This is a genomic window from Porcincola sp. LCP21S3_C12, from assembly GCF_052118625.1.
Lineage (GTDB): Bacteria > Bacillota > Clostridia > Lachnospirales > Lachnospiraceae > Porcincola.
The window spans coordinates 1-96822 of the sequence record NZ_JBQKGW010000009.1; the positions used below are offsets into that span (position 1 = coordinate 1).

Genomic DNA, 96822 nt, shown 5'->3' on the forward strand with positions numbered 1-96822 from the left:
CAGAAGGACAGGGCAATCATAGTACTATTGTATGAAAGAGTAAACGCAACCTGTGCAAGACTAACGTCTACCTCTGGTATTAATGGTGGAATTTAAAATTTCATTTTTAGAACATCTAATTTCTTGCATTTCCCCTTGCATTCCTCTGCCCGTTCTGGTAGAATGTGAAAGTCGCGATTTGGCATGTCTGTTAAGTCTGCGGTGACAACAGAACGTATTCCCGCTGCACTGGTCTTTCTGCCACTTATACATGCGGGTGCAATTTTATAAGGAGGTGCTCAGGATGGCCAAGTGTGAAATCTGCGGTAAAGGTGCTCATTTCGGGAACAACGTATCCCACTCCCACAGAAGATCCAATCATATGTGGAAGTCGAACATCAAGCACGTCACTGCAAAGATCAATGGTGCAAACAAGAAGATCTATGTCTGCACGCAGTGCCTGAAGTCCGGCAAGGTTGAAAGAGGTTAAGCCTCTCTTCCCAGGATGAGAAAAAGAATATTTGTGTAAACCGGCAGGGGCTTCCCCCTGCCGGTTTTATTTTTTATACCAGGAGGCATTCCCGTGCCGCCTGCGCGCCACTTCATGCCTCCTGCTGTTATGCTCAGAATGTCTGGTCATTCTTTGCTGCTTCATCCATGGCTGCCTTTTCCTGAGGGCTGTCCTGTTTCTTTTTGCCGGGCATAAAGCGGTTGATCAGATCCGGCGCCATGTCGATCAGCTTCGATATAGAGTCCTCATTCTTGATATTCACCAGTCTTGTCGAGCCGTCTTTGATGACAAGGAGGGCTGTCGGCGACATCTTGCCGCCCATTCCCCCTCCGCCATTCGACCGCTGGGATTCATTCCGTGCGGAAGCCATGACTCCGAAACTCACATCGATGAGCGGGAGAATTGTCGTATCTCCGACTTTGACTGGTTCGCCGATCACAGTCTTGCTCGTGACAAACTCTTCCATCCCCTTGAAAAGAGCTCCTACAGTTGTATCAAAGTGTTCTGCCATCCCGGTTATCCTCCCTGTTCCATGGCTCGCCAAAAGGCCTCCGAAACCGGCCTATCTGCGTTTTCTCTTTTTCCCCGGCCGCCCTTTCGGGCCTTCTTTTCCCTTCCGTCTGACATGGGCGAGAAGCTTTCTGAATTCTTTATCTCTCAGCAGTCTGATGAGAAACATCAGAACACGGTTCATCCGGATATGCCCCGATGCGTCTGTCCGGGTCTTCAGTGCTGCCTGATAAAAGTCCTCACGAAGCTCGTATGTTCCGGCTGCATCCGGCTGAATCATGTAGAGCAGCCCGACCAGCTCTCCGGTCTGGTCTGGTTTCCCGGTACCGACCAGAAGGTATCCTTCCAGTCTGCGAATCCGAAAACTGCGAAGCAGCCTTCCAAGATCCTTCATGATCCTTCCGTAAAGACTGAACGCATCCTGTGAAACAAATGGTCCTGCTTTTTTCCGGAGAGATCCGACCTTTGCTGCCTTACTTCCATGGAATGAGTCAGAGAAGTCTCCGATATCAGAAGGCAGTTCCTGCATCCGAAGGACAAACGACATCGCTGTAAGCAATCCCTTTGCTGCCTTCCGAATCATACCTGCGGCGATTCCCGCTGCCTTCCGCATCCAGCCGGCCCATTTTCGCGGTCTGTTTCCAGCTGAAGCCGCTTTCCTGCCCGGTTTCATCTTCCGCCCGGCAGGATTCGTCTCCCGGGCTCTCTGTCTCTCAGCCTCATTCTCCCGTGCCGCCGACGCTGTTCCTGAGCTTGTCTGACTGCGCGGCTCCGCTCCGGATGCTCCCTGACTGCGTGGCTCCGCCTCCGCTCCGGATGCTCCCTGACTGCGTGGCTCCGCCTCCGCCTCGGATGTTTCCTGACTGCGTGGCTCCGCCTCCGCCCCGGATGTTTCCTGACTGTGCGGTTCTGCCTCTGCCGTGGATGCTCCCTGACTGTGTGAAGCTTCCGCCTTCCTGCCTTCCGGTATCCGGAAGGTCTTCAGTCTCCTTCCGAAAACCTTCAGCGTGATTGTCCCGGTTCGTTCTCTGATCTGAACATCCGCGCTGAGAAGGTGAAACAGCCAGCCAGCCCTTCCTTCTGCTTCAAACGGCTGATCCTCTTTCCGAAGACTGATCTGATATTCAACCGGCCAGAAAAGTACCAGCAGGACCAGGGCGGCGGCGATCCCTAACACAATCAGCAGAATGATCCCGATGATCTTCAGGATGGCCAGGACGATATGTACCATATCCTACCTCCTGTCCTCCGATTCAAAGAACCGTCTCACGTCTGCATCCCCCTGAGCCTCCCATGTATCCTGCACAATCCGGGATGCCACGTACTCTGCCTCCGCCTTTCCGCCCGCAATTCCCACGACCATCGGAAGCTGGGCGCGGACACAGGCCACTCTCAGTTCTATGGCTGGAATCAGCTCCAGCACCGCGCTTCCGCCTGAGAGCGTTACAAGATAAATCCCCGGCGGATAGATCCCTCTGTCAATTTTTCTTTTGATTCTGCCTGCCTTTTTTCGGACAAGAGTCCCCAGATAGAGGCTTTTATACCAGATGATCCCCATATGGTTCTCCAACGTCTGCATGCCCGGACATCAGCCCCGGATTCTCCGGACCGAGCACCCGGAGCTCTTCCTCTGCCAACGGCCTCCACTGATCTGTCCGTTTCAATTCCTGATACATCCGGTATGCAGTCTCCAGAATCATCTTCTCGTTGGAGAACTTCAGAAGATGATAAGCCTCATGGTACTTATAGTATCCGGAATCCACCAGGTATTCTTCCCTCTGCGGCTTCGAATAATAGCTGTCCGCCTCCATCAGATACCAGTGCACGGTCTTGCGGATCGAATCTCTGGTCACATTAAATGTATACTGGCTTCGTCCAACATACTTTACAATTTTCGGCTGTGTCCCTGTCTCTTCATGTACCTCACGGAGTGCCGTCTCGGGAAATGTCTCTCCGGCTTCAACCGTTCCCTTTGGGAGAACCCACCCTTCATAGCGGTTCCTGTAACTCTTATACAGCACAAGAATCTTGCCTCTGAAGATTACGACTCCGCCGCAGCTTGTTGCCTCAGTCATTGCAACTCCTTTCTGCCTGTCAGAAGTCCGTTCCGGCTTTCTCAATTGTTGTTTCTGTCTGCGGAACAAAGTATGTAAAAAGTATATCGCATCCTGAAGCAATTATCCACCGTAGTAGGCATCAAAAATCTGTTTGGCAATCGGAACAGCGACCGCTGATCCGGTCCCCGCATCCTCCGCGATTACGGCAACGACAAGATCCGGGTCATCCACATTGGAAAATCCGCAGAACCATGAGTGTGTGCCCGTTCCCCCGCCATCGATATCATGCTCGGCAGATCCCGTTTTCCCGGCAACACTGTAGCCTGCTCCTGAAAGAGCCTGGGCGGTTCCGGAAGTGACAGTGGCTTCCATGAACTGTGTGATGGTCTGCGCCTCGTCCGGTGTCATCAGCTTTTTGTAGATCGACGGATCATTCTTTGAAACTGTGTCTCCTTCCGAGGATTTGATCTGATCCACCAGATAAGGACGCATCATGATCCCGCCATTCGCAATTGTGGATGTCACCATCGCCATATGAAGCGGGGTTGCCAGCGTATCCCCCTGGCCGATCGCAGTCGTCATCTTCTCCCCGTCTGAAGAATTCTTCGTAAGCTTGAAAACACTCTGGGAGGACTGGATGTCGGTCGGAAGCTTGCTGTTGAACAAAAAATCCTCCGCGACATTGCGCAGTGCATTGTCCTTCAGATTCAGGCCGATATCCGCGAATGCGGTGTTGCAGGAATTCCGGAATGCGGCTGTCAGATCTTCCTGCCCATGCTGCTCGCCATGGTAACAGGTGATGGTTACATCGCCCCGGGAGAGAGAGCCGGTGCAGTCCCATGAAAACTGGTTGTAATCGGACGGATGCTCCCGCAGATAGGCCAGTGTCGTCAGCATCTTGAAAGTCGATCCCGGAGGATACAGTCCCTGCGTCGCACGATTCAGCAGAACACCTGAGGAGGAATCTGCCACAAGGCTCTCCCACTGCGTGGAGATGGTGTTCGGATCAAAATCAGGCTTCGAGACCATCGCAAGAATCTTGCCGGAATCCGGTTCCATAACGACCACCGCTCCCTTGTAGGAGCCAAGGGCATAGTAAGCCGTCTGCTGCAGAGAGGGGTTCAGGGTAACGATCACATTGTCTCCCTGCACCTTCTTTCCATCATCCTTGCTCTGGATCTGGGACAGAAGGCTTGTATGAGAGGACATCAGATCATAGTTCTCTTCCGCTTCAAGGCCTGCACTTCCATTCGACGCATAGCCGATCACATGTGCAAAAATATTGGAGTACGGATAGGAGCGGGTTTCATTTCCATCCCCGTCGATACTGGTCGAGGCCAGAACCGTTCCGTCCCCGGTCAGGATGCTTCCCCGGATCACATTACCGCTCGTCCCTGCCTTCTTTGTGTTGTTGATGTTGCTGTTGAGATCGTCGCGTTTGAAAATCTCGAGGTATCCGATCCAGACCGTCAGAAGCAGCAGAAGCGCAATGAAAAAATAAGTGACAGCCACAAGTTCTGTGTTCCGCCGGCCCTCTGTCTCCTCTTCTCCGGACGGCTGGGAATTCAGATCAATTTTCCGGATATGAACGCGGCTCAGGAAACTTCTGCGCCTCCTGCTGTCCTTCTGAACGCTGTTCTCTCCGGTTTCTTCCGCACGCTTCCCGCTCCAGTCTGTCTGGATTCCGTCTCCAGTTTCCTGCCTCTTCCGGTCTTCGGTGTCAGTCTCTGTATGGTTGTCCGGGTTCTGATATCCGGGATCGTTCTGTCTCATATTCTTCTCTCACCTCGTCGCTTCGAAGCATGTACAGTCCCTGCACGATCGCAATCATGATCAGCGTGCTGAGCAGGCTGCTCCCGCCATAGCTTACAAGCGGAAGCGTGACGCCCGTCATCGGGATCAGCTTCGTCCCGCCTCCGATTGTCAGAAATACCTGTGTGGCATAGATTGCGCCAAAGCCGACCGCCGCCAGCCGGTAGAATCTGCTCTCAAGCTTCATGGCAATGTTGACAAACATGATAAACACTGCAAGGCAGATCAGGATGAGGCAGATTCCAAAAATGCCGCCCATTTCCTCGAGGATGGCACTGAACATAAAATCCTCCTCGACATAGGGGATCGCTCCCGGACTTCCCTGGTAAAGACCTGTTCCCAGCCAGCCTCCCGCCGCGATCGAGAACAAGGACTGGCAGATCTGATACCCGCTTCCGGCATAGTCGGCAAACGGGTCTTTCCAGATCTGAACACGAACACGTACATGTGAAAACAGAAAATATGCCGCCACCGCAGCAGCCGCTCCTGCCAGCACGCCGATCGACACGAGAAACGGATTTCGCGTCGCGACAAACAGCATCACAAGATAGGTGACAAAGAAGATCAGTGCGGAACCCAGGTCCGTCGAAATCACCAGGATACCGACATGAACCGCTGCCAGCACCGTCGCTGTTATGATCCGTTTCAGGCTGTGCTCGCCTGCCAGAAGCCCCGCCACTGCAAACACAAAGATAATCTTGACAAACTCCGAGGGCTGGAAGGCAAACCCGCCGACTGTAAGCGTCAGTTTTGCGCCATTTACCGAGCGGGATGCCACCATTACCAGCCCCAGAAGCCCGATTCCGACAAACGCATAAGCCCAGGACATCTTCGTCAGGAGATGCAGTTTCCGGATAATCACCGGAACGATGAGTGCAATCACCGTCCCGATGCAGGCAAACCGGAACTGCCGGACAGACTCATCGTATGAAAGTCTGGTGATCATCACAAAGCCTGTCATTATGAGCAGGCACATATTATTCAGCAGCCCCTTTGAAATTCTCGGATACAGGTTCCGGAACAGAAGCAGCACAAACAGAAAATAGATCAGCTGCGCTGCATAGAACAAAAGAAGCTCCGTATTGAGTGTCTTGAGATACATCGTCAGGTAGGCCAGAAAATGGATGCCCAGAAGCAGCCAGTCCTGCCTGAGGAACAGCCGCTCCCTGGCCTCCCTGCTCCCGCTTCGGAAGGCCGCATAAGCGGTGATCGTATAGGTTCCCATCAGAATCAGGATCAGGTAGTGGGCTGCCTTCATCAGGATGGTGAACAGTGTGCTCAGATTCACTTACTCCACTCCTTTCCGGATATGCCCTCTTGTGATTGAAACCGGAAGTTCTCCGCCCAGCACCCTCCGGACCTCCGCTGCTGTCTCGGTCGTAAAGCTGTAGCGGACAGACGCCGGGGAGAGAAACCGTCGATCCTTCTCCGCTGTAATCAGATCCAGCGGAACGCTGTTGTAAATGATGTTCCCGCAGAAGGCGCACTCACATCTGACCGGAAACTGCGCTTTCATACGGTCCGTGAGCGTCAGCCAGGATGCCGCATGCATGCAGCGGCCAGTGTTTTTCCGCAGACACTGGGCGGTAACCATCAGAGGCTGCCGCCCGTATACAACCAGTTCGGAGCCGCCCATATCTCTGGCAGAAAGTTCAGCTGCCGTACACTCATACGGGCAGGTATCAAGTGTCGCTCCCAGCATGCGCACCTCTTTCTGTGCGTCTGTATTCCAGGTATAGACACCGGCGTCCGCAATCACCTCCTTCATAGGAAGCCAGTCCGCCAGCCTGCCGAACTGATCGATGCTCCTGACAAGAATCCCGTCAAAGAGCGTCATCCTCTCCGCCGGGAGCGCCTGTTCAAAGGTCCGGCGGACGTCCTCCCGCCAGATGTACGGCATTGCCAGATACGCCCGTTTGCCTGCATCATGAATCACACCTGTGATCGACTCGGGTGCGGGGGCAGGCTGCCCGGCAAAGACCGATGCCTCCACATAGACACCTCCGACGCTTCTCTCCTTCAGGACCGCCTGAAGCTGATCCACCGTCAGAACGGAGGCTGTGACCGCCGGATGTCTCACTGCCGCGCCTTCCCTCTGCATGCCCTCTTTGGCACCATCCGTCATCCCGGATGGTGAGCCTTCCGGAGCGCCTCCTGCCCATTTTCCTGCTTCAGCCCGGTTGCCTGGCTCAGCCTGAATGTTCTGCAGGCTCCGGTCATCCGCCTGCTCCGGGAGCCTTCTCCGGCTCCCGGACAGAATCTCCTCTTTCAGGCGATCGAGCACTTGCCTCCGGGCTCGATTCATATCGCTGACCGGAAGGAAGCAGCTTCCAGTCAGCTCCACGTCCAGCTTGCTGAAGATAAACGGCGTGTCCCCGGTCTTTCCGAACTGCCTGCGGGCGTCCTGTACCGAAAGCGGATGCTTCTCCGCCTCCTGGACAACAGATCCGCAGAAAACAGCCTCCCTGCCCAGGGCGAAGGCCGCCGCCTTAAGGGGCTTGCCCGCCCTGATCTCGAGATGTCCTTCAGCCGGCACAGCCAGTTTCCGGTCCACATAGGTCTCTGTAAGTGTATCCAGCAAATGCTGGGCACGAACGCGCATGACAGTGCTTCCCTCTCTCAGCCCCGGATATGTCCCTGGCAGGGAAAATGTCTGTCCTGCACGGACACGCTCCGCACACTGCACCGTCTTTCCTTCAACTCTCAGGACATCCGACGGATAGAGATCTTCCAGTGCCTGAAGCCTGCAGCGGGCATCTGCCTTCAGCACCCTTGCCGCCGCGCTTCCGCTGTGATCCGGCTGATCCATCGTCATCATGGAAGGTCCGTTTTTCTGATTGTAATACCCTTCGGAAAAGCCGCCTCTCGAATAGAGGTCCGTGAGCGCCGTCATATCCGCCGGATCAATCCTGTATCCTTCCCGTCCTCTTTCAAGGTACAGATCGATATACCTGCGGTAGATCGCCGTCACTCCTGCCGCATACTGCGGGCGCTTCATCCGTCCTTCGATTTTCAGCGAGGAAATGCCGGCATCGATGAGATCAGGCAGAATCTGCAGCGTGCAGATATCCTTCAGACTCAGCAGGTATCGGCTGTTTCCCTGGTCTCCATTGAATCTCCCGCATCCATCCTTCCGGCGCGGACTGTTTCCGCACACTCTGCCTGAACGGGTCCCGGCTGCCATTCTCCGGCTGCCGCTCTCTCCGGACGGTTTTTTCCCGGCTGTCCTCTCCCGGCTGACAGCCCCGGCATCATTCTCCATCCCGGGGAACCCTTCCCGCAGGCTGTATGGAAGCCGGCATGGCTGTGCACACCGCCCTCTGTTCCCGGATCTGCCCCCGATCAGACTGCTCATCAGACACTGCCCGGAATAGCAGTAGCAGAGAGCTCCGTGTACAAAGGTCTCAAGCTCCACATCCGTCCGGCTCCTGATGGTGCGGATATCATCGAGCGTCAGTTCTCTGGAAAGAACAACCCTGTCGGCGCCCATTTGCTGAAGAAGAGCTGCCCCGTCCGCCCCGGTGATGGTCATCTGGGTCGAAGCATGCAGCGGCAGATCCGGAAACCATTCCTTCAAAGCCCTGAAAACACCCAGGTCCTGTACCAGCACCGCATCGATGCCCCGCTCATAGAGGGGTCTGATGTAGGCATACAGCTCTTCCCGAAGCTCTCTTTCCTTGAGCAGCGTATTGACAGTCAGATACATTCTGACACGATGGAGATGGCAGAAGTCGATGGCTTCCAGAAGCCCGCTCTCGTCCGGATTCTCCGCATATGCCCGTGCGCCGAACAGACTTCCGCCCGCATAGACCGCGTCTGCCCCGGCCGCCACTGCGGCTTTTATCCCCGTCAGGCTTCCGCCCGGGGAGAGAAGCTCTACCTTAGCCAATCGCCTGTCTCCTTCCATTTATCAGTGCTTTCTGCGGTTCTTCTTGCTGTAGCTTCCGGCCTGGCTCAGAAAGTTTTCCCGTGCCGAACGAAGCATGTTTTCCCGGTCTGCCGCCCCTGGAACAAATGTCTTTGCATGTCCGTTTTCAGCATCCTCCGCCGCAGCCGGTTCCCGGGATGATGTGTCCGCATGCGCGGCACTGCCGGGCCTGAAGACCGCACCTGGATCCTCGGCGGGTTCCGTTGCAGACTGCTCCTTTCCGTCTGGCAGATCAAAGCTCAGCTGCCCCGGAATCTGTCCATCTGCAGCCTCATCCTCTCTGATTCCGGCGGTGACTCCGCCTTTTTCTGCCGCCTCCGCTGCAGACGGCCTCGATTCTGGCTGTCCGGCCGCACTGTCTTCTGTCTGACCGGTCTGCCGACCGGTATCCTGCTCTGGCTTGTCAGTCAGCTGATCAGCCTGATCCCTTCCGTCTCTCGGCGCTGAGACTGCCTGAAGCTTCAGCAGCTCCTTCTGGCTGTCCTCATACTCTCCCTTCAGCGTCTGGATTGTACGGTTTGCCTCCTCCAGCTTCATCTGAAGAGCCACCAGGTCATGCTTGACACCGTAGAGCTCTTTGTCCTTGTCGGCAAGTTCCTTCTCCAGATGGTCGGCCGACTTCTTTGCCTTGAAGTAATCATCCGCGATATTCAGCTCCATCATCAGGGCCTTCTGGGAGGTCGGGAGATGCTGATACCCGTCCAGAGCCTTCAGCTCCGTTGTTTTATTGTTCAGATACCCGGCGACCTGCTGCAGGTACTCGCTGCTCTCATATCCGCCCAGCCTGTAGATGACACCGTCTATGACGACCTCCGTCACGTTTTTCTTTTCCATCACTTTGCTCCTGCTGTAGATGTATGGTTATCTTCTCAGTCCCAGATGGCTGAAGGCCAGATCTGTCACCTCTCGGCCCTTCGGCGTCCGGATGAGAAAACCATTTTTTATCAGGTACGGTTCGTACACGTCCTCGATGGTTCCGCTGTCCTCGCCGATCGCCGCCGCAAGCGTGTCGAGCCCCACAGGCCCGCCCCCGAACTTGTCGATCATCGTCGTCAGGATCATCCTGTCCAGGTTGTCGAGACCGCTGCGGTCTACCTCGAGGAAGTCCAGCGCAGCCCTTGCGACCTGCTCCGTGATCTCCCCGTCATAGCGGATCTGCGCAATATCCCGTGTCCGCTTCAGCAGCCGGTTTGCCAGCCTTGGTGTCCCGCGGGAACGCCTTGCAATCTCCGCAGCCCCATTTTCATCGATCTTCACACCGAGCACCTCCGCGGATCTCAGCACAATCGTCTGAAGCTCCGAAGGCGTATAATACTCAAGATGATGAACAACCCCGAAGCGGTCTCTGAGCGGCGCGCTGAGCAGGCCTGCCCTTGTTGTCGCCCCGATCAGGGTAAAATGAGGCAGTGGAAGGTGAATCGACCTGGCGCCCGCGCCTTTCCCGATCATGATATCCATCGTGAAGTCTTCCATGGCGGAGTACAAATACTCCTCCACCTGCCGGTTCAGCCGGTGGATCTCATCGATGAACAGGATGTCGCCCTCGCTCAGGCACTTCAGAATCGAGGCAATATCACCCGGCTTCTCGATCGCCGGACCGGACGTCACACGGAGCTTCGTGCCCATTTCATTGGCAATGATGCCCGCCAGCGTCGTTTTCCCCAGCCCCGGCGGGCCATAGAAAAGGACGTGGTCCAGCGTTTCATGGCGCGCCTTCGCCGCCGCAATATAGATCTTCAGCGACTGCTTCGCTTTCTCCTGCCCGATGTACTCGTCCAGCCTCTGCGGCCTGAGCTTTGGTTCGATCCTGGAATCCTCTTCCGTCTCATCCGTCGTCGTAATTCTTCTTGCCATCTTACAATCCTATCACTTTCAGTGCCTCGCCGAGGATATCCTCTGTCTTCATGTCCCCGGCCATTTTAACCCGCTTCACTGCGCGGAGAGCCTCCGAGCTGGAATACCCCAGCGTCACAAGCGCCTCCACTGCCTCCGTCACATCCGTATCCTGCGCGTGGGAGCCGGCTTCTTCGTCCGGGTTTCCGCCTCCCGGAATCGCATCCTCCAGCTTCAGCCTGTCCTTGAGTTCCAGAATCAGTTTCTTTGCCGTTTTCAGTCCGACGCCCGGCGCCTTTGAAATGGCCTTGACATCGTCCGAGAAAACAGCAAACCGCAGATCATTGGCAGAAAGAGCGGACAGAATACCAAGCGCTGCCTTCGGGCCAACCCCCGATACTGTCAGAAGCTGGCGGAAGACCTGCCGGTCCTCCTCCGACAGAAACCCATACAGCCAGATCGCATCTTCCCGGACGGACAGATAGGTATAGAGCTGAACCGGATCGCCGACAGCCGGAAGATCTGCCTGATCACGGTCTGTGATGAAGACCCTGAATCCCATCCCGCCTACATCGACAACAGCTATGCCCTCTCCGGCACCGGCCAGCTCTCCCTTCAGATATGATATCATCCCTCTGTGTCCTCCACGGGAAGAAGCCGTTCGATCTTCCTGAAGCGATGCGCCTTCCTCCAGTCTTGTTCCGACATGGTTACCAGAAAACCATCCCCGTTCCAGACATGCCAGTCATAATAACTTCTCTCCGTGTCCCCGAAGGCAGCCATCACACTCATGATGGTTCCTCCATGGACGGCAAAGGCAGCATTCCGGATGCCGTCTGCAAACAGCTCCTCTGCCACCGCGAGAAATGCATCTGATGTCCGTCTTCTGAAATCCTTCGGATCCTCTCCGCCTGGAAATGCACCCATCCCGTCAGAGTCGACCCAGTGCTGAAAATCCGGCACGCCGTTCAGCTCTGCATAGCTCTTTCCATCAAACGCCCCAAAATCGCACTCGCGGAAATCCTCCACCACCCTGCATGTCTCCGGTCTCAGAAGTTCGGGCCAGATGATCTCTGCTGTCTGGAGACAGCGCTTCATCGGACTCCTGTAGAGCCGCTCCGCAGCCGGATACCTGCCCTTGCTTTTATAGATCTCAAGCTCCTTTCGTCCTTCCTCACACAGATCCTCATCTGTCCGGCAGCCGATATAGCCCCTCCGGACATTTCCCTCTGTCTTTCCATGCCGCACAAGGCAGATTTTAATCTCCTCCGCCATCTCGCTCCTCATTTCTGTCCTTCCAGCATCCAGCAGCCTCAGGCCACACCGGCTCCTGCCGGCATGTTCCCCGGGCCGCTGCCCTGAAAGTCATGTCTGTTCTCCGTGATCCTGGTTTGTTTTTTCTCCTCAGGCCTGTTTCCCGCCGTCCGTATCCGGTTTCAGCTGAAGTACCATCCCGATCCCGCAGACAACCCGGTCAACCCGCTGCGCGCGGCGCGCAAGGAATGTACAGGTCCTCCCGACCGTCTCGCGGTATACCCTCTCCTCGGGATCCATGGGTACAATACCCGAGCCAACCTCATCCGTCACCAGTACAAGATCAGGGTTTTCTTCATATAATCTCTGTGCAAAGACTTCCAGCTCCTTCTCTTCCTGCCCCGAGAGATAGCGGCGCACATAAAGGTGGAAGTTCACAATGCCCTCTGCGTGGAATATTTCTTCGTATTCAGCTGTTCCTCCGTCCGCAAATGCCTCCGCCGGAAGTCCAGTCTGCTCCTGCGCATAGCTCCATTTTCCCTGGAATGCGCCGCCTGTAATGATATACATCTCTTTCATCCCACCAGTGCAATCACAGCCGCCATACACAACTCCTCCAGGCAGAGGAAACAGCCCGCCAGGTCGCCGGTGATCCCGCCAAATGTCTTTTCGGACAGCCTTCTGTACAGCCAGAATCCGGCAGCCCCTGCCAGCGAACAGATCACGCCTCTGGCCGGAGCTGTCAGGATCATCAGAGCTGTCTGCACCACCAGCATTCCTGTTAGGATCCGCGCCCCCCTGTCATTCATCGCCTTGTCTGAAAATGTCCGCAGAAGGCCTGTATGTTTCGCCTTCGGAAATGTCAGAAGCGCCAGTCCCGAGTAGGCTCTCGCTGTCATATAGGTCAATAGCAGCTGTGCCATGCAGGATGGACTGGACGTCTTCATTTCAGAGAAGACCCCGAATGAGGCGAGGAAATAGGCACAGCACCAGATGACCGCGAACGCGCCACAGTGGCTGTCCTTCATAATTGCCAGCCGCTCCTGACGCGGCTTCCAGGAGCTCAGGGCATCCGCCGCATCGAGCAGCCCGTCAAGATGGATGCCTCCCGTCACAGCCAGCGGGATCAGAACCAGTACCGCCGATCTCAGAATCACGCCGATCCGAAGCGCCGCCGCGAGGGCGGCAAAGAGCCATGAAATGCCGCCGATCACCGCACCGATGAGCGGAAAGAAACAGATGGTATACTTCATGTTCTCGTCATTCCAGTCCACCTTCGGCATCGGAATGCTGGAATAGGTGGAAAATGCAATGACCAGACTTTCATACAGATTCTTTATCGTCATATGCCTGATCTCAAACAGATGCAGCCGCCAATGTTTCTCCCAGAAGAGGGACGGGGATCCCGTACACGACCTCGTACGCAGCATCCGCCTGCTTTGCCGCGGCGCTGTTCAATGCCCCGAGCAGATGCAGATACTGCATCGTTCCCTCCTCATAGCGGATCCCGTCCCCAAACACCTCATTCATCACGACAACAAGATGATCCGCCTGCTTCCGCAGATATCTGAGATCCCGCAGACAGGACACATAAGCACCTTCCCAGTCCGCCCGTCCCACTGCTTTCTCTCCTGATCCGAAAAAAACATTCGCAGCCAGGTTTGACAGGTCCTCCAGCAGAACCGTCGCCCCCTGAAGAACGCCAGGATCGATCTCACAAAGTCTGTCGGTTTTCTCGATCGTCAGGAACCCTTTTCCACTCCTCAGTACCCTGTGCCTGCGGATTCGATCCTGTGCTCCGGCGCCGCCCCGCATCATCGTGGCAAGGTACAGAAGCCGGCCTCCCTCTGCCAGCCGGACGGCTGTCTGCTCTGCGTATGCACTTTTCCCGCTCCCGCTTCCACCTGTCACCGTCACCAGCATCCTGCCGTCTCCTGTCCTGATAATCCTGTCAATTATAGCAATGAGTCCGTCCGCTGACAAGCTTGCGCATCATCAATCCGCCTCCGCGCTGCCTTCATAAAAATGAGCGAAGCCGCCGCAGCTGCTCCGCTCATACATACATTCTTATAATACCTTTGACAGGAAATCCTGGAGTCTCGGGTTCTGCGGGCTTGTGAAAAACTCGTATGGCGTGTTTTCCTCCGCAACGATTCCCTCATCGATAAACAGCACTCTGGAGCCGACCTCCCGGGCAAAGCCCATCTCATGCGTGACAACAACCATCGTCATCCCGTCCTCGGCAAGCTCCTTCATGATGCTCAGCACCTCTCCGACCATCTCCGGGTCGAGGGCTGACGTCGGCTCATCGAACAGCATCAGATCCGGGTTCATGGCAAGCGCCCGTGCAATCGCGATTCGCTGCTGCTGTCCTCCGGAAAGCATCCCCGGATAGGCATCTGCCTTATCCGGCAGGCCGATCCGCTTTAAAAGCTCCTCCGCCCGTGCGTCGGCTTCCTCCTGCGTCATTTTCTTCAGGCGGACAGGTGCCAGCGTAATGTTCTGCCGGACTGTCTTCATCGGAAACAGATTGAACTGCTGAAAGACCATCCCCATCCGCTGCCGGACCTGGTCAATATCAACCCTTGGCGCGTTGATCTTCTTTCCCTCGAAAATGACATCCCCGGAGGTCGGTTCTTCCAGCAGATTCAGGCACCGCAAAAATGTCGACTTCCCGGAGCCTGACGGGCCGATGATGACAACCTTCTCGCCCTTTTCAATGTGCTGGCTGATGCCGCGCAGGACCTCATGGTCGCCGAACGTCTTCTTCAGATTCACCGTTTCGATCATGCTGCTCATAGCGCGCCTCACTTTCTGGTTCCTTTTTCCATTCGATGTTCCACCATACTGAGAATCTTGCTCAGCCCGAGCGTCATCGCCAGGTAGAACAGAGCCGCGATCACATAGGGCGGGATGACATCCCAGGTGCGGGATCCCACATAGCCGGCCATCTTCGTCAGATCGTTGACCGCAATGATGGAAATAACGGAGGTTTCCTTGATCAGAGATATAAACTCATTGCCGAGCGCCGGAAGGATATTTCGGATCGCCTGCGGAAGGATGATTGTCGTCATCGTCATTCGGTACGGCATTCCAAGTGACCGGCCGGCTTCCATCTGACCGATCGGAATTGACTCGATGCCTGCCCGGATGATCTCCGCGACATATGCCCCCGAGTTGATCCCGCAGCATACGGCACCTACGATCACGGGATTTGTGTTTGGGGAGGTAAAGATCAGATTATAGATGATCAGAATCTGGACGATCATCGGTGTGCCGCGGATCACTGTCACATACAGGACCGCCAGCTTGTTCAGGAACTTTACTACCGGACTTTTCGTATGTCTTGACGATACCCTCGTTACCGCGATCAGGATTCCAATCAGAATCCCGAGGATCACTGCGAACAGTGAAATCAGAAGGGTCATGCGCAGCCCGGACAGATACGCCAGATAGCGCTTTTCGGGTACCCACGCATTGTAGAAAGCCTCACCGATACTCTTCAGCCAGTTCATGTTTCAATTTTCTCCTGTCCTGTATGCGCCACAAGGGCGGAGCCCCCGTCTGCACGGAGGTTCCGCCCACTATGCTTTTCCCCTTCGACCTGAGGCTGCCTTCTCAAGCCTCGGTAGAAGTTTCCGTCTCCGCCTCTGTCTCAGTGCTGTCTGCATGAGATGCGAAGATCTGATCCATCTCTCCGCTCTTCTTAAGCTCTTCGATGACAGCGTTCACTGCACTCTTCATCTGGTCATTTCCCTTCTGAAGGGCAATTGCATAGGAATCCTCAAAGACCGGGTCGCCATCTACGATCGCAAGCTTGCCATCGGAAGACTTGACCAGCTCCTCCGCCGGGACCTTGTCCATCACGATGCAGTCGATCTTGGAATTGGCAAGATCCGCCGATGCCTGCGCAAACTTCGTGTAGCGCTGCACGCTCTTCGGCGAAGCGTTATCCGGGTTGGAAACCCACAGATCTGCGATGTTGCCCTGCTGGACACCGACTGTCAGATCCTTCAGCGCCTCCGCGGAAGATTCCTTCACGGCCGGACTTGCCGCATTCACGACAATCACATCGCTGGAATCAACATATTTATCGGAGAAGTCCATCACCTTCTCACGATCAGGAGAAACGGAAACGCCAGCCGCCACGATATCAACCTTCCCCTGCTGGACAGCTGCCAGTGCGCCGTCAAAATCCATATTCTGAACGACGAGCTTGACACCCAGCTTGTCTGCAATCGCCTGGCTGATGTCGATGTCAACCCCTTCCACCTGATCACCTACCAGATACTCATACGGTGCAAAGCCGGCTTCCGTGCCAACGGTCAGCTGACCGTCAACCACCGTCTTGACAGCCGAAAAATCGACTGCAGCTTCCGTGGAAGCCTCTGTCTCTCCCGCATATGCTGCCATCCCAAGAGACATACTCATCAGTGCTGCTGAAAGAACTGCGACAATCTTTTTCTTCATAACAGGATCCTCCTCCTTCATGACCGCTGCAGCGGGTCTTCCTTCATTCACTCCCCCGCCGCAAGGCTGTCATAACACTTCCTCATATTATATGCATCGCAGATGAATTGTTCAAGGGGTAAAATGCATATTCCGTTGTTTTTTCCCATATTATGCTGTGGATATTCATAATATCATGCATATTTATTCTTCAGCTCGTGAACCTTTTGCCTGACCGTGCATAAGCCCACACGACGCTTTGCTGCTTCGCAGCTTCCGCGTCGCTTCAGCCATTCGCGCTCCCGCGCTGCTTCGCACCGCTCCGCGCTCATGTCTGTTGCCGTCGCTCGTGAACAGTCACTTTGACGCGCAAGCGCGTCCCGTGACTGTTCACGGCGACTAGGCTTATGCACTCAGTTTTTAAACGAGTGGATGGGGGCGGGGATACGGCCTTTGCGGTTTACAAAGCGTTCGCATCCAAAGCGGCTGACAGGCATGATGGGTGCATGACCGAGGAGTCCGCCGAACTCGACGGTGTCCCCAACCCCCTTCCCGATCACCGGGATCAGGCGGACGGCGGTTGTCTTCTGGTTTACCATACCGATCGCCATCTCATCTGCTATGATGCCGCTGATCGTGCTGGCCTTCGTATCGCCCGGGATGGCAATCATATCCAGCCCGACGGAGCAGACACAGGTCATGGCCTCCAGCTTCTCCAGATGAAGAGCCCCTGCGTTCACGGCATCAATCATCCCCTGGTCCTCGGAGACTGGAATGAAAGCACCGGAAAGTCCGCCAACATAGCTGGACGCCATGACACCGCCCTTCTTGACCTGATCATTGAGAAGCGCCAAAGCCGCCGTCGTGCCAGGCGCTCCGGCGTAGTCTACTCCGATCTCCTGAAGGATATCCGCAACTGAATCCCCGATTGCCGGTGTCGGCGCCAGGGACAGGTCCACAATGCCGAACGGAACACCCAGCCGCTCCGATGCCTCCTTCGCGACAAGCTGTCCGACTCTTGTCACCTTGAAGGCGGTCTTCTTGATCGTCTCGCACAGTACCTCGAAGCTTTCACCGCGGACCGCCTGGAGCGCTGTCTTGACGACGCCTGGCCCGGATACGCCGACATTGATCACGGTATCTCCCTCTGTCACGCCGTGAAATGCCCCTGCCATGAACGGGTTGTCATCTGGCGCATTGCAGAAAATCACAAGCTTTGCGCAGCCGAGTGAATCCTGCTCCTTCGTATACTCGGCTGTCTGAAGAACCATCTCTCCCAGAAGCCGGATCGCATCCATATCGATTCCTGTTTTTGTGGATCCTACGTTCACTGAGGAGCAGACAACATCGGTCTCCGCAAGCGCCTTCGGGAGGGAACGGATCAGATTTTCCTCCGCCGGCGTCATTCCCTTCGAAACGATCGCAGAGAAACCGCCCAGAAAGTTTACGCCAACCTTCTTTGCGGCCTTGTCAAGCGTCCTGGCAATCCGGACAAAATCATCCGGTGTCCTGCAGGCGCTCGCGCCGATCAGACCGATCGGCGTCACAGAAATCCGCTTATGGACAATCGGAATTCCGTACTCCTTGGAGATCTCCTCACCAGTCTTCACCAGCCTGTCCGCCCTCGATGTAATTTTATTGTAGATATTCTCGCAGAGCCTGTCCAGATCGGAATCAATGCAGTCCAGCAGACTGATGCCCATCGTGATCGTGCGGACATCCAGATTCTCTCTGGCGATCATGTCGACCGTCTCTTTGGCTTCCAGTATATTGATCATCTCTTCATCCTTTCCCCGCTGCCGGCCCCGCCTGACTGTCAGATCCGGTGCATGGCATTGAAAATATCTTCATTCATGACCCGGATGGAGAGCCCCATCTCACTGCCAAGCTGTGAAAGCTCATCGGCAATCTGCGCCGTCGGAATTGTCGCTCCCTCCGGATCCGTGACCATCATCATGTTGAAATATCCGCCTACGATGGTCTGGGAAATGTCAAGAATATTGATTCCACGCCCCGCGAGGTAGGTGCAGACCCGTGCAATGATACCGACTGTGTCCCTGCCGACGACCGTGATAATTACCTTTTTCATCATGAAACTCCTCTCCGGGGCCGCCATGTCCGCCGCGCCGCTGCCCCGCCCGGCGCTGTCTCCTCAAACTGTCACAAGTTCCATCGGATGACTGCGGTCTGCCACCATGATCGGAAGGTCATGTGACCGGACCTCGCAGTCCTCATCCGCATCAATCTCCGTCGTCACCGTTGCATACGCAAGCGCGTCATAATTATTGTTCTGACTCAGATGTCCCAGGTACACTGCCTGCATCCTCGGACTCAGAATCTGCGTTAGAAGGTGCCCGGCTGCCTCATTCGACAGATGCCCCTTCTCTGACATAATGCGCCGTTTCAGCGGATACGGATAGGGCCCGACCTCCAGCATGTTCACATCGTGGTTGGATTCCACCAGCGCCACATCGAGATCCTTCAGGTGGCGGATCGTATAATCATCGTAGCATCCCATATCCGTCGCCACTGCCGCTGCCTTCCCTCCCTGCTCGATCCGGTAAGCCACCGGATCCGCTGCATCATGCGAAATGTGAAAGGCCTCTGCCCTCATATCCCCGATGGTGAAGGGTGTATCCGCCGTGATGACCCTGAAGAGCGACGGATCGACTTTCCCAATCGGTGCATACCGCATGATCTGCCGAATAGTTGCCGCAGTCGCATAGATTGGAATCTGCACCTTCCTTGAAAGAACGCCCAGTCCACTGATATGGTCAGAATGCTCATGCGTGATCAGAATGCCTGTCAGATCGGACAGACTTCTCCCGATCCCGGCAAGTCCCTCCGCGATCCGCTTGCAGCTGATGCCCGCATCGATCAGAAGCGCCGTTTCATCCGAACCGGCAAAGATACAGTTCCCGCTGCTTCCACTTGCAATACTACAGAAATCCATGGATTTCCTGTTTCCTTTCTGCTTCTTAAAAAAACAGCTCCGGAAAATGGCTCTGCAGCCCTTCTTTCAGCTGCCTGAACGTATTCTGAACGAAATCATCCGTGTTGTCAATTGTCAGCTGAGTATGGCAGCGGAAGGAGGCATCGCTTCTCTGCGCCTCAAACATGCACGTGATACGCTCGTCCGAATAATGCCGGCTCTCCCTGAGTCTGACACGGCGCTTTTCATCGTCTGTATGAATGTACCAGATCTCGTCGCACAGCTCCTCGTAATGATCATCAATCAGAAGCGCTGCCTCGACAACTGCCAGTGCACGTCGCTTTCCCGGATGAACATTTCCTGCGCCTTTCCCCTGCGAATCCGGCATCCGGTCTGACTGTCCCGCTGTCATCAGCCCCGACGTTGACCAGCTCTGACCTTCCGCCCGGCAAGCCGCTCTGTCTTCTGCTGCTCCCCGGCTGCGGCAAAGGCTGGAAAAGCCGGCTTCTGTCTGTCTGTTGAAGACCTCCAGCTGCCTTCTGACTTCCGCCTTTACAGCCGGATGAACAATGCGGCTCAGCGCTTCCCGCTTCTGTGCGTCCGTATAGATCAGGCGGGCAACCGCCTTCCGGTCAATTGTCCCGTCCGGAAAAAGGATGCCGTCTCCGAAAAGCTGCCGCATCGGTGCATAGCAGGCAGCACCCTTTTGCTGAAGCGCTCTGCCGACCTCGTCACACTCGATGATCCGTGCTCCATACTGCTCATGAAGCGCTGAGAGAATCGTGCTTTTTCCCGCGCCGACGCCGCCCGTGATACCAAGCACGATGATATGACTCCAGATTCTTTCAGGCGGCACCGTCTGTGCATCTGACTGCTCCCGGGCGGCGTCCGCCTGCATTCTTGTCATCGATTCTCCCTTATCCATCAGTGTGCCTCGAACCAGCTTTCACCGCTCTTCATATCAATCTCCAGCCGTACCCGGAGCTTTGCCGCGCCTTCCATTTCTTCCCTGAGAATGGTTTCAACCCGTTCTTTCTCACTGATCTCTGTCTCCACCAGCAGTTCATCGTGTACCTGAAGCACCAGTCTCGACTTCAGTCCTTCCTCACGCAGCCTCCGGTCGACTCCTACCATCGCGATTTTAATGATGTCCGCCGCGGTTCCCTGAATCGGGGCATTCATGGCAACCCGCTCGCCGAACTTCCGCCGCATAAAGTTCTTTTCCTTCAGCTCCGGAACCGGACGGCGCCTTCCGAACATGGTTACAGAGTACCCCATCGTCTTCGCAGACTGGATACAGCCATCAAGGAAAGCCTTGATCCCCGGATATGTCTCAAAATACTGATTGATGTAGGACTGCGCCTCGGCCGCTGTGATGGAAAGTCCCTGCGACAGACCGAAGGAGCTGATTCCATAGACGATCCCGAAGTTAACGGCCTTTGCATTTCTGCGGAGCTGAGGTGTCACCTCGTCCAGCGGCACATGAAAGACCTTTGATGCGGTGATCGCATGAATGTCCTCCGCCGAGTTATACGCATCGATCAGGTTCTGGTCATCCGAGGCGGAAGCCAGCACTCTCAGCTCAATCTGTGAATAATCCGCATCGACAAAAATCGAACCATCCTTCGGAACGAACACCTTCCGAAGCTGAGCGCCCAGTTCTGTCCGCACCGGGATGTTCTGAAGGTTCGGATCGGTCGAGGAAATCCTTCCTGTTGCCGTGACTGTCTGGTTGAACCTGCCATGAATCCGGCCATCCTCCCCGATGTACTGCACCAGGCCGTCCGCATAGGTCGATTTCAGCTTCGTGAGCTGTCGGTACTCCAGGATCAGACGGGCGATCGGCACATCCTGCGCCAGGTTCTCCAGGACATCCGCGGACGTCGAATATCCTGTCTTCGTCTTCTTTCCTCCCGGAAGCTTCATATCCTCGAACAGGACCGTTCCCAGCTGTTTCGGGGAGTTGATATTGAACTGCTGACCGGCCTGCTCCCAGATTGCCTTCTCCAGCTCGTCAATTCTGCCGGAAAGGGACTGTCCGAAGCGCCTGAGCTCATCCCCGCGGACCAGGATGCCCTCCTGCTGCATATGGTAGAGGGTAAACATCAGCGGCATCTCAACGTCCGTAAACAGTCTGAGCATCCCCTCCTCCTCCAGACTGTTCCTGATCGGCTGCATGGCAGTCAGCGCTGTTCTGGCATTCAGACAGCAGAAACGCATCAGCGCCTGTCTGGCGCTCTCCCTGTCCGCAGGGCCATCCTGCTTTTTTGTGCTCCTTTTCTCCCCTGCCCTGCCACTCATCAAAAGCGCAGGATCATCCTCGGCAAGCCCCGCCAGACTCTGGAGACTCTTCTTCCCAAGCAGCTCCTCCCGTGTCTCGACAAGCTTCCCCGTATAGACAGAGGAGATCCCATCATATACGTAGGTACCCGCCAGCGGATTGAGCAGATAAGCTCCGATCGCGCAGTCGAAGTAGCGGCTCTGCTGCGCCTTTGGAAATGAATCTCCGCCATCGAGAAATGAAAGCTGTTCCTTCAGATTGATGCCGCAGATCAGGCAGTTCCCGGACGTCAGGATGGCAAGCTGCTTCCTTGTCACCGGAAGAAGAAGCACGGTCTCCGTCCCTGTGGCGACCGCCGCTCCGAGCAGCCTGTGATCCTCTGCGAGCACATACAAGCCGATTTTTTCTTCCCTGACAGCCCTCTCAAGAAACGCATCCGCCTCTTCGGTACGCTCGATCAGCTGGAATTTCTCTGATTCTTTGTCCGCAGCGCCGTCCTCTGCTTTCTCATCTCCGGAAAGATTGTTTTCTCCGGATCGGTACACCTGTTCATGAAAACCGTCCATTCCATCGTACCGGCTCTCTTCCGGCATACATTTCTGCCCGGAAAGCTCTCCATCGTCCGTGCCAGCCCTTTGTTCTTCAAATGGATTGGCACTGCTTTCTGCCTGCATGGCAGGCAGAGCCGACGGCCCCGCCTGCATATGATCTGCAAACCGCCTGACCATCTGCCTCAGCTCCAGTCTCTTGAGCAGATCCATCGCCTCCTTCGTATAGAGGCTGCCGTTATCTTCTCCCAGCCGGGCCTGCTCAAGCGGCAGTTCGAAAGGTACATGCCGGTCAATCAGCGCCAGCTTGTAGGAAAGCTGCGCCATCTCCCAGTGATCCTGCAGCGACAGCCTGGCCTTGTTGGGCCTGATCTCATCCAGATGGTCGTGGGCATTCTGAATGGAATGAAATTCTGCGATGATCTTCGTCGCTGTCTTCTCGCCCACACCCGGAATCCCCGGGATGTTGTCGGAAGCATCGCCCATCAGTGCCTTCACATCGACAAATTCCGATGGTGTAACGAGATACTTTGCCTTCACATCCTCCGCGTAATAGTTCTCGACTTCTCTTCCTTCCTTCTTCGTCTTCGGAATCCGGACCATCGTCGTGTCCGAAGCCAGCTGCAGAAGATCCCGGTCCCCGGAAATAATCCGCACATCGAGTCCCTTCTGTTCCATCGCCAGCGAAACAGTTCCGATGAGATCATCCGCCTCGAAGCCTTCCATCGACAACAGCGGAACATTCATGGCGCGCAGAACATCCTTCATCACCGGGACCTGTTCCCGCAGCTCCTCAGGCATCGGGCTTCTCGTCCCCTTGTAGGCATCGTACATCTTATGACGGAACGTCGGGGCATGGAGATCAAAGGCTACAGCTAGATACTGCGCCTTTTCTTCATCTAGAACGCGAAACATGATATTCAAAAAGCCCAGAACTGCATTGGTGTGCAGCCCTTCACTGTCTGACAGAAGCGGAAGGCCGTAAAAAGCCCTGTTCAGGATACTGTGTCCGTCGATCAGAATGATCTTCTCTCTTTTCTGGTCATTCATAATGCTTCTGTCCCCCTGTTTGCCCGGAAGCCTTCTCCAGGCTGATCTGTCCATGACACGCACATACGGCATATGCTGTTTGTGCGAATAAACCTGTCTTCGCCCTGATGGCAGGATTCCTTTTCCTGGAGCACAGGCAGGCCCAGCGCGCAGCACGAAGGATCCCCCTGCTAGATGCGAAACTGCCACACAGCTATGCCGGCACGCTCAGCGCGCAGCACGAAGGAGCCCCTGCGTGTCCGGTTCCGTCTCCACCATCTCGATGGTGCTCTGAACTTCCCCTAGTTCCCTCGTTACAAGCCCCGAGAATGCGGCAATGAAAAACAGCTCCGCACATACAATGAGCACGATCTTCATAGAGCGGAAGATATGCCTTCGTGTCAGATACTGTTCAGACCCCTGCAGCTTCTCGTCCAGCTTCCGCGTGAAATTGTAATCGCCGTCGTCCGTTTCCTCGCCCAGCGTCTGATAGATGGAAAAATAGATTTCCAGCTCGTCATGGCAGGCTGGACAGGTTTCGACATGATCGAGAAACTCTTCCAGTTCCCGGTCCGACAGTTTCCCGTCCAGATACGGTCTGATCAGCTTCTGAGCCCTCACACAATCCATCAGGATCCCTCACTGTGTCTTCTTTCAGTCCCCGGCATTGCGTCCGCAGCAGATCTCGTACAGCCCTCAGCTGCAGCCGGTTTACGCAGGTGCCGCGGCACATATGCCCTAGTATAGCGCAGGCCGACTATGTTGACAAACGCCCTTCCGTTGCTGTAAGGTTTCGGAAATCCTCGAAAGGAGGCTTAATAATATGGAAAATAAAACGATTATTCAGTTTTTTGAATGGTATCTTCCCTCCGATGGAACACTCTGGGAGAAGGCAGCAGCGTGCGCTGCCGATCTGAAAAACACCGGTATTACCTCTGTCTGGCTTCCGCCGGCCTACAAGGGCGCAGCCGGCGCCGCTTCCGTTGGCTACGACGTCTATGATCTGTACGATCTTGGAGAATTTGATCAGAAGGGCAGCGTCCGTACAAAATACGGAACCCGGGACCAGTATCTGACCGCCGTCCGCGCGCTTCATGATGCGGGTCTTGAAGTCTATGCCGATATTGTCTTCAATCAGATGATGGGCGCTGACGAGACCGAGAAGATAACGGCAGTCGACACAAAACCGACAGACCGGGAGGAACAGATCTCCGGTCCCCACGAGATCGAAGCATGGACAAAATTCACATTTCCGGGCCGGAGCGGCAAATACTCTGACCATACCTGGGACAAGAAAAATTTCTCCGGAACCGACTTCGATCAGGCAACCGGCGCAAAGGGCATCTTTCTGTTTGACGGAAAGCGCTGGAACCAGGAGACCGACTCAGAGAATGTCAACTTTGATTACCTGATGGGTGTGGACCTCGATACCGACGATGCGGACACCTACAAAGCCCTGACAGACTGGGGCAGCTGGTATTTTGACACCGTCCATCCGGACGGTCTGAGACTCGATGCGGTGAAGCACATGAGCTTTGACTTCTACAGAAGATGGCTGCGCTTCATGCGGGAGCGGGAAGGCCGGGACTTCTTCGCCGTCGGTGAGTACTGGAGCGGGGATCTGAAAAAGCTTCTTCACTACCTCAATGTTGTCGTCGATGGGATGCCGGAACGGACACTTCCTGAAAGGACGCAGAATCCATCCGGCAGCTTCAGACAGGAGGCCGATGAACGCACTTCGGCTGCGGAGGGAACGCCCCTGACCCTGTTCGACGTTCCACTTCATTATTCATTTCTGCGCGCAGCCCAAAACGGGCAGAATTTTGATATGCAGAGCCTGTTCACCGATACCCTTGTAGAGGCGCGGCCCGAATGCGCCGTCACCTTCATCGACAACCATGATACGGAACCCGGCCAGGCACTGGAAAGCTACATCCCGGAATGGTTCAAGCCCATTGCCTACTCAATGATCCTGCTTCGGGAAAACGGCATTCCCTGTATCTTTTACGGAGACTACTACGGTGTTGAGAATGCGAATGAATCGCCGATTCTCGATCTGAAAAAGCTGATCCGCATCCGGTCCCGCTATGCATACGGACCTCAGACCGACTACTTTGACGACCACTCCGTCGTCGGCTTCACAAGAAGCGGGGATTCGGAGCACCCTGATTCCGGGCTCGCTGTTCTTGCCACCGCCGGGGCGGAGGGCACGAAATACATGGCGCTTGGCCCCGCCTTCGCAGGAAAAACCCTGCGGGATGCCCTCGGACGGCATAATGATCCGGTCCGGCTTGATGAACAGGGCGGAGGCGTCTTCCATGTGCATGGCGGGTATGTCAGCGTATGGCTGACCGAGCCGGCGTACCAGGATATCCGGATTCATTTCTGACCTCTGAAGCTCCGTAAAATCGATGTAAAAAAATGCCCCTGACACGGCAAAGGAGGTTCAATTCCAGAAAAGCCCGTGGTAGAATCGCTGTATGCTACCTTACAGACAGATGCGGGAGGACGGCGACGTGGCTGCAGATTACAATGAGATTTTCAGACTGCTGACAAGCGGCAAACCGGATAATATTCAGAAGCTCGTAGATGAAACCCACCCTGCCGATGTCCTGCAGGCTGTCCAGGATATCGGCAACGAGGATTACCGGTATCTGCTCGTACTCCCGGATGACTATCTGGCGGATGTCATCGACGAGGCGGACGATGATGACAAGTACGAAATCCTGAAGGTCATTGATCCGGGCCGGATCGGCTCCGTCCTGAACCGGATGTCCGTCGATGAGATTGCCGACCTGATCCGGGAACTGGAGGATGACAACAAGGATGCTGTCGTCAAGTCTCTCCTTCGCGGACGGACAAAGACCGATGTCACGAAGCTTCTGAAATACGACGAGGAAACTGCCGGTGGTATCATGACCACGCAGTTCATCGCCATCTATGCGTCGAATACCGTGATGCGCGCGCTGAACTACCTCAAGACGGAGGTCAACGCCGAGACATCCTGGTACCTGTACGTTGTGGACAAGGTCACCTATAAGCTGATGGGTGTTGTCTCTCTGCGCGACCTCGTGATGGCGCCCTTCGACACCCTGATCTCAGACATCATGAACGACAACGTGATTTCCGTCCGGACCGACCTTGACCAGGAGGCTGTGGCTCGTCTCTTCACCAAGTACGGCTACGCTGCCCTGCCGGTCGTCGATGAGAATGGAAAGATGGTCGGTATCGTCACCGTTGATGACGTCATCGATGTCATCAACGAAGAAGCGACCGAGGATATCCACCGGATGGGCGGAATCGACAAGGAGGAAAAGATCGACGGCTCCGTGAAGGACGCTGTCCGCTCCAGACTTCCCTGGCTTGTCGTCAATCTTGCCACCGCGATCCTGGCCTCCAGCGTCATCGCAAAATTCAACGGAACCATCTCCCAGATTGTCGCTCTCTCCGCCGTCATGACGATCATATCCGGCATGGGCGGCAACGCCGGGACCCAGTCGCTGACCATTGTCGTCCGTGCCCTGTCGCTGAATGAGATCGATAAGGAAAATGGCCTTCGAATCCTCGCCAAGGAGATTGTGACCGGTCTGATCAATGGTCTCGTGATCGGCGCTCTGGTTTCCGTCATCGCCCTGTTCTACGATTTCAACCCCTGGTTTGGTCTGATTTCAGGTCTGGCGATGATTCTGAACATGCTCGCAGCTGCGCTGGCAGGATATCTCATTCCGATCATCCTCGAAAAAGTTCATGTCGACCCTGCCATCGCATCATCTGTCTTTGTAACAACTGTGACCGACTGCCTTGGTTTCTTCTTCCTGCTCGGCCTTGCAACCATCACGATGCCGCACCTGAGATAATGGCCTCTGCCTCAGGTTTTCAGGTGTTCTGCCTGCGGCAGACAACTGTCACAGGCGGTCCGGTTATCCCTTGACAGCCCCGGCAACCATGCCCTTGATGATTTCCCTGCTGAAGGCAAAATAGAGGATGACAACCGGTGCCATCGTGATGAGCATTGCTGCCATCTGCTTCGGATAGTCGGATGCGAACTGTCCCTTGAACTGTGTCAGCGCCAGCGGCACGGTCTGCAGGGATACATCCTTGATCAATACCAGTGCAAATGAGAATTCGTTCCAGCAGCCGAAGATCTGGATGATCGCGACCGTTGTCAGGATTGGTTTGCAGATCGGAAAGATGATATGCCACAGCGTATAGGAGAATGAGCTTCCATCGATCGCTGCCGCTTCCTCCAGTGCCACCGGAATGGTCCGGACAAAGCCCTCTACAAGAAAGATGCCCATCGGAAGTCCGAACGCGATGTACGGAAACAGCAATGTATACCACTGATTGGACATCCCGCAGCGGCGGAACACGACATAGATCGGCACCAGCAGCGAGTGAATCGGGATCAGCATGCCCATCAGGAACATCACATAGAGCGCCCGATTCATTTTAAAGCGTACACGCGCCAGAATATACCCGACGATGAAGCTGAACAGCACAATCGCCACAATCGAAATACCTGTCGTCCGAACGCTGTTCCACATTGATTCAGCAAGATGATAGTCTTTGTTTGTCAGGATCCTGATGTAATTGATCAGCGTGGGGTGTTTCGGAAGACCGATGATATCTGCGTTAAACACCCTTTTTTCCTTCAGAGAGGAGTAGAGCATCCAGATGATCGGGAAGATGCAGGACGCCGAGAATACGATCAGAACCAGATTAATCAGAACGGCAGAGATCCCATGCCGCATCCGTTTTCCTGGCGTGACAGCTGACTTTTCTTTTATTCCGGATTCTGTCATAGTCTCAATCCCCCATATTCCTCGTTGCCCGTTTGATCGCCCACTGTGACCCGCCAATTACAAGCAGGGACAGAACAAAGATTGCGACAGATATACAGCTTCCGTATCCCATGTTGGACTGCTGAAAGGACACCTTATACCCCCACATCGCCATAACCATGGAAGATGTGCCTGGCCCACCGGCTGTCATCACATAGATGTTATCGAAAGCCTTCATATTTCCTGCGATACAGAGTGTGACGCACACCAGCATGGTGTTGCGGATGAGCGGCAGGACGATGTAAACAGACTTCTGGAATCCGTTTGCCCCATCAATCTCTGCACTCTCGAGGACGTCTGTGTTGATCGAAGCGATCGCTGACAGGATGATGACCATGTAGTATCCGATATACTGCCAGATCAGCGGGATCGTGACGTACAGCATGACATGTTTGGAATCGTTCAGCCACACCTGCTGCAGATCCGGGCGCCCGATGATTCTGAGGAACCAGTTGATCAGGCCGAATTTGTAATGATAGACCATGCTCCAGATCAGCCCGATGCAGACTGCTGAGATCGTGCTCGGAAAGAAGCCGAATGTCCTGTGGATTCCCTTCAGTCTTGCCATCCTGGAATTGACGAACATGACCAGAATGAAAGCGATTCCGATCTGCCCGATGATACAGGCGACAACCAGATAGATATTGTGGCCGAATGCCTGCCAGAATACACTGTCCCGGAACAGCTGCTGATAATTGGCCAGTCCGGTAAAGTGTTTGGACGGACCGCCCTTCCATTCAAAGAAGCTGTACACAAGCGCTGTGACAAGCGGCACAAATACCGTAAAGACAAAGAGCGCTACCGGGACAATCAGGTACAGCAAAACTGTCCTGCGCCTTGGTTTGATGGTCGTCAGCATGATCTTTCCCCCATATATGGAAACAGCCGTTCCACCCGCTTTGGCGGGCGGAACGGCCCTCAGTCTCAACTCGTTTCCTGCGGACGTTCAAGCGGCATCAACCGGTCAGGAAGCTTCCGTCTCAGTCTGTGACGAAGAGAGATAATTCTCCTCATATGCCTTCTGGACATCCTCGGCAACCTGCTGCGGCTCCATCTCACCATTCAGCATGGACTGAAGCTCCTGATTGCAGACGCCCCAGACCGCACTGTTGATGTAGGAATCATAGATCTCGCACGGTGTCGTGTCGACATAGCTGTAATTGTAGAAGTCCTGGGTAACCTGGTCGAACGCAGAAAGGTCAACATCTGCAACCTGGGTCAATCCGCCAAGTGCATACTTGGATGCTACATAAGAAGCAAAGGCCGGTCCGGTCAGCTCCTGTGCAAGGTCGATGCATGCCGCGAGCTTATCCTTGTCATCCGCAACCTTCGGGTTGATCGCGACTGCATATCCAAGACCGATGTTCTGGGACTTCGGATCCTCTGTCGCATCTGCCGGCTGCGGAAGGACTGCAAAACCGATATTGTCATACTTATCCTTGTCCGAGTCCAGAAGCGTCGTGGCGATGTAAGACTCATCCCAGTTTCCGCCAATGAAGGCTGCAGCATCGCCGCTGATATAATATTCACGCGCATCCTCATTCGTCACAGAATTGAAATCCTCGTTAAAAATCTTGGTCTCCGTGAACAGATGCTTCATCTCCGTGAGCGCAGCAACAAATTTTTCATCCGTGAATTTCGCTCCGCTTCCATCAATCAGACTCTGGAACCATTCCTTTCCGGTATAACGATCGCCAAGCGTGCTCAGGAAATCGGAGTTTGCCTGCCATTGTCCGCCATTGCCGAATGCAATTGTCGTCACACCCTTGCCATTGAAGTAATCGGAAGCTTTCTCGACGTCATCCCATGTCTCCGGGAATGAATCGAAGCCTGCTTCCTTCCACATCGCCTTGTCATAAATGACAACCGTGCACGTTCCTCCGGTCAGCACCGGGAAGCCGTAGATCTTGTCGCCATCCTTGAACGGTGTGAAATAATCCTGTTTATAATCCTTATAATATGGAGAAGACTTGATGATATCGGTCAGATCCATGACCTGCCCCTGAGCTGCCCACTGCTTGGTATTCATTCCCTGGAGAAGGAAGACATCCGGAAGGTCACCGGCTGCGGCAAGCGTTGCAACCTGTGTCTTATACTCTGCATTCGCCAGAACATTCTCCTCAACGCTGATATCCGGATGGGCATCCTCCCACGCTGCCAGGGTCGTGCGGAATCCATCCGATCCGCCATTCGCCTGTGACTCTTCAGAGGTTGAGAAATGCATGATGTCTAGGTTTCCCTTGTACGCCAGGTCGTTCTTCGCCACTTCCACGACGCCGCTTCCTGCGCCCTCTGTCGACGCCTCCGTCGATTCCGCATATGCCGGCACTCCCATTGCCGCAACCATAGCTGCCGACAAAACAACACTCAACGCTCTTTTTTTCATCAGATTCCCTCCTTGTTGAATAAGTTAACTAGGTAAGCTGTTAGAAGTTCACGAATGATTGTGTTTACTTAATCGTTTTCGTGTAAAACATATCACAATTGTTCCCTGTTATCAAGTGATTTGCAGTCATTATTTTACAATATCACCATTTTCATCATGTTTACTAATTAACATTCATTAATTTTGTGCATTAATTGCGGCTATTTTTCGCCTGCTTACGAAATTATCGAAAGTGTCGTACCGTTTAAACGCGCGTTTTCAGTATAAAAAAAGACTGTCTTCCTGCAGTCTTCCCTTATGGTCCTCACTTTGAGGTAAAAATTGGTAAAAAGGCCGGTTGAAAATTCGCCATCTGGTAAAATTGTGGTTTACAGCCATTCCTTCCTGTGGTATGATTGGGAAGTCAGTTGATTCAGAAAATACTTTTTACTTGCGGCCATAGTTCATTGGTAGAACATCAGCTTCCCAAGCTGAGGAGGCGGGTCCGATTCCCGTTGGCCGCTTTTTTCATGCCTTGACAGCCAGTCTGCGATTATTGCTGGGTCTGCCTCAGATCATCAATGTATTCGCTTCCCCACTCTTCAATCGCATCCAGTACGCGTTTGAACCGCCTGCCGATGGGCGTAAGTTCATATTCTACCCGGAGCACGCTCTCTGTATACACTGTTCTGCTGATCATTCCTTCTTTTTTAAGATATCGAAGCTGTTTTGACAGCGTACCCTGTGCAATGTCAATTCTTCGCGCATCTGGGTCTCCAACCATGGCGGCAGACAGCTTGATGGCGGACCTGCTTCCATAGAAGTTCTCCTCTCCATTGCTTCCGCTGTTGATCACCGTGTTCCGGTCATCTTTGACAGCGGCGTCCGACGTGGACAGCATGTTTTTAAGGCGCTTGCGAGCGGCGCCGATCTGGTCGCAATCGGCCGCCCGGTTATATACGGCCTGAATCTGGGCGGGGCCGAGGGTGTCAGATCCGGTTTTGAACATCTGAACATGGAACTGAACTGTCCATCACGATGCAGCTCGCCGGGACCAGAACCATTGATGATATCAAACATACAAGGCTCCTGTGACTTCCATGGCCTGATGCATCGCTTTCCATGATGCCCTATACAAAAAGCTGCTGCAGAGACATATTCTGGTCTGTGCAGCAGCTTTTTCGGCATCATGCGATATTCAAAGTCAAAGTTATTGCAGCTGCTTCCTTTCCGCGTTTGCGATCTCGCGGATCCGGCGATCCTGCTCTTTATACAACTCCCGTTCTTTGTCAGCCTCCTTCAGCTCTTCCCTGCAAAGATCCTTTACGATCTCGGAAGCCATGAACAGCCCGGCAACGGATGGTCCGAATGCAATTGATCCGGGGATGTCCCTTCTGTCCGTGCACTTGTGCACAGTTCCCGGCGGACAGATACAGTGAGTACGGCAGCTGATGCTCATATCCTCAAGCGGTCTGACCGGCTTTTCAGTGGAGTAGACAACCTTCAGTTTCCTGACACCTCTCTTTTTCAGCTCATGGCGCATCACCTTCGCAAGCGGGCACATCTCTGTCTTGTAGATGTCAGCAATCCGGAACGAAGTCGGATCCAGATGGTTCCCGGCTCCCATACAGCTGATGACCGGGATCCCCTCTCTCTTCGCTCTCATGATGATTTCAATTTTCGCTGTCACCGTATCTACACAGTCCGCTGCATAGTCGAACTCGTGAAAGTCCAGCTGATCTGCGTTTTCCGGCAGATAGAAGCTCTTGACAATCCGGATGTCCGCTTTCGGCTCGATATCCAGCATCCGGTCCCGCATGACTTCTGCCTTGTATTTGCCAACCGTGCTTCTCAATGCATGAATCTGCCTGTTCAAGTTTGTCAGGCATACCCGGTCGTCATCAATCAGTACAAAGTGTTTTACCCCTGTGCGGACAAGCGCCTCGCAGACATAGCCTCCGACGCCGCCGATTCCAAAGACCGCAACCGTAGCCTTCTCCAGTCTGTCCATCGCATCTTTTCCAATCAGAAGCTGTGTTCTTGAATATTGATTCAGCATATTTTTGTCCATTTCTTTAGATTTCAGTTCCTGTTTCAGCCGCTGGATAGTGTAACACATATTTGGTTTTTCTGGACACTTCCCTGCAAACACATTATAGTAAAGGATGTTGCAAACAGAGACTGGCAATATTATGAAACAGGTTTTACATACATATGAATATTTACTACATTGATTATGAAAACGTAAACAGCTTCGGACTCAAGGGCGCACAGCTTCTCGGAGCTGACAGCAAGATCTACATCCTCTACAGCAAAAAGGCCGACAATGTCAAGATCGATGTTCTCTCTGAGCTGATGAAGTCCAGGGCGGAGATCCATTTTCTTCCTGTACATGTGGGAACGCCGAACGCGCTGGATTTCCAGTTAATTACGCTGCTTTTCCTTGGCTACCAGAACGAAAACCACTACTATATCATCAGCAAGGACAGCGGATATGACTGCTGTATCCGCACCGCGCAGGAGTGCGGCGCCCCGAATGTGCGCCGCTTCAAGGATATCGAGTCCTCCCTCGTCAGGCAGACCCCCGCGCAGGGCAGTTCCCTGCAGGATGTCCCCGAGATCAGATCCGCTCCCACAACTCAGCCGTCATCCGATGCCGTACCTGCAGCAGAATCCGCCGGAGATTCCGGAGCACCGGAAGATCCGGCAGATGGATGTTCGCCTGCCGAGACCGTCTCGTTCGCCATCCTTCCGGAAGAGATTGCCTTCACCGACTGTGGTCAGTCTGCTCCCTCTGAAAACATCCCGGACGGATCCGGCCAGCCAGCTTCCTCCATCGAGGTTTCTTCCCGCCATTCGAGAAGAAAGAGGCGTTCAAGAAAGTCATCTGCTTCCCGCGCCCAGAAGGGACAGGAAGAACGGCCGGAAGAAACAGCAGCCGATTCTGAGCCTTCCGCAGACAGCTCCGCTGATCGAAGGCTCTCCTCTGCACAGAGCAGCCCCAAAGCCGAGCAGCCGTCCTCGCAGATGCACGACAGCTTTCAGCCTGATTCACAGCCGCATCAGGAGCAGGAGCATGAAACGCTGCCCGAGAATGTGCAGACGATTCCGGTTCCTTTCAGGCAGGCTGAAACTGCGGCCAATGCTGAACACCCAGAAAAAAAGTCCGCTCCACGCGCAGAGCGTCCCGTTCAGGTACAGGCGTCTGTGAAGACTGGGCGCGCAGAGAAGGTGCCGTCAACGGCGCATGAGGAGCATTCGGTTCAGGCGGGGAGTTCCCCTCAGGAGGAGGTTCCATCGCAGACAGGTTCATCCCGCTATCCTTTCTCCAGAATCACCGACGTTCTGAGCAAAAAGTGCAGCTTCTCTCCTGATGAAAAACAGCTCTCCATCATCCGTGATGTTCTGATGAAGGCCAGAAATAAACAGCAGTTTTACACCCTCATCGTCCGCAAATGCGGTCAGAAAAACGGCCTCGCATTGTACCACACAATCCGCTGTGCCTATAATGATCTCCTGTCAATCGAAGGCTGAGGCGATTACACCAGAAGCCTTGTCCGTTCCTCCTGCCGGGGCTCGTCTTCTGCGGGCTCCGGGCCAGACGTGTAGAGAGCTGTGATGATCGCGGTCCCGCCATTCGCCGCACAGAAGATGCGGAACCTGCATGTCGTTTCAAGCGGCAGCTTTTCCACCGGATGCCCATGTTCATCCTGGATAATACAGGACTTCGTCTTTGATGCAAGCACAGCGCCGCCCTTTCTAGCATATATCTTCACCTTCGCCAGTTCGGTTCCCTCCAGATATGTGTCCTTCACGATCTCCGAGAGCTTTACGCCTTTTCTGTATTCCTGAAGACACACCTGGTTCATTGCCGGTACTCCAAATATCTTCTGCTGTTCCATCACAACATAATAGCGAAGATATCCGGACAGGCAGCGTGTCTGTGTCTGGAACAGAAGAATCACGGCTGCAGCGATCAGCAGTCCGATCATCGCTGCGATCATCCAGACGGTCTGCATGCTTCCAATCAGCGCCTGCACATCTGCGGCAATTTCGACTTCTGACGACTTTCCTCTGCGCGCTGCCACAACGCGGATGATCGATGTTCCATTTTCCAGCCCGCTGATGATCAACTGTGTTCCATTCACCTGCACACGGACGGACCGGCCTTCCATCACCTGAGCCGTGACGGTTGCCGGTACCTTGTCCCGGCTGTCCTCTGCTCTCAGGCTGAACAATGCCCCAAGATCGACGGATGCCCGGCAAAGCTGCGGAATCAGTCCGCCAAGTCTGACGGGGCCTGAAATATTTCCGATCATCGCCGGTGCTCCTTCCGTCTCTGTTTCCATCCCATCTGTCTGCTCAGGCTTCTCAGTATACTGAAGCTCCATCTCTGTCATCAGAAGAGCTGCAGACTCCGTTTCAAACTCTGTTTCGGTCTCTGTTTCCAGCTCCGGCGAAGGCAGGGTTTCTCTTGCCTGTGTACTCAATGTCAGCAGAATTCCGCTCAGGTATGATATATCCTCAGCCCGGATAAAGCTCCCGCCCGTCCGTTCCGCCAGATACCCCAGCAGATTCTCATCGATTGCTCCACTGGTTCCAAGGCCGATGGTATCGAACCGGATCCTCATGTCCCTGGCCTGCTCTGCCGCCGTCAAAGCCATTGTCAAGGAAGCCTTCTCCGCGGCCTCCTCGTCCTGCTCATGCGGCAGATCAATCATTCCGTCCGTCACGAGAATCACCCGTCTGTCCTGGCCTGAGGCATCTTCCTGCAGAATGGATACGGCCCTCCTCAAAGCACTCCCGATATCGGTATCCCCCCGTGTGTAGGATAACGCCTGTATGAAGGAACATGCACCGTCCGCCTGACCGCCTTCCACCTTGGACAGTGGGTATTCCGTGCCGATTTGATCCGAAAACGGAATGACAGCGGCCTTTCCTTCCAGCTCTGAGAGTTTTCGGATGCTGTCCTCGACTGCCTTTTTCATCTGGTTTCCCGGGTCTGTCGAGAACATAGAACCACTGACGTCCAGGACAAACACAACTTCCCGGGCAGCTTCCAGATTCACAGTCTCCCCCGATTCAGTGGCAAACGCCCCGGCGTCTGCCCGCCTCCCCAAAATCAGAAGGAGGAAGACCATACCGATGATCACCGGCAGTATCACAGCAGCATGCTGATACGGGACATTTCTTCGATGGATACGCTGTTTCATTAGAGTACCTCCCTGGCTGTAACATGATCGTGTGAAACCATCAGCCTGGCGCAAGGCCCGGCTGCTGTATACAGAATCGAAATCTCGGAGTCGGATCATGGAAGATTAAGCGCTTTCCCGGGAAAAAAGACAGAAGAATCCATACGCAGATGAATCCATGGTGAACTGGAACTGGTTTTCGGGTTTTCTTGTTTTCTGGATTTCAGATATTCGGATCGGAAGATAGAATTGATTCAACTTTAGAATTGAAGTGTCCTTATTCTACGATGTACGTGGTTTGTTTGCAAGAGAGTTCCCGTTAAAATGTTACAGCTTTTCACAATCATTCATACTTTCTTTACAATTGATTCATCTTACTGTAAGATATACGGAGATATATTGATCGATTTTGTTTATTTCCATGATACTGATGCCGGACAGCCGTCTGAATCAGTGATGAAAGGCTTCCCGGAAGCTGTCAAGAGGGGATTTTCATGATGAAACAGCGTAATATTACCCGCCGGTTCCATGCGATGCGCGCCGCCGTGATGATTCTGATGGCATGCGCATGTCTCATGTGTCTATTGACTGCCAGTCCGAAGCCGGCATACGCGGCAAACTCAAAAAACACGCTCCGTACTTCACGCTCAGCAGAAAGAAGCGGCGCAGGCTGGACCCGTGAGGGAGAAGCTGTCTCCTATATTCTGCCGTCCGGAAAGAAGGCTGCCGGGTTCAGGAAAATCGGCCGATACTGGTATCACTTCGATAAAGGCGGAACACTCAGCACGGGATGGTTTACTGTCAAATCCCGCCGCTACTTTGCCAAAAAAACCGGTACAGTCGGCAAAACATACGGCATACTTCGAACCGGTTTCCGGAAGGTGGATGGTGTCTATTATTATTTCAACACAACCGGAAAGAAGGGCGTGGTCGGACGTCAGAAAACGGGCTGGATCACCGTGGGCAGATACCGCTACTATTATCATCCGGACGGGACGAAGGCCTCTGGTCTGACAACGATTGGCAGGAAGCTCTTCTACTTCTCCGAGACCGGAGCTGTCAAATACCGCGGAAGGCTCGTGACTGGCTGGAAAACCGTCGATGGCAAAAAATACTACTTCCGTCCCACGGGCAAGATCGGCACAGTCGGGGCCGCCTACAAAAACAAGAAGGTTAAAATCAAGAAGAAATATTACCGCTTCGACGCAGAGGGCTCGCTTATTACCAATAATACGAATACCGCTTCTTCCAGTACGGCACCGGTCGCCAGTGTTGTCTCAAACGAAGTCTTCATCGAGACCATCGGCACCCTTGCACATGCAGACATGCAGCAGAGCGGGGTCCTGGCTTCTGTCACAACCGCACAGGCCATCCTTGAGAGTGCTTCCGGCACGTCGGTCCTGGCGATCTACGCAGGCAACCTGTTCGGGATGAAAGCAGCCCTCTCGGGAAACAACTGGCCTTCTGCATGGAACGGCGCAACCTACAAGAAACAGACGCTGGAATATATGAACAATTCCTACATCTCTGTCTATGCGGACTTCCGGAAATATGAAAACTGGGCACAGAGCGTCGCTGATCACTCTGCCTACCTGACAGGTGCACAGAAGTCGAAGGGGATCCTGCGGTATGCAGGTCTTGCAGGTGAGAAAGATTATAAAAAAGCCGCTTCCATCATCAAGGCTGGCGGCTATGCCACAGACCCTGGCTATGTTGCCAAGCTCTGCAGTCTCATCGAGCGCTACAACCTCACGCGCTTTGACTGACTGATGATCCAGTGAATTTAAAAAGGAGGGGACACCAGTCCGGCACTTTCCGCCGGACCGGCGTCCCCTCCTCTTATTTTCCACCAGGATCAGTCTCCATACAGATACATGTTCTGTACAGAGACCGGATCAGAGCCTCTTTCAGACAATACCCTGTGCATTCATTGCGTCAGCAACCTTGACAAAGCCGGCAATGTTTGCGCCGGTCACATAGTCGCGCTCTCTGCCATATCTCTTTGCTGTATCTGAGACATTCGCAAAGATATTGTTCATGATACGATGAAGCTTCTCATCAACCTCCTCAAAGGTCCAGGACAGTCTCTCGGAATTCTGGCTCATCTCAAGCGCGGAGGTTGCGACCCCGCCGGCGTTGGACGCCTTTCCAGGTGAGAACAGGAGTCCCTTGGACTGGATGTACTGAGTTGCCTCCAGTGTCGTCGGCATGTTTGCGCCCTCCGCGACACAGTAGCAGCCGTTTTCAACCAGCATCTTCGCATCATCCAGGTTCAGTTCGTTCTGGGTTGCGCACGGGCAGGCGATGTCGCACTTGACGCTCCAGACGCCCTTTCCTGTATGATACTCGGCATTCGGTCTCTTCTCCTTGTACTCAGTCAGACGTGCACGATGCACCTCCTTGACCTCCTTGAGGGTTGCGACATCGATTCCGTCCGGATCATAAATCCATCCGGTTGAATCAGAGCAGGTGACAACCTTCGCACCAAGCTGCTGAGCCTTCTCGATCGCGTAGATCGCGACGTTCCCTGCGCCGGAAACCGCAATGGTCTGTCCCTTGATATCTCTTCCATTCTCCTTCAGCATCGCCTCCAGGAAGTAGATCAGACCATAGCCTGTCGCCTGCGTTCTTGCAAGGGAACCGCCGTAAGAAAGTCCTTTTCCGGTCAGGACGCCCTCATAGCGGCCGGTCAGCCTCTTGTACTCTCCGTACAGATACCCGATCTCCCGTCCGCCTACACCGATATCCCCTGCCGGGACGTCTGTGTCCGCGCCGATATGACGATACAGCTCATCCATAAAGCTCTGGCAGAATGCCATGACCTCCCTGTCGGACTTTCCCTTCGGGTCAAAATCGGCGCCGCCCTTGCCGCCTCCGATCGGAAGCCCTGTCAGCGAATTCTTGAAGGTCTGCTCAAAACCGAGAAACTTCAGCGTTCCAAGCGTGACAGACGGATGAAAACGAAGTCCTCCCTTGTACGGCCCGATGGCGCTGTTGAACTGGACGCGGTACCCGTTGTTAACCTGAACCTGTCCCTTGTCGTCTACCCATGGAACGCGGAACATGATGACACGCTCCGGCGTTGTCAGTCTCTCCAAGAGCGCTTCTTTTCTGTACTCCTGCTCGTTCTCCTCGATCACCGGGCGAAGAGTACTCAGAACCTCCTTCACGGCCTGATGAAACTCCGGCTGTGCCGGGTTCTGTGCTACGACACGGTCATAGACTTCGTCTACATATGACATTGAATCTGTCCTCCTGAACCTGATAATTTGTCGTAATATCTCAACGCTCTTATTATAGTCGAAGAAACTGTGGCTTTCAAGCATTCCCCGGAAATAATTCCGTCTTGCCCGCGGTATTTGTTATATTTTTGGAACAATTCTTCGGATTCAAACATTTTCTGCGGTCAGCAGTTTTTCAGAAATGTTTCAAACCTTGCCCTGTCCTCCTCATACTCCCGGAGGCCGGTGTCGTAAATTCCCTGCAGCACGCCGGGATCCTTTGTGTAAGTCGAGACATGAATCGGCTCATGCGGCGCAAAGATGAATGCATGCCCCTCCTCCTCCAGCCTTCGTGTTGCTCTGAGCTGGCGGTTGTAGCGGATATGCCGCATCTCGATCGAATGGATCAGGTTCGGGTAGTTCCGAAGCAATGTCCGATAGGCAAACCTCATTTTTTCGGGTTCCCTGACGGAATCCTTCGGTCTGCACAGGATGACAATGACCTTGTCGCAGCCCGCTTCCAGCGCGTGCTGAACCGGCAGGGAGTTGCTGCATCCGCCGTCACAGTATTTTCTGCCGTGCACCTCAATCGGCCTGCAGACGACCGGAATGGAGCAGCTGGCCATGATGGCTGAATAGTCGGTCGAGGAGACATCCTCCTTTGTGAAATAATGCGGCTTTCCAGTTTCAACATCGGTCGCAACCGCCCACCATTCGGCAGGATTTCTGACCATCGCGTCGTAGTCAAGCGGATCAATGCCTCCCTCTGCCGTATAGTCCTGATAAATGCGCCTTAAATTGAAAACGGACCCGCTGCTTTTCCATGCCTGAAGGCCAAGGTATTCCGGATCCTGTACATGGTCGACGAAAAATCTTCTGTTTCTGTCCCGCTGTCCCGCCAGAAAGGAAGCGCCGCACGCGCACCCCGCGGATACGCCGATCACATAGTCCGGCTTCACCTGGTCATCCATCATACGATCCAGAATTGCAGCTGTATACGCGCATTTCATGCCGCCGCCTTCCAGCACCAGTCCAAGCTTCATGACTTTTCCAACTCCTTCTTTTCCTTTATGATTTTCAATGTGAATCTTTCCCACGCCACAGCTGCTGTTTTCCGCATCACTTCTTCAGTGCCGCCTCTGCCACGTGAAGCGCCAGCACCGATGTCGTGACCGCTCCGACTCCGCGCGGCACCGGCGTAATCATCGCTACGACCGGCTCTGCCTCCTCGAAGGCAACATCGCCACACAGTCTCCCGTCCGGACCGACATTGATCCCTACATCGATGACAACCTGCCCTTCGCGCAAAGACGTTCCTCTGACAACCCCCGCGTGACCGGCGGCAGCGACCAGGATATCCGCCTCCCCTGCAACAGAAGGCAGATCGGCTGTCCGCGTATGTGCGATCGTTACGGTTGCATGCCGCTGCAGCAGCATCATTGCGACAGGCTTTCCGATTACAGAGGACCTTCCGACAACCACCGCTCTTTTTCCCTTCGGATCAATTTGGTAGTGGTCGAGAATCTCCATCACCGCCTGCGCCGTGCAGGGCGGATACCCGAGTTTTTTTCCCTGGAAGACACCGCTGAGCGATAAATCTGTCATGCCGTCGATATCCTTTGACGGAGAGAGCGCATTTTCAATCCGAGATGCGTTGAGGTGACCCGGAAGCGGGCGGAAAAGAAGAACGCCGTGGACAGCCGGGTCTTCATTGGCATCTTGAATCACAGCCAGAAGCTCCTCCTCGCCCACATGCTCAGGAAAAACGGCCGTCCTCACATTGATTCCGAATGAACGGCACCTTTTGACAGCCCCCTTCTCATAGGACAGATCGCTCTCCTTCTCTCCAACCCGTATGATCAGAAGACCGGGGATGATTCCTTTCTTCTCTGCCTCTTGAACTTTCTCTCTGATCCTGTCTGCAAGAGATTCGTTCACGTCCTTTCCGAGCATCAGCTGCGCCATACGCCGTTGTCCTCCGTTCTGTACGTTCTGTGCATACCATTCGTCCTGCCTGATTCAGACTTTCCCTGTTCACTGATTCCGCTGCAGGAAGCTGCTGACAGACAGAAAGATGCGCTCAGTCTCATCCTGGCATTCAGCAAGGATTTCCTGTGCCCGTCGTTCCAGCTGTCCGGCTGTCTTCTGATCCTCCATCAGTCTGGTGTTGACCGTGACATTCAGGGCAGCACAGCGGGCAGCCGCCTCGAGAATGGCAGCCGCGCAGCCGGCATCCGATACGGCGATCACGGAGCCCTTCCTGGCAGCCTCCCTCACAAGCGCCAGCGCTTCCCGTGTCTTCTCCATGATACGGAGCGGTGATTCTGCTGCGCGCCTGAGCGCCCGCTCCATCTCCTCCCTGCGGGCAGCCTTCTCCTCCTCTGTCCCGCGTGGAAGACGGTACGCTGCAGCAAGCGGCGCAAATGCCTCTGCGTCTTCATCGATGAGGCCCAGAAATTCTTCACGCAGCCGGCCGGCATCCCGGATCAGCGCATTCATGTCCGCCTGGACCGCTTCATACTTTTTCTTTCCAACCGTCAGCGAAGCAACCATGCTGCTGAGCGCGGCTGCAAGCGCGCCGCAGAGCGCCGCCGCCCCTCCGCCGCCAGGGACAGGTGCATTTCCCGAAAGCTCCCGCGCAAAATCCGCAAGCGTCATCTGCTGCATCTGTTCCTCACGCTCTCTCACCATCTTTTCTCCCCCTGATTCCGCAGCTTTGCCCTGACAGACATCCGTTTACCGAAGACCGGCCCGCTGAAGGACTTCTCTCACATCCTCACTTTTGTCCATCGTGTAGAGGTGGATCCCATCGATCCCCTCCGCAATATACTGTTCCAGGAGCCGGACTGTATAGGCAATCCCCTCCTCACGAAACGCTTTTTTGACATCCGGAATTTCATTTCCCTCCGGATCTGTATCAAACCAGTTGTGCGTCAAAACAAGCGCCAGATCACGCGGGACCGGACAGGCATTATGGCTGAAGCACTGATTGATCACCGATTTCTTTGAAATGACCGGCATGATCCCTGCATCAACCGGAATGGCGATTCCTGCCTTCCGGATCGCCTCATGCCAGCGCCGAAACACATCCATGTCAAAGCAAAGCTGCGTGATGATGTAATCCGCCCCCAGATCCTGCTTCTGACGAAGATGCATGATATCAGCCTCAAGGCTTGAGCACTCCACATGACCGCCGGGCGTTCCTGCGACCGCTATTTCAAAGGCCGTCCCGAACTCTTTCCGGATAAAGGCGACCAGATCTGTTGCATGACTGAACTCTCCGCCTGTTCCGCTCTGACCATACGGAATATCTCCTCTGAGTGCAAGGATATGCGTGACCCCCTGATCGAGATAGGCCTGGAGCTGTCTTCTCACACTCTCCTTCGTCTGCCCGATGCAGGTCAGATGGGTGACCGGTACTGCCACCTTCTCCACCTCACGGAGAACCTCCCTGTTCTTTCCGACATTGCTTCCACCGGCTCCGTAGGTGCAGGAAATGTAATCCGGCTGAAGCTCCCCCAGCCGCCGGATCATCCCCGGGAGATTGTTCATCCCCTTCTCCGTCTTCGGCGGATAGACTTCGAAGGAGAGCGTCTGGCGCTTCTTCATCAGGTCACTGAATTTCATAAAGGAAGCCATCGTATTTTTCTGTCCTTTCATCAAAACAGCCGGAATCACAGACAGGTCTGTCATTCCGGCTGTATGGGCTGCCCACTCTTTCTGCCAGGCAGGTTTCCTTCATCTCACCGAAAATGCTATTTACGCCAGCATCATGCGATCATTCGCAAACTGCCCGTGTGAGACATCGCTGAATTTTTCGAGCAGGTCTGAAACCTGCAGATGCTTTTTCTCCTCACCCGAGACTTCATAGACAATCCGTCCCTCATTCATCATGATCAGACGGTTCCCCATCCGGATTGCGTCGCGCATATTATGCGTCACCATCAGGGCTGTCAGACTGTCCCGCTTCACCACCTCGGCTGTCAGGTGCAGAACCTTCTCGGCTGTCTTTGGGTCAAGTGCCGCCGTATGCTCATCGAGCAGCAGCAGCTTCGGCTTCTTCAGGGTCGCCATCAGCAGTGTCAGCGCCTGTCTCTGTCCGCCGGAGAGAAGGCCAACCTTCTGCGTCATACGGTCCTCGAGCCCCAGCTCGAGTGTCTTCAGCTGTTCATGGTAGATCTCATGTTCCTGTTTCGTGATCCCCCAGCCAAGTCCTCTTCTGTTTCCGCGCCGTGCGGCAAGCGCCAGGTTCTCATCGATCTGCATCGTAGCCGCTGTTCCATTCATCGGGTCCTGGAAGACACGTCCGAGGAATTCTGCTCTTTTATATTCCGGCAGCCCGGTGATATTCTCCCCGTCCACGATGATTGACCCGCCATCCACCGGCCAGACACCGGCAATTGCGTTCAGGCAGGTACTCTTGCCGGCGCCGTTTCCACCGATAACCGTGCAGAAATCTCCGGGATTCAGCTTGAGCGTCACGCCCAGAAGGGCAGGCTTTTCGTTGATGGTTCCCTTGTTGAATGTTTTCCGGATATGGTTCAGTTCCAGCATCAGCGGTGCGTTCGCCATCTCACTCAGCCCCCTTCTTTGCCGCTTTCGCGAATGAATTTCTTGATTTTGCCTGCAGATACGGCACAGCCAGGAAGATCGCAACAACGATGGCTGTAAACAGCTTCAGATCGTTCGCCGGCATCTTCAGCCAGAGTACGAAGCCGATGACGATGTAGTAGATCACGCCGCCGATGGCCACAAAGAGCAGGTGTCCCATGAAATTCAGCCTTCTTCCGAAAATGGCTTCTCCCAGCGTCTCACCGATGATCACTGCTGCCAGCCCGACGACGATGGAGCCCCGTCCCATGTTGATGTCCGCGAAGCCCTGGTACTGCGCCAGCAGACCTCCGGCCAGCGCGACGAGCCCATTCGAGAGTGCCAGCGTCAGCACCTTCATGGAACCGACATTGATCCCCTGAGCCTTCGCCATGTTCGGATTGCAGCCCGTTGCGCGGATACCCGACCCGATCTCTGTCCCGAAGAACCAGTACATGATGCAGATGATGGCAAAACAGATGATACCGCCTGACAGAATCGCCATCGGGATCTTCCGCATTGTGACAACCAGATGATATTTGTCAACCGACACGACCTGGTTTGCCTTTCCGCCCATAATCCTCAGGTTGACCGAATACAGAGCGATCTGCGTCAGAATGCCGGCGAGGATCTCCGGGATACCAAGCTTTGTGTGGAGCAGCCCTGTTGCAAGCCCCGTGACCATGCCCACCAGAAACGCCAGAAGAAGCGCTGCCCAGGCAGGGACGCCGCCTGTGATCAGCATAACTGCCGTCGCGCCTCCTGTTGTAAAGGAACCGTCAACAGTCAGATCCGCGAAATTCAGCAGCCGGAATGTCATGTAGACACCCACCGCCATGATTCCCCAGATAATTCCCTGTGCGATGTTGCCCGGCATAGCGGCAAACAGCCGGAGCGGGCTCAATGCGAGTAAACTCATGGGTTTCTATCCTCCTGCGTCCTGAATCGTGTCGGGCTGAAAAGCTCAGTCCATGCCGCCCTGGTCTTTCTTCCCGGAAAGCCCCTGCCGGCTTTGAAAAAGCCGCAGCAGCTGCCCGCACGCGGGGCGCCTCTCTGCGGCCTTTCCCTATACGTCTTAATGAATATACTGTCAAATCCGTGCGAAAGTCAACCCTCCGGATTCCGGCTGGTGTGCCCGCATGTCGTCCCTTTACTCCGCCTCGGTTGCAGCCTCGGTCTCCGCCTCTGTCTCGCTCTGAGAACCGATTGCCACATAGTCCGACGGAACCTTGATGCCAAGGGCATCGCAGAGCTCTGCGTTGTACTCTTTCGTCACGTTCGGTGCAAACTGGACCTCCATCGAGGAGATGTCCGCGCCCTTCTTCAGAATCTGGTATGCCATCGAACCGGTTGTCTGTCCGAGCTCCTCGTAGCTGATGGACAGGGTCGCGATGCCGCAGCCCGCGGCGATTCCCTCCTCACCACAAATTGCAGGAACCTTCTTGTCAAGCGAGACAGCCTTGATAATACCGGTATTGGATGCTGCCGTATTGTCCGTCGGGATGTAGACTGCATCGTTCTCCGTGAAAGCTGTCGTTGCGACAGTCTGAAGATCGTTCGAATCTGCAAAGGTATAAGCAGTAACCTTATATCCTTCTTTCTCAAGGTCCGGAGTAATCGTGTCCGCCTGGTACTTGGAGTTTGGTTCTGCCGAGCAGTACAGGATGCCGACATTCTTCGCATCTGGGAGAAGCTCCTTGAACAGAGCTGCCTGCTTGTCAAGCGGCGCCAGGTCGGATGTCCCGGAAATGTTTGTCCCCGTGGTTCCCTTCCAGTCGGAGATATCAAGCGCCGTCCCATAATCGGTCACGCTCGTACCAAGGATCGGAATGGATCCAGTCGCCGCCTGTGCTGCCTGAAGTGCCGGAGTCGCATTCGCCATGATCAGATCCACGCCATCCGTCACAAAGGAATTCACAATCGTCGCACAGGTTGCGGAATCTCCTGCCGCATTCTGCTCATCGAACTCGACCGAGTCTCCGTCGGCTTCAAGCTCCTTCTGGAGTTCCTCTCTGAAACCCTTGGTCGCTGCATCGAGCGCCGGATGCTGTACCAGCTGGCAGATGCCTACATGGTAAGTCTCTCCTGCATATACAGGAAGAGCGAGGCCCGAAAGTGTCATGGCAGAAACTGAAGCAGCCGCAAGGATCCGTACAATTTTCTGATTCATACTTAAAATCCTCCTTCATGAATGGATGTCCCGCTCCCCGGCAAAACCGGACGTCACGGAGATGAAATTCAAGGAGAATTTTAACGCTTTAAAGCGATGAAGTCAACAAATTATCTCCGTCCCTTCTGCACTTCTTCATTCAGGCTTCGGTGAAGATAAACCTTCTTCTCCTCCCCCCGCATCAGTCTCCTGATGTTGGAGCGGTGCTGCCAGAAACAGAGTCCCGTCAGGACGGCTGCCAGAATATCCACCTCGGTGACATAGGGGACGGCCATATGGAAACGGCCGAAGACTCCCAGAACCAGAACCTGGAAAAAGAAGAAGCTGTAGGCGGACAGGGAGCAGACAGATACCAGATGGATTGAAAAAAACAGAACGAAAAAGACCACAATGCACAGAATTCCCGCAAGCGGAGAAATCGCTGCAATCACGCCCGCCGTCGTCGCAACCCCCTTGCCGCCTTTGAAGTGAAGATAGAACGGGAAGTCATGCCCGAGTACGGCGCCGACACCGGCATACATCTTCAGAAGTACAAGCATCTGGGGTGCCCTGTCTGCAAAAACAGCCTGCACGATCAGCACTGCACAGACCGCCTTCATAAAGTCGCCGATCAGCGTCAGCAGGGCATCCTTCGCTCCCTTTGTCCGAAGCATATTGGTCGTGCCGGCATTCCCGCTTCCCACCTTCCGGATGTCAAACCCCTGGATCTTTCCAATCACGATTGCTGTCTGAAACAGTCCGAATCCATATCCGATCAAAAGGCTGATCAGCCTGTACCACACTTCCATCTCTTGTTCCTTCCGAAACGCTTACTGATCTTTCTGCTTCTTCTCCCTCACCAGAATCCGGATGGCCGTACCCTTGAACCCGAAGGTCTCGCGGATCTGGTTCTCGATATATCTCATATAAGAGAAATGCGCGAGCTTTTTGTCATTTACAAAGAGGACAAAGGTCGGCGGTGCTACAGAGACCTGGGTCATATAGTAGCAGCGAAGCCGTTTCCCCTTGTCTGTCGGCGGCTGCTGCATTGCGGTCGCCTCCGACAGAATCTCGTTGAGCACGCCTGTCGCAATGCGTCTCTTGCTGCTGTCCAGAACCGTATCAATCTCATCATAGAGTTTCTGGATTCTCTGCCCTGTCTTTGCGGAGATAAACATGATGTCCGCATACGGCATGAAGGACAGGGTATTCCGGATCCGGTCCGTAAACTTTTTCACGGAGCTGTTGTCCTTCTCGATGGCATCCCACTTGTTGACTGCCACGATGATCCCCTTGCCCCGCTCATGGGCGATCCCTGCGATCTTGGCATCCTGTTCCGTCACGCCCTCCTTCGCATCAATCACAAGGACTGCGATATCCGCACGCTCAACCGCTGTCACGGCCCGTACGATCATATAGTGCTCAAGGTCTTCCTTGATCTTGTTCTTGCGGCGAAGCCCTGCTGTGTCAATAAATACATATTCTCTGCCATTGTGCTTCACGACAGCATCCACCGCATCCCTGGTGGTTCCCGCAATATCAGACACGATCAGACGGTTCTCGCCAAGCAGCGCGTTGATCAGAGAAGACTTCCCGACATTCGGTTTTCCGACGATGGCAACCTTGGGCCGGTCATCCTCCATCTCGCCTGGCTGGGCCTGCGGAAGATCCTTCAGCACCTCGTCAAGCAGATCGCCGATTCCCGTCCGGTTCGCCGCGGAAATCGGATGCGGATCTCCGATTCCAAGATTGTAAAACTCGTAGACACCCGCCTCATCCTTGACGAAATTGTCCACCTTGTTGACAACCAGCAGAACACTTTTATGGCTTCGGCGCAGCATATCCGCAACCTTCGCGTCCGCGTCGACCAGTCCCTGATGAAAATCCGTCAGGAACAGGATGACGTCAGCCGTGTCGATCGCAATCTGCGCCTGCTCCCGCATCTGGGAAAGAATGATATCCTTTGCATCCGGTTCAATTCCGCCGGTATCAATCAATGTAAAACTTCTCCCGGACCACTCGACATCTGCGTAGATGCGGTCTCTGGTTACACCGGGTGTATCTTCAATAATCGCGATTCTCGAGCCTGCCAGCACGTTAAAAAGCGTGGATTTCCCGACATTCGGCCTTCCGACAATCGCAACAATCGGTTTGCTCATTGTTCCTGATCTCCAATCACTGCATGGACAAAATCCTGTCCGGTCGATTTTACAATACGCACCTTGATTTGTAAAGTTTGCTCAAGTTCCTGAACTGTCACATCATCGAGGAAGACCTGCTCCCCCGCCCGGAACATGTTGACCGGAAGAAGCAGCTCCTCCCCGAGCTCCTGTCCCCGAAGCTGCTTTTTCAGATCACTCCCCGTAATGAGTCCTGACACCGTGATCATCTCACCAAAGAAATCATTGCGGATCGGGATGACCCGGCAGGAAATGTTCGGAAACTTCTCCTGAATCTCTTTCACAAGCTTTTCGAGATATGGCGCCGCCAGCTTCCCGGTCGCAATCGTCGCCTTCCGGTGCCTCCCGTCCCCCTTCAGCTGCGCAAGGCCGGCTTTTGTCTCCTCAATCAGAAGCCGGACCATCCCGACTCCATTTTCAAGCTGCTGGTACCCATCGTAGTTTTCCTCCGGCGGAAGCGGCTGATCCGCAAGGATGTACCACTCATCGCTGGCATGGACAAGATGCGTGCCATACTTCTGAAAGTAATAATCCTGCCATCTTTCGATCGTGCCAAGAACGGCCGCTGCATCCTCTTTCGTGAACGGTTCAAGCTGAACCTGGTGGTTTTCTTCCCGGAACTTCGTCATGCCGACAGGGACGACGGAGACACTCTCCAGCTCCGGCAGCAGCTGTTCAAATGTTTTCAGTGAGTGCTCCAGGTCCTCTCCGTCGTTCCACCCCTTGCAAAGGACGATCTGTCCGTTCAGACGAATGCCGGCATTCTTCAGCCGCATGACCTTCGGCATAATATCCCCTGCGAAACGGTTGTGCAGCATCTTTCTGCGGAGTTCGGGATTCATCGTGTGGAAAGAGATGTTGATCGGTTCCAGATGGTACAGGATAATGCGGTCGATGTCATGATCCGACATGTTGGTCATCGTGATGTAGTTGCCCTGCAGAAACGACAGTCTTGCATCATCGTCGTGAAAATACAGGGTATCTCGCATTCCCTTCGGCATCTGGTTGACAAAGCAGAAAATACAATGGTTCCTGCAGGACCTGTATTCGCTCATCAGCCCCCCGCCGAACCCAATCCCCAGATCTTCATCCGGATCTTTTTCGATCTCAAGCTCCCATTCTTCTCCGTTCGGCTTGCGGATCACGACAAGGAGCTTTTCGTCATTGCAAAGATACCGGTAATCGAAAATATCCTCGACTTTTTTCCCATTCACAGAGACAAGAACGTCTCCCGGCTCGATGTCCAGTTCTTCCGCGATGCTTCCGGCATCAATCGATTCTATTTTATGAAGGTATTCCATCTTATTCCCTTCCAATGTCATTTCCGATAAAAATACAGCACTTCCATTTTTTCATGATAAATGTGCTTCTGACAAAAAGCAAGACGCTCCTTCCGCCTGGCTTGACGCTCCATGAGGCAGCATGGTATAACTCCTCTGTATTAGGCTGATGCAGAGTCAGTCCCCAGTTCAGGAGGGTTTTGATGATTACTGATATACAGAAAGATTCCATGCCTGTCGGTCCTCTGAAGATCGCAGCGCTCGACGGTTGTCAGGCATTTGCGTCAGAAGTGAACCGTTATCTTGTTGATTTCCGGCATAACACTCCGCTTCATAATTCAAAGGACTTCCCGCTTGTCGGATACTGCGAGGACAGCTATCTGATCAGCTGCGCCTGCCCGCGCTTCGGAACCGGAGAAGGAAAGGGCATCATCAATGATTCCGTCCGAGGAGCCGATCTCTACATTCTTGTTGATGTTCTCAACTGCAGCATCGAGTACAAGGTGTGCGGAGAGACAAATTATATGTCCCCGGATAACCACTACGCCAATCTCAAACGCATTATCTCTGCTGCTGACGGAAAAGCAAAGCGGATCACGGTTGTCATGCCGTTTCTGTATGGAGGAAGACAGCACAGACGGACAAAGAGAGAATCTCTCGACTGCGCGGTTGCGCTCGAGGAACTCGCTCGGATGGGCGTATCGAACATCATCACCTTTGACGCCCATGACCCGCGGGTACAGAATGCGATTCCCCTCTCGGGCTTTGATTCTTTCATGCCATCCTACCAGTTTCTCAAGGCACTTGTCAGCACTGTCCCGAACCTGAAGATGAGCAAGGAAACGACGATGGTCGTCAGTCCGGATGAGGGTGCAATGGAGCGCTCCGTCTACTTTGCGAATATCCTGGGACTCGAGCTTGGCATGTTCTACAAGCGCCGTGACTATTCCAGGATTGTGAACGGGAAGAACCCGATTGTCGCACATGAGTTTCTCGGCGCTTCTGTGAAAGGCAAGGACGTCCTGGTCATCGATGACATGATTTCCTCCGGCGGCTCCATGCTCGATGTCGCCAGACAGCTCAAAGACCGCGGTGCCAATCGTGTTTTCATCTGTACCACCTTCGGCCTGTTTACAGACGGCCTGGATGCTTTTGACGATTACTATGAGAAAGGCTACATCACAAAGGTCGTGACCACGAACCTCAACTACCGTCCGCCGGAACTATTAGACCGTCCCTGGTACGCCGAGGCCGACATGACCAAGTACCTGGCCTCCATCATTGACCACATGAACCATGATATATCAATCAGCGGTATCCAGTCTCCGACAGCGAAGATCAACAAACTCCTGCTTCAGCTCAAGGGATGAATCGAAAGACGGCACAGGAACAGCTCCTGTGCCGTCTTTTTTGTCAGCCGCACGTAATCTCAAGAACGGCTGCAAGGTTACCCCGTTTTCCGGCCAGCGCCCGGTGGGAAAACAGGACACCCGCATTCTCCGCCGTACAGATGTCCGGCACGGAGATATGATCCGGCAAGAGGCCCGCCCGAAGGAAATTTGCCCTGCAGGCTTCCTGCAGGTTCAGCATCGCATGTCCGTCCCTGCCCGGAGATACAATCCGTCCCACTGCGCCGTCCGGACGGTTTTGCCCATCGCTCTCCTCCATCTGATATTTCTCCGAAAACCGCGCCGCGACATCCCCGCTGACCTCATAGCAGTCCCCGCAGATGGATGGGCCGATCGCTGCCACGATCACCGCCGGATCCGACCCATAGCGCCTCTGCATCTTCTGCACCGCCTTCGTCCCGATCCCCGCGATTGTCCCTCTCCATCCGGAGTGAACGCACGCGGCTGCTCTGTGCACCGGATCTACAATCAGAAGCGGCACGCAGTCCGCATAGAAGGTCATCATTGCAACCTCTGTCTGGTCGGTCATCAGTCCGTCCACATCGTGAAAAGCATTCGGTCTGAGGATGCCGTTTCCCCGGTCTGTCTTTGTCACCTCCCGAATCCGGTCGGTGTGTGTCTGATCCGAGAAGACCAGGTCAGTCAGATCGTATCCGACTGCATCCGCGAATCTCCTGTGATTCTCCAGGAAACGTTTCATCGCGTCTCCGGCCGCCGCATCCCTCCATATGTCACGCTCGGGTATATCCGTCCGAATTCCTGTATTTCCGAGTCCGCCGCTCACTTCTCTGGACAGGCTCAGATTCATGGCTGAGGCATATCCCTCTGAGACCCCTCCGATCCGGGTGCTGAAGGCATTGACAACAAAGTCAAACTGATCCAGAAGCGGGAATGAAATCCACACCACACCGTTCTTTTCGTGAAGCGTCAGCCTGTCAATCTTCCTCCAGGTCTGTTTTCTGATAAACTGCTTCTCGTATTCCATCGGATCCTCCCGGCTCATATTCCAGGGACGCCGGCTCAGAACAGAAAAGCGTTCCGAATCAGCCGGAATCCGTCCTCGTCCACTGCCGCAACGTCAAAACGGACAGGCGTACCCTCCGGAACCCGGAAGCGTGCCAGATAATAGAGGACCGCCCGCCGGATCCGTTCCTGCTTGCGTCGCCCGACTGCCTCCTCCGGCATTCCATTTTTCCTGGAACGTCGTCCCTTCACCTCGATGAACACCAGATAACGACCTTCTCTGGCAACAATATCGATCTCCGCCTGTCTGCAGCGAAAGTTATACTGGAGCACCTCGTACCCTTCCTTCTCCAGCAGGGCACCGGCCGCTCTCTCATATGCAGTCCCTTCCTGTCTCCTGTTCATGTGCTCTGTTCCGCACACGCTCCCGTCCTCTGATCTTCCCTCTTCCGGCTGCTTTTCCCTCTTTCAGACGCATATACGCAGCGCAGCCGGTCTCTCCACCTTCGCAGGCGCCCCTATCCGTTCCTGCAACAATGTCCGGTGCCTCCGCTCTCTGCGGCTGACTGCGCTTTTTGTCATGGCTGCTCTCCCCAGCTCCCGCCACCGCTTTTCAGAAAGGTTCTTCTGTGAATCGGACATGGACCATATTTTCTCAGGGCGGCATAATGCTCTGCTGTTCCATACCCCTTGTGCTTTGCGAACCCATATTCCGGGTACACAGCGTCATACTCCACCATCAGCCGGTCACGCGTCACCTTTGCAATCACGCTTGCTGCAGCGATTGACAGGCTCCTTGCATCCCCGTGGATAATCGGGACTTGCGGGATCAGAACCTGGGGGATCGTCACCGCATCGTTGAGAAGGATCTGAGGCATCACCCGAAGTGTCCCGATGGCCTCACACATCGCCTCGTAATCTGCCTGAAGGATGTTGATTTCATCGATCCTGTGCGGGCCGACAATCCCATACCCGGCTGCAACTGCCTTCTCCATGATCTCCTCATACAGTTCCTCGCGCTTCCGGGCGGTGAGCTTTTTGGAATCATTCAGCCCAAAGATCATGCAGTCATTCGGAAGGATCACCGCGCCAGCCACAACAGGCCCCGCGAGCGGACCCCTTCCCGCCTCGTCAATCCCGCAGATCAGAGTATAGCCGTCTTCCTCACACTGCCGTTCAAAACGCCGCATCTCCTCCAGCCGTTTCTTTTCAGTTTCCAGCTGCCCCAGCGCTCTTTCCGCACTCTGCACCAGTTTCCGGACAGCCGCCCGGTCATCGCTGCCATACTGGTCTGCGAAATGAGTCAGCGCGGCCTCGTCCACCCTTGATATTTTCTTCCATCTTTCCGAAATTGCCGCCGTCGTCTCTGCCATCTGCTTCTCTCCCTGCATTCTTTGAAGTCTACTGAAGCAGCCTGAACCGTCTAAGCGGCGCATATCGCAGCCAGAGCCTTCCGTTGATGTCGGACTTATGAATATCGCCGACGGTCGGATCCCGGCTGTCAAAGCTGCTGCTCCGGTTGTCTGCCATCACAAAGTAGGCATCCTGCGAAAGCGTATGCGGCATAGAGGCTGTTCCGGCATACTGGATCTCCCCGGACGTATATCCGGATTCATCCAGTGCCGCCCCATTGATATAAACCTTTCCCCCGATGATCTGGACCGTTTCTCCCGGGAGGCCGACAATACGCCGGACCAGAGCGCGCCCGCTTCCTGCCCCGGTGGAAAACCGCACAATGTCACCCCTTGCCGGTTCCCGCACCAGATAACTGACAGGCTCAGAAAACGCCCTGTCGCCCGGCTGCAGAGACGGATACATGGAGCTGCCCGTCACGTCCACTGTCCCCTCTGCATAAGAAATTCCGAAAATCAGGATCAGAATGGCAGCCAGAATCAGCAGCGTCCGTCGCAGGATGACTCTCAAGGGATTTCTATACCTTCTTCGCTGTCTTCTGTCTGCCATGCTGTACTCACCTGCTTTTCACCCGGCTCAGTCCGGTGCTTTCTCAAGCGTCATCCGGCCGAGTCTGCCGGAACGGAATTCATCCAGAATCAGAGCCGCTGCCTTCCCGCAGTCCGGCTCTCCCCCGGCCTTCAGACACTTCCGGGCTTCAGCGATCCTGCCAAGCACCTCAAAAGCGGTTCCCTCCTGACTGATCCCGTAGCGTTCTGGAAGAACCCGCGGATAGTCTGTCCGCATCCATCCGATCAGTTCGCAGGCCAGTTCCTGAGTGTCGAGAATCTCATCCCGGATGCAGCCAATCTCTGCCAGCCGGATTCCGACCTGCCTGTCATCAAACCGCGGCCAGAGGATCCCTGGCGTGTCAAGCAGCTGAAGCGTTCTCTCCACGCTGATCCACTGTCTTCCTCTTGTGACGCCCGGTTTGTTCCCTGTTTTCGCGGATGCCTTCCCCGCAAAGGAATTGATGAAGGTTGACTTTCCGACATTCGGGATCCCGGCAATCATCGCCCGGAGCGGGCGATTCACGATTCCTCTGCTTCGATCCCGCTCGATTTTCTCCCGGCAGGCCTCGGCAATCATCGGACGGATCTGCCGGATTCCATTGCCGGAGCGCGCATTCACCTCACAGGCAACAAGTCCGTTTTTCCGGAAATAGGCTGTCCATTCCTTGTTCCGCTCCGGGTCAGCCAGATCGCTTTTGTTGAGTACCAGGATTCTGGACTTCCCGGCAGCAAGGCTGTCTATATCCGGGTTTCTGCCGGAAAGAGGCGCCCTCGCGTCCGTCAGTTCGATCACAAGATCGACGAGACGGACATCCTCCTGCATCTGTCTTCTTGCACGGGTCATATGGCCCGGATACCACTGATAATCCATTATATAAACCTTCTGTGACTGGCCGGAGAAAGCACAAACCAGACCTTTCCCTCAATCATGCTGCTGGACACCAGCCCGATCTCTGTATTTCTGGAGTCCTCTGAGTTGTTCCGATTGTCTCCAAGCAGAAAATACTCACCTTCATCGAGTTCAATCGGATCCTTCGCAATTCCTGGATTCGTGATCGCCGGATAATTTCCGTCCTCCAGGTAGACCTGATCATCGATATAAACCTGCCCGTCTTTAATCTGAATCTTGTCACCCGGAACTCCGACCACGCGCTTGATATCCGCCCTTGCATTCGAAGAGCCGTTCGGTCGGTAGGAGACAAGGTCCCCCCTCTTCGGACTTCCGACCTGGTAAGACATCACATTGATCAGGACGACATCCCCTCCGGACAGCGTTGTATCCATGGACTGCCCGACAATTGTCCGCTGCTGTCCGACTGTATAGACAAGAACATATGCAATCAGAACAACCACAAGTGCCTGAAACAGCGCTGTAAAAATCCGGACCGGGAGTGAGCGCTTCTTCCGAACCTTATGTTTTCTTTGTTTCTGTTCCTGCTGCTCAAGCCGTGCCCGCTCTCTTGGTGTGTACTGCTTCCAGTCATCATTCGTGAAGTCAATCGGCTTGTCATTGATATACTTCATATCTGTTACCTGTCCGGATACAGAGAAGGCTGCCGCATTGCGCGGCAGCCTCATGTTCAGGTTTCCCCTTGATTACTTGACGATCTCTTTCAGCTTCGCAGCCTTGCCGGTACGCTGTCTGAGATATGTAAGCTTTGCACGTCTCACCTTTCCGGATCTGACAACATCGACCTTGTCGACGGTCGGGGAATGAAGCGGCCAGGTCTTCTCGACTCCGACACCGTTCGAGAACTTTCTGACAGTGAAGGTTGCTCTGTTGCTGCCGCCCTGCTTCTTGATGACGACGCCTTCAAAAATCTGGATTCTCTCGCGGGTACCTTCCTTGATCTTTGCGTGGACCCTGACGGTATCTCCGACACGAAACTGCGGAGCATCCTCACGAAGCTGCGCGTCTTCGATCTTCTTGATAATTTCGTTCATTGCGTGTTTCCTCCTGATTCATGGATGTTCTTAATGCGTCCGATTACAGCAACAGAGGACCATCCTTCTTTGCACACGACGCTTAGTTTATCACGCAATGTCCCGGGAGGCAAGCAGATTCTCAGATTTCCATCATCGTGATGATCTCTGACACAATGCGGTCATGTTTCTCTGTCTTTGAGCTGGCACGGTTTTCATCCTCGATCTCAATGTCAAACAGCCGGTCCAGAAGCTCCGCCCATCCATCCTCATCCAGGCTTATCATATCCTGCTTCGAGAGATGAAAGGTCTCCTGCATGAAAGCCTCCTGCTCCTTCGTCATCTTTTCAAGTGCCTCTGCGTTTTCTTTCATGATTTCCGGATCTGCCACTTTTCTTCCTCCTCAAATCGATTCTGCAGCTCTCTGCTTCCAGACCACAGCGCGCGGTATCAGATCCCCCTGAAATCCACCGCGAAAGTCAGTCTTCCGCCGCTCTTTACAAGGAATTCCGGATGAGTCCGTGCCCCCCAGGAATCATCCCCGGCTACACCCATCTGCTTAAGCATGCAGCGGACGTAGGTATAGGAGGATCTCGGAAGCTCATACGGATGTCGGGCTGTCTCAAGCATCTCCGGACTGTATGGAATTGCGGAGAACTCCATGCTGCCCGGTCTGGAGGCTTCAGGATCGCCTCCGTCCTCAAAGTATGGGGCACTGAAGCGGACCCCATGCCCTTTTCGGTCTGTCACCTCCGCCCAGCGGACACCCGTCCGGTTTCCGGTTTCCTGCGGGACCAGATAGGGCTCGACCATCGCGCCTGCCTCCCGCGCATAGATACCAAGCCTTGCCCCTTTTCGTCTGTCACAGTAGTTTTCCTCCGGTCCCAGCCCGTAGTACCGGACATGGCACAGATCTGCATCGAGTGCAAAAAGCCAGCCGAACTCCGGCATCTCCGGCAGCTGTTTTGCAAGCGCCGCATCCGGATCCCAGTCAAGTATCATCCGAATGGTTCCGTCGGGAAAGACCCGGTAGGTCGTACTCACAGAGCTGACTGACTCATATGATGAAACCGGAATATACTTCTTCCAGGTCAGATCGACGTAGCCGGCAGTCTGATGCACCTTCGGCTCTCCATTGTCATCCCCCGGAATATAAGGATTGCTTCCCGGCTTGATGAAGGTCTGGTACAGACTTGCCAGCTTCCAGATTCCACAGCGTGCCGGCATCCTGCATCCCTCGTCGTTGCTGGTAGGGGCGCGCCAGAAATTCGGTCTCGGGATCTTTTCAATCAATTCCCTGCCGCCATAGACGTAAGAAACCAGTCCGCCCTTCAGGCTGGAGAACAGGGCAGAGAAATTTGCTCCAAAGATACCTGTATTCACTCCGCCGCGCACAACCTCCAGGCTGCCCTTTCCTTCATCGGTCTGTACAGGAAGCGTACGGACCCCGTTCAGGACAAAGGGTGTTCCATCCTCTCTCATATCATCCGGCGCGCTCTCAAGCGTCTTTTTTGCATTCTCCGCGCTCTTCAGGATCCGCTCCCCATATGCCACCTCATCTCCGGCCTTTCCCCAGACGGTGTCTTTTCTGAGGAAGAAAGAGAGTGAGACGACAGACTCATCTTTTTCCGGAATCTGGAATGGAAGCGGGAAGACTTCCGTTCTGCCCGGCGCGACATCTGCCGGGATCGTAAGCTTCTCAAGGATACGGTTTCCTGCGCGAAGCTCTGCCGTACAGTCAAAGACTCCGGTTTCCAAAAACAGGTTCCGGTTGGTAACCGCCGCCTCCAGTCCGCGCTTCTCATCCTCGCGAATCTCGATGTCCAGCTCCTGGTAGCAGGCTCTGACTTCCTGCATTTTACCACTGTATGGTTCTCCTGTCGCCCTCAGGATGCCATTTCCGGAGAATTCATAGTCGGTCGGCCGCTCATGGTTGTCCCCGCCGTAACCAAGATATTCCTCGCCATACCGGTTCTTCATACGGATCGCCTGATCAATGAAATCCCAGATAAATCCCCCCTGATAACGGGGCTCCCGCTTTGTCAGATCCGTGTACTTGAACAGCCCGCCATTTGAGTTGCCCATCGAATGCGAATACTCGCACAGGATAAACGGTTTTTCCGGGTGTTCCTTCAGGAAGGCCTCCACCTCCCTCACCGGCGTATACATCTGTGATTCCATGTCTGATGTATCCGGGTAGCGGCGATCGTTTCGGATGCCTTCATAATGTACCAGCCGGCTGCTGTCAAGCCTGCGGAATTCCTGTGCCATATGCCAGATGACCGATCCGCCGAAGGATTCATTGCCGCAGGACCAGATCAGGATCGCAGGATGGTTCTTCTCCAGCTCCACCATCGACCGGAGCCGGCTGATCAGCATAGGCTCCCAGTCCGAACGGTCTCCCGGCAGCGCCTGCTCAATGCCGATCTGATGCCTGCCGACACGGTCCCACATCCCGTGCGTTTCCATATTGTTTTCGGCGATCATGTAGATGCCGAAGATATCGCACAGCCTGTAGAGAACAGAGGCATCCGGATAATGGCAGGTCCGGACCGCATTGATGTGATTCTGTTTCATGATGGTGACTGCCCGGAGAATCTCGTCCGGGTTTGGCTTTCTTCCGGTGTCGCAGGAGAATTCATGCCGGTTGACGCCTCGAAAAACGACCCGTTTTCCGTTCAGGCACATCAGTCCGTCCTTCATCTCAAAGTGTCTGAAGCCGACCAGCTCCTGAACAGTCTCGACCGTCTCACCGTCCTTCTCCAGAGTAAGGCTCAGCCGGTATAAATTCGGAATCTCCGCGCTCCATGCAAGAGGATCGTCCAGCTTCTCCTGAATATGCAGTTCCATCGGCTGTTCTCCGGTGAAAAGATGTGTTCCGTCCCCGGCAGCACATATCCTTCCGGTTCTGATCTCTTCCCCGGCCTTCTGCTCCTCAAGGCTCTCCAGCACGCCAAGCTTTTCCAGCCTGTATCCGACAGTTGCCCCGGAGGCGCTTCCGGTCAGCTTCAGCGTCACATCCAGAAGACCTGTCCTCTCCTCTGCCTGATAATCTGCCAGAATCTTCACATCCTCAAGGTGAACCTTCTGAATCCGCTCGAGGTACACATCGCGGAAGATTCCGCTGAAGCGGTACATATCCTGGTCCTCGCACCAGCTTCCTGACGTCCATTTGAAGACCAGGACAGCGATCCTGTTCTCTTCATCCTGAAGAAACGGTGTCAGATCAAACTCCGAAGGCGTGAACGAATCCTCCGCATAGCCGACATAGCGGCCATTGAGCCAGAGCGCAAAGCCGGACTCCACGCCCTGGAAGGAAATCCGGACACTGTCCTGCTTCCAGCCATCCGGAAGTCTGAAGGTCCGGACATATTGTCCGACAGGGTTGTGCCGCTCCGGAATCTGTCCGGGTTCAATCGGCTCCAGTCCGTCCCAGGGATACTGTGTGTTGACATAAGCCGGCCTGTCATAGCCCTCCATCTGCATGTTGGACGGAACAGGAATTTCCGCCCAGCCGCTCACATCAAAGTCATCTTTCCAGAATCCATCCGGCGCACTGCGGTAATTCTCAGCATAATGGAACCGCCACATCCCATTCAGTGAACGCCTGAGACTTGTCTGCATATTCTCGTGCCTGTCCTTCGGTGCAAACGGAATATGGTCCGAGTGGGGCGGCAGCGTGTTCTGCGCATAGATCTGTGGATCCTTTACAATTCTGTAATCAAATTCAGTCATGGATGTCTCTCCTATAAAGCTGCGGTAATCTGAAAAGCGCAGGTTCAGATCTGATTTCTGACCTGCTTCACTGGTTCTGCAAGGCTGTCTTTACCTGAAAAGCGCAGGAGCCTGTCTGGCCCCCGCGCTTTCGGATCCGCGCTCCTGCCATCCGTTCTGTCTGTCAGTACCAGGGACCGTGCATGCCTTTCTGCCCTGTTACTTGACAGAACCTGTAATGCCCTCGGCAAACTGCTTCTGAAGCACAAAGAACACGGTCATTGTCGGCAGGGAGCAGAACAGGACGCCCATCATCAGCATACCATAATCCACCGTATAGCCGCTTGACAGATTTGCAATCAGCATTGGCATATTCTCCGCGCGGTTGTCCAGCATGACAACCTTCGGCCACAGATATGCATTCCAGGCATTCATAAATGTCACGACCGCTGCTGCCGCGTAGGTTGATCTCATGATCGGCATATACTGTCTGAAGAAGATGCCGATCTCTGTCTGGCCGTCAAGCCTTGCGGCTTCCAGAATCGCAGGCGGAAAATTTCTGGAATTCTGCCGGAACATCATGATCATGAACGGTGTCGCAACCTGCGGCAGGATGAATCCCCAGACAGAGTTCAGAAGCTTCAGCCTTGAAATCAGAACAAACAGTGGAATCATCGTCGCGACGCCCGGAATCATCATCGCCAGAAGCAGGAAGGCAAACAGCCTGTCCTTGGCTCTGTCTGCATACAGTTCAAATCCAAACCCTGCAAGTGAGCAGACAAAGAGGCAGAAGATTGTCTGGAAGATGGCGTACAGGAAAGAATTTCCCATCGCCCTCCAGAGCGGCTGCGCCGCCATCAGATTCTTCAGGTTTTCAGCTGCGTGAAGGCCGAACCAGACCTTCCCCCGTGCCACCTCGACCGTCGTGTTTGTCGCTGCTGTCACCATCCAGTACAGCGGGAATACCGCATCTCAACATAGCCCTTTTTCTTCAAACCGGGAACTTCCTCATATGCCTGCTTCGTCCTTCTCCCACAGCCCCTCCGCCGGCCTGCCTCAGCCAGCTGCATCCTTCAGAAGCTCTGTCTGCTTCTGGAGTGAGCTGAGGACCTGTGTGTCTGCCGGTTCGGCGAACAGCGGGTCTACCCGATGCCGGACATCAACCAGATGGTTATAGGCCAGTATGTTGTACGCATTCACCGCATCCTTGTTCTGTGCATCGCTGCTCAGGTCCTTCCAGTCGTGGTAGGTTCCGTCCGCGTCTATATAAGTGTTCGCGCAGATCACTGGAATCTGCTTCTGAAGCTGTGTCAGAAACTGCTGATAGTCTGTCATCGGAAGTCCTGCTTCCTTCATGATATAGGCTGCCAGATAATTCACGCTCATCAGATTCACCGACTGATCCTTGCCGATCCCCATATTGTTCCAGATAAAGAACGGAACCTGATAATGCTTCTGGACCTCCTCAAGATCTGTTGTATTCGAGTCATAGCCTGTCAGTCCATCAATCACATCTGTCACATAATCGCTGGGCTCATGGTCCCCGAACGTCACGATGATCGTCGGCTCGGTGACATTCTGCTCAAACCATGTGATCAGCTTCTGATATGCCTCGTCCGACTTTTTAATCAGCGTCAGATACCGTTCTGCCGCGATTGTATTCGCATTCTCATATGGAAGGCCGGTCAGTGTCAGTTCCTGTGTGAAGCCGTTGTCTGTCGCCGGGTTCGCCATATAGCCGGAGTGATTCTGCATGGTGACCTCGAAGATGAATTTCTTCTGATTCCCCTTGTTCTGGAATTCCTCTATAATTTTGTCGAACGCAGACTCATCGCTGACGAACTTCCGGATCGTCTTCGCTCCAGTGAAATAGTCGACATCCTTGAACTCGTCAAAGCCGAGCAGCGGATACACCCGCTCCCTGTCCCAGCCACTTCCAAGATAGGGATGAAGACCTTCCGTCGAGTATCCGAGCGAGCCAAGGTAAGAGGCGAGTGTCGGTATTTTTGAGGAAATGTACTGCTGGTACACAACGCTTCCCTGGGGCAGGAATGCCATCGAATCGCCCGACAGGAATTCGTACTCTGTGTTCGCCGTGTTGCCGCCCTTGACAGAAACCATCAGATGGCCGCCTGTATACTGGTCCATCATGCTGTGGAAGAAGGGCATGTAGTCCTCCGACGTCTCGAAGTTTCCAATCACAGAAAGATCCGAGAACGCCTCGTTCATGATGACGATGATATTTGGAGCCTGGCTGAGGTCAAAGTCTGACTTCTCCGCCGAGCTTTTACCGTCTCCAGTGGAAGCCGTCTGCTGCTCTTCCGTCTCCGTCTGACTCAGTGCAGGCTGCACATCCGCTGCCAGCGCTTTCAGAGTCGTGCCTTGAGGCGCTGTATCTTCCTCCTGGGCACTCTCATTCTTGTCCGGGTAATCGATCTGATCATACTCCGTCTCTGTCTCCTTGATTTGTCCCTCGATCTCTTTCACCTTCGACACCGAATACCCATCCGGCTTGTTGATATGGATCAGGTTCAGGTTTGCCAGATACGCGACCAGAAGACCGTTTTTCCTGTAGCGAACATTCGGTGTGAACAGGGTTGTATCCATTCCCCAGAATGTCTTTACATCCTCATTCTGGATGGAATTTGTCAGCAGGATCAGGGACAGGACGGCTGCCGCCAGGAGCGGAAAACGGACTCGTTTCAAACGAATCCGGCCCCTCATCTTTCCAGTTCCAAGCATTACAAATGCAAAGCCGAACGTGGAAAACAGCATATGCCAGTAGATGACATAGTCATAGTTAGACGCAACGTTGCCCGCCGTTCTGAGCGACAGAATATCCCATGGAACAATCGGACTTCCCCGGAACTTCACAACATAAAAATTGATGATGCTCAGCGCCATAAAAACGGCGGATGCTGCACTGTAGCCCCAGCTGATGCTTCCGATCAGGAACGTGAAGGCAAGAAAGATCAGGTAGTAGAAGATCAGATTCAGATAGATCATCTTGTAGGGAGGCTGTGCCGTCTCATAGGACAGCGCTGCCCCGACATGCCAGAATCCCGTGTCATAGGACTGAACGAGCACAAAGGCCACGAAGGGGACTGAGACAGAAAGCGAGACATCATAGATGATCTGAAACAGACGGCTTTTCGGAAGTCCTGCGTACAGAAACAGTCCCAGCAGGAACGACAGAAGGACGGAAACCGGAAAATACCAGCCCTCCGATCTCTGCTCCGCCCCATGGGCCAGAAACGACAATATCAGAAATAAACCCGTCAGAATCACTGCCCTGATCAGGGCTCCTTTTTTCAGCCGGCCCTTGCCGGCTTGCTGCTGCTGATTCACAATAGCCTCCCTTTCATCTCTGCGTCCGTATCTTCATGCTGCTCTCTGCGGGCTGCTTACTGTTTCTCCTCTTCTGCCAGATGCGGCTTGCTTCCGTTCTTCACATGGACATGCGTAAACAGATGATCCTGGCAGTATTCATAATTTCCCTCACACCTGGAGCAGTATCTGAACTCCAGCTCCGGGTTGGTCAGCTCCGTCCTGCCGCAGATCGCACAGACATGCCTTGCGCCGCCCGGTGCGATCTTCCTGAAATTCTCTGACGGTCTTCGAATCTCCGCCTGCGTCTGCCCAAAAGCGCCTGTCTGCCGCCCGCCTTCCGCGCTCTTGTTCCAAGGCTTTTCATGAGATGTTTTCGAAACATCCCGTCTGTTTTGCGGTTTTACCCCTCTGTTTTTCCGGAAACCAGCCCTCCTCCGAAATTCCTGTGGGGAGAGCGACCTCATATTTTTAGTCGCAAGGAAATAGATCAGGAAATTCAGCAGGGAAATGATCATCAGAATTCTCCCCGACCAGAGCGGCGTCTTGTAGAACTGATAAATCAGAAAGGCTCCGTACAGCCATCCCATCCATTTCATACGAATCGGGATGAAGAAGTACAGCAGCACCTCCATATCCGGGTATGTCAGGGCAAAGGCCAGAAAAATGGACATGTTGACATAGTAAGTGCTGCAGTAGTACGGAATTGCCTGGATATTCAGCAGGGCCGACGGACTTCCCACCGCCATCAGCACCCCATACATCACACAGGCTCCGACCACCGTCAGAATCAGTCCGCCGAATATATAAACATTGAAGAGAAAGTCTCCCCAGGTTCGTTCCAGCACCTTCGCAATGCTGTAGTAGAAAAACAGCATGATAATGGTGAAGAAATCAAGCGACTCCGGCGGGATCAGAACCCAGGTAACCAGACGCCAGATCTGGCCGTGCTGAAAGATCATCGCCGGATCCAGCGTGAAGTATGAAAGGACCCGCGGGGCAGCAAACTGGCAGAGATATCCGAATACATACGTTGCAATGACAACCAGCGAAAGGTTTCGGATCGCATACCGGCCGAACCTTCGTTCCATCTTTCTGAGAAGCTTCATCTGTCTGACTCCATTTCTTTTTACAAAACTCTTACGCCATTATAATAAAAAACGGCGGGATGAAAAGCATCTCGCCGCTCTTTACACAAAATAAACACATATTTACAGATAGACATCCTTCAGACTGGACATCCTTGCACCCATGTTTCGCAGCATCAGATCGAGGAGGGTCATCGCCGTCATGCATTCAACCACGACCGCAGCCCGCGGGACGATGACCGGATCATGCCGGCCGGTGATCCGAAGCGTATGAACCGCTCCATCCTTTCCCAGCGCCTGCTGCTCTCTCGCAATCGATGGGGTCGGTTTGAAATATGCCCGGACGACCAGCTGCTCTCCATCGCTTATCCCGCCCAGGATGCCGCCCGCATGGTTGGTCAGCCTGCGCACTGTACCGTCTTCCGCCGCTCCGAACTGATCGTTGTCATCATGCCCGGCTAAGGACGACACCGCAGTCCCGTCCCCGATCTCCACGGCCTTCACAGCCCCGATCGAGAACAGCGCATGTCCCAGAAGACCGTCCAGCTTGTCAAACACCGGTTCTCCAATCCCGGCAGGAAGCCCGTCAACCCGGCATTCCACGACACCCCCTGCGGAATCAAGTCTGCTCATGCAGTCATTCAGATAGGCCTCCGCCTGCTTCTCCGCCTCTGAATCCGGCATCTGGAGCGGGCTTTCCGAAAGATGCGCCATATCCATCCGGTCAGGGCTGCAGACCACAGGCCCGATGGACGTGACATAAGCCCGGAGCGTGACGCCGAGTTCTGCGAGAACCTTTGCGGCGACCGCGCCGGCCATCACCCTGGCGGTTGTCTCTCTTCCGGAGGATCGTCCGCCTCCTCTGTAGTCCCGAAACCCAAACTTCCGATCAAATCCAAAATCTGCATGTCCTGGCCGGTAAATATCCTTCAGATTTGAATAGTCCTTTGAATGCTGGTCTTTATTCTCAACGAAAAGCGCGATCGGTGTTCCCTCAGTCTGCCCTTCAAAGACACCTGAAAGGATCCGGACCCTGTCAGCTTCGTTCCGGCTGGTCGTAAAACGACTCTGGCCTGGCTTTCTCCGATCCAGATACTGCTGGATATCCTGCTCCCCGAGCAGCAGTCCGGCCGGGCAGCCGTCAATCACGCAGCCGATTCCGGCTCCGTGGCTCTCGCCCCAGGTTGTGACCCTGTAGAGCGTTCCGAATGTTGAACCTGCCATTCAGCTTTCCCCCTGCTCCTGCGGCGTCTCCCCGGCAGACTGCGGAGTCTCGGAGATCATGATGCAGTTCGGTGTCTCCACGTACTGCTGTTTCCCTCTCATGACCAGCGTTCCCTTCTCATAGTCAACCGTAAAGAACCGCATATAGTTCGACTCATGGCAGAGGACAATCAGCGTCTTCTCATCCGGCAGTACGTCGATGTCCTTCGGGTACCCCCCGGAAATCGGAAGAATCAGCACTTTGGAAAGCAAGCCTGTTTCCTGGTCAATGCGGAAAATGCCGACCGTGTTTTCACCTGCACTCGATGTATACAGATACTTTCCGCTCGGAGAAACTTTCAGCGCACAGCTGGCGCTCGATACATCCTTGTCGTCCATGATGCTTGTCACGCGCTGCACAAGCTCGAACATCGGATTGGCCTCCCCATTATAGGAATAGACGAGAATCTGATTCAGAATCTCACAGTTGACATACGCAAAGCGTCCATCCTTTGAGAAACACATCAGCCTCGGTCCGGAGTCAAGGGGGAACCGCAGAATATCATACAGGTGCAGCTTTCCTGTCACGGGTGTAACCTTATAAATCTTCGCCTGGTCAATCCCGTTGTCCACCGCGACAAGGTAACGGTCATCCGGTGTCGGAATCACACAGCTGACGTGCGGCCGGAAGGAACGTTCGGCGACAGAACCCAGTCCCTGATGGAACACACCGTCCAGCACAGAGCCGAGCCGTCCATCCCTGTGGGTATGAACGACCGTCACCTTCCCGTCATGGTACCCGCCGACAAAGAGAAACTTACCGGACACGTCCGTGGAAAGATAGCACCCCCTCATCCCGTCAATATCAACCTTGTTGATCGGCGTCAGTCCGCCGTCCTGCTCGATTTTCAGCACCTCCACTCCCTCATCCGCGATGGAATAGAGATAGTTTCCCCGGCGTGACTTGGTAATATAGGACGAATTGTGCACCGGAACGACATTCCGCTCTGTCAGGCGCCTTGTTTCATTGTCAATGTCATAGACATGAATTCCAATGCTCGATCCGTGCGTGTAGGTTCCGACATACGCAACATACTTCTTTTCGTTGTTCATCTTGGAAGCCCTCCTGCTGCGTCCATGATACCATTCCGCCATAACTGTGTAAATGTTCTGTCTCTGTAAATTTTTACATAGATTCCATTGACACTGCGCATAAATCCCGTATAATCGGTTAAGGCATCTGAAATCCAGTTTTACTGGATTTTGAGTTTACATCATATGGATGAGAGGCACTCATGGATATCGGGAAAAAAATCCGCCGCCTGCGCCTTGAGAAAAGCCTGACGCAGGAAGAGCTGGCAGACCGGACAGAATTATCGAAGAGCTTCATCTCCCAGGTGGAGCGGGAACAGACTTCCCCTTCTATTGCAACGCTTGTGGACATCCTGCAGGCACTTGGAACGAACCTGAGAGATTTCTTTAATGATGAAACGGACAGCCAGATTGTTTTCCGAAATGCTGATTTCTTCGAAAAGGTTGACGATGAACTAAAGAACCGGACCGAATGGATCATCCCGAATGCCCAGAAGAACAGGATGGAGCCCATCCGCGTGACACTGGAGCCGGGCGGGCGGACCAATCTTGATAACCCGCATGAAGGTGAGGAATTCGGATATGTACTGTCCGGCATCATCACGATCCATATCGGGCAGCAGTCCTGCCGGGCCAGAAAGGGGGAAACATTTTACTTTCGCTCCTCTGCGCCTCACTACATTGAAAACAAAGGAAAAAATCAAGCAACACTGATCTGGGTGTCTACTCCTCCTGAATTCTGAATGATTCCCACAATGGTTCCGGAGCGGAGGAGCTCCATGATAATAGAAGAGGATTCCAGCATGAGCAACAGATTGATTGACCTTCAGCACATCACAAAATCATTTGACGGACAGATGGTCCTGGATGACCTGAATCTGTATATCCGTGAGAACGAGTTTCTGACACTTCTGGGTCCTTCAGGCTGCGGGAAAACCACAACGCTCCGGATCATCGGAGGCTTTGAGCAGCCTGACAGCGGGAAGGTCATCTTTGACGGAAAGGACATCACCACACTCGCGCCGAACAAACGGCAGCTGAACACGGTCTTCCAGAAATACGCGCTCTTCACACATATGAACATTGCGGACAACATCGCGTTCGGGCTCCGGATCCGAAAAAAGCCGGAGGACTATATCCGGGAAAAAGTCAGATATGCGCTGCGTCTCGTAAACCTGGAAGGATTTGAGAACCGTATGCCGGATTCCCTCTCCGGCGGCCAGCAGCAGCGGATCGCCATTGCACGCGCCATCGTAAATGAGCCGAAGGTGCTTCTGCTTGACGAGCCGCTCGGTGCACTCGATCTCAAACTTCGCAAGGATATGCAGTATGAACTGATCCGCCTGAAAAACGAGCTTGGCATCACCTTCATCTATGTCACCCATGACCAGGAGGAGGCGCTGACAATGTCAGACACGATTGTCGTTATGAATCAGGGTTATATCCAGCAGATCGGGACACCGGAGGACATCTACAACGAGCCGACAAATGCGTTTGTCGCGGACTTCATCGGCGATTCCAACATCGTCGATGCCACGATGGTGAAGGATAAGCTGGTGGAGATCTTCGGAACCAGGTTTGCCTGTGTTGACACAGGCTTCGGCATCAACAAGCCTGTTGACGTTGTCATCCGTCCGGAGGATCTGGAGCTGTACGCACTTCCGGACGGGGTCACGGCAGGCTCTCCGGAATATGAGAAGGTTGCCGACAAGGCTCGTGAGCTGAACCCCGGCTTTCTTGAGGGAACCGTGACCGACCTGATCTTCAAGGGTGTCCATTACGAGATGGATGTCGAGGCGAACGGCTTTACCTGGCTGGTACATTCCACAAAGCTTTTCCCGGTTGGCAGCAGAGTTCTGATGAATCTGGACCCGTTCAATATCCAGATCATGAACAAGCCGGAGTCTGAGGACGAGCAGGCGGTCAATTCGACCGACCTGTAAGCTCTGCCTGCTTTCGGCAGAATCTTTTACAAAGTAGTCTTCTTGTTTGCTGCAGGTGAACGATATGAAGAAAAAAAACAATGTGCTTCTGACTGGTCCGTATCTGATATGGACAGTTGCATTTATTGTCATCCCCCTGATTCTGATTGTCTATTACGGATTCACGGATGAAAACCACAGGTTCACGCTGGATAATCTCAGCCGGATCACTGATCCGGTGACGCTGAAGGCGCTCCTGCTCTCCCTCCTGCTCTCGGCACTCGCTACGGCAATCTGCCTGGTCATGGCCTATCCACTGGCGATGATCCTGTCACGAATGAAGAACGGTGCCTCGGCGATCATCACGACAATCTTCATCATTCCGATGTGGATGAATTCCCTGCTGCGCATCTTTGCCTGGCAGACACTCCTGGAACGGAACGGCGTCATCAATCAGCTGCTCGCCTTCCTGCATCTGCCGCCTCAGCACCTGATCAACACCCCGGCAGCCATCGCGCTTGGCATGATTTACGACTACCTTCCGTTCATGCTTCTTCCGATCTACAATTCTCTGACGAAGCTGGACTGGAATGTTGTCAATGCCGCCTATGACCTGGGTGCAAACAGCAGACAGACTTTCTTCCGTGTCATTGTTCCGCTGACGATGCCCGGCATCGTATCCGGCATCACCATGGTATTCGTTCCTGCTCTGACAACGTTCGTCATCAGTGATTTCCTGGGCGGTTCAAAGGTTCTTCTGATCGGAAATATCATCGACCAGCAGTTTACCCAGGTTGGAAACTGGAATGCAGGCTCCGGGCTTTCTCTTGTCCTGATGGCCTTTATCCTGGTTTCAATGGCCATTATGCAGCATTTCGATACCGACGAGGAGGCAGCAAAAACGATCCTATGAAGAAAATCATTTCCCGTATCTATGTGATATTTGTCTTCATCCTGCTGTATGCGCCGATCGCTGTCCTGATTGCCTTCAGCTTCAACAATTCCAGAACACGGGCCAAATGGGGCGGATTTACCTTCAGATGGTATCTTCAGATGTTCCAGGATGCTGAGATCATGGGGGCGCTTCGCAATACACTGATCCTTGCGCTGCTTTCCGCAACCATTGCTACGCTCCTCGGACTGATGGCTTCCCTGTCACTGAACAGGATGAAGAGACGGAACCGGACCGTTATGCTCAGCGTCCTCAATATTCCGATGCTGAACGCCGACATCGTGACCGGCATCTCACTGATGCTGATCTTCATCGCCTTCGGGCAGTTTCTCTCTCATTACGGCTACACCATTGTCTTTGGTTTCGGAACCGTCCTGGTCGGTCATATCACGTTCAACATTCCATACACGGTCATGTCGATTCTGCCGAGAGTTTCAGCGATCAATCCAAGCACCTATGAGGCTGCTCTGGATCTCGGGGCAAGTCCGTCTCAGGCATTCCGGAAGGTTGTCTTTCCGGACATCCTGCCCGGAATTCTTTCCGGGTTCCTCCTCGCCTTTACGCTGTCGCTCGACGACTTCGTGATCACTCATTTTGTGAAAGGTCCCGGCTTTGACACCCTCTCGACGAAGATCTACACGGAGGTTCGAAAAGGAATCAAGCCGGAAATGTATGCGCTCTCCACCCTTCTTTTTCTGGGTGTCCTTCTTTTACTGATCGTTGTTGAAAAAGGAAAGGGAGCACGAAATAAGAACCGAAAACCAGCATACTGACGATTTGAAGGAGATTTTTGCCATGAAGACAAGAAACAAGGTGCTTGCCCCCATCCTGATCGGCGCACTTGCCTGCGGCCTGACAACCGGCTGCCTTCAGAAGGTGGATGACACAGAAATCACGCAGAAAACCGCTCCGGCCGCTGAGACCGCTGCTTCCTCTGCCCCTTCTGGAAATACGGCTTCCTCGGAAGACGGTTCCGGGACGGAGCCTTCCATCTCTGGCACAGAAAGTGCCTCGGGTGCAGATGCCGCCAGTCAGACCGGGTCCGGTGTTGTCTATGTCTATAACTGGGGTGAATACATGGATCCGGAAGTCCCGAAGGATTTTGAGAAGGAAACCGGTATCAAGGTTGTCTATGACGAGTTTGAGACGAATGAAATCATGTACCCGAAGGTAGCTGCCGGTGCCGCCACCTATGACCTGATCTGCCCCTCCGATTACATGATCTCCAAGATGATCGAGAACGATCTGCTGCAGCCGATCAACTTTGACCATGTCCCGAATGTCAAGAACATTGATGAGACCTATATGAAGCAGTCCCAGGGGTTTGATCCTGGCAACAAGTACTCCATCCCCTACTGCTGGGGTACCGTCGGCATCCTCTACAACACATCCATGGTCAAGGAAAAGGTTGATTCCTGGAATATTCTCTGGGACGAAAAGTACAAGGACAATATTCTGATGCAGGACTCAGTCCGCGATGCGTTCATGGTCGCGGAGGAGATTCTCGGATATGACATGAACACGACGAAGGAGGATGAAGTTTCCAAGGCTGCAGACCTGCTGATCAAACAGAAGCCGCTCGTACAGGCCTATGTTATTGACCAGGTTCGGGACAAGATGATCGGCGGCGAGGCGGCTCTCGGTGTCATCTACTCCGGCGAGGCCATTTATACAAAACGTGAGAATCCGGATCTTGAATATGTCATTCCGAAGGAGGGCACCAACGTCTGGATCGATTCCTGGGTGATTCCGAAGAATGCCAAGAACGTAGAAAATGCCGAAAAGTTTCTCAACTACCTCTGCAGGGGGGATGTTGCTGAGAAGAACTTTGAGTACATCACCTACTCGACCCCGAACAAAGCGGCAAGAGACCTGATCCAGGACGAGGATATCCGGAATTCCACCGTCGCCTTCCCGACGGCTGATATGCTGAAGAATTCCGAGGTCTACACCTACCTGGGTGAAGACGGAGATGCACTCTACAACAAATACTGGGAAAAGGTCAAGTCAAGCTGAGCCTCGGTCAGCTCCTTATCATTCTCGGAAAGCCGGACAGTTCTGTCCGGCTTTCTTCCTGCCCCGCACCTTTGCCCGTGCTTCCACGCTGTTCTCTGCGGTGAATCGGGCTGTATGCCCGGCTCTGCTGAGCTTCAGGCCGTTTCAGAAAGGATGTCCGATGAGACGAGAAATCATCTACCATATCACCAGTCAGCCATTCACACTTGGGCGTCCTGCAACGGCCTCGGAGTATCTCAGGAGCCTCGGTTACTCCCGGCACCTGATGACTTATCTCCGGCACCACCCCCATACTCTGTTTGTCAACGGCATGGATGTGTTCACAAACCATCCCCTGAGAGCAGGGGACGAACTGCGCGCTCTTTTCTCGGATGATGATGTTTCAGAATCCGGACTTCACATTATCCCAAACCATATGAAGCTGGACATCGTCTATGAAGACGAGGATATCCTTGTCGTCAACAAACCGCCCTATCTTCCCGTACAGCCCTCTCTCGGCCACCGTGAGTGGACCCTCGGGAACGGTGTCACTGCCTACTATGAGGAGCAGGGGTTGTCATTTGTCTACCGCTGTATCAACCGGCTTGATAAAAACACCAGCGGGCTGGTGCTGATTGCGAAGAATATGGCGAGCGCTGCCATCCTCTACGATGCGATGAAGCGCAGGGAGATCCACAGAGAATACTTCTCCATCGTGCACGGCCGTCTGTCCGACAGCATCTGTGCAACCTCTCCATGTCCCGCAGACAATGATCATCATGCCGCTGTCGTCTGGCCGGAGTTTCCAGGTGTAATCGATCTTCCGATCGCACGGGTTCCAGGCTCGACGATCATGCGAAGGGTCAGTCTCCCAGACGGCAAACGCGCGGTGACTCATTTCAAGGCCGTCCTATATGATGCAGAGACTGATACCACCGCGCTCCGAATCCGCCTGGAAACAGGCAGAACACATCAGATCCGCGTTCATATGGCAGCGATCGGCCATCCGGTTGCCGGTGACGGAATGTATGGTACAACAGACGGTCTGATCGGCAGGCAGGCGCTTCACTCGAGAATTCTGGAATTCCACCATCCGATCACCGGACAGAAGCTGCATTTTGAGTGTCCGATTCCGAAGGATATGCTCATTTTTGCTTTACAGGTGTGAATGAACCATTGTGATACGCTTGTAACGTTGTATAATAGGGGCATCAGATTATGTCAGATTGAGGGGTGCGAAAGGGATATGGAACCAGCCCGTATCAGAATCAAACAGGCCTTCCGAAGCCTGCTTTCAAAAGAAGCGTTTTCAAAGATCTCCGTCGCGGAGATCTGCAGAGAGGCGAAGCTGTCACGTGTTACCTTCTACCTGTGGTATGACGGAAAAGACACCCTGCTGAATGACTGTTTTCAGGACATTGTGAACGAGGGTATGCACTATTTCTCCCAGTTCAGAACAGATTCTTCTGTCAGCTCTGTCAAAACAGATTGTCATGCGCTTCTGGAGACGATTTTCTATCTGGCCAGTGAATATCATGAATTCGCTTCCCACCTGTTCATCGACTCCGGAAGGGAAGATCAGTTTCTCTATTCCCGCTTCAACTCAATTGTTATGCAGAAGGTAACGGAACTGATGAAAGAGCATTCCGGTCAGATCGCAAGTCCTTTGACATTGAACGAGACTGCAAGCTTTCTGGCAGGCGGGCTGGCCAGCATGATCCGTGAGGATCTGAAGAGCGGACTTCCCTCCTCAACCGTTCACGAGCATGCTTCGGCGATGCTGGATCATGTCCTGTCAACAGGACTTTTCATCTCTGATTGCTGACTTCAGAGTTCATATCGCTGGTGTGCGTTCCCCTTCATGAAAAGGAGCTGCAGGCTTTCGCCTGCAGCTCCTTTCTGACTGTGTTTATTGGAAGACTCCGCTTTCCGATGATTACTCTGCCTCTGTAGCCGCTTCTGTCTCCGCCTCCGTCGAAGCCTCAACAGTTCCCTCAAACGGTACAACCGCTCCCTTGTAGGTATCCTCGATGTACTTCTTCACCTCGTCACCCTTCAGGACATCGACAAGCGCCTTGATCTTCGGTTCGTTCTGATTTCCTTCCTTCACTGCGATGATGTTGACATACTGCTGGATGGCTGCGGAATCAGCTGTCTCGACTGCAAGCGCATCACTGCCTGCATTCAGGCCGGCCTGAAGCGCGTAGTTGCCGTTCAGGACGACAAACGCTGCATCACCTGTGTGCTCGGAAACGGACTCCGCATCGAACTCCTCAATGTCAAGGTTGTGCGGATTTTCCGCAATGTCAAGCTTTGTCGCATTGATGGTGACACCGTCCTTCAGCTTGATCAGGCCATTCGCCTCCAGAAGGAGCAGAGCTCTTGCCTCGTTCGTCGTATCATTCGGGACTGCAACTACGTCTCCGTCCGCCACATCGTCAAGGCTGGACTTTGTTCCCGGATAGATGCCGAACGGCTCATAGTGAATGTCCCCTGCATCAACCAGATGGGTTCCATGCTCTTTATTGAAGGCATTCAGATAATTGATGTGCTGGAAGTAGTTCGCATCGAACTCTCCGCTCTCCACCACATTGTTCGGCTGGATATAATCGTCGAATACGGTGTACTCAAGATCGTACCCCTTCGCCTTCAGCAGCGGCTTTGCAAACTCCAGGATCTCTGCGTGCGGCGTGGAAGACGCTGCAACGGTAATCTTCTCGAGATCTCCGGATGCAGTCTCTGTAGAAGTCTCTGTCTCTCCTGCAAATGCTGCAAACGGAAGTGCTCCCAGCGCAAGGGCGCCTGCCAGAACAGCTGCGATAACGGATTTTTTCATAATCTCTCCTCTTTTCTTTCCTGTGATGAATTCCCTGTACGGAAATATGTCTCAGCGAAATACCTACATATCCTACAGGAATTCTTCGTTTTGTTTCGGTGATGAAGTGATCATACCACAGCATTTCCGAAAGTGTTAATACCTGATAGTTATTATCAGGTATAGGGATTCTCTATAGCCATCGAAATTTTACTTGCGGTGATCGGTCTTCTGTGCCACCTTCATACCGATCATCTGGAAGATCTGGAACAGCACAACGAGAATAACAATTGTCCACCCCAGGAAGACCATGTTGCCTCTCTGGTATCCGTACATCTTTGCGTCTGCACCGAGTCCGCCACCGCCGATCGTACCGGCCATTGCCGTATATCCGAGCACCGTTCCAAGCGTGATCGTTGCTCCGACAATCAGCGAAGTCTTGGCTTCCGGCAGCAGGACACGGAAGATAATGGTCCAGTTGCTGGCCCCCATTGAACGTGCCGCCTCCACAACTCCCTTGTCGACCTCGTCAAGAGAGGATTCAACCATCCTGGAAATGTACGGAGCCGCTGAGATGACAAGCGGAATAATCGTCGCAGTTGGTCCATAGCTCTTTCCGATCAGCCATCTTGTAAACGGAATCAGAATCATCAGCAGGATGATGAACGGAATACTTCTCATGATATTCGTGACCACGTCGATGATCCTGTAGATCACCGGGTGCGGAGAAACGCCGTCCTTGTCTGTAACCGTCAGGATAATTCCAAGCGGCAGTCCGATCAGATATCCAAACAGGGTGGATACCAGGGTCATATAAATTGTCGCCCCGGTATCTGTTGCAAGCAGGTTCCAGAGCTGGGCATTCATCTGATTCATCAGTCATCCACCTCCTCGAGTTCAAGTCCTCTGTCTTTCAAATAATTTTCCATCTTGAAACGAAGATCCCGGTCATCCGGCAGCTGCAGGACCATCTCTCCCTTCGCAACTCCGCCGACATTCCTGGTGTTTGCCAGCAGGATATTGACCGGGTGGCCGAACTGCAGAATCATGTTGGCGATGACCGGCTCAAATGCCGAATTCTCGCTGAATACAATCCGGATCTTCTGTCCTTCCGTGATCTCATCAACCTGCGCCGCGGCAGAGGAGACCTCTCCCCGGGCATCTCTGAGAATCAGCTCCCTTGCGGCACGGGACTTCGGATGTGCGAAAATATCCGTGACAAGCCCGTTTTCAACCAGATGCCCATTTTCAATGATGGCGACACGGTTACAGATCTTCTGAATCACAGCCATCTGATGGGTGATGATCACAATTGTAATGCCAAGCTTTTCGTTGATCTCTTTCAGAAGGCTCAGAATAGACTCCGTTGTCTGAGGGTCAAGCGCAGAGGTTGCCTCGTCGCAGAGCAGAATGCTGGGGTCACAAGCCAGCGCTCTGGCGATGGCCACCCTCTGCTTCTGACCTCCTGACAGCTGACTCGGATAACTCTTCGCCTTCTCTGCCAGACCGACAATCTCGAGCAGCTCCTGCGCCCTTTTCCTGGCTTCCTTTTTCGGCTTGCCCTGGATCGTCAGTGGAAAACAAATGTTCTCAATGGAATTCTTCTGCCCAAGCAGGTTGAAATTCTGGAAGATCATCGCAATCTTCATCCGCTGCTTCCGCAGCTGTTTCTCGTCCATGGCCCCGAGTTCCCGGCCCTCGACGAACACCTGTCCCTCCGTTGGCTTCTCCAGAAAGTTCAGGCAGCGCACAAGTGTGCTTTTTCCTGCCCCTGACATTCCGATGATTCCATAGATATCTCCCTTCTCTACGGTCAGGTTGATATCACTCAAGGCATCGACCTTTAAATCCTTCTGTGTGAAGGTTTTTGACAAGTGCCTTACTTCGATCTCACTCATACAGTCCCCTCTTCCCATTCAAAACTTGGCTGCAAACGCAGGCAGGCCGCTTATACCGCGCATGCCTCGATTCATTTGCAGTCAGCCTTTCGATTGTATCATAAAAACATCCGGCGGACGTCCCGGAAATGCCGCTGCCTGCACGTTCAGCCTTTTCATTTTTCTTGAGCCGGCTATAGGCCTGACTTATAGCAATTCTCCGGAATCTGTGCTACACTCGGGGCTGATCCAGCAAATGTTAACGGAAAGGGGCATCTGCCATGACACTTCAGCAGCTTCGATACGCCGTCACCATCGCAGACAGCGGGAGCATGAATGAGGCGGCGCACCGGCTGTTCATCACCCAGCCATCACTCTCCAGCACCATCAAAGACCTTGAAAGGGAGCTGGGACTGACCCTCTTCATCCGCTCCAATCGTGGAATTTCCATCACGCAGGAAGGGGAAGAGTTTCTGGGCTATGCCCGTCAGCTGATGGAGCAGTACAGCCTCCTTGAGGATCGTTTTCTCGACCGCTCTCAGCGGAAAACAAAGTTCAGCGTCTCTGCCCAGCATTATTCTTTCGCTGTGAAGGCCTTCATCGAGACAGTCCATGTGTACGGTCTTGATCACTACGAGTTTGCCATCCACGAGACAAAGACACACGATGTCATGACACACGTGCGGAATATGAAAAGCGAGATCGGCGTACTGTATCTGAATGACTTCAACCGGGATGCCCTGACAAAGCTGTTCCATGAGTATGACCTGGAGTTTCATCCGCTCTTTGACTGTGATGTCTCCGTCTACCTGTGGAAAAATCATCCGCTCGCCTGCCAGAAAGAAATCTCAATCGAACAGCTGCAGCCTTATCCGGTGCTGTCCTTCGAGCAGGGCGATTATAATTCCTTCTATTTTGCAGAGGAAGTGCTCAGCACCTGCGAATACCCCAAGATCATCAAGGCCGACGACCGGGCAACGCTGCTAAACCTCATGGTCGGGCTGAATGCCTACACACTTTGCTCCGGCATCATTACGGAGGACCTCAACGGAAGCGATTATGTGGCTGTCCCGCTGACAGGAGAAAACCGAATGACCATCGGGTACCTTCAGAAATCGCGGACGGAGCTGACGGAGCTGGCCCGCCATTATGTAGGCGAGCTTCTCCGGATCGGAGCGGCCTCAGGAGACAACGTGACCCTTCTGACGACCGGATACCCCTTCAAATAGTAGTTTTTCACATAGCGGAAGCAGGCCGCCTCTCCTCTCACATCGAGGATCCGAAGCATCCCCTCAAGCTCTCTCGCTGTCTGAGGATGCATCAGATCGCCCGCTTTTCCGCGAATATAGTATTTCAGCGGTTCATGCTGCGTATAGTGCTCCTTCATATAGGTCTTGGATGCCGCAATGCGGTCCATCAGCATCTCCGCCACATACCGCCTCGGCATCTGTACCGGCCGGATCGGAAACTCGCCTCTCTTCGCTGCCTCGACATTGTAATCCGTCCAATGCTCGTAATGATGCATATTGTGGCCCTTGTGATGAATCCAGGACTCTGAGAATCCCTTTGCCACCCGCTCTCCATTGTTCGGACTCTGCTTTCCATACTGGTAATACCGGACACTGTTCCAGAATTCAACCGGACTGAACTTTGACAGATCATGTGTTAGCCCCTGCCAGTAGAGTCCGACCTGAAAACAGCCCTGTGCCACCAGGATCCGGTGCATGGTAACCGTCTTCAGATGGCCAAACAATTTATCCGGCGTAATCTTTCCATCCGAGGGAACGCCGGCATATCTCCCGGGAACAGAACCTGCTGCATTCGGCTTCTCCTTGAGCGAACCAGTTTCCTGCCCGGGGCCGTTTTTCCAGCCCTCCTGATACCAGTGTGCTTCTCTTGTCACTTCCGTCTCCTTCTATCCAGACCTGTCTACCGTCAGCCCTCCAGCACAACAACACTGCGCGCCGGAACCGAAATGGTCCGCCCCACTATATTTTTTCGATCGGATGTGCTCAGGACAACCTTCCATCCTCTCTTTCCCGGGAGATCCGGAAGTGCCAGCTGTTTTTCTTCCCAATGGAAATTATATGCAACATACAGGCAGGCTTCACCCTTCATACTGTACATCAGTCCCACGCTTCGGTCCTGGGCTGTCGGAGGCGCAAACCAGGCATTCTCACCATGACATGAATACTGAGGGAAATAATCTCCCATCGCGCAGCTGCTCAGTTCCCGTTCCTGATGGAGAAGTGCATGACTTTTTCGAAACCGGACCAGTGTACGCACGTATTCCAGAATCGCTTGGGCCATGGATGAGGAAGACCAGTCTACCCAGGACAACTCCGAGTCAAAGCACCAGGCATTGCTGTTCCCCTTCTGTGTGTTGCCCATCTCATCCCCGGCCAGAATCATAGGCGTACCCTGAGACAGGAACAGCATTGCCAGCGCATTGCGGATTTGCCGGAGGCGGAGCCTTAGGACTTCCTTCCTCCTCGTCGGCCCCTCTGCGCCGCAGTTCCAGGAAAACTGTGAAACGCCCTGCCCTTCATCAGCACCATTGTGCTGGTCATTGTATGAAACCAGATCCATGAGCGTAAAGCCATCATGTGTCGTGATCTCATTCACCACTGCTGTATCCTTCGGGTTATAACGGACTCTTTCCAGAAATGGCTGAAGGGAACCTTCATCTCCCTTCAGGAATCTGCGCGCGTCATTCTGGAACCCTCTGTTGCACTCTGCCAGATTCCGGAAGGGCGTCTTTCTTCCGTCCGGGTACATGTCCGGTGCAGAAAAATACTCCGAGATGAGTTTGCAGCCTGTCAGGGCAGGATTTCTGCACACTGCATCAAGACACTTCTGATCACCAAACAGGAAGAACCCGTCCACATGATAAACGCTTCTCCACCAGACCAGTGCTGACAGCATCATCTCTGCTGTCACGCTGCCGGAAAAATCCATCTCCATAAGGACTTCCAGCCCGGCATGATGAAGCGCGCGGACCAGCTCACAGAAAGACCGGTACGGATCCCCCGAAGCCGAATACGCCGCCTTCGGTGTCAGCAGGAATCCGGGCCCAAATCCCCAGAGATTCACACTTTCCGGCTTCAGAGGCTGCCGGATCGGTTTCGGGACAACTGCTCTCAGCTCATCCTGAGAACCCTCCGGTGCCCCGACCTGGACCCTGCGGAAGGCTTCCGTCTCATCAAACTCATAGCATGGCATCAGGACAATGCCAGTAATCCCCAGTGACTTCAGATATGGAATCTTTTCAATGATGCCCTCAAATGTTCCCTTCCGGCGGACACCGCTTCTTCTGCCCTTCGTAAACCCCCGGACATTCATTTCATAAAAGACGGAATCTCTGAACGGGATGCCCTCCCGCGGGATGTCCTCCCCCCATTCAAATGAATCTGTCAGAAATCCACAGCGGATCCTGTCACTGCGTTTCTCCCCGTATACCTCCGCGCCGTAGATGCGCTGTGCCCAGGGATCCTGCAGGATCTCTTTCCCGCACTTGAAATTGTATGATACCTTTTCGGCCGGAATGCCGGAAACCTTCAGAACGCGAATATTGCCGATGAAGGGTCTGTCGGGAAAGGGAACGACTGCTTTTTCCTCGCCGCTGTCCCTGTCGTACAGGATCAGTTCCAGCAGTTCTCCCTCGGGCGCTTCTGCTGAAAACACCATGCCATCTTCTTCAAGCCGGGAATGAGGGATGACTGTGCGATCAAGAACGCTGATTTCTTTAACAAGTGGTTTCCAGTCCATCTGCTTCCCCTTCCCTGCTTCTGCTGATCCTCTGCTCTTGAAAGCGATCAGGAATTCTTACGCCGGGACCTGCCGGCAGTTACTGCTTCTGCGGACTGCGGCGCAGTCTTGTACGGAGTGCCTGCCGGACCATGGACGTGACGGGGCTGAAATACAGAAGATTGATTAACAGACAGTATACCGGAACGGTCACAATAAATTGTGTCAGCCGCGTCAGCAGAATTGAATACAGATTATATCCATTGATCAGGACAAGTCCTACTGTTGTAAGTCCAAGAGAACACACAACAGCCGTCAGAACGACGGACACGCTGAGCATCAGGATCTTTTTCCCCTTTTTCCCGCCTTCCGGATTGAAAAGAGCTGGAATAACGCCCCACATGACCGCGCTCAGTGTAATGATGGGATTGACTGTGTAGCCCTGGATCAGACAGCCCAGAATATCCGCAATCAGGCCGGTCAGGCCGCCGGCCAGCGGCCCAAGCCAGAGTCCTGCCATCATCGTGGCGATTGGGCTGAGTGAGATTCTCCCGAATCCGCCCACTGGGATGGACAGGAACCGGGAAAGGAGAAGCTGCACAGCAGCCAGCATCCCGATTGAAACAAAGGTGTAGGTGCACCAGATCGTATGGTTCTCCCTTTTTCGCATAAAAAAACCTCCATGAGTTCCGTCCACACATAGAGGCTTCCCTGATCTTCTATATGCGGCAACGGGTGCAGAATAAGCACCGCGACCCCTGCCGCAGGGCGGGATCTTCGGTTCAGGGCAACTCCCCATCCACTGAAAACTTCACGCGCTTATTCCTACTTCGCCTGACATGGAAGATATCTGTACCCTCTCATACTTGTTCAGAATACAGGTACAATTACTTCCATTGAGTCGATTATATCCGCAATAGGAGGAATGTCAAGTATTGATCAAGTCCGTCTCAGTCTCAGTTCTGGCAGACACTGCCGCAGTTCTTGCGGGTATATCTCTCAGACAGTACCATGCTGGTAGCTTGCCTGGTATTCCTGGTTGATCTCCGAGATCTCCTTCTCTCCATCAATGTAAGGCTGATAAATGTCCTCCACTTTCCCGCCTCCGAGCCAGCAGGAGGAACAATTCTCGCAGCCACCCCCGCACCAGCTCAGAGACTGCCTTACAATCTCCTCCCGCTCCTGCCTGGTCGTATCTCGAATCAGAATGCTCTTCATGCCCCCGTACCTCGCTTTCAGATATCATATCAGATATAGTATTCGTATCAGATATAGTATTCGATGGTCTTCTCCTCAGTCAGTTCGGTCTTTCCATTGTACAGAAGAACAGCCTCCCTTTCCTCGTCCTCACCTAGTGTATACAGCCCATTGCCGGAGAAACAGCTTCGCGCAATCCGCTTGTTGTATTCCTTTGGATGGTCCTCCACAAACTCAATGCCAGGTCCGGAGAATTCCTTCGAATCTGCATCATAGTAGGGATCAAATACCTGAAAAACCAGATCGCCCTTTCCAGCGGGGTCCTCCTCCACTCCAGTCACCAGGATATAATGCCAGACATCGATGATTACCCTCAGAACAACCACACCATGGCAGCGGAGCGCATGGACAATCCGCCCCTCCGGAGACATGGTAACCATCTTCCCGCTCAGATACTGTCCACTGACAGGAATCCGATCCAGCCTTCCAAACCCATTGAGCCAGCTGCAGAGGAACATCATCGCACTTCTGCTCGTACCCATCTCTCCAAGGCGTCCTTCGTCATTGTAGCAGTCAAGGCTGTACAGCATGATGTTGCGGATAACCTCCGGCGGAATCTCCTCCACCTCAAACAGATAGCTGATTGCATTGAGCATCGTCGTAGGGCCGCAGTCATACTCCGACATCTGGTAATGCAGCGGTATTTTCATGTATATGCATCTCCATTTCTAAAAAGGGTTCGAAAATAACCGGCTCCAGGCTCTTGACAGCCGCTTATCAGTCATAGGGGTCCCGCTTTCTCAGACTGCCGCCTCTCAGATATGCCTTGCCCCAATTCTCTCGTCAATGGCCTTTGCGTCCAGATGCTCACCGATGACAATCAGAACATCCTGCCCCTCCGACAGTTCCCGGATATTCAGACCGGTGCGCGTGGCATTCAGCTCATACCACTTTTCCCCTTCCCGGAAAAAGCCCTTGATCCGGAGGATTCTTCCATAACGGTTTTCTTCGCTGCCCTGTCCCAGCAGTTCTGCAGCCGCTGACATCAGCTTCTCCCTTCCTCTCCCCAGGTTCATATAGTATAGGGTCTGAAATGCCTGTTCCGTCTGAAGCTTTACATGATCAAATTCCCTGAAGGAAGCCTCACGGATGCGCTCAAAATCAGCATCTGTCAGACTGTTCCAGTCTTTCAGGAGTACATCCTTCCCATAGCCAGACGTCTTCTGGTCATACTGTTCCACAAACCTCCTGCCGCATCCGAACTGCTGCATCGCCCGGTTGAGATACCGGACCGTCTCATCCGCCCGCCTGTCCCTGATTCCATCCTTCCCTTTCCCTGCATGGCTGAGCAGGACAATTCCAGCATCTGCCACCTCTGAAACCAGAAGATAGGCTGCATCATGATCAAGCGGATAGGTCATTGAAACGTCTACAATTGAAATGACACTCCCGATTCCGCAAAGATTGCTGATTGTGTCCTCGTACATTGCATCAAAAAATTCATCAACATCGAAGACACCTGAGGGCTCGACCAGGACGCGATCCAGGTTCTGCATCCCCATGGTGATCAGTTTCGTCCGGAATCTTCTCCTGTAGCAGGAAAGATCTCCGCCGATGACCATCTCCGTGACCGCTCCTTCCTTCTCAAGATCCTGAAGAAGCATCATATCAACATTCACAGAGCCATAGTCATTCTCAATAATCCCAACCTTCTGCCCCTGTCTCATCAGGTATCTGGCATACGTCTGGATAAAAGTTGTCTTTCCGGATCCCAGAAATCCGGTGATTAAATCGACTTTTGCCGCCATGTCCCGCTCTCCCATGATTGATCCGCTCAGTGCAGATTTTCGTATGTGTATACGCGTGTCCCGAGACTGTACGGCGTCAGCTGATAGCAATAGTAATTGATCCAGTTTGTATACAATGTATTCGCATGCGCGCGCCAGCTCAGCTTTGGCTTGTTATCCGGGTCATCATCCGGGTAATAATTCACAGGCATCCTGATCGGAATGCCTTTCTTTTTATCCCTCTGATATTCCTGGTCCAGTGTAAGCCTGTCATACTCCGGATGTCCCATCACAAAAATACGCCGCCCATTTCTCGACATGACAAGAAATACGCCGGCCTCGTCCGACTCAGAGAGAATAACCAGATCATTGCATTTCATGATCTCATCTCTTGAGACCTCAGTCCATCGAGAATGCGGAGCAAAGAAGAAATCGTCAAAGCCTCGTACCAGAGGAATCTTCTTGTTCTTTACCCTGTGCCGATATACACCAAACAGCTTATAGCCAAGGTTTCTCTTCGACAACCCATAGTGATGATATAAAGCCGCCTGAGCGCCCCAGCACAGATGGAGGGTGCTCGTAACATGGTCCGTCGTCCAGTCTAAAATCTCACAAAGCTCATCCCAGTAATCAACCTCCTCGAACTTCATCAGCTCAACCGGAGCTCCGGTAATGATCATACCGTCGAAAAACGATTCCTTGATATCCGAAAACTCCTGGTAAAACTGGTTCAGATGACCCGCTTTCGTATTCTTCGCATGGTGTGTTGTGACAGTGAGAAACGTGATATTCAGCTGCAGCGGCGTATTGGAAAGCGACCGGAGCAGCTGCAGTTCTGTATCTTCCTTCAGTGGCATCAGATTCAGGATGAGAATCTCAAGCGGACGGATATTCTGCAGATCTGCCTGGCCCTCTTCCATCACGAATATATTCTCTCTGTCAAGTACTTCCCCCGCAGGTAAGTCTGATTGAATTCGAATCGGCATTGTATTCCTCCTGTTCTGGCCGCCTGACTGATATCCTCCAGTAATCCGGCTGCAGCATCTTTACCTTTGCCGCATTGACTGCGTGATTTCGTCTACTGTATTTGTTTTACCTGCCCGGCGTTTCAGGTATCTCTTCCGGATGCTGCTTCATATGCAGGTACTGCTGCTCTGTGATGACCGGAATCCCGAGTTCCCTCGCTGCCCTGTTTTTTGATGATCCGGACAGCGCATCATTGTTGATCAGAAAGCTTGTCTTTGAGGAAACGGAACCGGCAACCTTGCCGCCCAGACGCTCAATCTCCTCTTTCAACTGTCTTCTGGACTGATAATGAGAAACACTCCCTGTAATCACGAATGTCTTTCCTTCAAAAATACTGTTGCCGGAAAGGCTGCCTTCTCCCTCGCCGCCTGCACTGCCCGGCTTCTCCAGGCGGATTTCCTTCAACAAATCATCGAGCATTGATTTGTTTCCCGGATCTGAAAACCATCTCACGATGGACTGCGCCATAACATCCCCAACACCGTTTACAGCGGTCAGCTGCTTCAGGTCTGCATTCCGAAGTTGTTCAAGGTCATCTCCGAACGCCCGGCTGATTCCTTTTGCATTGGCAACCCCGATTCCCGGAACACCAAGTGCAAACAACAGCCGGGGCAGTGTCGTTATCCGTGCCTTCTCGATGCTCTCATCAAGCTTGTCACATGACTTTTCCCCGAATCCATCCATGCTGACAATCACGTCTCTGTGCTGCCGCAGTCGGAACAGGTCTCCAAATGAATGTATCAATCCTCGTCCGATCAGCTTTTCCAGTGTCATCTCAGAAAGGCCGTCGATGTTGATCGCATCCCTTGACACAAACTGCGTGAATGACTTGATTTTTTTCGCCGGGCAATCCGGGTTTTCACAAAAAAGCGTCTGGACATCCTGCGCCTGGTGAATCGCAGTTCGTCCTCCGCAGGCAGGACATTTCTCCGGGATCTGTACCGTACCTGATTTTGTCAGATTTTCGGCGATCTGCGGAATGATCATATTGGCCTTGTAAACCTTTATCTCATCTCCAATTCCCAGCCTGAGTTCTTTCAGAATGCTGACATTGTGAACGGAAGCCCTTGTGACGGTTGTTCCTTCCAGCTGAACCGGATCAAAAACCGCAACTGGATTGATCAGGCCGGTTCTTGATGGGCTCCATTCTACACTCCGGAGACGAGTGACAGCCTCCTCATCCTTCCACTTGAATGCATATGCATCTCTCGGATACTTCGCTGTCGTTCCAAGAGATTCTCCATATGCAATATCATCATACAAGGCCACAAGCCCGTCTGAAGGAATCTCAAAATGGCGGATTTTCTTTTCAAAATAGTCCATCGTCTGATCCAGGGTGTCAGCGTACGTCACAACATGCTCAACCACCTCAAACCCCTGCTGCTGCAGAAAATGAAACTGTTCAAGCCTTGAGTTATGAAAATCCACTCCATCTGCTTTGACAAGTGCGAATGCATAAAGCCGGACATGCCGTTTTGCCGTGATCCTGCTGTCCAGCTGCCTGACAGATCCGCTGCAAAGATTCCGCGGATTTTTGTACTGGCTGTCTGCGCCGAACGATTCGTTAATTTTCTCGAAATCCGGGTAGGATATGACCGCCTCCCCCCGAAGGATGAGTTCTCCCTTGTAAGGAATCCTCAGCGGAATGTTCTCAAACACTCTGGCATTCGGTGTGATCACCTCGCCGATGATTCCATTCCCGCGCGTCACAGCCTTTGCAAGACTTCCATCCTCATAGGTCAGGACAACCGTCAGTCCATCAAGCTTCCATGAAACTAAGGTCTTCCTGTCCCCGATAAACGCCCTGAGCGCCTCTCTGTCCTTGGTCTTATCGAGGGAAAGCATCGGCTTTTCGTGGCGCTCCTTCGGAAGCCTGTCTACCGCCTCATATCCGACATGCTGCGTCGGGCTCGATGAAAGCACCGTTCCGGTGTCCCTCTCCAGCGAAAGAAGTTCATCATACAGACGGTCATACTCCAGGTTGCTCATAATCTCCTGGTTTTCAACATAGTAGGCCTTCCCTGCCCGGTTCAGGATGCCGACAAGTTCTTTCATCCTCTCAATTCTGCTGTCATCCATAAATCTTCTCCAATACATATCCGGTTTTGTCAGCTTTCCCCTGAAACTCCGGTCAGGCGCTTCAGTTCCTTCACTTCCTGTCTTGTCAGTTCCCTGTATGCCCCCGCTTTCAGATTTCCAAGGCAAATATTCATGACACGGATCCGCTCGAGTTTCTTCACCCTGCAGTCGAAAACCTCGCACATCCGCCGAATCTGCCGGTTCATGCCCTCCGTAAGAATGATATCGAAGGAGTTTGTCCCTATTTTCCTGACACAGCAGGGTCTTGTCGTCCGGTCAAGTTCCGGAAGCCTGACACCTGCCGACAGGGAAGCAACCAGCTGATCAGATACCGGTTTATCTATTGTGACCAGGTATTCCTTTTCATGAAAGCCACGGGCTTTCTGAATCCTGTTGGACACATCCCCATTATTTGTCATAAGAATCAATCCTTCTGATTCCTTATCCAGCCGTCCGACTGGAAACACCCTCTGAGGAATATTGATCAGATCTCCCAGCAGTCTGTCTCCATGTGTGCGGTCTGTCGTGACAACAACTCCCCTGGGTTTATTCACAGCCAGAAAGATTTCCCTTTCCTGGATTGTGATCTTTTTTCCGTCTACCGTTACATCATCCTGGAGTCCGACCTCCATTCCAACCCTTGCAATCAAACCATTTACCTGGATCCGGCCTTTTTCCGCCAGGCGATCTGCCTCCCTTCGGCTGCATACCCCACATTGTGCCAGATACTTATTCAGCCGCATCTCAATCCCCCCTGACAGATACAGAAAGAGCTGCCGCATTCATGCAGCAGCTCTGTTACACTACGTCTATATCCTCTTTTTGAGTGACTCTGACCTCACCGGTCTTTCAGCTCTCTTACACAGCTCCACCTGATGTGTTTCCACCTGACGCAGTTCCTGTGCTGGAAGTCTGATCTGTCTGCGAGGCTGACGCTGACCCGGAACCAGACGTCTGATCTGTCTGCGCGGTACCAGAATCCCCGAACTGAAGATACTGTGTCGACACATACCCATCATATGTCGTTCCCTGATAGTCAAAATTGATGTGTGTCCACTGATCGCCGCGCTCGATGACCTTGACCTCTGCTCCGGCGTATGTGACCGCGACGATCTGCGAGTCCGCACTCGCCTTCGCCCGGATATTGACACCAGCCGTCGTCGTTGCCGTTTCCCCGGAAGCCCCGCCTGCAGAAGAAGCATCGGATTCCGTAGCAGCTTCCGTCTCTCCCGACGCCCCGGAAGACTGGCTGTCGAGAAACGCCTTCAGATCCGGATCGGAATTTTCCGCTTCAAGCAGCTTCTGGTTGACATCATTCTTCAATGCCTGGACATCCGAGGCAGCTGTCGCTTTGCTGATAAAGTCCGCGACCTCAGTGGATGCATTCCGGTCACCTACAACAAGACTGCCCGAATCATTTGTCACAACATATAACAGAGCCAGGCTCGGTGCCTCGGTACTGATATCCTTGATCTTCCCGTCGTAATAAGCATATACAACATATGTCCCATCAGAAGGGCCTGCCTTCGAATATGTGGAAATATTGTCGTAGCTTTCGATCATGTTGTTCGAAAGAATACTGCTCTGCATATCATCCGTCCACGGGCTGACAATCGTGGCAAGCGTCACGGTATCCTTCGCTGCAACAGCTGTATAATACTTCTTTACCAGCTCCAGGATAGAGGCGTCATCTTTCTTCAAGCTTGCAGAGGCGTCCGGTGCCGTTGAAGCCGCCGCTGTATTCTGTGAAGCCTCCGTCACCTGCTCGACAGCCTGTGCGTCTGTCTTGTTGCTGTCCTTCGATGAACCGCCCACAAGTCTGACTACACAGACAACAATGACAACCACCAGGCAGACAGCAATTCCAAGAAGGATGTACCGCAGATTGTCAGAAAGCCACTCTCTGAAATTATCCATAAGCGTCCTCCAGATCATGCCTGAATTTCTGATCGGCCAGGATTGCCGTATCAATCACGCATCTGAAGGGACTCGAACCCCCGACACGCGGTACCGGAAACCGCTGCTCTATCCGCTGAGCTACAGATGCAGATTCAAAACCAATCGGTTCTGAAAACAGTGATCATCTTAGCATAGCAGACTGATAAAGTCAAATAAATCCGATTGTCATGTCATCCTGCTTCCCCCTGTCTCCCCCGTCTGCCCTTTTTTCTCATGTCTTGTCTTCGCAGCCTCATAACACATACTGCCAGAAGCATGGCGCTGACGCCTGCTGCCAGCATCCACTGTTTCAAAGGGGTATTATCTCCTGTTCTGACTGAGCCGGAAGGTGTTGTTTTATCCGCTTTATCTTTCATGACAACCTTCGTAATTTCTCCGCTGTCCGGAACCTCAAAGGCAATAGTCTCCGCTTTCTCATACCCGTCAGGTGCACGAAGCTCCGTGAGCGTATAGGACCCGATCGGAAGCATCTCAATATCGTGTGGTTTCTTCCCGGAAATCCACCTTTCAACCTCCTTTCCTGACTGGTCCCGCACGACAAGCTCCGCTCCTGCCAGTTCCTCACCGGTTGCAAAGTCCTGTTTTGAAATTCTCACCTTTGTGATATCATCCCGCATGACATGGCGCTGATCTGTGAAGTCATCCTGGACTGTAAATTCAATCTGTTCAGCCGTTACATATCCGTCCGCCGGTTTCCGCTCTGACAGGATATATGTCTTTCCTGTCTCCAGGCCATCAACCGGATGCGGCTCGGTTCCCGACAACCAGCTGTCCTTTACTTCCCCACTCTCCTTATCCGTCACCTCAAGATGGGCACCTTCAATCTCTTTCCCGCCCGTAAGGTCTGTCTTGGTAATCAGAAGTTGTTTATTGATCAGCTTCAATGTATCATCTACCGCATCTTCAGACACTGTAAATGAAACGGGTCGAGAGAGAACGTATCCTTTCGGCGCCTCCTTCTCTACAAGCAAGTATGTCTCCCCTTTCCGGAGTCCGGTCACTGCATGCGCTTCTCCATCCGAGAGCCAGAAGTCCACGACTGCTCCTTCCGAATCTCTGATTTCCAGCCGGGCTCCTGCCAGGCCATTGATTCGCGTGTCTGTCTTGAAGACAAACACGCGTTTGTCAATCATCGTAACCGTCTGGTCTGTCCCATCATCCAGAATGATAAAATCCATCGGATCCGCGCCAAGAAATCCAGATGGAATCTTTTCTTCTACCAGGCGATAACGGCTTCCAACCGCAAGGCCCTCAGCAAAGTATGGCTGGTCATCTGTCGTCCACCTCAGGACCGGCATGGGTGAAATCTGACCGTTATCTTCCCCGGAGATCTCGTAAATTGCAAGGCCGGCTCCTTCTATGTTTCTGCCCAGTGCATCCGTTTTCCGGATTATCAGCCTCTTATCAGTCATCGTGAGCCGCTGTAGTTTCTCCGACGGCTGCACCTCAAACGGAATTGCTTTCGCGGCTGTGTATCCTTCAGGGGCTGCAGTTTCCTGAAGTAGATACTTTCCTGGCGGAAGCCGTTTCACCAAGTGCGGTTTTCCGTCTGAAATCCACTCTGCGTCTACGATCTTTCCCTGATCGTCTTCATATTTCACAGTGTTCCCGTCCTGATCCGTAATTTTCAGTCGTGCGCCATACAGCCCTTTCCCGGCATCATCTGTTTTGTCAAACTGCCATCTGTTATACCGGTTCCGCCGGACGATTTTCAGCGTACCCTGCCCGCCCCGTCCTGCCTTCTGCGCCTTCCCCGATCCATTACTCGGAGGCCCCATGCTTTTTTTCTTCTCCAAGGCCTCTTCAACCCTGTTTCCCTCCTTGTCAGACTCAAAGATATTGCCCTCCCCGTCCACTGAAAACCAGCTTTCGGTTTCATCGATCAGATACCCCGGTCGGGACGCTGTCTCCCTCACAGCGTAAATACCTGTCGCGATCCTGCCGGCAATGATCCATCCGTCTTCATCCGTCTGATAGTCTCCGTCTGAAAAAAGTTTACTTCCGATATACCGCCCGTTTTTCTTACCTTTAAAGTCATCAATCCTGACAATCCTGAAGGTCACTCCAGCCAGCGGTTTTCCGTCTTCCTCAGACCACCCGCCATCAGCCAGCTTTTGCTCTGTCTTCAGAAGTTTCATCGTGGTTGGCTGGTTGGATGTCTTCATACTGACTCGAACGACTTCTGTATGCTCATCCTGATACAGAATTGAAAATGGAATAGGTTCAGGATCTCTCCGATATCCTTCAGGGGCTTCCCGTTCCAATACCTCATATCTCCCCAGAAACAGCTTTGCAGATCTGCCCACTCCCTTTTCATCCGTTGTAAAGATGTCTACAACATCTCCCTTTCTCGCACGAATGGTTCCATCTGGTGTCACGATATCTTCCGCTGCATGTATTTCGTAGACGGCCCCACGGAGACTGGCTCCACTGTCCCGATCCGTTTTCTCAAGGAAAAGCATTCCCATCGCAGGCTGATTCTCCATGGTCCAGGTGATGACATGCTCCCAGCTGTTGCGCGATGTCACGTCAAAACGAACATCCTGTCCTATTACATAACCTTCTGGCGCATGTACCTCATGCAGATAATATGTTCCGGCTCGCAGCCGTTCAGGCAGCGTAACTGTTCCATCATCTCCGGTTGTAAATTCCGTCACCGACCGGTGCGCCGGCGAACTTTCCCGGAAAGTAACTGGTTTCTTCTTTTCGTCCAGAATCTGGAAGACTGTCCCTGAGAGCGGGATTGTTTTTCCCGTCGACCGATCCGCCTTCCTGAGGCAAAGCCACTCACCGATCGGCCGGTCATTTTTATAGATACCCTTATATACCCTCCCGTCAAAAACACCTCCGCTCTTCGTTCCGTCCACCAGAAAGTCCTTAACCGGAATCAGACCGGAGGGCACCGTACTCTTACGCTCACTGACCTGATATAGTCCGTATGGCAGTCTTCCATGTGCATATGCCGGGTCATTGGTCGTGGCTGTCCCGTTTTCATCCGTCTCAATGGAGAGCACCACCTTGTCTGGATCAGAAGCCAGACAGATATCAAACACAACTCCTTTGACGGGGATCATATCATCTCCCGTCTCATCCGGGTCCTCCGTGTCGCGGAACTTCTGTATCTCAATATCAAAACGGATCACATCGTCATCAAACGGTTTATCCAGCATGACAACCGTGTTCTTCTCACGGATCTCAAACGTCTGATCAATCTGATTTCCCCGAAGGTTATATCCTTCCGGCGGTATGACTTCCCGAAGCTGGTAAGTCCCATATGGCAACGCATCCCCAGGGGATTCATATCCGATCCACTCTCCCAGTTCGCTGCAGGACAGCTGTGTAAGAACCTCTCCAGGCTCCGCTGTCCTTCCATACGCTTTTACCGCTGACAGACTCTGATTCACAAGTTCAAAAACCGCACCCTCCAGCCGGGCATCCCCTTGACTTGCTTTTTTACCGCTTCCATGTGCCGCTTCAAAAACTGCCGTTCCGTCTTTCTTCTCATCCAGGATACAGTGCTGATTTACAATCTCCGAATCGATTTTATGGAACCGGAATCCACCTCTGATCACTTCCTCCCAAAACACAATTCGGTCAGAAAAATCCAGTATTTTCCCATCATCCTGTTCCGTAATTGTGAAGCGTTCTGTCTGACTTGAACGTTCATACCCTGCAGGCGCTTTGCTTTCAGTCAGCTCGTATGTACCCGCCTGCAGAACCGGTGGAACTGTTGCGCTTCCATCGCGTCCGGTTTTGACAACAAGCCCTATGATCTCGTTATTCTTCCAGACAGTCGATGGATCTGTTTTCAAACCGACAGAATATCCACTGACGTTTCGAATCTGGAACTCTGCTCCCTCAAATCCTGCATCTCCATCCGGAATATCTCCCAGTTGAGCAGACTTTTTTCTGAACCTGATTCCTGCATAAGCAGGTTCGTCCCAGACATCAATCGTAAAGATTGCCCCGTCTTCTGCATCTTCCGGAATGACGACATCCGGAATCGACCGATTGATGAGACACCCTGAAGGGGCCCTTGTCTCAGTAACCCGGTATGTACCTGGCAATACCTGGATTTGTCTGCTGCTTCCATCGGACCCGCATTCCAGGGCATACTGGTTTCCTTTCCCATCATCTAGAGAAAATGCTGCTCCTCCCATACCCATGGAAGAAGCGCCCGTCAGCCTTTTACGAACCTGAACCGTTAGCTGCCGTTTCCGAAATGAAGCAGAAAGGTCCAGGTTCTGGCCACTTCCCCACAGCGCATATGATACGTCCTGATCTGCATTGCCAGATTTGATCACATATGTTTGAAAGCCGACAGCGGATTTATCCTCAAGACCGATATTCACTGTCTCCGTGAAGGTATCGGATACAACCACGTAGCTCTTTCCGGTTTCCATCGCCTTGGCACGTTTCCCGGTCGTCACTTCCTCTACATATGCACCAGACGGCTCCACTTGTGTGATCTCAGCACGGGCTCCTGCCTGGCCTTCGTACGAAACCGGATCCGAAACATACCTGCCCTGTCTGTACCCGCCGGAAAGCTGCGCACTGCTCAGTTTCCCCGAGGGAATGGAAAGCTGTTTCAGTCTGGCAAGAACACGCTCTCCTGCATTTGCAGCTTCCTGTTTCACCATATAGTGTGAAACCGGTTTTCCTTCATAGATCGCTCCCAGAATATAATGCGTAAACGCATATGAATTGCTGCCACCCGCGACACCGATTTCCTTGTAAATACTCATGATCTTTGAATCCGTTCCATATCCAGGCGCATCTTCGGGCAGATAATACATCGCGACAGCAAGCAGATTGGAATTGGGGATGGTTTTCACCTTGCTGAGAGGTGTGATGTTGTCCATCGGATCACTCTTATAAGGATTGATACAGAAAGCGGAAACCGTCTTACTGCCTCCGCCTTCTCCGAATATCCTGACTTGAAATACCCTTGTTTTTGGACCCCCTCCAAAATATGTCAGGGTAGAATCCGGCTTGTCTGTAATTTGTACATATGGCCTGGATATTCTTAGCGGCTCCGCCATTGCATGGAGCTCTTTCTCATCTGCTTCCTCCAGATAAAGTTCTGCTTCCGTATCCGCAGAATTCCCGTCTTTCCCTTCCGGGGTAAGATTTTCAGTATTCGGTGGGATACCGGCGCTTTCAGGCTTTTGCAGTTCGGAACTGGCTTCAGCCTGCATAAGACCTTCCGTTGTCATCAGAGACTGTCCTTCTATCTGGCTGTCCCTCTGTTCCTTCTCTTTGGTTTCTTCCTCCTGAGTCTGCTGTTCCAACACCTCCCGCCCTGATGCAGCTTGTCCTGATTGATCGGTACCGCTTCCTGCACCATTGGGCTGCTGCTTTCTTTCTGTCTCCGGTTCAGTTACCGATTCCTCTGCATGCCTGTTCTGAATCGTTTCAAATGCGGGAATCTCTGCTGCCATAAGTCCTGTGAAACCCTTTCTAACAGTTTCACCAGAATCCGTGGTTCGCCATCCTGAAGCCGCAAGAAAAGACCGCGGTTCTCCTGAAAGGAGAAGGAATCCTATGACAAGGAGCATTGACAGGAGGCCTTGTATTTTCTTCATGTCATGCCCTCCTTCATGCTGCTATGATGAGCCGTCCTCTGGCTCTGTCATACCGGTAGACACTATCGGCAAGCACCTCCTCCGGCGCAACCTTTGTTCGATTGATCCTCCGCACGATCCGGCTGATGGACTCCGTCTTCAGATGGTACCCTGCCGGAAGAACCATACATTCATGGATAGAACTCGGAATCACATAAAAGTCATCCTTCAGTTGGTCGGCAACCTTTCGCAGCACTTCCACATCCATCATCCAGACTGCCCCGTAGCTTCTCCTGGAATTGGTCAGTACAAAGAGCTGAAGTCGTTTATCCATATCTTCGGAGTCAGCTTGTCCATCGCTGCATTCGGCCGTTCCATTCTCCGTTTCCTGACTGCTTCCCCGAAGTTCCGATATTAATTGTTCTGTTGTCATAAAATCTGCCGGGAGCAGCCGGCCCATATTCTTCATGGCCAGTCCGAGAAGCTCTTCCTTTTTCAACCTCATCTGCTGCATATGAAAGTTTCGCAGCAGAACAGTCCCAGAACCGATCTTGATATCATCAATAAGCAGATAAAATACGACCGATAGGTTCAGAAATGGAAAATGTGGGCATTCCTTCAGAAATTCCTGGCTCCGGTCTGTATTGACCAGACTGCATACAATCTGGTTTCTGATGTACGCCGGGTTCAGCAGTTTGTCCGGCTCAAGTTGTTCCGGCATAGATCTCATATAATAAGCAATAATCGCGTTCGCGATATCTTCGATCCCTGTCCCCTGGATATATTTCTGAAAGTAATACCGCAGATCAATGCATGGACTTATGGATGTATCCCTTTTCTGGATAGAAAGATTATCCTGGACAATTCCATTGTATTTTCTGAGTTCAAACAGACGAACTTTGTACTCAGCACCAAGCTTCAGACCGATCAGTTCCGGGATCTCTTTTTTGAATGTACTGTAATCCATAATTCCTTTCTACGGCAGACAGACTGGTGCCGCTCCAGAAGAAATGTCCGTGCTGCGGCATCAGACGACGGCGTGCACGAAATCGATAGAAATGAAAAAGGAGAATTAGATTGAAAAAATGATGAAAAATACGAAAAGAAATAGAAACTCTAAAAGAAGATATAAGAACCGGCAGGAAAGAATTCCTGTGTCGTCTTGAAAGAAGACTAACATAAGGCTTTCCTGCCGTCAAGTCAAAACATCAATTTTTCTGATTGAATCATGTAATCAGTTTTTTATTTATATTTTATAGTATATTTCTGACACATTGTGCTGTACAAAGTGTTTGTGTCTCATACATCCTCAATCTGCCAGTCAATCGGCGTAACACCATGTGCCTCCAGAAACCGATTGGTCTGGGAAAAAGGTTTGCTTCCGAAAAATCCATGATAGGCAGAAAGCGGACTTGGATGCGGAGACTTCAGAACAAGGTGCTCGGGATTGTCGAGCATGCTACATTTCGCCTGCGCTGCCTTTCCCCAAAGAATAAACACGATTGGCCTCGCCTGACCGTTTACCGCCGTAATCGCAGCATCCGTGAATTGTTCCCATCCAAGTCCTCTGTGAGAGAAGGCGTGATGGGCGCGAACCGTGAGTACCGTATTCAGCATCAGGACACCCTGCCTTGCCCATTTTGTAAGATCGCCGTTGTTTGGAATCCTGCATCCGATGTCATCATGCAGCTCCTGATAAATATTCACAAGCGACGGGGGAATCGCAACTCCCGGATGAACCGAGAAGGACAGACCATTTGCCTGTCCCGGCTCATGATAGGGATCCTGCCCCAGAATTACTACCTTTACCTTTGAAAGTGGAGTCAGACTGAATGCCCGCAGGATATCCCCTGCAGGCGGGTAAATCGTTTGGGTTCTGTACTCCTCATTGATCGTCTGATAAAGTTTTGCGTAATATGGCTTGCTGAACTCTGCCCTGAGTGATTGCATCCAATCGCTTCCTATTGCGTCCATCCCTGTTTTCCTTCCTTACAACGCCAGCTCACGAAAGCCTCACCGGAACTCCATGTTCCTTCAGGTAATCCTTAACCTGCCTGATTTCAAGATCCTTATAATGAAAAAGGGAAGCAGCAAGCGCTGCGTCTGCCTTTCCCTCTGTCAGGGCATCATAGAAATCTTCCACCCTGCCCGCTCCTCCGGAAGCGATCACAGGTATACGGACCGACTCCGCAATCTTCCGTGTCAAATCGAGATCATAGCCGGCTTTCGTACCATCGCGGTCCATGCTTGTCAGAAGAATCTCACCCGCACCAAGACCAAACGCCCTCTTTGCCCATTCAACAGCATCGATTCCCGTATCCTGTCGTCCTCCTGCTGTATAGACATTCCAGCCTGTTCCATCCGGCCTTTTCCTTGCATCGATCGCGACAACAACACACTGAGCGCCAAACTTGTCAGCGGCCTGTGAGATTAATTCCGGATTTCTGACAGCCGCTGAGTTAACTGCCACCTTATCTGCTCCCGCTCTTAAAATCGCACGAAAATCCTCACAGGTTCTGACACCGCCTCCAACCGTGAATGGGATAAAAACTCTCTCTGCCACCCTCCTGACCATGTCGATCACAGTCTCCCGGTGATCGCTTGTTGCTGTAATGTCCAGAAATGTCAGCTCATCCGCACCCGCTTCATCATAAGCCGCAGCCGCCTCTACCGGGTCTCCGGCATCCCGGAGCTTCACGAACTGTATCCCTTTTACAACCCTTCCGTCTTTCACGTCAAGGCAAGGTATGATTCTCTTTGTAAGCATTCTGATACTGTCCTCCAGCCTTCTGGCTCAACAAGTTTACGGGCTGATCCCATACAGGATCTGAAATCAGACGTGCAGGAAATTATCCAGGATTCTCAGTCCCCATTTGCCACTTTTCTCCGGATGAAATTGACAAGCGAACAAGTTGCCGCTTTCAACCCCGACGTCTATCTGTGTTCCATATTCACAGGTTGCCGTTACAATCGAAGGATTCCGTGCCTTCAGGTAGTAGGAATGGACAAAATAAACCTCCGTCCCTTCCGGAATTCCCCGATACAGCCTGCTTTTTCTCGGAAATGAAAGCTGATTCCATCCCATGTGCGGTACTTTTAATAAGCCATTCTTGTCGTCAATCTTCAGAATCTCGCCATCGAGCAGGCATAGCCCTCTGACATCCGTACCGTCCTGCAAAGCCAGGGATTCATCGCTGCGTTCAAAAAGTAACTGAAGCCCGAGACATATTCCAAGCAGTGGGATTCCGCGCTTTACAGTCTCCCGCAGCGTTTCATCCAGTCCAAAATCAACAAGCTTTTCCATCGCATCTGCAAATGCGCCGACCCCCGGAAGAATCACATGATCAGCCTGAAGAATCTCAGCCCTGTCTCTGGTGAGAATTGTCTGATACCCAAGAAAAGCACAGGCTTTCTGGACACTCATGATATTCCCGGCATCGTAGTCTACAATTGCAATCATGCATCCTCCTTCTGATCAGTCTTCACATCCCATTGTTTGAGTTTTTCGAGCCATTCAATCGAATTACACTTCACCGAATATGCACGTCCTGTCTCAGCCAGCTCTTTCGGGAGCTGCGGCAAGGAAGCATGCACACGAATCAGGCTGCTTTTCATATTGAGCTGCGTAATCTTTTCAAACGGCCATCGAATCAGTTCCGGTGAAACAAATCCTACACCCAATTCAAGAAGAAGCAGGCGATGACCAAGCGTCCCGGAGATCCATCTGAGATAAGTATTCCACTGCTCTTCACTGCACGAGTCGTTTTCCTTCGGACCATACGGCTCAGTAATAAAGAATGGAAGCAGGTTAGAGCGGAAGACAAGATCATCTGAATTCTGTGATACAACAAAATACGTCTTGCCCCTTAAACATGGCGGAAGCATGTTCAGTGCTTTGACAATCCTGTCGCTTCTTTGAGATGTCCCATCCGACCGAAGCTCCTCGCCCAGACCAATCAGAACCATCTCAGCATCCCGAAAATGTTTTTCGATATCAGCCTCGAGCATAAGAACACTCTGACTCCTTTCCATGTTTTGCCTTAAATAATTTTTACTTCCCCCAGTATACCATAGGTCGGAAGATATATAAAAAAAGACTCCGGATTTCTCCGAAGTCTTTTACCTGTATCTTGAAAACCGCACACAAAATCGTTACCCTGACATTTCCCTTTTTCTATCCGTTTTCCAAACTCACTTACCATTGTGCCTTTTGGATAAGCCTGCGACCGATTAGTAACAGTCAGCTCCATACATTACTGTACTTCCACCTCTGTCCTA

85 protein-coding genes, 2 tRNA genes, 2 pseudogenes and 1 riboswitch are annotated in these 96822 nt (G+C 53.2%); of the genes and pseudogenes, 15 read left to right on the forward strand and 74 right to left on the reverse strand.

Annotated features, from left to right (window positions below):
- Positions 1 to 283: 283 nt before the first annotated feature.
- Positions 284 to 469: a 50S ribosomal protein L28 gene (gene rpmB, locus ACTQ1N_RS06350; RefSeq protein ID WP_154525825.1), complete on the forward strand. Its 186-nt coding sequence runs from the start codon at positions 284 to 286 to the stop codon at positions 467 to 469.
- 133 nt (positions 470 to 602) lie between these two features.
- On the opposite strand, the gene ACTQ1N_RS06355 is transcribed toward rpmB, so the two are convergent.
- The 23 genes and pseudogenes from ACTQ1N_RS06355 to ACTQ1N_RS06465 form a co-directional block, all read right to left on the reverse strand.
- On the reverse strand, positions 603 to 1001 hold the full coding sequence (locus ACTQ1N_RS06355) for a GerW family sporulation protein (RefSeq protein WP_441955714.1): 399 nt from the start codon (positions 999 to 1001) through the stop codon (positions 603 to 605).
- A gap of 51 nt (positions 1002 to 1052) precedes the next feature.
- Complete coding sequence (locus ACTQ1N_RS06360; RefSeq protein WP_441955716.1) at positions 1053 to 2231, reverse strand: hypothetical protein; 1179 nt, start codon at positions 2229 to 2231, stop codon at positions 1053 to 1055.
- 3 nt (positions 2232 to 2234) lie between these two features.
- Entirely contained in the window at positions 2235 to 2558 is a 324-nt protein-coding gene (locus ACTQ1N_RS06365; protein ID WP_441955718.1) for a hypothetical protein, read from the reverse strand.
- Positions 2559 to 2643: 85 nt separating this feature from the next.
- Positions 2644 to 3075, reverse strand: a pseudogene (locus tag ACTQ1N_RS06370) (NUDIX hydrolase); the annotation flags it as partial.
- A gap of 102 nt (positions 3076 to 3177) precedes the next feature.
- Positions 3178 to 4830 (reverse strand): peptidoglycan D,D-transpeptidase FtsI family protein, encoded by a 1653-nt coding sequence (locus ACTQ1N_RS06375; RefSeq protein ID WP_441955720.1) that lies wholly within the window; start codon positions 4828 to 4830, stop codon positions 3178 to 3180.
- Positions 4778 to 6157, reverse strand: a complete 1380-nt coding sequence (locus ACTQ1N_RS06380; protein ID WP_441955722.1) for an FtsW/RodA/SpoVE family cell cycle protein — start codon at positions 6155 to 6157, stop codon at positions 4778 to 4780. Before ACTQ1N_RS06380 ends, ACTQ1N_RS06375 begins: the two co-directional genes overlap by 53 nt.
- Positions 6158 to 8776 carry a peptidase U32 family protein gene (locus tag ACTQ1N_RS06385; protein WP_441955724.1) on the reverse strand — a complete coding sequence of 873 codons (2619 nt, stop codon included), beginning with the start codon at positions 8774 to 8776 and terminating at the stop codon, positions 6158 to 6160.
- 3 nt (positions 8777 to 8779) lie between these two features.
- Positions 8780 to 9631: a cell division protein ZapA gene (locus ACTQ1N_RS06390; RefSeq protein ID WP_441955726.1), complete on the reverse strand. Its 852-nt coding sequence runs from the start codon at positions 9629 to 9631 to the stop codon at positions 8780 to 8782.
- 27 nt (positions 9632 to 9658) lie between these two features.
- Entirely contained in the window at positions 9659 to 10651 is a 993-nt protein-coding gene (gene ruvB, locus ACTQ1N_RS06395) for a Holliday junction branch migration DNA helicase RuvB (RefSeq protein ID WP_441955728.1), read from the reverse strand.
- Position 10652: 1 nt separating this feature from the next.
- Positions 10653 to 11261, reverse strand: coding sequence for a Holliday junction branch migration protein RuvA (ruvA, locus tag ACTQ1N_RS06400; protein WP_441955730.1), 609 nt, complete (start codon positions 11259 to 11261; stop codon positions 10653 to 10655).
- Positions 11258 to 11905 carry a histidine phosphatase family protein gene (locus tag ACTQ1N_RS06405; protein ID WP_441955732.1) on the reverse strand — a complete coding sequence of 216 codons (648 nt, stop codon included), beginning with the start codon at positions 11903 to 11905 and terminating at the stop codon, positions 11258 to 11260. The genes ruvA and ACTQ1N_RS06405 overlap by 4 nt, the downstream gene beginning before the upstream one ends.
- A gap of 129 nt (positions 11906 to 12034) precedes the next feature.
- Positions 12035 to 12454 (reverse strand): bifunctional adenosylcobinamide kinase/adenosylcobinamide-phosphate guanylyltransferase, encoded by a 420-nt coding sequence (locus ACTQ1N_RS06410; RefSeq protein WP_441955734.1) that lies wholly within the window; start codon positions 12452 to 12454, stop codon positions 12035 to 12037.
- Between the two features lie 5 nt (positions 12455 to 12459).
- Positions 12460 to 13230 (reverse strand): adenosylcobinamide-GDP ribazoletransferase, encoded by a 771-nt coding sequence (gene cobS, locus ACTQ1N_RS06415; RefSeq protein WP_441955736.1) that lies wholly within the window; start codon positions 13228 to 13230, stop codon positions 12460 to 12462.
- A 10-nt stretch (positions 13231 to 13240) separates the two neighbouring features.
- Positions 13241 to 13807, reverse strand: a complete 567-nt coding sequence (locus tag ACTQ1N_RS06420; protein WP_441955738.1) for a bifunctional adenosylcobinamide kinase/adenosylcobinamide-phosphate guanylyltransferase — start codon at positions 13805 to 13807, stop codon at positions 13241 to 13243.
- A 144-nt stretch (positions 13808 to 13951) separates the two neighbouring features.
- Complete coding sequence (locus ACTQ1N_RS06425; RefSeq protein ID WP_441955863.1) at positions 13952 to 14674, reverse strand: amino acid ABC transporter ATP-binding protein; 723 nt, start codon at positions 14672 to 14674, stop codon at positions 13952 to 13954.
- A 17-nt stretch (positions 14675 to 14691) separates the two neighbouring features.
- Positions 14692 to 15399: an amino acid ABC transporter permease gene (locus ACTQ1N_RS06430; RefSeq protein WP_320807915.1), complete on the reverse strand. Its 708-nt coding sequence runs from the start codon at positions 15397 to 15399 to the stop codon at positions 14692 to 14694.
- A gap of 103 nt (positions 15400 to 15502) precedes the next feature.
- Positions 15503 to 16354 carry an ABC transporter substrate-binding protein gene (locus tag ACTQ1N_RS06435; RefSeq protein ID WP_441955740.1) on the reverse strand — a complete coding sequence of 284 codons (852 nt, stop codon included), beginning with the start codon at positions 16352 to 16354 and terminating at the stop codon, positions 15503 to 15505.
- 392 nt (positions 16355 to 16746) lie between these two features.
- Positions 16747 to 18111, reverse strand: coding sequence for a PFL family protein (locus tag ACTQ1N_RS06440; protein ID WP_441955742.1), 1365 nt, complete (start codon positions 18109 to 18111; stop codon positions 16747 to 16749).
- A gap of 38 nt (positions 18112 to 18149) precedes the next feature.
- The gene (locus ACTQ1N_RS06445) at positions 18150 to 18422 is read right to left on the reverse strand and encodes an ACT domain-containing protein (protein ID WP_441955865.1); all 273 of its coding nucleotides are present in this window, start codon (positions 18420 to 18422) and stop codon (positions 18150 to 18152) included.
- Between the two features lie 63 nt (positions 18423 to 18485).
- Positions 18486 to 19286: an MBL fold metallo-hydrolase gene (locus ACTQ1N_RS06450; protein ID WP_441955744.1), complete on the reverse strand. Its 801-nt coding sequence runs from the start codon at positions 19284 to 19286 to the stop codon at positions 18486 to 18488.
- Between the two features lie 25 nt (positions 19287 to 19311).
- The gene (coaE, locus tag ACTQ1N_RS06455; protein WP_441955746.1) at positions 19312 to 20172 is read right to left on the reverse strand and encodes a dephospho-CoA kinase; all 861 of its coding nucleotides are present in this window, start codon (positions 20170 to 20172) and stop codon (positions 19312 to 19314) included.
- Between the two features lie 17 nt (positions 20173 to 20189).
- Positions 20190 to 23144, reverse strand: a complete 2955-nt coding sequence (gene polA, locus ACTQ1N_RS06460) for a DNA polymerase I (protein ID WP_441955748.1) — start codon at positions 23142 to 23144, stop codon at positions 20190 to 20192.
- Positions 23145 to 23351: 207 nt separating this feature from the next.
- The gene (locus tag ACTQ1N_RS06465; protein WP_441955750.1) at positions 23352 to 23753 is read right to left on the reverse strand and encodes an anti-sigma factor family protein; all 402 of its coding nucleotides are present in this window, start codon (positions 23751 to 23753) and stop codon (positions 23352 to 23354) included.
- Between the two features lie 193 nt (positions 23754 to 23946).
- Here ACTQ1N_RS06465 and ACTQ1N_RS06470 point away from each other — a divergent pair, with 193 nt between their 5' ends.
- Together ACTQ1N_RS06470 and mgtE are read left to right on the forward strand one after the other, a co-directional pair.
- On the forward strand, positions 23947 to 25512 hold the full coding sequence (locus tag ACTQ1N_RS06470) for an alpha-amylase (protein WP_441955752.1): 1566 nt from the start codon (positions 23947 to 23949) through the stop codon (positions 25510 to 25512).
- A 127-nt stretch (positions 25513 to 25639) separates the two neighbouring features.
- Positions 25640 to 26980, forward strand: a complete 1341-nt coding sequence (gene mgtE, locus ACTQ1N_RS06475) for a magnesium transporter (protein WP_441955754.1) — start codon at positions 25640 to 25642, stop codon at positions 26978 to 26980.
- 63 nt (positions 26981 to 27043) lie between these two features.
- On the opposite strand, the gene ACTQ1N_RS06480 is transcribed toward mgtE, so the two are convergent.
- From ACTQ1N_RS06480 to ACTQ1N_RS06490, 3 genes are all read right to left on the reverse strand, one after another.
- Positions 27044 to 27925 (reverse strand): carbohydrate ABC transporter permease, encoded by an 882-nt coding sequence (locus tag ACTQ1N_RS06480; RefSeq protein WP_441955756.1) that lies wholly within the window; start codon positions 27923 to 27925, stop codon positions 27044 to 27046.
- Positions 27926 to 27929: 4 nt separating this feature from the next.
- The gene (locus ACTQ1N_RS06485) at positions 27930 to 28823 is read right to left on the reverse strand and encodes a carbohydrate ABC transporter permease (protein WP_441955758.1); all 894 of its coding nucleotides are present in this window, start codon (positions 28821 to 28823) and stop codon (positions 27930 to 27932) included.
- A gap of 105 nt (positions 28824 to 28928) precedes the next feature.
- Complete coding sequence (locus ACTQ1N_RS06490; RefSeq protein WP_441955760.1) at positions 28929 to 30350, reverse strand: ABC transporter substrate-binding protein; 1422 nt, start codon at positions 30348 to 30350, stop codon at positions 28929 to 28931.
- A gap of 432 nt (positions 30351 to 30782) precedes the next feature.
- On the opposite strand from ACTQ1N_RS06490, the gene ACTQ1N_RS06495 reads away from it, so the two are divergent.
- Positions 30783 to 30853, forward strand: a tRNA-Gly gene (locus tag ACTQ1N_RS06495).
- A 29-nt stretch (positions 30854 to 30882) separates the two neighbouring features.
- Here the strand turns inward: ACTQ1N_RS06495 and ACTQ1N_RS06500 are convergent.
- Positions 30883 to 31113, reverse strand: a complete 231-nt coding sequence (locus tag ACTQ1N_RS06500) for a winged helix-turn-helix transcriptional regulator (protein WP_441955867.1) — start codon at positions 31111 to 31113, stop codon at positions 30883 to 30885.
- Here ACTQ1N_RS06500 and ACTQ1N_RS06505 point away from each other — a divergent pair.
- Complete coding sequence (locus tag ACTQ1N_RS06505) at positions 31096 to 31455, forward strand: alpha-hydroxy-acid oxidizing protein (protein WP_441955869.1); 360 nt, start codon at positions 31096 to 31098, stop codon at positions 31453 to 31455. The genes ACTQ1N_RS06500 and ACTQ1N_RS06505 overlap by 18 nt on opposite strands.
- An 84-nt stretch (positions 31456 to 31539) precedes the next feature.
- Here the strand turns inward: ACTQ1N_RS06505 and ACTQ1N_RS06510 are convergent, their stop codons facing one another.
- Entirely contained in the window at positions 31540 to 32388 is an 849-nt protein-coding gene (locus ACTQ1N_RS06510; protein ID WP_441955871.1) for a tRNA threonylcarbamoyladenosine dehydratase, read from the reverse strand.
- A gap of 155 nt (positions 32389 to 32543) precedes the next feature.
- Here ACTQ1N_RS06510 and ACTQ1N_RS06515 point away from each other — a divergent pair, with 155 nt between their 5' ends.
- A complete protein-coding gene (locus ACTQ1N_RS06515) occupies positions 32544 to 33863 on the forward strand; it encodes a PIN domain-containing protein (protein WP_441955762.1) in 1320 nt (439 codons plus the stop codon).
- A 5-nt stretch (positions 33864 to 33868) separates the two neighbouring features.
- Here ACTQ1N_RS06515 and ACTQ1N_RS06520 read toward each other — a convergent pair whose 3' ends face one another.
- Positions 33869 to 35542, reverse strand: a complete 1674-nt coding sequence (locus ACTQ1N_RS06520) for a vWA domain-containing protein (protein ID WP_441955764.1) — start codon at positions 35540 to 35542, stop codon at positions 33869 to 33871.
- 473 nt (positions 35543 to 36015) lie between these two features.
- Here ACTQ1N_RS06520 and ACTQ1N_RS06525 point away from each other — a divergent pair, with 473 nt between their 5' ends.
- Positions 36016 to 37287, forward strand: coding sequence for a glucosaminidase domain-containing protein (locus ACTQ1N_RS06525; RefSeq protein WP_441955766.1), 1272 nt, complete (start codon positions 36016 to 36018; stop codon positions 37285 to 37287).
- A 141-nt stretch (positions 37288 to 37428) separates the two neighbouring features.
- Here the strand turns inward: ACTQ1N_RS06525 and gdhA are convergent, their stop codons facing one another.
- The 11 genes from gdhA to ACTQ1N_RS06580 all read right to left on the reverse strand — a co-directional run bounded on the left by gdhA (position 37429) and on the right by ACTQ1N_RS06580 (position 48962).
- Complete coding sequence (gene gdhA / locus ACTQ1N_RS06530) at positions 37429 to 38763, reverse strand: NADP-specific glutamate dehydrogenase (protein WP_441955767.1); 1335 nt, start codon at positions 38761 to 38763, stop codon at positions 37429 to 37431.
- Between the two features lie 164 nt (positions 38764 to 38927).
- Positions 38928 to 39785: a patatin-like phospholipase family protein gene (locus ACTQ1N_RS06535; protein WP_441955769.1), complete on the reverse strand. Its 858-nt coding sequence runs from the start codon at positions 39783 to 39785 to the stop codon at positions 38928 to 38930.
- 76 nt (positions 39786 to 39861) lie between these two features.
- Entirely contained in the window at positions 39862 to 40707 is an 846-nt protein-coding gene (locus ACTQ1N_RS06540) for a bifunctional 5,10-methylenetetrahydrofolate dehydrogenase/5,10-methenyltetrahydrofolate cyclohydrolase (protein WP_441955771.1), read from the reverse strand.
- Positions 40708 to 40776: 69 nt separating this feature from the next.
- Positions 40777 to 41433 carry a cyclodeaminase/cyclohydrolase family protein gene (locus ACTQ1N_RS06545; RefSeq protein ID WP_441955773.1) on the reverse strand — a complete coding sequence of 219 codons (657 nt, stop codon included), beginning with the start codon at positions 41431 to 41433 and terminating at the stop codon, positions 40777 to 40779.
- A gap of 45 nt (positions 41434 to 41478) precedes the next feature.
- Complete coding sequence (locus ACTQ1N_RS06550; protein WP_441955775.1) at positions 41479 to 42402, reverse strand: methylenetetrahydrofolate reductase; 924 nt, start codon at positions 42400 to 42402, stop codon at positions 41479 to 41481.
- Positions 42403 to 42501: 99 nt separating this feature from the next.
- Positions 42502 to 43296: an ABC transporter ATP-binding protein gene (locus tag ACTQ1N_RS06555; protein WP_441955873.1), complete on the reverse strand. Its 795-nt coding sequence runs from the start codon at positions 43294 to 43296 to the stop codon at positions 42502 to 42504.
- A 19-nt stretch (positions 43297 to 43315) separates the two neighbouring features.
- On the reverse strand, positions 43316 to 44251 hold the full coding sequence (locus ACTQ1N_RS06560; protein ID WP_441955777.1) for an ABC transporter permease: 936 nt from the start codon (positions 44249 to 44251) through the stop codon (positions 43316 to 43318).
- Between the two features lie 231 nt (positions 44252 to 44482).
- On the reverse strand, positions 44483 to 45502 hold the full coding sequence (locus ACTQ1N_RS06565) for an ABC transporter substrate-binding protein (RefSeq protein ID WP_441955779.1): 1020 nt from the start codon (positions 45500 to 45502) through the stop codon (positions 44483 to 44485).
- A 110-nt stretch (positions 45503 to 45612) separates the two neighbouring features.
- Complete coding sequence (gene plsY / locus ACTQ1N_RS06570; protein ID WP_441955781.1) at positions 45613 to 46290, reverse strand: glycerol-3-phosphate 1-O-acyltransferase PlsY; 678 nt, start codon at positions 46288 to 46290, stop codon at positions 45613 to 45615.
- A gap of 21 nt (positions 46291 to 46311) precedes the next feature.
- A complete protein-coding gene (der, locus tag ACTQ1N_RS06575) occupies positions 46312 to 47640 on the reverse strand; it encodes a ribosome biogenesis GTPase Der (protein WP_441955783.1) in 1329 nt (442 codons plus the stop codon).
- Positions 47637 to 48962 (reverse strand): DUF512 domain-containing protein, encoded by a 1326-nt coding sequence (locus ACTQ1N_RS06580; RefSeq protein ID WP_441955785.1) that lies wholly within the window; start codon positions 48960 to 48962, stop codon positions 47637 to 47639. The genes der and ACTQ1N_RS06580 overlap by 4 nt, the downstream gene beginning before the upstream one ends.
- A 182-nt stretch (positions 48963 to 49144) precedes the next feature.
- Between ACTQ1N_RS06580 and ACTQ1N_RS06585 the strand changes: the two genes are divergently transcribed.
- On the forward strand, positions 49145 to 50311 hold the full coding sequence (locus ACTQ1N_RS06585; RefSeq protein ID WP_441955787.1) for a ribose-phosphate pyrophosphokinase: 1167 nt from the start codon (positions 49145 to 49147) through the stop codon (positions 50309 to 50311).
- Positions 50312 to 50354: 43 nt separating this feature from the next.
- On the opposite strand, the gene pgeF is transcribed toward ACTQ1N_RS06585, so the two are convergent.
- From pgeF to ACTQ1N_RS06655, 14 genes are all read right to left on the reverse strand, one after another.
- Positions 50355 to 51335 (reverse strand): peptidoglycan editing factor PgeF, encoded by a 981-nt coding sequence (pgeF, locus tag ACTQ1N_RS06590; RefSeq protein ID WP_441955789.1) that lies wholly within the window; start codon positions 51333 to 51335, stop codon positions 50355 to 50357.
- A 35-nt stretch (positions 51336 to 51370) separates the two neighbouring features.
- Positions 51371 to 51718, reverse strand: a complete 348-nt coding sequence (locus tag ACTQ1N_RS06595; RefSeq protein WP_441955791.1) for a YraN family protein — start codon at positions 51716 to 51718, stop codon at positions 51371 to 51373.
- A 173-nt stretch (positions 51719 to 51891) separates the two neighbouring features.
- Positions 51892 to 52686: a ribonuclease HII gene (locus ACTQ1N_RS06600; RefSeq protein WP_441955793.1), complete on the reverse strand. Its 795-nt coding sequence runs from the start codon at positions 52684 to 52686 to the stop codon at positions 51892 to 51894.
- Positions 52687 to 52714: 28 nt separating this feature from the next.
- The gene (gene lepB / locus ACTQ1N_RS06605) at positions 52715 to 53275 is read right to left on the reverse strand and encodes a signal peptidase I (protein WP_441955795.1); all 561 of its coding nucleotides are present in this window, start codon (positions 53273 to 53275) and stop codon (positions 52715 to 52717) included.
- Positions 53276 to 53302: 27 nt separating this feature from the next.
- A complete protein-coding gene (gene ylqF, locus ACTQ1N_RS06610) occupies positions 53303 to 54148 on the reverse strand; it encodes a ribosome biogenesis GTPase YlqF (RefSeq protein ID WP_441955797.1) in 846 nt (281 codons plus the stop codon).
- A complete protein-coding gene (gene lepB, locus ACTQ1N_RS06615) occupies positions 54148 to 54855 on the reverse strand; it encodes a signal peptidase I (protein WP_441955799.1) in 708 nt (235 codons plus the stop codon). Before lepB (ACTQ1N_RS06615) ends, ylqF begins: the two co-directional genes overlap by 1 nt.
- Positions 54856 to 54873: 18 nt before the next feature.
- A complete protein-coding gene (gene rplS / locus ACTQ1N_RS06620; RefSeq protein WP_154525747.1) occupies positions 54874 to 55221 on the reverse strand; it encodes a 50S ribosomal protein L19 in 348 nt (115 codons plus the stop codon).
- 121 nt (positions 55222 to 55342) lie between these two features.
- Positions 55343 to 55591 (reverse strand): hypothetical protein, encoded by a 249-nt coding sequence (locus ACTQ1N_RS06625; protein ID WP_441955801.1) that lies wholly within the window; start codon positions 55589 to 55591, stop codon positions 55343 to 55345.
- A gap of 59 nt (positions 55592 to 55650) precedes the next feature.
- A complete protein-coding gene (locus ACTQ1N_RS06630; protein WP_441955803.1) occupies positions 55651 to 58935 on the reverse strand; it encodes a glycoside hydrolase family 2 TIM barrel-domain containing protein in 3285 nt (1094 codons plus the stop codon).
- A 198-nt stretch (positions 58936 to 59133) separates the two neighbouring features.
- Positions 59134 to 59862: a carbohydrate ABC transporter permease gene (locus tag ACTQ1N_RS06635; protein ID WP_441955805.1), complete on the reverse strand. Its 729-nt coding sequence runs from the start codon at positions 59860 to 59862 to the stop codon at positions 59134 to 59136.
- A 108-nt stretch (positions 59863 to 59970) separates the two neighbouring features.
- Entirely contained in the window at positions 59971 to 62262 is a 2292-nt protein-coding gene (locus ACTQ1N_RS06640) for an LTA synthase family protein (protein ID WP_441955807.1), read from the reverse strand.
- Between the two features lie 56 nt (positions 62263 to 62318).
- Positions 62319 to 63350 (reverse strand): hypothetical protein, encoded by a 1032-nt coding sequence (locus tag ACTQ1N_RS06645; RefSeq protein WP_441955809.1) that lies wholly within the window; start codon positions 63348 to 63350, stop codon positions 62319 to 62321.
- A gap of 102 nt (positions 63351 to 63452) precedes the next feature.
- On the reverse strand, positions 63453 to 64553 hold the full coding sequence (gene aroC, locus ACTQ1N_RS06650) for a chorismate synthase (protein ID WP_441955811.1): 1101 nt from the start codon (positions 64551 to 64553) through the stop codon (positions 63453 to 63455).
- Positions 64554 to 65645 (reverse strand): lactonase family protein, encoded by a 1092-nt coding sequence (locus ACTQ1N_RS06655; protein WP_441955813.1) that lies wholly within the window; start codon positions 65643 to 65645, stop codon positions 64554 to 64556.
- Positions 65646 to 65827: 182 nt separating this feature from the next.
- Here ACTQ1N_RS06655 and ACTQ1N_RS06660 point away from each other — a divergent pair, with 182 nt between their 5' ends.
- The 6 genes and pseudogenes from ACTQ1N_RS06660 to ACTQ1N_RS06685 all read left to right on the forward strand — a co-directional run bounded on the left by ACTQ1N_RS06660 (position 65828) and on the right by ACTQ1N_RS06685 (position 72318).
- Positions 65828 to 66367 (forward strand): helix-turn-helix domain-containing protein, encoded by a 540-nt coding sequence (locus ACTQ1N_RS06660; protein WP_441955815.1) that lies wholly within the window; start codon positions 65828 to 65830, stop codon positions 66365 to 66367.
- A 60-nt stretch (positions 66368 to 66427) separates the two neighbouring features.
- Positions 66428 to 67567, forward strand: a complete 1140-nt coding sequence (locus ACTQ1N_RS06665; protein WP_441955817.1) for an ABC transporter ATP-binding protein — start codon at positions 66428 to 66430, stop codon at positions 67565 to 67567.
- Positions 67568 to 67631: 64 nt separating this feature from the next.
- Positions 67632 to 68459, forward strand: coding sequence for an ABC transporter permease (locus tag ACTQ1N_RS06670; protein ID WP_441955819.1), 828 nt, complete (start codon positions 67632 to 67634; stop codon positions 68457 to 68459).
- Positions 68456 to 70514: pseudogene (locus tag ACTQ1N_RS06675) on the forward strand (extracellular solute-binding protein). Before ACTQ1N_RS06670 ends, ACTQ1N_RS06675 begins: the two are co-directional and overlap by 4 nt.
- 160 nt (positions 70515 to 70674) lie before the next feature.
- The gene (locus ACTQ1N_RS06680) at positions 70675 to 71661 is read left to right on the forward strand and encodes an RluA family pseudouridine synthase (protein ID WP_441955821.1); all 987 of its coding nucleotides are present in this window, start codon (positions 70675 to 70677) and stop codon (positions 71659 to 71661) included.
- Between the two features lie 78 nt (positions 71662 to 71739).
- A complete protein-coding gene (locus ACTQ1N_RS06685; protein ID WP_441955823.1) occupies positions 71740 to 72318 on the forward strand; it encodes a TetR/AcrR family transcriptional regulator in 579 nt (192 codons plus the stop codon).
- A 111-nt stretch (positions 72319 to 72429) separates the two neighbouring features.
- Here ACTQ1N_RS06685 and ACTQ1N_RS06690 read toward each other — a convergent pair whose 3' ends face one another.
- The 3 genes from ACTQ1N_RS06690 to ACTQ1N_RS06700 form a co-directional block, all read right to left on the reverse strand.
- Entirely contained in the window at positions 72430 to 73329 is a 900-nt protein-coding gene (locus ACTQ1N_RS06690) for a MetQ/NlpA family ABC transporter substrate-binding protein (RefSeq protein ID WP_441955825.1), read from the reverse strand.
- A gap of 189 nt (positions 73330 to 73518) precedes the next feature.
- Positions 73519 to 74175 carry a methionine ABC transporter permease gene (locus ACTQ1N_RS06695; protein WP_441955875.1) on the reverse strand — a complete coding sequence of 219 codons (657 nt, stop codon included), beginning with the start codon at positions 74173 to 74175 and terminating at the stop codon, positions 73519 to 73521.
- Positions 74176 to 74183: 8 nt separating this feature from the next.
- Positions 74184 to 75206: a methionine ABC transporter ATP-binding protein gene (locus ACTQ1N_RS06700; RefSeq protein WP_441955827.1), complete on the reverse strand. Its 1023-nt coding sequence runs from the start codon at positions 75204 to 75206 to the stop codon at positions 74184 to 74186.
- 260 nt (positions 75207 to 75466) lie between these two features.
- Between ACTQ1N_RS06700 and ACTQ1N_RS06705 the strand changes: the two genes are divergently transcribed.
- Positions 75467 to 76414, forward strand: coding sequence for a LysR family transcriptional regulator (locus ACTQ1N_RS06705; RefSeq protein ID WP_441955829.1), 948 nt, complete (start codon positions 75467 to 75469; stop codon positions 76412 to 76414).
- Here the strand turns inward: ACTQ1N_RS06705 and ACTQ1N_RS06710 are convergent.
- The 17 genes from ACTQ1N_RS06710 to ACTQ1N_RS06790 all read right to left on the reverse strand — a co-directional run bounded on the left by ACTQ1N_RS06710 (position 76333) and on the right by ACTQ1N_RS06790 (position 96552).
- Positions 76333 to 77088 (reverse strand): DUF5662 family protein, encoded by a 756-nt coding sequence (locus ACTQ1N_RS06710; RefSeq protein WP_441955831.1) that lies wholly within the window; start codon positions 77086 to 77088, stop codon positions 76333 to 76335. The two genes, ACTQ1N_RS06705 and ACTQ1N_RS06710, sit on opposite strands and share 82 nt — an antisense overlap.
- A 32-nt stretch (positions 77089 to 77120) precedes the next feature.
- Positions 77121 to 78953, reverse strand: coding sequence for an alpha-amylase family glycosyl hydrolase (locus tag ACTQ1N_RS06715; RefSeq protein WP_441955833.1), 1833 nt, complete (start codon positions 78951 to 78953; stop codon positions 77121 to 77123).
- A 79-nt stretch (positions 78954 to 79032) separates the two neighbouring features.
- Positions 79033 to 79602, reverse strand: coding sequence for a folate family ECF transporter S component (locus ACTQ1N_RS06720; RefSeq protein WP_441955835.1), 570 nt, complete (start codon positions 79600 to 79602; stop codon positions 79033 to 79035).
- A gap of 57 nt (positions 79603 to 79659) precedes the next feature.
- Positions 79660 to 79767: riboswitch (THF riboswitch) on the reverse strand.
- 164 nt (positions 79768 to 79931) lie between these two features.
- Complete coding sequence (locus ACTQ1N_RS06725) at positions 79932 to 80150, reverse strand: hypothetical protein (protein WP_441955837.1); 219 nt, start codon at positions 80148 to 80150, stop codon at positions 79932 to 79934.
- A 47-nt stretch (positions 80151 to 80197) separates the two neighbouring features.
- A complete protein-coding gene (locus tag ACTQ1N_RS06730) occupies positions 80198 to 80839 on the reverse strand; it encodes a peptidase C39 (protein ID WP_441955839.1) in 642 nt (213 codons plus the stop codon).
- Positions 80840 to 80944: 105 nt separating this feature from the next.
- Entirely contained in the window at positions 80945 to 81937 is a 993-nt protein-coding gene (locus ACTQ1N_RS06735; RefSeq protein WP_441955841.1) for a GTP-binding protein, read from the reverse strand.
- A gap of 26 nt (positions 81938 to 81963) precedes the next feature.
- The gene (gene metA / locus ACTQ1N_RS06740; RefSeq protein WP_441955843.1) at positions 81964 to 82902 is read right to left on the reverse strand and encodes a homoserine O-acetyltransferase MetA; all 939 of its coding nucleotides are present in this window, start codon (positions 82900 to 82902) and stop codon (positions 81964 to 81966) included.
- A gap of 106 nt (positions 82903 to 83008) precedes the next feature.
- Complete coding sequence (gene ligA, locus ACTQ1N_RS06745; protein ID WP_441955845.1) at positions 83009 to 85021, reverse strand: NAD-dependent DNA ligase LigA; 2013 nt, start codon at positions 85019 to 85021, stop codon at positions 83009 to 83011.
- Between the two features lie 29 nt (positions 85022 to 85050).
- A complete protein-coding gene (locus ACTQ1N_RS06750) occupies positions 85051 to 85764 on the reverse strand; it encodes a pseudouridine synthase (RefSeq protein ID WP_441955847.1) in 714 nt (237 codons plus the stop codon).
- A 115-nt stretch (positions 85765 to 85879) separates the two neighbouring features.
- The gene (locus ACTQ1N_RS06755) at positions 85880 to 86938 is read right to left on the reverse strand and encodes an SH3 domain-containing protein (protein ID WP_441955849.1); all 1059 of its coding nucleotides are present in this window, start codon (positions 86936 to 86938) and stop codon (positions 85880 to 85882) included.
- A 57-nt stretch (positions 86939 to 86995) separates the two neighbouring features.
- A tRNA-Arg gene (locus tag ACTQ1N_RS06760) sits at positions 86996 to 87068 on the reverse strand.
- An 82-nt stretch (positions 87069 to 87150) separates the two neighbouring features.
- Positions 87151 to 92421 (reverse strand): MSCRAMM family protein, encoded by a 5271-nt coding sequence (locus ACTQ1N_RS06765; RefSeq protein ID WP_441955851.1) that lies wholly within the window; start codon positions 92419 to 92421, stop codon positions 87151 to 87153.
- Positions 92422 to 92578: 157 nt separating this feature from the next.
- A complete protein-coding gene (locus tag ACTQ1N_RS06770; protein ID WP_441955853.1) occupies positions 92579 to 93511 on the reverse strand; it encodes a DUF5688 family protein in 933 nt (310 codons plus the stop codon).
- 332 nt (positions 93512 to 93843) lie between these two features.
- Positions 93844 to 94518, reverse strand: a complete 675-nt coding sequence (locus ACTQ1N_RS06775; RefSeq protein ID WP_441955855.1) for a uracil-DNA glycosylase — start codon at positions 94516 to 94518, stop codon at positions 93844 to 93846.
- Between the two features lie 28 nt (positions 94519 to 94546).
- Positions 94547 to 95311, reverse strand: coding sequence for an imidazole glycerol phosphate synthase subunit HisF (gene hisF, locus ACTQ1N_RS06780; RefSeq protein WP_441955857.1), 765 nt, complete (start codon positions 95309 to 95311; stop codon positions 94547 to 94549).
- Positions 95312 to 95377: 66 nt separating this feature from the next.
- Positions 95378 to 96004 (reverse strand): imidazole glycerol phosphate synthase subunit HisH, encoded by a 627-nt coding sequence (hisH, locus tag ACTQ1N_RS06785; RefSeq protein ID WP_441955859.1) that lies wholly within the window; start codon positions 96002 to 96004, stop codon positions 95378 to 95380.
- A complete protein-coding gene (locus ACTQ1N_RS06790; protein ID WP_441955861.1) occupies positions 96001 to 96552 on the reverse strand; it encodes a hypothetical protein in 552 nt (183 codons plus the stop codon). Before ACTQ1N_RS06790 ends, hisH begins: the two co-directional genes overlap by 4 nt.
- Between the last annotated feature and the right edge of the window lie 270 nt (positions 96553 to 96822).

Coding starts and splice junctions, on each gene's coding strand:
- rpmB (WP_154525825.1), top strand. CDS start 284: ATGGCCAAGTGTGAAATCTGCGGTAAAGGTGCTCATTTCGGGAACAAC.
- ACTQ1N_RS06355 (WP_441955714.1), bottom strand. CDS start 1,001: ATGGCAGAACACTTTGATACAACTGTAGGAGCTCTTTTCAAGGGGATG.
- ACTQ1N_RS06360 (WP_441955716.1), bottom strand. CDS start 2,231: ATGGTACATATCGTCCTGGCCATCCTGAAGATCATCGGGATCATTCTG.
- ACTQ1N_RS06365 (WP_441955718.1), bottom strand. CDS start 2,558: ATGGGGATCATCTGGTATAAAAGCCTCTATCTGGGGACTCTTGTCCGA.
- ACTQ1N_RS06375 (WP_441955720.1), bottom strand. CDS start 4,830: ATGAGACAGAACGATCCCGGATATCAGAACCCGGACAACCATACAGAG.
- ACTQ1N_RS06385 (WP_441955724.1), bottom strand. CDS start 8,776: ATGGAAGGAGACAGGCGATTGGCTAAGGTAGAGCTTCTCTCCCCGGGC.
- ACTQ1N_RS06390 (WP_441955726.1), bottom strand. CDS start 9,631: ATGGAAAAGAAAAACGTGACGGAGGTCGTCATAGACGGTGTCATCTAC.
- ruvB (WP_441955728.1), bottom strand. CDS start 10,651: ATGGCAAGAAGAATTACGACGACGGATGAGACGGAAGAGGATTCCAGG.
- ruvA (WP_441955730.1), bottom strand. CDS start 11,261: ATGATATCATATCTGAAGGGAGAGCTGGCCGGTGCCGGAGAGGGCATA.
- ACTQ1N_RS06405 (WP_441955732.1), bottom strand. CDS start 11,905: ATGGCGGAGGAGATTAAAATCTGCCTTGTGCGGCATGGAAAGACAGAG.
- ACTQ1N_RS06410 (WP_441955734.1), bottom strand. CDS start 12,454: ATGTATATCATTACAGGCGGCGCATTCCAGGGAAAATGGAGCTATGCG.
- cobS (WP_441955736.1), bottom strand. CDS start 13,230: ATGACGATAAAGAATCTGTATGAAAGTCTGGTCATTGCATTTTCCACC.
- ACTQ1N_RS06420 (WP_441955738.1), bottom strand. CDS start 13,807: ATGCTGGTGACGGTGACAGGTGGAAGCGGGAGCGGGAAAAGTGCATAC.
- ACTQ1N_RS06425 (WP_441955863.1), bottom strand. CDS start 14,674: ATGATCGAAACGGTGAATCTGAAGAAGACGTTCGGCGACCATGAGGTC.
- ACTQ1N_RS06430 (WP_320807915.1), bottom strand. CDS start 15,399: ATGAACTGGCTGAAGAGTATCGGTGAGGCTTTCTACAATGCGTGGGTA.
- ACTQ1N_RS06435 (WP_441955740.1), bottom strand. CDS start 16,354: ATGAAGAAAAAGATTGTCGCAGTTCTTTCAGCAGCACTGATGAGTATG.
- ACTQ1N_RS06440 (WP_441955742.1), bottom strand. CDS start 18,111: ATGATCAATATACTGGAAGCCAAAGAGACGGTCGACATGATCGCCAGA.
- ACTQ1N_RS06445 (WP_441955865.1), bottom strand. CDS start 18,422: ATGAAAAAGGTAATTATCACGGTCGTCGGCAGGGACACAGTCGGTATC.
- ACTQ1N_RS06450 (WP_441955744.1), bottom strand. CDS start 19,286: ATGGATTTCTGTAGTATTGCAAGTGGAAGCAGCGGGAACTGTATCTTT.
- coaE (WP_441955746.1), bottom strand. CDS start 20,172: ATGACAAGAATGCAGGCGGACGCCGCCCGGGAGCAGTCAGATGCACAG.
- polA (WP_441955748.1), bottom strand. CDS start 23,144: ATGAATGACCAGAAAAGAGAGAAGATCATTCTGATCGACGGACACAGT.
- ACTQ1N_RS06465 (WP_441955750.1), bottom strand. CDS start 23,753: ATGGATTGTGTGAGGGCTCAGAAGCTGATCAGACCGTATCTGGACGGG.
- ACTQ1N_RS06470 (WP_441955752.1), top strand. CDS start 23,947: ATGGAAAATAAAACGATTATTCAGTTTTTTGAATGGTATCTTCCCTCC.
- ACTQ1N_RS06480 (WP_441955756.1), bottom strand. CDS start 27,925: ATGACAGAATCCGGAATAAAAGAAAAGTCAGCTGTCACGCCAGGAAAA.
- ACTQ1N_RS06485 (WP_441955758.1), bottom strand. CDS start 28,823: ATGCTGACGACCATCAAACCAAGGCGCAGGACAGTTTTGCTGTACCTG.
- ACTQ1N_RS06490 (WP_441955760.1), bottom strand. CDS start 30,350: ATGAAAAAAAGAGCGTTGAGTGTTGTTTTGTCGGCAGCTATGGTTGCG.
- ACTQ1N_RS06500 (WP_441955867.1), bottom strand. CDS start 31,113: ATGGTTGGAGACCCAGATGCGCGAAGAATTGACATTGCACAGGGTACG.
- ACTQ1N_RS06510 (WP_441955871.1), bottom strand. CDS start 32,388: ATGCTGAATCAATATTCAAGAACACAGCTTCTGATTGGAAAAGATGCG.
- ACTQ1N_RS06515 (WP_441955762.1), top strand. CDS start 32,544: ATGAATATTTACTACATTGATTATGAAAACGTAAACAGCTTCGGACTC.
- ACTQ1N_RS06520 (WP_441955764.1), bottom strand. CDS start 35,542: ATGAAACAGCGTATCCATCGAAGAAATGTCCCGTATCAGCATGCTGCT.
- ACTQ1N_RS06525 (WP_441955766.1), top strand. CDS start 36,016: ATGATGAAACAGCGTAATATTACCCGCCGGTTCCATGCGATGCGCGCC.
- gdhA (WP_441955767.1), bottom strand. CDS start 38,763: ATGTCATATGTAGACGAAGTCTATGACCGTGTCGTAGCACAGAACCCG.
- ACTQ1N_RS06535 (WP_441955769.1), bottom strand. CDS start 39,785: ATGAAGCTTGGACTGGTGCTGGAAGGCGGCGGCATGAAATGCGCGTAT.
- ACTQ1N_RS06540 (WP_441955771.1), bottom strand. CDS start 40,707: ATGGCGCAGCTGATGCTCGGAAAGGACGTGAACGAATCTCTTGCAGAC.
- ACTQ1N_RS06545 (WP_441955773.1), bottom strand. CDS start 41,433: ATGGTGAGAGAGCGTGAGGAACAGATGCAGCAGATGACGCTTGCGGAT.
- ACTQ1N_RS06550 (WP_441955775.1), bottom strand. CDS start 42,402: ATGAAAGGACAGAAAAATACGATGGCTTCCTTTATGAAATTCAGTGAC.
- ACTQ1N_RS06555 (WP_441955873.1), bottom strand. CDS start 43,296: ATGCTGGAACTGAACCATATCCGGAAAACATTCAACAAGGGAACCATC.
- ACTQ1N_RS06560 (WP_441955777.1), bottom strand. CDS start 44,251: ATGAGTTTACTCGCATTGAGCCCGCTCCGGCTGTTTGCCGCTATGCCG.
- ACTQ1N_RS06565 (WP_441955779.1), bottom strand. CDS start 45,502: ATGAATCAGAAAATTGTACGGATCCTTGCGGCTGCTTCAGTTTCTGCC.
- plsY (WP_441955781.1), bottom strand. CDS start 46,290: ATGGAAGTGTGGTACAGGCTGATCAGCCTTTTGATCGGATATGGATTC.
- der (WP_441955783.1), bottom strand. CDS start 47,640: ATGAGCAAACCGATTGTTGCGATTGTCGGAAGGCCGAATGTCGGGAAA.
- ACTQ1N_RS06580 (WP_441955785.1), bottom strand. CDS start 48,962: ATGGAATACCTTCATAAAATAGAATCGATTGATGCCGGAAGCATCGCG.
- ACTQ1N_RS06585 (WP_441955787.1), top strand. CDS start 49,145: ATGATTACTGATATACAGAAAGATTCCATGCCTGTCGGTCCTCTGAAG.
- pgeF (WP_441955789.1), bottom strand. CDS start 51,335: ATGGAATACGAGAAGCAGTTTATCAGAAAACAGACCTGGAGGAAGATT.
- ACTQ1N_RS06595 (WP_441955791.1), bottom strand. CDS start 51,718: ATGAACAGGAGACAGGAAGGGACTGCATATGAGAGAGCGGCCGGTGCC.
- ACTQ1N_RS06600 (WP_441955793.1), bottom strand. CDS start 52,686: ATGGCAGAGACGACGGCGGCAATTTCGGAAAGATGGAAGAAAATATCA.
- lepB (WP_441955795.1), bottom strand. CDS start 53,275: ATGGCAGACAGAAGACAGCGAAGAAGGTATAGAAATCCCTTGAGAGTC.
- ylqF (WP_441955797.1), bottom strand. CDS start 54,148: ATGGATTATCAGTGGTATCCGGGCCATATGACCCGTGCAAGAAGACAG.
- lepB (WP_441955799.1), bottom strand. CDS start 54,855: ATGAGGCTGCCGCGCAATGCGGCAGCCTTCTCTGTATCCGGACAGGTA.
- rplS (WP_154525747.1), bottom strand. CDS start 55,221: ATGAACGAAATTATCAAGAAGATCGAAGACGCGCAGCTTCGTGAGGAT.
- ACTQ1N_RS06630 (WP_441955803.1), bottom strand. CDS start 58,935: ATGACTGAATTTGATTACAGAATTGTAAAGGATCCACAGATCTATGCG.
- ACTQ1N_RS06635 (WP_441955805.1), bottom strand. CDS start 59,862: ATGGTGACAGCAGCGACAAACACGACGGTCGAGGTGGCACGGGGGAAG.
- ACTQ1N_RS06645 (WP_441955809.1), bottom strand. CDS start 63,350: ATGAAGCTTCTCAGAAAGATGGAACGAAGGTTCGGCCGGTATGCGATC.
- aroC (WP_441955811.1), bottom strand. CDS start 64,553: ATGGCAGGTTCAACATTCGGAACGCTCTACAGGGTCACAACCTGGGGC.
- ACTQ1N_RS06655 (WP_441955813.1), bottom strand. CDS start 65,645: ATGAACAACGAAAAGAAGTATGTTGCGTATGTCGGAACCTACACGCAC.
- ACTQ1N_RS06660 (WP_441955815.1), top strand. CDS start 65,828: ATGGATATCGGGAAAAAAATCCGCCGCCTGCGCCTTGAGAAAAGCCTG.
- ACTQ1N_RS06665 (WP_441955817.1), top strand. CDS start 66,428: ATGAGCAACAGATTGATTGACCTTCAGCACATCACAAAATCATTTGAC.
- ACTQ1N_RS06670 (WP_441955819.1), top strand. CDS start 67,632: ATGAAGAAAAAAAACAATGTGCTTCTGACTGGTCCGTATCTGATATGG.
- ACTQ1N_RS06680 (WP_441955821.1), top strand. CDS start 70,675: ATGAGACGAGAAATCATCTACCATATCACCAGTCAGCCATTCACACTT.
- ACTQ1N_RS06685 (WP_441955823.1), top strand. CDS start 71,740: ATGGAACCAGCCCGTATCAGAATCAAACAGGCCTTCCGAAGCCTGCTT.
- ACTQ1N_RS06690 (WP_441955825.1), bottom strand. CDS start 73,329: ATGAAAAAATCCGTTATCGCAGCTGTTCTGGCAGGCGCCCTTGCGCTG.
- ACTQ1N_RS06695 (WP_441955875.1), bottom strand. CDS start 74,175: ATGAATGCCCAGCTCTGGAACCTGCTTGCAACAGATACCGGGGCGACA.
- ACTQ1N_RS06700 (WP_441955827.1), bottom strand. CDS start 75,206: ATGAGTGAGATCGAAGTAAGGCACTTGTCAAAAACCTTCACACAGAAG.
- ACTQ1N_RS06705 (WP_441955829.1), top strand. CDS start 75,467: ATGACACTTCAGCAGCTTCGATACGCCGTCACCATCGCAGACAGCGGG.
- ACTQ1N_RS06715 (WP_441955833.1), bottom strand. CDS start 78,953: ATGGACTGGAAACCACTTGTTAAAGAAATCAGCGTTCTTGATCGCACA.
- ACTQ1N_RS06720 (WP_441955835.1), bottom strand. CDS start 79,602: ATGCGAAAAAGGGAGAACCATACGATCTGGTGCACCTACACCTTTGTT.
- ACTQ1N_RS06725 (WP_441955837.1), bottom strand. CDS start 80,150: ATGAAGAGCATTCTGATTCGAGATACGACCAGGCAGGAGCGGGAGGAG.
- ACTQ1N_RS06730 (WP_441955839.1), bottom strand. CDS start 80,839: ATGAAAATACCGCTGCATTACCAGATGTCGGAGTATGACTGCGGCCCT.
- ACTQ1N_RS06735 (WP_441955841.1), bottom strand. CDS start 81,937: ATGGCGGCAAAAGTCGATTTAATCACCGGATTTCTGGGATCCGGAAAG.
- metA (WP_441955843.1), bottom strand. CDS start 82,902: ATGCCGATTCGAATTCAATCAGACTTACCTGCGGGGGAAGTACTTGAC.
- ligA (WP_441955845.1), bottom strand. CDS start 85,021: ATGGATGACAGCAGAATTGAGAGGATGAAAGAACTTGTCGGCATCCTG.
- ACTQ1N_RS06750 (WP_441955847.1), bottom strand. CDS start 85,764: ATGCGGCTGAATAAGTATCTGGCACAATGTGGGGTATGCAGCCGAAGG.
- ACTQ1N_RS06755 (WP_441955849.1), bottom strand. CDS start 86,938: ATGGATAATTTCAGAGAGTGGCTTTCTGACAATCTGCGGTACATCCTT.
- ACTQ1N_RS06765 (WP_441955851.1), bottom strand. CDS start 92,421: ATGGCAGCAGAGATTCCCGCATTTGAAACGATTCAGAACAGGCATGCA.
- ACTQ1N_RS06770 (WP_441955853.1), bottom strand. CDS start 93,511: ATGGATTACAGTACATTCAAAAAAGAGATCCCGGAACTGATCGGTCTG.
- ACTQ1N_RS06775 (WP_441955855.1), bottom strand. CDS start 94,518: ATGGACGCAATAGGAAGCGATTGGATGCAATCACTCAGGGCAGAGTTC.
- hisF (WP_441955857.1), bottom strand. CDS start 95,311: ATGCTTACAAAGAGAATCATACCTTGCCTTGACGTGAAAGACGGAAGG.
- hisH (WP_441955859.1), bottom strand. CDS start 96,004: ATGATTGCAATTGTAGACTACGATGCCGGGAATATCATGAGTGTCCAG.
- ACTQ1N_RS06790 (WP_441955861.1), bottom strand. CDS start 96,552: ATGCTCGAGGCTGATATCGAAAAACATTTTCGGGATGCTGAGATGGTT.